Source organism: Pseudomonas sp. LBUM1678 (genome assembly GCF_059695575.1).
In genome coordinates this window covers 5,432,809-5,548,151 of the sequence record NZ_CP166775.1, presented here as the reverse complement: position 1 = coordinate 5,548,151, position 115,343 = coordinate 5,432,809, and the positions used below count along the sequence as shown (strand labels likewise).

Annotated in this window: 100 protein-coding genes, 1 tRNA gene and 1 pseudogene (2 of these 102 only partly in view); 62 read left to right on the top strand and 40 right to left on the bottom strand. The window is 57.6% G+C overall.

All coding sequences use genetic code 11. The features are described from left to right. Positions 1 to 660 carry the 5' portion of a phenylacetate--CoA ligase family protein gene (locus tag ACA070_RS25170; RefSeq protein WP_497448768.1) on the bottom strand. It extends 651 nt beyond the left edge of the window, so only the first 660 of its 1,311 coding nucleotides appear in the window; its start codon is at positions 658 to 660; the stop codon falls past the left edge of the window. 20 nt (positions 661 to 680) lie between these two features. Next, positions 681 to 893 (bottom strand): hypothetical protein, encoded by a 213-nt coding sequence (locus tag ACA070_RS25165; RefSeq protein WP_497448767.1) that lies wholly within the window; start codon positions 891 to 893, stop codon positions 681 to 683. Positions 894 to 1,531: 638 nt separating this feature from the next. Here ACA070_RS25165 and ACA070_RS25160 point away from each other — a divergent pair. Then, positions 1,532 to 2,419 carry a class I SAM-dependent methyltransferase gene (locus ACA070_RS25160; RefSeq protein WP_497448766.1) on the top strand — a complete coding sequence of 296 codons (888 nt, stop codon included), beginning with the start codon at positions 1,532 to 1,534 and terminating at the stop codon, positions 2,417 to 2,419. Between the two features lie 1,747 nt (positions 2,420 to 4,166). On the opposite strand, the gene ACA070_RS25155 is transcribed toward ACA070_RS25160, so the two are convergent. Then, on the bottom strand, positions 4,167 to 5,003 hold the full coding sequence (locus ACA070_RS25155; protein ID WP_497448765.1) for a hypothetical protein: 837 nt from the start codon (positions 5,001 to 5,003) through the stop codon (positions 4,167 to 4,169). Between the two features lie 251 nt (positions 5,004 to 5,254). Here ACA070_RS25155 and ACA070_RS25150 point away from each other — a divergent pair, with 251 nt between their 5' ends. The 4 genes from ACA070_RS25150 to ACA070_RS25135 all read left to right on the top strand — a co-directional run bounded on the left by ACA070_RS25150 (position 5,255) and on the right by ACA070_RS25135 (position 8,188). Beyond that, the gene (locus ACA070_RS25150; RefSeq protein ID WP_497448764.1) at positions 5,255 to 5,665 is read left to right on the top strand and encodes a hypothetical protein; all 411 of its coding nucleotides are present in this window, start codon (positions 5,255 to 5,257) and stop codon (positions 5,663 to 5,665) included. A gap of 175 nt (positions 5,666 to 5,840) precedes the next feature. Beyond that, complete coding sequence (locus ACA070_RS25145) at positions 5,841 to 6,167, top strand: hypothetical protein (RefSeq protein ID WP_497448763.1); 327 nt, start codon at positions 5,841 to 5,843, stop codon at positions 6,165 to 6,167. Then, entirely contained in the window at positions 6,154 to 7,014 is an 861-nt protein-coding gene (locus tag ACA070_RS25140; RefSeq protein ID WP_497448762.1) for a radical SAM/SPASM domain-containing protein, read from the top strand. Before ACA070_RS25145 ends, ACA070_RS25140 begins: the two co-directional genes overlap by 14 nt. Beyond that, positions 7,007 to 8,188, top strand: coding sequence for an aminotransferase class III-fold pyridoxal phosphate-dependent enzyme (locus ACA070_RS25135; protein ID WP_497448761.1), 1,182 nt, complete (start codon positions 7,007 to 7,009; stop codon positions 8,186 to 8,188). Before ACA070_RS25140 ends, ACA070_RS25135 begins: the two co-directional genes overlap by 8 nt. Positions 8,189 to 8,196: 8 nt before the next feature. Here the strand turns inward: ACA070_RS25135 and ACA070_RS25130 are convergent, their stop codons facing one another. Continuing rightward, entirely contained in the window at positions 8,197 to 8,949 is a 753-nt protein-coding gene (locus ACA070_RS25130; protein ID WP_497448760.1) for a hypothetical protein, read from the bottom strand. Positions 8,950 to 9,442: 493 nt separating this feature from the next. Between ACA070_RS25130 and ACA070_RS25125 the strand changes: the two genes are divergently transcribed. From ACA070_RS25125 to ACA070_RS25105, 5 genes and pseudogenes are all read left to right on the top strand, one after another. After that, positions 9,443 to 9,628, top strand: a complete 186-nt coding sequence (locus ACA070_RS25125; RefSeq protein WP_497452047.1) for a hypothetical protein — start codon at positions 9,443 to 9,445, stop codon at positions 9,626 to 9,628. Continuing rightward, positions 9,589 to 9,744: pseudogene (locus ACA070_RS25120) on the top strand (copper-binding protein); the annotation flags it as partial. The gene ACA070_RS25125 and the pseudogene ACA070_RS25120, both read left to right, overlap by 40 nt. Positions 9,745 to 10,113: 369 nt before the next feature. Then, positions 10,114 to 11,943, top strand: coding sequence for an AAA family ATPase (locus ACA070_RS25115; protein WP_497448759.1), 1,830 nt, complete (start codon positions 10,114 to 10,116; stop codon positions 11,941 to 11,943). Positions 11,944 to 12,063: 120 nt separating this feature from the next. Further along, complete coding sequence (locus tag ACA070_RS25110; protein WP_497448758.1) at positions 12,064 to 13,416, top strand: phospholipase D family protein; 1,353 nt, start codon at positions 12,064 to 12,066, stop codon at positions 13,414 to 13,416. Between the two features lie 216 nt (positions 13,417 to 13,632). Further along, positions 13,633 to 14,208 (top strand): hypothetical protein, encoded by a 576-nt coding sequence (locus tag ACA070_RS25105; RefSeq protein ID WP_497448757.1) that lies wholly within the window; start codon positions 13,633 to 13,635, stop codon positions 14,206 to 14,208. A gap of 203 nt (positions 14,209 to 14,411) precedes the next feature. Here ACA070_RS25105 and ACA070_RS25100 read toward each other — a convergent pair whose 3' ends face one another. From ACA070_RS25100 to ACA070_RS25050, 11 genes are all read right to left on the bottom strand, one after another. Further along, entirely contained in the window at positions 14,412 to 15,647 is a 1,236-nt protein-coding gene (locus ACA070_RS25100) for a hypothetical protein (protein WP_497448756.1), read from the bottom strand. Positions 15,648 to 16,014: 367 nt separating this feature from the next. Then, entirely contained in the window at positions 16,015 to 16,545 is a 531-nt protein-coding gene (locus ACA070_RS25095) for a terminase small subunit (RefSeq protein ID WP_497448755.1), read from the bottom strand. A gap of 309 nt (positions 16,546 to 16,854) precedes the next feature. Beyond that, positions 16,855 to 18,168 carry a tyrosine-type recombinase/integrase gene (locus ACA070_RS25090; protein ID WP_497448754.1) on the bottom strand — a complete coding sequence of 438 codons (1,314 nt, stop codon included), beginning with the start codon at positions 18,166 to 18,168 and terminating at the stop codon, positions 16,855 to 16,857. Further along, positions 18,161 to 18,946 (bottom strand): hypothetical protein, encoded by a 786-nt coding sequence (locus tag ACA070_RS25085; RefSeq protein WP_497448753.1) that lies wholly within the window; start codon positions 18,944 to 18,946, stop codon positions 18,161 to 18,163. Before ACA070_RS25085 ends, ACA070_RS25090 begins: the two co-directional genes overlap by 8 nt. Continuing rightward, entirely contained in the window at positions 18,933 to 19,802 is an 870-nt protein-coding gene (locus ACA070_RS25080; RefSeq protein ID WP_497448752.1) for a helix-turn-helix domain-containing protein, read from the bottom strand. The genes ACA070_RS25085 and ACA070_RS25080 overlap by 14 nt, the downstream gene beginning before the upstream one ends. Continuing rightward, entirely contained in the window at positions 19,799 to 20,593 is a 795-nt protein-coding gene (locus tag ACA070_RS25075) for a Rha family transcriptional regulator (protein WP_497448751.1), read from the bottom strand. The genes ACA070_RS25080 and ACA070_RS25075 overlap by 4 nt, the downstream gene beginning before the upstream one ends. A 256-nt stretch (positions 20,594 to 20,849) precedes the next feature. Then, a complete protein-coding gene (locus ACA070_RS25070) occupies positions 20,850 to 21,086 on the bottom strand; it encodes a hypothetical protein (RefSeq protein ID WP_497448750.1) in 237 nt (78 codons plus the stop codon). Between the two features lie 242 nt (positions 21,087 to 21,328). Further along, positions 21,329 to 21,541 carry a helix-turn-helix transcriptional regulator gene (locus ACA070_RS25065; RefSeq protein WP_497448749.1) on the bottom strand — a complete coding sequence of 71 codons (213 nt, stop codon included), beginning with the start codon at positions 21,539 to 21,541 and terminating at the stop codon, positions 21,329 to 21,331. A gap of 110 nt (positions 21,542 to 21,651) precedes the next feature. After that, positions 21,652 to 22,494 (bottom strand): DUF6387 family protein, encoded by an 843-nt coding sequence (locus tag ACA070_RS25060; RefSeq protein WP_497448748.1) that lies wholly within the window; start codon positions 22,492 to 22,494, stop codon positions 21,652 to 21,654. A 99-nt stretch (positions 22,495 to 22,593) separates the two neighbouring features. Continuing rightward, on the bottom strand, positions 22,594 to 23,802 hold the full coding sequence (locus tag ACA070_RS25055) for a tyrosine-type recombinase/integrase (RefSeq protein WP_497448747.1): 1,209 nt from the start codon (positions 23,800 to 23,802) through the stop codon (positions 22,594 to 22,596). 209 nt (positions 23,803 to 24,011) lie between these two features. Then, positions 24,012 to 24,096: transfer RNA gene (locus ACA070_RS25050), tRNA-Leu, on the bottom strand. A gap of 107 nt (positions 24,097 to 24,203) precedes the next feature. On the opposite strand from ACA070_RS25050, the gene queA reads away from it, so the two are divergent. From queA to ACA070_RS25020, 6 genes are all read left to right on the top strand, one after another. Next, complete coding sequence (queA, locus tag ACA070_RS25045) at positions 24,204 to 25,253, top strand: tRNA preQ1(34) S-adenosylmethionine ribosyltransferase-isomerase QueA (RefSeq protein WP_497448746.1); 1,050 nt, start codon at positions 24,204 to 24,206, stop codon at positions 25,251 to 25,253. Between the two features lie 14 nt (positions 25,254 to 25,267). Then, complete coding sequence (gene tgt, locus ACA070_RS25040; protein ID WP_162130724.1) at positions 25,268 to 26,383, top strand: tRNA guanosine(34) transglycosylase Tgt; 1,116 nt, start codon at positions 25,268 to 25,270, stop codon at positions 26,381 to 26,383. A 43-nt stretch (positions 26,384 to 26,426) separates the two neighbouring features. After that, positions 26,427 to 26,765 carry a preprotein translocase subunit YajC gene (gene yajC, locus ACA070_RS25035; RefSeq protein ID WP_131059389.1) on the top strand — a complete coding sequence of 113 codons (339 nt, stop codon included), beginning with the start codon at positions 26,427 to 26,429 and terminating at the stop codon, positions 26,763 to 26,765. A gap of 63 nt (positions 26,766 to 26,828) precedes the next feature. Continuing rightward, the gene (gene secD / locus ACA070_RS25030) at positions 26,829 to 28,697 is read left to right on the top strand and encodes a protein translocase subunit SecD (RefSeq protein ID WP_497448745.1); all 1,869 of its coding nucleotides are present in this window, start codon (positions 26,829 to 26,831) and stop codon (positions 28,695 to 28,697) included. 9 nt (positions 28,698 to 28,706) lie between these two features. After that, positions 28,707 to 29,621: a protein translocase subunit SecF gene (gene secF / locus ACA070_RS25025; RefSeq protein WP_497448744.1), complete on the top strand. Its 915-nt coding sequence runs from the start codon at positions 28,707 to 28,709 to the stop codon at positions 29,619 to 29,621. A 120-nt stretch (positions 29,622 to 29,741) separates the two neighbouring features. Then, positions 29,742 to 30,290, top strand: coding sequence for a glycine zipper 2TM domain-containing protein (locus tag ACA070_RS25020; protein WP_010457893.1), 549 nt, complete (start codon positions 29,742 to 29,744; stop codon positions 30,288 to 30,290). Positions 30,291 to 30,534: 244 nt separating this feature from the next. On the opposite strand, the gene suhB is transcribed toward ACA070_RS25020, so the two are convergent. Then, positions 30,535 to 31,353, bottom strand: a complete 819-nt coding sequence (suhB, locus tag ACA070_RS25015) for a type III secretion system regulator SuhB (RefSeq protein WP_137218382.1) — start codon at positions 31,351 to 31,353, stop codon at positions 30,535 to 30,537. 146 nt (positions 31,354 to 31,499) lie between these two features. Here suhB and trmJ point away from each other — a divergent pair, with 146 nt between their 5' ends. The 21 genes from trmJ (at position 31,500) to ACA070_RS24910 (ending at position 50,549) form a co-directional block, all read left to right on the top strand. Further along, positions 31,500 to 32,270 (top strand): tRNA (cytosine(32)/uridine(32)-2'-O)-methyltransferase TrmJ, encoded by a 771-nt coding sequence (gene trmJ, locus ACA070_RS25010; protein ID WP_010457884.1) that lies wholly within the window; start codon positions 31,500 to 31,502, stop codon positions 32,268 to 32,270. Positions 32,271 to 32,272: 2 nt separating this feature from the next. After that, positions 32,273 to 33,049, top strand: a complete 777-nt coding sequence (gene cysE / locus ACA070_RS25005; protein WP_497448743.1) for a serine O-acetyltransferase — start codon at positions 32,273 to 32,275, stop codon at positions 33,047 to 33,049. 239 nt (positions 33,050 to 33,288) lie between these two features. Then, entirely contained in the window at positions 33,289 to 33,780 is a 492-nt protein-coding gene (gene iscR, locus ACA070_RS25000; RefSeq protein WP_008042436.1) for a Fe-S cluster assembly transcriptional regulator IscR, read from the top strand. Positions 33,781 to 33,830: 50 nt separating this feature from the next. Then, positions 33,831 to 35,045: an IscS subfamily cysteine desulfurase gene (locus ACA070_RS24995; RefSeq protein ID WP_497448742.1), complete on the top strand. Its 1,215-nt coding sequence runs from the start codon at positions 33,831 to 33,833 to the stop codon at positions 35,043 to 35,045. An 84-nt stretch (positions 35,046 to 35,129) separates the two neighbouring features. Next, positions 35,130 to 35,516, top strand: coding sequence for a Fe-S cluster assembly scaffold IscU (gene iscU / locus ACA070_RS24990; protein ID WP_003443374.1), 387 nt, complete (start codon positions 35,130 to 35,132; stop codon positions 35,514 to 35,516). Positions 35,517 to 35,544: 28 nt separating this feature from the next. Further along, the gene (gene iscA, locus ACA070_RS24985; RefSeq protein ID WP_028620147.1) at positions 35,545 to 35,868 is read left to right on the top strand and encodes an iron-sulfur cluster assembly protein IscA; all 324 of its coding nucleotides are present in this window, start codon (positions 35,545 to 35,547) and stop codon (positions 35,866 to 35,868) included. 8 nt (positions 35,869 to 35,876) lie between these two features. After that, positions 35,877 to 36,398 (top strand): co-chaperone HscB, encoded by a 522-nt coding sequence (gene hscB, locus ACA070_RS24980; RefSeq protein WP_497448741.1) that lies wholly within the window; start codon positions 35,877 to 35,879, stop codon positions 36,396 to 36,398. 51 nt (positions 36,399 to 36,449) lie between these two features. Next, a complete protein-coding gene (gene hscA, locus ACA070_RS24975) occupies positions 36,450 to 38,312 on the top strand; it encodes a Fe-S protein assembly chaperone HscA (RefSeq protein WP_497448740.1) in 1,863 nt (620 codons plus the stop codon). Positions 38,313 to 38,314: 2 nt separating this feature from the next. Continuing rightward, positions 38,315 to 38,656: an ISC system 2Fe-2S type ferredoxin gene (gene fdx / locus ACA070_RS24970; RefSeq protein ID WP_131059381.1), complete on the top strand. Its 342-nt coding sequence runs from the start codon at positions 38,315 to 38,317 to the stop codon at positions 38,654 to 38,656. A 14-nt stretch (positions 38,657 to 38,670) separates the two neighbouring features. Beyond that, the gene (iscX, locus tag ACA070_RS24965; RefSeq protein WP_282375258.1) at positions 38,671 to 38,871 is read left to right on the top strand and encodes a Fe-S cluster assembly protein IscX; all 201 of its coding nucleotides are present in this window, start codon (positions 38,671 to 38,673) and stop codon (positions 38,869 to 38,871) included. Positions 38,872 to 38,963: 92 nt separating this feature from the next. Then, a complete protein-coding gene (ndk, locus tag ACA070_RS24960; RefSeq protein WP_007916882.1) occupies positions 38,964 to 39,389 on the top strand; it encodes a nucleoside-diphosphate kinase in 426 nt (141 codons plus the stop codon). 28 nt (positions 39,390 to 39,417) lie between these two features. After that, entirely contained in the window at positions 39,418 to 40,560 is a 1,143-nt protein-coding gene (gene rlmN, locus ACA070_RS24955; RefSeq protein WP_054045377.1) for a dual-specificity RNA methyltransferase RlmN, read from the top strand. 17 nt (positions 40,561 to 40,577) lie between these two features. Continuing rightward, a complete protein-coding gene (gene pilW, locus ACA070_RS24950) occupies positions 40,578 to 41,336 on the top strand; it encodes a type IV pilus biogenesis/stability protein PilW (protein ID WP_403100083.1) in 759 nt (252 codons plus the stop codon). Continuing rightward, a complete protein-coding gene (locus tag ACA070_RS24945) occupies positions 41,336 to 42,367 on the top strand; it encodes a RodZ domain-containing protein (protein ID WP_497448739.1) in 1,032 nt (343 codons plus the stop codon). Before pilW ends, ACA070_RS24945 begins: the two co-directional genes overlap by 1 nt. Positions 42,368 to 42,370: 3 nt before the next feature. Then, a complete protein-coding gene (ispG, locus tag ACA070_RS24940) occupies positions 42,371 to 43,480 on the top strand; it encodes a flavodoxin-dependent (E)-4-hydroxy-3-methylbut-2-enyl-diphosphate synthase (protein WP_030129849.1) in 1,110 nt (369 codons plus the stop codon). 23 nt (positions 43,481 to 43,503) lie between these two features. After that, on the top strand, positions 43,504 to 44,793 hold the full coding sequence (gene hisS / locus ACA070_RS24935) for a histidine--tRNA ligase (protein ID WP_497448738.1): 1,290 nt from the start codon (positions 43,504 to 43,506) through the stop codon (positions 44,791 to 44,793). Between the two features lie 42 nt (positions 44,794 to 44,835). Beyond that, on the top strand, positions 44,836 to 45,477 hold the full coding sequence (locus ACA070_RS24930; RefSeq protein WP_497448737.1) for a tetratricopeptide repeat protein: 642 nt from the start codon (positions 44,836 to 44,838) through the stop codon (positions 45,475 to 45,477). Continuing rightward, positions 45,470 to 46,621: an outer membrane protein assembly factor BamB gene (bamB, locus tag ACA070_RS24925; RefSeq protein WP_497448736.1), complete on the top strand. Its 1,152-nt coding sequence runs from the start codon at positions 45,470 to 45,472 to the stop codon at positions 46,619 to 46,621. The genes ACA070_RS24930 and bamB overlap by 8 nt, the downstream gene beginning before the upstream one ends. Positions 46,622 to 46,861: 240 nt before the next feature. After that, positions 46,862 to 48,331: a ribosome biogenesis GTPase Der gene (gene der, locus ACA070_RS24920; protein WP_008147761.1), complete on the top strand. Its 1,470-nt coding sequence runs from the start codon at positions 46,862 to 46,864 to the stop codon at positions 48,329 to 48,331. Positions 48,332 to 48,621: 290 nt separating this feature from the next. Then, positions 48,622 to 49,770 carry a pyridoxal phosphate-dependent aminotransferase gene (locus ACA070_RS24915; RefSeq protein ID WP_497448735.1) on the top strand — a complete coding sequence of 383 codons (1,149 nt, stop codon included), beginning with the start codon at positions 48,622 to 48,624 and terminating at the stop codon, positions 49,768 to 49,770. Further along, on the top strand, positions 49,758 to 50,549 hold the full coding sequence (locus ACA070_RS24910) for an amidohydrolase (protein WP_109634599.1): 792 nt from the start codon (positions 49,758 to 49,760) through the stop codon (positions 50,547 to 50,549). Before ACA070_RS24915 ends, ACA070_RS24910 begins: the two co-directional genes overlap by 13 nt. Before the next feature lie 187 nt (positions 50,550 to 50,736). Here the strand turns inward: ACA070_RS24910 and leuA are convergent, their stop codons facing one another. Then, positions 50,737 to 52,416 (bottom strand): 2-isopropylmalate synthase, encoded by a 1,680-nt coding sequence (gene leuA / locus ACA070_RS24905; RefSeq protein WP_131059371.1) that lies wholly within the window; start codon positions 52,414 to 52,416, stop codon positions 50,737 to 50,739. Between the two features lie 165 nt (positions 52,417 to 52,581). On the opposite strand from leuA, the gene ACA070_RS24900 reads away from it, so the two are divergent. Both ACA070_RS24900 and ACA070_RS24895 read left to right on the top strand, forming a co-directional pair. Continuing rightward, positions 52,582 to 52,815, top strand: coding sequence for a hypothetical protein (locus tag ACA070_RS24900; RefSeq protein ID WP_497448734.1), 234 nt, complete (start codon positions 52,582 to 52,584; stop codon positions 52,813 to 52,815). Then, positions 52,812 to 53,168, top strand: a complete 357-nt coding sequence (locus ACA070_RS24895; protein ID WP_497448733.1) for a hypothetical protein — start codon at positions 52,812 to 52,814, stop codon at positions 53,166 to 53,168. Before ACA070_RS24900 ends, ACA070_RS24895 begins: the two co-directional genes overlap by 4 nt. A gap of 133 nt (positions 53,169 to 53,301) precedes the next feature. Here ACA070_RS24895 and ACA070_RS24890 read toward each other — a convergent pair whose 3' ends face one another. The 3 genes from ACA070_RS24890 to ACA070_RS24880 form a co-directional block, all read right to left on the bottom strand. After that, positions 53,302 to 54,123, bottom strand: coding sequence for a peptidoglycan DD-metalloendopeptidase family protein (locus tag ACA070_RS24890; RefSeq protein ID WP_497448732.1), 822 nt, complete (start codon positions 54,121 to 54,123; stop codon positions 53,302 to 53,304). A 3-nt stretch (positions 54,124 to 54,126) separates the two neighbouring features. Next, positions 54,127 to 55,506 carry an exodeoxyribonuclease VII large subunit gene (gene xseA, locus ACA070_RS24885; protein ID WP_497448731.1) on the bottom strand — a complete coding sequence of 460 codons (1,380 nt, stop codon included), beginning with the start codon at positions 55,504 to 55,506 and terminating at the stop codon, positions 54,127 to 54,129. 89 nt (positions 55,507 to 55,595) lie between these two features. After that, positions 55,596 to 56,543, bottom strand: coding sequence for a LysR family transcriptional regulator (locus tag ACA070_RS24880; protein WP_497448730.1), 948 nt, complete (start codon positions 56,541 to 56,543; stop codon positions 55,596 to 55,598). A gap of 100 nt (positions 56,544 to 56,643) precedes the next feature. Here ACA070_RS24880 and ACA070_RS24875 point away from each other — a divergent pair, with 100 nt between their 5' ends. The 4 genes from ACA070_RS24875 (at position 56,644) to guaA (ending at position 61,382) form a co-directional block, all read left to right on the top strand. Then, a complete protein-coding gene (locus ACA070_RS24875) occupies positions 56,644 to 57,411 on the top strand; it encodes a sulfite exporter TauE/SafE family protein (protein WP_497448729.1) in 768 nt (255 codons plus the stop codon). A 164-nt stretch (positions 57,412 to 57,575) separates the two neighbouring features. Further along, positions 57,576 to 58,124 (top strand): sugar ABC transporter ATPase, encoded by a 549-nt coding sequence (locus tag ACA070_RS24870; protein ID WP_461988300.1) that lies wholly within the window; start codon positions 57,576 to 57,578, stop codon positions 58,122 to 58,124. 117 nt (positions 58,125 to 58,241) lie between these two features. Continuing rightward, positions 58,242 to 59,711 (top strand): IMP dehydrogenase, encoded by a 1,470-nt coding sequence (gene guaB, locus ACA070_RS24865; RefSeq protein WP_109634587.1) that lies wholly within the window; start codon positions 58,242 to 58,244, stop codon positions 59,709 to 59,711. A gap of 93 nt (positions 59,712 to 59,804) precedes the next feature. Beyond that, positions 59,805 to 61,382, top strand: coding sequence for a glutamine-hydrolyzing GMP synthase (gene guaA / locus ACA070_RS24860; protein WP_266016673.1), 1,578 nt, complete (start codon positions 59,805 to 59,807; stop codon positions 61,380 to 61,382). 70 nt (positions 61,383 to 61,452) lie between these two features. Here the strand turns inward: guaA and ACA070_RS24855 are convergent, their stop codons facing one another. After that, entirely contained in the window at positions 61,453 to 64,590 is a 3,138-nt protein-coding gene (locus tag ACA070_RS24855; protein WP_497448728.1) for a membrane-targeted effector domain-containing toxin, read from the bottom strand. 99 nt (positions 64,591 to 64,689) lie between these two features. Then, positions 64,690 to 65,394 (bottom strand): trehalose operon repressor, encoded by a 705-nt coding sequence (gene treR, locus ACA070_RS24850; protein WP_497448727.1) that lies wholly within the window; start codon positions 65,392 to 65,394, stop codon positions 64,690 to 64,692. Between the two features lie 235 nt (positions 65,395 to 65,629). Between treR and treP the strand changes: the two genes are divergently transcribed. The 7 genes from treP (at position 65,630) to tadA (ending at position 75,132) form a co-directional block, all read left to right on the top strand. Further along, on the top strand, positions 65,630 to 67,072 hold the full coding sequence (gene treP / locus ACA070_RS24845) for a PTS system trehalose-specific EIIBC component (protein ID WP_497448726.1): 1,443 nt from the start codon (positions 65,630 to 65,632) through the stop codon (positions 67,070 to 67,072). Between the two features lie 35 nt (positions 67,073 to 67,107). Then, entirely contained in the window at positions 67,108 to 68,754 is a 1,647-nt protein-coding gene (gene treC / locus ACA070_RS24840) for an alpha,alpha-phosphotrehalase (RefSeq protein WP_497448725.1), read from the top strand. Between the two features lie 105 nt (positions 68,755 to 68,859). Then, a complete protein-coding gene (locus ACA070_RS24835) occupies positions 68,860 to 70,083 on the top strand; it encodes a maltoporin (protein ID WP_497448724.1) in 1,224 nt (407 codons plus the stop codon). A gap of 62 nt (positions 70,084 to 70,145) precedes the next feature. Continuing rightward, on the top strand, positions 70,146 to 72,680 hold the full coding sequence (ptsP, locus tag ACA070_RS24830) for a phosphoenolpyruvate--protein phosphotransferase (RefSeq protein ID WP_497448723.1): 2,535 nt from the start codon (positions 70,146 to 70,148) through the stop codon (positions 72,678 to 72,680). A gap of 2 nt (positions 72,681 to 72,682) precedes the next feature. Then, on the top strand, positions 72,683 to 72,967 hold the full coding sequence (locus ACA070_RS24825; protein WP_497448722.1) for a PTS sugar transporter subunit IIB: 285 nt from the start codon (positions 72,683 to 72,685) through the stop codon (positions 72,965 to 72,967). A 291-nt stretch (positions 72,968 to 73,258) separates the two neighbouring features. After that, entirely contained in the window at positions 73,259 to 74,635 is a 1,377-nt protein-coding gene (locus tag ACA070_RS24820; RefSeq protein WP_497448721.1) for a multicopper oxidase family protein, read from the top strand. Further along, positions 74,635 to 75,132, top strand: a complete 498-nt coding sequence (gene tadA, locus ACA070_RS24815; protein ID WP_497448720.1) for a tRNA adenosine(34) deaminase TadA — start codon at positions 74,635 to 74,637, stop codon at positions 75,130 to 75,132. Before ACA070_RS24820 ends, tadA begins: the two co-directional genes overlap by 1 nt. Positions 75,133 to 75,265: 133 nt before the next feature. On the opposite strand, the gene cmoB is transcribed toward tadA, so the two are convergent. From cmoB to ACA070_RS24765, 10 genes are all read right to left on the bottom strand, one after another. Then, positions 75,266 to 76,222, bottom strand: coding sequence for a tRNA 5-methoxyuridine(34)/uridine 5-oxyacetic acid(34) synthase CmoB (gene cmoB, locus ACA070_RS24810; protein ID WP_123599926.1), 957 nt, complete (start codon positions 76,220 to 76,222; stop codon positions 75,266 to 75,268). Then, the gene (cmoA, locus tag ACA070_RS24805; RefSeq protein ID WP_497448719.1) at positions 76,219 to 76,998 is read right to left on the bottom strand and encodes a carboxy-S-adenosyl-L-methionine synthase CmoA; all 780 of its coding nucleotides are present in this window, start codon (positions 76,996 to 76,998) and stop codon (positions 76,219 to 76,221) included. Before cmoA ends, cmoB begins: the two co-directional genes overlap by 4 nt. A gap of 153 nt (positions 76,999 to 77,151) precedes the next feature. Then, positions 77,152 to 77,787, bottom strand: a complete 636-nt coding sequence (locus ACA070_RS24800; protein WP_497448718.1) for a lysoplasmalogenase — start codon at positions 77,785 to 77,787, stop codon at positions 77,152 to 77,154. A 2-nt stretch (positions 77,788 to 77,789) separates the two neighbouring features. Beyond that, positions 77,790 to 78,182, bottom strand: coding sequence for a protease inhibitor I42 family protein (locus ACA070_RS24795; RefSeq protein WP_497448717.1), 393 nt, complete (start codon positions 78,180 to 78,182; stop codon positions 77,790 to 77,792). Positions 78,183 to 78,312: 130 nt separating this feature from the next. After that, positions 78,313 to 78,807: a hypothetical protein gene (locus tag ACA070_RS24790; RefSeq protein WP_497448716.1), complete on the bottom strand. Its 495-nt coding sequence runs from the start codon at positions 78,805 to 78,807 to the stop codon at positions 78,313 to 78,315. 175 nt (positions 78,808 to 78,982) lie between these two features. Then, positions 78,983 to 81,400, bottom strand: coding sequence for an endopeptidase La (gene lon / locus ACA070_RS24785; protein WP_497448715.1), 2,418 nt, complete (start codon positions 81,398 to 81,400; stop codon positions 78,983 to 78,985). A gap of 261 nt (positions 81,401 to 81,661) precedes the next feature. Continuing rightward, the gene (locus ACA070_RS24780) at positions 81,662 to 82,039 is read right to left on the bottom strand and encodes a DUF6124 family protein (RefSeq protein ID WP_497448714.1); all 378 of its coding nucleotides are present in this window, start codon (positions 82,037 to 82,039) and stop codon (positions 81,662 to 81,664) included. Between the two features lie 462 nt (positions 82,040 to 82,501). Next, on the bottom strand, positions 82,502 to 82,879 hold the full coding sequence (locus tag ACA070_RS24775) for a DUF6124 family protein (protein ID WP_497448713.1): 378 nt from the start codon (positions 82,877 to 82,879) through the stop codon (positions 82,502 to 82,504). A 502-nt stretch (positions 82,880 to 83,381) separates the two neighbouring features. After that, positions 83,382 to 85,793 (bottom strand): glucose/quinate/shikimate family membrane-bound PQQ-dependent dehydrogenase, encoded by a 2,412-nt coding sequence (locus ACA070_RS24770; RefSeq protein ID WP_497448712.1) that lies wholly within the window; start codon positions 85,791 to 85,793, stop codon positions 83,382 to 83,384. Between the two features lie 216 nt (positions 85,794 to 86,009). Next, positions 86,010 to 87,392, bottom strand: a complete 1,383-nt coding sequence (locus ACA070_RS24765) for a carbohydrate porin (protein WP_497448711.1) — start codon at positions 87,390 to 87,392, stop codon at positions 86,010 to 86,012. A 361-nt stretch (positions 87,393 to 87,753) separates the two neighbouring features. Here ACA070_RS24765 and ACA070_RS24760 point away from each other — a divergent pair, with 361 nt between their 5' ends. Together ACA070_RS24760 and ACA070_RS24755 are read left to right on the top strand one after the other, a co-directional pair. Next, a complete protein-coding gene (locus ACA070_RS24760) occupies positions 87,754 to 87,984 on the top strand; it encodes a VF530 family protein (RefSeq protein ID WP_131060937.1) in 231 nt (76 codons plus the stop codon). 2 nt (positions 87,985 to 87,986) lie between these two features. Then, positions 87,987 to 88,637: a Pr6Pr family membrane protein gene (locus tag ACA070_RS24755; RefSeq protein ID WP_497448710.1), complete on the top strand. Its 651-nt coding sequence runs from the start codon at positions 87,987 to 87,989 to the stop codon at positions 88,635 to 88,637. 174 nt (positions 88,638 to 88,811) lie between these two features. On the opposite strand, the gene ACA070_RS24750 is transcribed toward ACA070_RS24755, so the two are convergent. Together ACA070_RS24750 and ACA070_RS24745 are read right to left on the bottom strand one after the other, a co-directional pair. Continuing rightward, positions 88,812 to 89,597 (bottom strand): siderophore-interacting protein, encoded by a 786-nt coding sequence (locus tag ACA070_RS24750; RefSeq protein ID WP_497448709.1) that lies wholly within the window; start codon positions 89,595 to 89,597, stop codon positions 88,812 to 88,814. Then, on the bottom strand, positions 89,594 to 90,172 hold the full coding sequence (locus ACA070_RS24745; protein ID WP_497448708.1) for a PadR family transcriptional regulator: 579 nt from the start codon (positions 90,170 to 90,172) through the stop codon (positions 89,594 to 89,596). The genes ACA070_RS24750 and ACA070_RS24745 overlap by 4 nt, the downstream gene beginning before the upstream one ends. Positions 90,173 to 90,684: 512 nt before the next feature. Here ACA070_RS24745 and ACA070_RS24740 point away from each other — a divergent pair. From ACA070_RS24740 to ACA070_RS24720, 5 genes are all read left to right on the top strand, one after another. Then, positions 90,685 to 91,176 (top strand): CS1 type fimbrial major subunit, encoded by a 492-nt coding sequence (locus tag ACA070_RS24740; protein WP_497448707.1) that lies wholly within the window; start codon positions 90,685 to 90,687, stop codon positions 91,174 to 91,176. Between the two features lie 113 nt (positions 91,177 to 91,289). Continuing rightward, positions 91,290 to 93,812 carry a TcfC E-set like domain-containing protein gene (locus ACA070_RS24735; protein WP_497448706.1) on the top strand — a complete coding sequence of 841 codons (2,523 nt, stop codon included), beginning with the start codon at positions 91,290 to 91,292 and terminating at the stop codon, positions 93,810 to 93,812. 39 nt (positions 93,813 to 93,851) lie between these two features. Continuing rightward, positions 93,852 to 94,592: a molecular chaperone gene (locus ACA070_RS24730; protein ID WP_497448705.1), complete on the top strand. Its 741-nt coding sequence runs from the start codon at positions 93,852 to 93,854 to the stop codon at positions 94,590 to 94,592. Positions 94,593 to 94,597: 5 nt separating this feature from the next. Continuing rightward, positions 94,598 to 95,086, top strand: a complete 489-nt coding sequence (locus ACA070_RS24725) for a CS1 type fimbrial major subunit (protein ID WP_497448704.1) — start codon at positions 94,598 to 94,600, stop codon at positions 95,084 to 95,086. Further along, positions 95,083 to 96,348 (top strand): hypothetical protein, encoded by a 1,266-nt coding sequence (locus ACA070_RS24720; protein ID WP_497448703.1) that lies wholly within the window; start codon positions 95,083 to 95,085, stop codon positions 96,346 to 96,348. The genes ACA070_RS24725 and ACA070_RS24720 overlap by 4 nt, the downstream gene beginning before the upstream one ends. A 44-nt stretch (positions 96,349 to 96,392) precedes the next feature. Here the strand turns inward: ACA070_RS24720 and ACA070_RS24715 are convergent, their stop codons facing one another. From ACA070_RS24715 to ACA070_RS24705, 3 genes are all read right to left on the bottom strand, one after another. Further along, on the bottom strand, positions 96,393 to 101,465 hold the full coding sequence (locus tag ACA070_RS24715; RefSeq protein ID WP_497448702.1) for an NEL-type E3 ubiquitin ligase domain-containing protein: 5,073 nt from the start codon (positions 101,463 to 101,465) through the stop codon (positions 96,393 to 96,395). Between the two features lie 153 nt (positions 101,466 to 101,618). After that, positions 101,619 to 104,735 carry a transglycosylase domain-containing protein gene (locus tag ACA070_RS24710; RefSeq protein ID WP_497452019.1) on the bottom strand — a complete coding sequence of 1,039 codons (3,117 nt, stop codon included), beginning with the start codon at positions 104,733 to 104,735 and terminating at the stop codon, positions 101,619 to 101,621. 270 nt (positions 104,736 to 105,005) lie between these two features. After that, complete coding sequence (locus ACA070_RS24705) at positions 105,006 to 105,464, bottom strand: REP-associated tyrosine transposase (protein WP_497448701.1); 459 nt, start codon at positions 105,462 to 105,464, stop codon at positions 105,006 to 105,008. A 639-nt stretch (positions 105,465 to 106,103) separates the two neighbouring features. Here ACA070_RS24705 and ACA070_RS24700 point away from each other — a divergent pair. After that, positions 106,104 to 107,525 carry an amino acid permease gene (locus ACA070_RS24700; protein WP_497448700.1) on the top strand — a complete coding sequence of 474 codons (1,422 nt, stop codon included), beginning with the start codon at positions 106,104 to 106,106 and terminating at the stop codon, positions 107,523 to 107,525. Between the two features lie 177 nt (positions 107,526 to 107,702). On the opposite strand, the gene ACA070_RS24695 is transcribed toward ACA070_RS24700, so the two are convergent. Next, entirely contained in the window at positions 107,703 to 108,830 is a 1,128-nt protein-coding gene (locus ACA070_RS24695) for an OpgC family protein (RefSeq protein ID WP_497448699.1), read from the bottom strand. 248 nt (positions 108,831 to 109,078) lie between these two features. On the opposite strand from ACA070_RS24695, the gene ACA070_RS24690 reads away from it, so the two are divergent. Both ACA070_RS24690 and ACA070_RS24685 read left to right on the top strand, forming a co-directional pair. Then, on the top strand, positions 109,079 to 110,584 hold the full coding sequence (locus tag ACA070_RS24690) for a glucosyltransferase domain-containing protein (RefSeq protein WP_497448698.1): 1,506 nt from the start codon (positions 109,079 to 109,081) through the stop codon (positions 110,582 to 110,584). Between the two features lie 118 nt (positions 110,585 to 110,702). Then, complete coding sequence (locus ACA070_RS24685) at positions 110,703 to 111,077, top strand: GtrA family protein (RefSeq protein WP_497448697.1); 375 nt, start codon at positions 110,703 to 110,705, stop codon at positions 111,075 to 111,077. Between the two features lie 49 nt (positions 111,078 to 111,126). On the opposite strand, the gene ACA070_RS24680 is transcribed toward ACA070_RS24685, so the two are convergent. After that, positions 111,127 to 112,746 carry an FMN-binding glutamate synthase family protein gene (locus ACA070_RS24680; RefSeq protein WP_497448696.1) on the bottom strand — a complete coding sequence of 540 codons (1,620 nt, stop codon included), beginning with the start codon at positions 112,744 to 112,746 and terminating at the stop codon, positions 111,127 to 111,129. Between the two features lie 210 nt (positions 112,747 to 112,956). Beyond that, on the bottom strand, positions 112,957 to 113,757 hold the full coding sequence (locus ACA070_RS24675) for a helix-turn-helix transcriptional regulator (protein WP_497448695.1): 801 nt from the start codon (positions 113,755 to 113,757) through the stop codon (positions 112,957 to 112,959). 124 nt (positions 113,758 to 113,881) lie between these two features. Between ACA070_RS24675 and ACA070_RS24670 the strand changes: the two genes are divergently transcribed. After that, entirely contained in the window at positions 113,882 to 114,703 is an 822-nt protein-coding gene (locus ACA070_RS24670; RefSeq protein WP_497448694.1) for a carbon-nitrogen hydrolase family protein, read from the top strand. Positions 114,704 to 114,960: 257 nt separating this feature from the next. Beyond that, on the top strand, positions 114,961 to 115,343 hold the 5' portion of the coding sequence (locus tag ACA070_RS24665; protein ID WP_497448693.1) for an APC family permease. The gene runs 943 nt beyond the window's last position; the window shows 383 of its 1,326 coding nt (coding positions 1-383); the start codon lies at positions 114,961 to 114,963; its stop codon lies off the right edge, out of view.

Here is a 115,343-nt window from a genome sequence, read left to right as displayed (position 1 = left end):
GAAAGTTTCTAGAAAGTTGATAGTTCTCGAAGATACCCAGTCACCCGTTATAATAACTAGTTTAATGTCGTATGGGCTTTTGTTGTGACCTTTCCAAGCTAGGTATTTTGTAAGCAACAATACCTGTGTGGCAGCACCAGCAATAACTTGAATTCTGATTGATCCTAAGGCTGACAATAGGGTTGTTCCGAGATAACCTAATACGTTCTCAGCTGTTCGTGCATCGACGATCCCTTGGGTGACAACTGGAGTGCAAGATGGTATAGCAGTTGCTGTGCCGTGCGATGGAAGCCCTAAGAACAGTGTACCGCTTGGCGTGGTTTTTAATTGTGTTTGTTGGGATAATGTTAAAAAAAAATCCTGGATAAAGCGCTGCTCAGCGTTAGACCTATGGAGTGTTAAGAACTGACCCGTACTGCCGGATGTGTTCTGATAGTAATCGCTTGCTGAGATATTGCTTAGTGCATTTGCTCCTGCACTTATCAAGTCCGCCTTGCCTACCGTAGGGAACTGCACCAATCTTTCCCGGGTGACATTAGACGTATCGATCTCTCGGTAAAGGGATGCATACATAGGAACGGTTGCGGCTGCGAGCCGCACCGTATCCGGAAGCAGTTCATCGATTAGAGCAAAACGATGCGCAGAAAGGGGCTGACTCATCCTATTTTCCTTCCAGCAAGCTACTCTGCGACCCTATGCGCCAAAGCTATGGCCTCTGCGACACTAGCCTTTAACATCGCGGCTTCGGCTGCACCGGCAGCAAGAACTGCAGCCTCTGCTGATAGCATTGCGGCTTCAGCAAGGGTAGTTTCACCGATGTTTCCCTCTGGTACCCTTCGCATGTCGGCTATTGCTACTGAATAAAGGTTTACTAGTTTCGTCATGTCGAACATAACATTTCTCCTTCATCTGCTGATTAATCACGCAGCCGATTTCCGCGCAAATTGGAGCGTAGAAGGGAGATATGCCGGAGTCAAGAAAAGTGCTTAGACTGATATGAGTTTATGGCAATAGCAGTTTTTAGGGTAAAGAGAGCTCGTTCGCAAATGTAAAGGAAGAGCTCTTTAATTCCAATTCGCGATAAAAAGAACGCAGTGTTGTTGCTACTAGAATAAGAAGTGTTTTGTGAGAATTTTGGCTTGTCTGTGTTGCTGCGTTTACTCGATGAAATAAAGGAACAAGTGCTCGTAAAAACGATGAAACCTATGTCTTGTATCTATTTGGCATCAAAATTCAGTGACATATTTCATTATCTATACAAGGGTGATGGCGTTTGATCGAGAGATATCGATATGTCTGATCGTTTTGACCGTTCGTCTTAAAAAAGCCACGAGGGTTATTTTTATCGCTAGAAGATGAGGTGCACAAGACCAAGATATGTTGCGACAACTATAGTGAAATTGAGTGGGCGGGCGTCAAGGCTGACTCCTCCAAAACTCCGCTTTCAATGAGTTGGCTTACTCGAAAGGGGAGCTGCAATGTTAACAAGCGCTATAATGTCAACATATGTTATTTTTTTGGAGCTTGCATAATGCCAAATAATATTTATACTTTTTATCAGCGTCATCCTTATCCATATCATCATAGTCACTTGGCTGGTACACGGCAGTGGATTGTTTCCATTTTAAGCAAGTGTTTTATAGATCAGCCTCCGTTAAGGATTCTTGATGCCGGATGTGGCACGGGCGTCTTCTCTCACACAATCGCAAATGCATTTAAATCTAGTCGGGTGGTTGGGGCCGATAGCTCTCCTACTGCTACAGAGATTGCTCGCGAGCGCGCTCAAGAGATGTCTAATATTGAGATACTTTTACATGACTTCGCTTCAGGGCCACTCAACGATGCCCAAGCGTGTGATTTTTTCTTTTGTCATGGAGTGCTTCATCATTGTAGTGATCCGGTTAAAGTTCTTCGGAACGTCTTGGCCTCATGTCCTGGTGCGAAGAACGGTTACGTCTGGCTTTACTCAAAATGGGGGAGGACTGATATTGAGCAGATACGCTGGATTGCACAACGAATTTCGCGAGCAGCCGAGATTCCGGTAACACAGGAGTCTATTTCACTCATTAGAGAAATTAGAAGTTATTTCCCATGTGCAGCTGATGCTGATAATGCCCTAGTCTCAGGTTACATAATGGAGGGAGATGGGCTAGATTTCGAAAAAGAAGATGAGCTCTTAATAAGAGATCGATACCTTACTCCAATTGCAGAGCACTATAGTGTGGATTGCGCTTCGGAATTATTCCATAAATGTGGGTTAAAAATTGTCGATTGCCCGACATTCGAATATACGGCAAAGTGTAATGAGGGGGTCTCCAAGTTTTTTCATCCATCAGAAAGCAGATCGCTCGATTTTTTTGCTTTGGCTGAGAGGTTGCTTAGACCTTCTGGTATTGCGTATATTGTAGAGCCTTTATGATGGTTAATTAATTTCTTGGAGGAGCGGTAGATGTTTTCTGGAAGAGTTTTATGTCTTTGTCGAAAAATATGGGTTCAAAAGAAACTATGCGGTGATGGAGAAGAAGCTTTGTCGACCACCGATCAACTCCTGTTTTTCCGAGTCGTAGGCTTTAATGTCTCTTATCTGTGAGTTCAAGCCAGCGCTGGATATTAAGACGTAGTTACTTTCTATGGAGCCATATTATGCGGGAGTAAGCGTTTGCAAATATTACTGATAGATCAGATTCACGAAATTGTTGCGCCAGCCATAGTGTCACTTTTACAGCCGCTGGGACTCTAGGTCCAAGTCCTCTGCCCGTATCAGTGGAAAGGCGGCGTGCAGGCGTCGGCGTACGCTTTCACTGGATTTCGTCCCACATCTTTCCGGCAAAGAAATCAAGGTGCAGGACGCTAAGTCAGCGCAGTTTGGTCTGACTTAGGGCGTGGTTGCAGCAGCCATAAGCGGCAGGCCTGATGCAGCAAAAGACGAGTTCCAACGCTATTCCACGCGTCTTTTAGAACCGGCTTATAAAAAACTCCGCAAGTTGTTTATCCATGAGGATGTTGATTGAATACGTCGCGCCGGCGCTACCATCTTCAAAGAGAATCCCTCAGAGGGGGCGCCCATCTACTTCCTGGATCCGGACGGTCACAAACTCGAGATCCACGGATCAGGGTTCAAGGAGCGCCTTGTCACCATGGCTGCAGAAACGTGGGACAAAGTTCAGTTCTTCGACTCCTAGATGAAGCATTCGCAGGACCGGCGGGCAGTGGGTTGGGCGATGCGCAACGGGTGCTGCTCGTGGCGTCATTTTTGGCCAGGTCTTGGTTTCGGGTCTTGGGACGTGATGATGTGCGCGATGGAGGCGATACGGGCATCCACTCCGGATGAGGATCTACAAGTCGAACGATTGAAGGGTTCATTGCGCATTCTAATTCTGTAGCAGGATCTATCTTTCCATCAGGTAAAGACCAATCTGGCCCGGGTGCCTCAAAGCGCAGATACCAACCGTTCGACTTGAAGACGATACTAACGATCAGACCGATGTTATGGCGCGTGCTTGACCAGATGGACGTCGAGGTCGGCGACGAGCACAAGACATAAGATAGTCCCGGTGACGTTCATGATGCTTTCGGGCTGCTCTGATGCTCACTAGTCTTCATTGTAGATTGACGTCCTGGTGCATCTCGGCTCATTTCGACATTTCCGAGGATGAGTACCCCGACCTCGATGAGTCATCGTTTTTTTGCCACTCCAATCCTCAGAAGGCAAATAATTAGCTGACACCTAAAAAACAATAAGTCAACACCGACTTGTCACCGATTCCCATATAGGTCTAACCAGCTTTCAAAAAAGCGCTGCTTAGCGGAACCAAGCGTTGCAGGGTACGGCGCGAGCTGTTTTTTTATCCGCGATAAGCCGACCCCGCATACTATCCGCATGACTCACGCAATGATTGTAGTTCACTAGGTCAAGGCGATGTGCATCTGCATCGAGGCCGAGCTCAATGAAGGTAAGCGCTGCTTCGGCGTAGCTATGCCGTTGCGTTGCCCTTCCTGGATCAGGGGCTTGTTAGATCCGCACGGCAGTTTGGAGGAGTTTGGATGCCTAGGTTTTAGTTTGTATTCTCGATAAATAGTGGCGCTTTTCCGATAGCTAGGCTACGCCTAATGACACACTTCCCAGATTTCAATATAAGAGATGGCGAAAAATTTATTATATAACTCTAGGCTGGCGCGGCGATAGAGACAAGATTCAAATCACAGAGGAAATGAACGACTGATTTCGTCGATAAATCAGCAAGCCAACCCCAAACAGCATTCCCGCGTGCGTCTTGTCCAAAGAACCAGACAGTTCCCTCATTGCTAATGCTCAGACCAGCAACATGAAGTGAATTTGGTGAAAAGAGACAATTCCGGCATGTCGGAGCCATGCCGCACTCAGCAAAACTTCCAGCCCCATCAGGGTGCAGTCGCCATATTTGACCACGTGAGCTTACGCTCCAAGCAGTTCCATCTACGGCTCCCACAAGTGAAATAGCAGCGGCAGGTTTTGGCAAAGGAAGCCAATTGTTTTCTGCTCTATTCAAGTGCCAAATAGCGTAACCCCCATATCGCTTTTCACCTCCGACAGCCCACAGACTGCCATCAATACCTTCCGTTACATCCACAGCCTCAATTGGCAGCAGTGGGGGTAAGCTTAATGGAGTAAATCCGAGAGGGATTATTGAGCGACCGGTGACGACCCAAACACCTGTGCCAGATGCTCTCCCGATAACTGGGAATATGTTGTCCGAAAAGCACAAACTCCACTCTCCTGTTACCAAACAACCAGCCCAAATTCCGTATGAGGTCTGGGACTGTCGGGCAGCGACCCAAAGCTTGCCCCCCTCTGCTTGGACAATTTTCATGCCGCTCCAGCCTTCAGGAAGCTCCCACTTATTCGGTTTGGCTTGAGTTACGAGTTGGATGACCTCGCCGAGATAATTTATGGCCCATGGTGCGCTAACTTGTTTGGGTGCTTTACCAACCAGTTTTGCTGTCAATTTTATATTTTTATGCATGGCGACAGTCACTCCTGTGCGTGTGTCTGTAACGAAGGGCATACTAAGGATATCAGGTGCCGTCCTTTTCGCCAGTATAATGGTGCGACTTGTCTTGAGCCTAAAAGCCCTATGGAAAAAACCAAAGTGGCATGGCGTTAAAATTTAGCTCACGTTTGATTTGCAGCAATTAAATCTTCGACTAACATCAACAGGCGGCTCACCAAATCGGGTTCTGATGGACTCAAAATCTACCATGGAGTTAATCGATAATGGCAGCTATCCGTATCCGTGGCACATGGAAACTCACTCTAAGCACCTATGAAAATGCTGAGGATTTATTACCGACTCAATTTGGCACTGCCGAGCTAGACATTCGGACTGCAAATCGTGCTGGGCTAACCGGCGAGCTAAAGATCGACAACTCATCAGTTGCTGTGGGAGGGCGAGTAAAGCCTGGTAGCCCAGCCATAGTGACAATCTATGAAGTCTCAGATGACGGAGGTGAATTAGAAAATGGAGCGGAGCTCATTCTATACATACCGCCGTGGTGGCCTCAAATCGACTACAGGTATGATTATGTTATGGGAACCATGGTTATTGGTCAGTCCACTGCGCTCAGCTGCGATAAAAGCAGAGTGGGTAAGCTGATTTCCATTGTAGGTATCCAGCCATTTGACTGATATGAGTTTGTTTTCGATGGAGAGTAAAGAAAAAAAATTTAACGCAAACCTCATTGGGCTTGCTGACGCACCCTACAAGTTCGGAGGTCGGAGTAAATCAGGTATCGATTGCTCTAGTTTAATACTGAGGAGTATCCGGCTCGCCGTCAGACGTACGGTTGTGGAGTTACCTTGGATGACTGCCGACCAACTGGGAAAAGGCCACCGCGGAATCACTACGCCGATTCCTTTGGAAGTATCCATCAATCGATGCATTCTTGCTTTTTTTGACTGGGATCAAGATGACATTTACGAGCATGCTGCTGTAAAGCTGCTTGACGGCACTTGGATTTGGGCATCTTCTTCTGCAGGTAAAGTTCTCAGATTTGATCCTACATCCTCAGATCCAGCTTGGACGCGGCAATGGAGAGAGATCAACGGCGGTCTTCAGGATGGGAACAGTACTCTAAGAGTTGTCGACTGGTCCGTGGCCAGCAAGGGTGCACCAGATGACAAAAGCTAAAGAAAAGGTATGGGTATGGATGGATATCTCAGCTACCTGCAATCTCGCGTGTCGAGACTGTTATACGAAACATGCCCACCAACCGCATTTAATTACTCCTGAGAACTTTCGATTAATTCTAAAAAAACTAAGCTCTGCAGACATAGTCATACAAAAGCTTCATCTAAACTGGCGTGGGGAACCACTCACGAACAAGAGTCTTCCAGAGCTACTAAACTCAGCAAAAAAAATTTTACCGAAAGTGCCACTTGAATTTCATACAAATGGTCTTCTGCTAAGTAAAGAAAAGAGTGCTGCGTTATTAAAGTATCTAAGTCCGATTGATTTAATTTATGTTTCTATTGATGGTGGAAATGCCCAGGCCCATGAAGCTAATCGAGGAAAACACACTTGGGCGCCGACTCTGCAAGGGCTTACTGAATTATTAGACGCTCGTGATCAACTAAACAGTCCACCACCACAAATCAGTATTTACGAAATCTCATATCACCCAGGCGTTTCGGCGGACCCACAGCTCATTCGGCTTTCGAAGCGATGCAATGATTGGATAAAGGTTTATAAAGTATTCGAAGATGGCAGCGAGGTGTCTTTAGCGAATGACGACAATGTGCCGTTTGGACCTTGCTTCTGGGCAGGGAATGCCTTCTGCATTACTGCATTAGGAGATGTACACGTATGTTTGCTTTCATTTCGGTCTGATGGGCGATTGGGGAACTTGTTCAAAGATGATGTTTCAACTATTTTAGTGCGGGCAAAAGAATACCGTGCCTTGATTGTTGAAAAAGGTCGAAGAAGTATCAGTCATTGCGCCGAATGCAAGAAATGTGAGGGGCAACCCGATGTCTGATCCATTTCACGGTGGACCTTTCAATTCTCGCTTTCAGTTTAAAGGTGGAGAGGGGGCGTTCGTTTACGACTCGCAGAACCGAAAGTACTTAGACTTGACTTCTGGTTGGAATGTAATGAATGCCGGATGGAATCCTCTTGAAGTTATAAAAGAGGTGCGCCGTTGCCTTGCTAGTAATCCATTTCGGCCCTCATGGTGCACCGATGAAAGCTCCCGTGCTCTTACAGAATTGTTAGCTGAAATAGCTCCTGGGTACATACCTGTATTTAGCTGTACAGGGGGTGAGGCAGTCGATAACTCGTTGAAGTTAGCAAGGCTCGTAACTGGTTGTGGGAGTGTCATTACATTGGCAGGATCGTATCACGGCAGCACAACAGGAGCATCACTTGCAGCAGGCGTAGAAGTGCCTCATATAGGCCCATTGAATCTTAATGAGAAAACAATTCGAATTCAGTTTTCGCCGGATAATCCTCCTACTGTTAAAACATTCGATCAGTTTGAAGGCGACGTTGGAGCGGTTATTGTTGAAACAATTTCAACAAATTCTGGTTGCTACAAGGTTCCGGAAGTGTTTTTAACACAAGTGCGTAAGTTGGCCAGAGATTTAGGTGCGCTATTTATTTGCGATGAAATTGGGACTGGAATAAATCGAGTAGGTGCATTGTTCTCCTCACTTGATGCTGGCCTCTCTCCTGATGTAATTCTCTGTGGAAAAGCGCTTACGAATGGGCTTTACCCTCTTTCGCTGTGCTTAGTAACTAGTAGGCTTATACCTTATGTCGATGAAGGGGCTTTTGCGTCGACTTACGGCGGAGCGCCTCTTGGCTGCACCGCAGCGTTAGCCACTTTGAACTATCATCATCGCAATCAACTTGGCAGCATGGCAAACGAAAATGGTACCGCATTGAAACGAAGACTTTTGAGCAATCTAGGAGCGAGCCCGTTTGTGTCTGCAGTGAGCGGCGAAGGATTGGAACTGGCCATCAACTTAAACTGGGAATTTGGCGCTTCGATTGGTCTCACTCCTTCGAGACTAGTGACCCGTTTGCTTGAGGCTGGGCTTTTCTCAGTATTATCAGTGGACTGTGATCTGATGGTCACACCACCGCTGATTGCCCCGTTAAATGAACTTCTGCAAGCAGCCGATGTGATTGCGGACGTACTACGAGTCTAAGACCTGCTTCAAGTGCAAGGACGAGTTTCGTGGATCACTAGATCCACATTAGATGGTAATGGTTTAATTAACCAACAGTGGCCGGGCGGGTCTAGCAGGCAAGAATAGTCATCCTGCCATTGGTGATGAGGGTCCACCTCTTGGTATTTTTTATAACGTGCCATTCTATCTTTAGCATGTACGCCAGCAAGATGTGCGATGCGTATGCGTGTCCGAATTAAATTTTTTTGATCATATTGGGTGGGGATAGGCTCAAAGTGTAGGGTGGCATTCGGTAGTGTTAAACCTGATGCATACTGAAACATGCGAAACGTCCAAAGTTTTGATTTGTCGTAGTGGTTGGAGTCACCTATTAGTCTAAGAACTTCAAATCCATATGCAGGATTATAATTTGTTTTAAGCTGGAATAGCTTGTTTATGTGAGGTAGATCATATGACACAACCCGCTCATCTGCATCTAGCCACATTATCCACTCCGGCTCGAATTCGGCACAAGCTTCGAGTAGCTGTCGTCGATTGGCACCGTCGTCCCACCCAGTAAATGTTGGTCGTGGGGGATTAATTAAAATTTTTATGACGAATTTTTCTTTTCTCAAGCAATCGAGAGTGTCGTCGTCACTTCCATCATCGAGAGCAATCACTCCATCCGAAAATTGCATTACGTTATCAAAGTACCTTTGTAAGTATCGACTTCCGTTTCTGATGGGGAGTAATATTAATAGCTTTGGTTTGCCATGTTTTCTTATTGGCTGACTCATCATGTTGTAGTCCTATTGAAATTGAATAGTAATTTTCAGATAACGTATTTACTATATACTCCCGTTGAATGGGGTAGCTTTAGTACTCTAGTCTATTCCCAGTCTAGAAATCTCCGTAGAGTTATATTTTTTACCTGATGCTTCACTGAGCTGATCAATATCTCATTCGCGAGGATGATTACTAAGTTCGATGAAGGTCCGCTTCTCGCCCAGTCTGTGTAAAAAGGCGCTGCATGTGTTGATGCATGCGTTCCGACGCGAAATTTTGCCTGTCATAGCGCGCAGCAGACGGCCCAGAGCGACCAGTCACGAATGACCGAGATTGGCTGATTGCTGCCTGTCGCCTCATTCAGCTGTGGTTCGGCATCGGTGGCGGTATCGATACACAGCGAACCTGAATCCTCCAGCCGCGGTTGCCAAGTGGCGACACACCGTGCAATGCGGGTCGTTGCATCTCTTTAAACCCAACGGATCGCCGCAAAGGGGCCGTGGTCATATGTTGAGAGGACAGGCCGACAAGACCGCTACAGCCGAACTACTGGGCAATAGCGACCACCCGAGGGGCAAGCTTGGCGAGATCGCCGAGGCGCTGCTTGAGCCCCTCGCCGATGACGTTCTGATAGCCAAGGCTGAGGATGAGCTTCTCACGGTGATGTTCCAGCTGTGCAATAGCCGCCGATGACCATGGCCTTTTCCGTGACGGAAGATCAGCTGACAGAGCTGACAGCTGGAGACCAGGTGTCGTTTTCATTTCGAGTAGAGGGTGGCAGAGCGACGATTGTGTTCATCACCAAGTGAAATAGCGGTGGTTGAAATGGCCGGCACGCATTGTTGTGCTGGCCAATACCAATAAATCCACTTGTTCGGTAAACCGCTGCGTCTGAATGTTGCGTCGACCTGCTGAGTCCACGCCGAGAGCAACCGTTGAAATGCGTCGCCCCAGTGGTACCCGAAAATCCGCGCCGGTATGTCAGTCCAGGAACTGTTGGAAAGGTACATGGACACCGGCATGACTGTGTACTAGCCTCTTGCCACTGCGCAACGACCATGTACGGCGTCATGTCGTACAAAAAGACTGCTCTAATTGCCCTTGGTCCCTGCGGTCGCGGTATGCGGCTTGTCACTGGCGCAGTAGTAGATATGCACATTTAGATAGGGAATTCCTCCATGCGCATCAAGTCCATCAAGCTCACCAATTTTCGGGGCTATCGCGATTTAACGGTCATCCCAATTGCCGAAGCCATGACCGGTATCGTTGGACGCAATGACTATGGCAAGTCGACAATTCTTGAAGCCCTGGCCATTTTTTTCGAGACCGATGGCGCCAAGGCAGACAAAAACGATATGAACTGTTTTCGCTTGGCTGAGGGGGCGGAACAGTTCGAGATCGCTTGTGAGTTTGATGAACTTCCTGAGGCGCTGGTATTGGATGAGAACGCCGAGACCTCACTGTCCCAGGAATATTTGCTCAATGCCGAAGGCGCACTGGAAATCGTTAAAACCTTTAAGGCCGCTACCGGCAAGCAGGATAAAACAGCGATTCGTTGTCAGCATCCCCTCGATCAGGCACTGAGCAACCTGCTCAGTTTGAAGATGATCGATCTGAAAAAGCTTGGTGAGCAGTTGGGTGCTGCAGATGAGGTTGCGGACAAGCGTGTGGCTTCGTTATGGCGGCAGTCGATTCGCAACGCCGCCGCGCCGATAGCCTGTCAGGAAACACTGCTTGATGTGGACAAGGGGCTGTCCACCGATAGCAAGTCCATCTGGGGCAAGATTCAGGACCTGCTGCCTACCTTTGCCCTCTTCAAAGCTGACCGCGAGAGCAGCGATGGTGACGCCGAGGCCAAAAATCCGCTGCAACAAGCCGTCAAGGAGTCCCAGGCTGCACTGCAGGAGCAGATCAGCGCACTTGAGCAACAGATTGAAGCAAGCGTGCTGGATGTGGCTGCCCGTACCTTGGACAAGCTGCGTGAAATGGCCCCTGAATTAGCCAATGAGCTGACTCCACGCTTCAAGGAAAAGCCGAAATGGACCTTCAGCTTTACCTTGGACGGTGAATACGGCATCCCAATCAACAAGCGCGGTAGCGGCGTGCGCCGTCTCATTCTGCTGAACTTTTTCCGCGCGGAAGCGGAGAAATCGGTGATTGGTTCGCAGCGTAACGTGATCTACGCAATCGAGGAGCCAGAAACCTCCCAGCATCCCAACTATCAGATGATGTTGATGAAGGCATTGCTGGCGCTGTCCAACCAGCCGAACCGGCAAATCATCGTCACCACCCATGTGCCAGCGCTGGCCGGCCTGATACCGATTGAAGGTATCCGTTACGTCACAAGGAATGAACTAGGTATCCCCATCGTCAAGATGCCGGATGCAGATGTGCTGAAGGAAGCTGCGGAGAGTTTGGGCGTTTTACCCGAAACCGGTATGGAGCGGGCCGCTGGCATCATCTTGGTAGAAGGGAAGTCCGACATTACTTTCCTTCGCCATACCGCTGCGGTCTTGAAGGCGGATGGCCACCTTGCTCACGATCTGGATGACAAGCGCCTTGTACCTATCCATGTCGGTGGCTGTGGCAACGTCAAGCATTGGGTAACGCACAAGCTTGCCGATGAGCTGGGCTTGCCATGGTGCGTATTCCTCGATTCTGATATCGGTGGTGATCCCGGGCAGGTAAAGGCCAATCAGAAGCGCAAGCAGGAGGTCGAAGGAGCAGGGCGCCCGTTCTACTCAACGCGTAAACGTGAAATAGAAAACTATATTTCCCCTGAGTTAGTTGAGGTTCATACCGGGCACTCCTTCAGCTACACCGATACCTGTGATGCCAAGACAATCATCGGTATTGGGGTGGGCATGAAGCCAGACGACGTATCTGACCGTTTCTGGCCTTTGATGACCGCAGAACAGATTATCCAGCGATCGCTTTATCGGGACGGTGATGATGAGAAGTCTGAGCTGAAGGAGCTGATAGAGAGCCTGTTGTCGCTGGCAGTCTGAGTCGCTGACCTTATACAGGGTCGAGAATTTCCAGTATTCATCCATTCGACCTGATCCCCTACATTTCTGAAACGTCGCGACCGCCCTACCGCAGCTTGCAAATATTGAAAGGATTCAACGTTGAAACTGATCGCCAACCGTATCAATGGAACACACCTCAGGGATCTTTTACCGGTGTTATCGGGAGAGGTGCAGGTGGATAGCGTGCTGGCTGCCGTGGCTTACGGCAGCTGTGCAGCTGATATCACCCAGGACCTTGTGGGCCACTCAGTCACCAACAAATTACGACTGGATTTGTGGATGCGTTACGACCACACGGTGCCGGTCTCGGTTGAATTGCTCAAGCGCCTGTTCAAACACCAGCAGGACAACGTGTTCACTCGGTTCGTGCCGGACTGCTTTCATGCAAAGGTAATCTGGTGGAAAGGCTATGGCGCTTACATTGGTTCGGCCAATCACACGGACAATGGCTGGTTGACCAATATCGAAGCGGGTGTTTTTGTCGGCGAGGATGAGCTGGTTGCCAATGGCATGGACACTCAGCTGGAGAACTTCTTCGAATACTTGCGCGAGCTGGATGTCACCATCCCCATCTCCGCCGAATACATCGCCGAAATGGAGCGTCTCAGCGCCTTGAACAAGGATGTTTACGCTGCAGCGAAAAAGGCCAGAGGACATGATGAATGGCAAGGTCCCAGTTTTTTAGGGAACAAGGCCGCTTTTGATCGGCGCAAAGAAAACTTTAAAAAAGAGTGGTTGGACACACTGGGGATTTTGCAGGGTATTCAGCAACAGCTGTCAGACTACCGCCCTATCTGGGTTGATGGAAACGTACCGCCAGCTTGGCAGGTAGATCAATTCCTCCATGCCTACTACTACAACCATGTCGGCGACAGCTTGCGTAAGCCCTATGAGGATTACTACAAACGACATCATGCCGATCCTCAATCTGCGTTGAAAGCTGAGCTGGAGTGGTGGCACGGCCTGCAGTCCGCCCCTTCGTATGAAGATGTTGCCTTCTACCAAAGCGCTCCGAAAGTCCGCGAGCTGCTCGACCAGAAAAAAGTACTTAGTCTGAGTGTCGATGAGGTTGAAATCCTGTGCAGTAAAACCCATGCCACTATGAACCACATCATCAAGATACCCATGTCTGTATTGGGCCGTCCCGGTGTGCAATCCATGGGTAGAGAGGGCCGCGTTAAGCTATTCGCGTCACTCATCATGAGTGAACGCAACAGCCAGGGATGGGATATCCGCAAGCTGCTGCACTATGTGCTCTATGAAGGCGCTGCATCGGATATCTGGGAGCGTCTCTACTACGCAGGTCGTGATCCGGCCTACACCATCGCCCGCTACGGCTTGAACTCCATCGCTGAAGTTGTTGGGTGGGCAAGACCCGAGGTGGTGCCGCCTAGAAATGGTCGTACCAGTAAAGCCCTGCGTGCCCTAGGATTCGATGTGAAAGTCTATTGAGCAATCCTTTCCAGAGTGCGCCATAGTTTCTGCGCCCAACTGACCACCCGTAGGTAATACTGCTGGGTGCCGCTTGCCTTCGGCAAAGTTATCTCCAATGATCGCTCTCAGAAGCCTGAGCTGCGACCCCATTGCGTTTTGTTTTATGCTCCACACACGCTACGCTCAATGCATACCCGACCTGGAACAAAAACAAATTTCAACAGTGAGGACAATATGACTGTGGATAAGCAATGGGAGGACCTACTAACTCCTGCTGTTATGCAGGAGCGATTGGTGTCTGCATCACTTTATATCACTGCATATGAAATGCTTAAGGAATCCATTATCGGTCGTTTAAGAGATTTCTATTGCATCGCCTTCACCCTCGATGGAGCAACCGTTTCGCTAGAATATGAGCGAAAAGTTCTTGCGCTTAATAAGAGTGTTCTTTACGCCTCATTGAAGTGGCTTGAGGATTCGGAAGTAATCGATCGGGTAGACCTTGAAGTGTTTGAACTGGTCAAACAGCTACGCAACTCGTTAGCACATGAGCTGCCTGCGATTGTCTTGGCTGGAAAAGATGTTGCGCTTATGGATAGAATGCAAGATCTTATGAATTTAATGCGAAAAATCGAGGTCTGGTGGATCGTCAATGTCGAAATCGAGACAAATCCAGACTTTGATGGCGGAGATATCAATCCTGATGCAATCACGCCTGGCCCAATTCTAATGATGCAGATAATGTTTGAGGTGCTCTCGGGCAATGAAGGTCTAAGGGGTCACTACAAGAGTGCCGGAGCAGCGTCCTAGAAAAGTGCACGAATGAGTTAACTCTGGTGAGCGGAAACCCCCGTATTGCTTCGGCCAACAAATCCCAAATGTTTAATGGTGAACGAAAGTCTGTAGTAACTCGGCAACAACACCGCACTTTTCCACTAAGTTGCGATGGTGGCTCGACTTATGTTAATGCTTGTTTTGGAGGGCCGGGCAGTTGTGTTGGGAGGTCGCCGGATCTACGGGGCGGTTTTCTCATCGAACGGAGTTGGTCCCGTTTGCTGGTATTTCTGAACTATTTCCAAGTCCACACGGGCTTGTTCGTTCACGAACCATGATAGAGATTGAAGCTCAAGTGGGATCCGCCAAAAAAGATGTTCGGAAACGTACGACCTCTCGTTGGCCGACGGATCCAGACCCCGCGTCAATCCTAGAAACCATGTGCCATCGTCAATGATGGTAGCGTGCAGGCCGTGAGCCAAAAACTGACTTTGCATTTCCTGGAGGTCTACGAGAACGACGATGTAAATCTCGCCTTTGATAAAACCAAGGAGATGCTCGGGGTTGATCGACAGCGTGAATGGGTAATAGGGCATCCATGCGCGTTCCGTCTTCGTTCGGTTGATCAAAAAGAGTGCGCACGTGTCGAGTGGTACTGACGAAAGCTTCGCCCCGTCAAAATCTGCAGAAGATGTTACGTAATAGTAGAGGCCGGGCTCCGGTGACACTACTACAGTGCCCTCCGAGTAGGACCTCTCGATAGCCGCGTTCAGCGTCGCCGAATGGGTGACTTCCGCCACATTAAAGGCAACACGCCGCACGTTCTGAAAGCCTCGGAACTCATCGGCACCATCTTTAGTAAGAAACCTGCTTAAGGATTGCAGGTGTTCCAGTTGTCGATCCACCCGCTCGTTCCGGTTTCGGCTCGATTTGACCTCGATCATGAAGGGGTCGTTTCCCATCATTAGACAGACGTCGCCGTGCCGCAGGACGTTCGTGATATCGCAGAGGAGGATGGGCTTGCCGCCAGCGATCGCCATTCGGATCATGCGCCATTCCAAACGAAACCCCTCTTTCCCGGTCAAAAAGCCGGCGTCTTCCTTGGTCGAATAGTCCTCGACGCTGTAAAAGGTCTGCTTCAACGCGTATTTATCAAAGTAGATGTGGGCGATGCCGTCGCCGAAGCACTTCCAGAGAAAGTTAAGATTTCGGTGCTCGTCGATGCGATCAGTCGCAGCTTTGACCAGCGCCTTGACCGCTTTTGCCTTTTTTTTCGGAAGGCGATCTCGTGACAACGACTTTTTCTTTAGCGCAATGATCGCTTTCAATCGGAGCATCGCCCGCTCAGTCGCCGAGATGCGCCGAATCAACAAGCGGTGCAGTTCAAGCAATACGTCGAGCCGCTCAGGGTTGGCTTTAAGCGAGTGCAGTAGAAGCGCAGCCTTACCCAGGTTGATTTTATTGCGTTCTATCATGCGACCTGTCTCGTCGTCCGGTGCCGTGTGTTATAGCACGGCGTCACGGAGGCGGAATGACTTGTCTAGCTTCGGGTGCAGCGATTTACCAATGTTTCTTCACCGCAATTTCACATTTACGCGAGCAGAGTGAATAACCGCGATTGGCCGAAAACGCTGGTCGTGGAAGGGGGGCGATGCGAAACAAACAATTAGATGTGTCAGCTAAATTGGTGGTAATTCAGTGAAGGCAAAAATGCATATTCACGTCCTGTAAAGCCGGTGCTGGGTGCAACATGATTTTAAAAGAACTGTCGCTCCCGACCTGACGCGGTAACGCGCTCACAAGCGGGCGTCTTGAGTCAAACGTATCTCTCCAAGTAGTCTTTCAAACGTATCTCTCCAAGTAGTCTTTCAAATACTCCGGTACCATCACGTCGACTTCGGCCGCCAGGTTGCGTGCCAACGCAATTTCACGCTGCAGCGATTCAAGGTGTACAACATCCATCTCTGGGTGTTTACGTCGAAGTTTGAGTGGCACCGTTTCAAGCTGAGAGGCGATCTGTGAAACGATCTTGCTCAAAACGTAAGTGGCAAACTCCACCGGTACTAGTTGGCCTTCCATGACCTCGTTCTTTTTCTCTTGAGCGACGGCCTGCGCCTTCGTTAGTCTCACTTTCTCTATCAGTAAATGGTATTCAGCCAAGGGGTCGATACCGTCCTCGAACAGGTGACCCGCTTCCGCTTTTACCTGGCCGCTGTTGAGTCCTCTTAAGTAACGAAAATAAGCCAGACGACAGTCCTGTAAATTCAACCCACCATTTCCCCGCGAGCTGGGCAGGATACCGTCTGCAAGCAAGTAGCGAACTTGCCGATCGGTCAAGTCCAGGTGTTGGGCCAGCTCTTTTTGATTCGCCATGACTACCTCATATGCACATAAATAAAAGCGGAACCGGGATTCGTAAAAAAACTCATACATCGTTCGACGCCGGGGCTCGAATTACCCGCAATGGGGGTGGGGGCCAGGAGTACCTTTTCACATTCGGAGTTCCGACTCCGACCGGGCTGGCCTCTGCGGCTTCTTGAGGCGTTCGATTCGCCTCAGCGCTTTGGCCGTCCCTGCTCGGGATGCAACGCGAGGTTTTCCGGTCAGACCATGGGCATGCACCGTCAGTCGTTGGCATCCAAAGGTGTGATGAAGGAAAGTGATGGCCCCTCTCGTTGAACCTCAAAACATCCTCCTCGGCAATGGATCCTGGGATTGCCCGAGAGCCTTGTGCGCAGGGGCGTGCAGCACGGTGGTCGAAGTCGCCGGTCCCGGTCCTGTCCCGTGATGCAGCGCCGCAAACCCTCGCTCGTCGAGCCATGCATGCCAGTCCTCCAGCGCCTTGCGTTTCAACGTGTCGGCGCTGGTGTGGATGTAGGTGGCGGTCAGGGTTTTCATGGCATGGTTGACCAGCATCTCGCCCACCAGGTAGTCCACGCCCAGGTCCATCCAGGCGGTACGGGCGACCTTGCGCAGGTCGTGGCTGGTCCAGCTGCCCTGACTCAAACGAACAAACACCTGGCTGGCCTTGCTCGCACTCAAGGGGTGTCGCGACTGGCCGGGAAACAGGTAGGCCCCGACGTAGCCGTGAGCTGCTTGGTGCTCGCGGTAGCGCCGCAGCAACGCACACACTTGATCGGTCAGGGGCAGGGTGAGTTCGCGCTTGGTCTTGGTGTCGTCGGCAGGGATGAACCAGTGGCGGCGGGTCAGGTCGATGTGCTTCCAGCGCGCCACCCGGGTTTCACCCAAACGGGTGCCATGGCACAGCATCATCAGCACCAGCATGCCTCCGACGGGGGAAGTCGCGAACTCTGTGCTGAGGTTCGCCAAGACCTCCTCCAGGTCTTCAGCGCGCAAATGCGCCGGCTTGGGCTTGATCCGGGTCTGCACAAAATCGTTGAATTTCAAGCTGGCCATGGGATTGATCACGATCAGACCCAGTCGCGCGGCTTGGCGAAAGGCCACGGTCAACACGCCGTACACCGAGCGAACAAACGACAGCGCGTACTGTTCCTGCATCGGCCACAGCAACAGCTGGTCCAGGGCGGCACGGTCCAGGCCGGTCAGCGGCAAAGCGTTCAGTCGGGGTTGTAATTGGCAGCGCACGCCCGACTTGACGCTGGCTTTGCGTTTGGCCGATAAACCGCGATCACGGGACATGCGCTCCAGGTACCACGTCAGCAGATCACCGACCGTTTGAAAGCGGTTGACCGTCGACCGTGCACCCGGCTCGGCAGACCGTCGCAGCAGGATCGCCGGCAACGTGGCTTGCATGGCCTTGACGTTTATATCAGGGTAGTTGCCGGCCTTACCCCATTTGTCGCCGACCACCACAAACCATGAGCCTTTGGCCCGATTGGTGGAGGAGTAGCGAAAGCGCAAAGCCGGGAAACGCGGGTCGCGCAACTGACGCACCGGCGTTGCCGCGTATTTACGAATCTCGGCGTCAGTCACGAGCACGTGCAGCGTTTTGCTCGGCACAGATACGTCAGTCATGGGGGCGCTCCTGCTGCCGCTGGGCAGCCTTGGACACCGGGTCATTCATACGCGTTGCCAGGTGGTTGCGCGACACCTGCACGCTTGCGCGTCGTTCTTTTTTCCGATGCTCACGTTGGCGCAGCATGGCGTCGCGGATACAGCGCAATCGATCCCTGACGTCTGGCGAGGGGGCGCCAGGCTCACCCGTGATCAGACCGGCAATCGCTTGTGCATTCTCGGTCAGCGGCGCACAAGCCAAACTGATCAGGGTTTGCTTGGCTACGTCCGGAGATAACCGCTGCATCAGTACGGCCTGATCGATGGCCATGACCCGGCGTTGAGGGTCAAAGCCCATCGACACGTGCCAGTGGGTAGGCTTGAGTTGCTGGCGGGCAGTGAACACCAGGCGCTCATACGCCGAGATGAAGGCCATGCGGGCCCCGACCTTGTCGCCCTGGTGCAGAACTGGTTCAGCCACCGACATGGCCAGCAAAATTTCTTCGGTCATGACCACGGTGTCGAATTGGTCGCTGGCGGCGAGGGCAATAGACCAGGCTTCGTCCTTGCCCGGTCGACCGTCGGCCGTCTGGACCCGCTGCATGATCGCCGCGAGGGTCAGGCGGCCGCTCACCTCGTGTCGGCAGGCGCGCAGAGCCGTCACCAGATCGCTCACCGGAAACCTGGCCAGATCATCGACCATCATTTTTGCGGCGCCGGCACTCAGGGTGGTGCCCATGGCTTCCGCCGTGACGCACAAGGCGTCGACCAGTTGCGATTTTTCGTCAGAGGAAAGCATTTTTTGCACCCTCCTTGCGGATCATGGCCTTGGCCTGTTCCGCGGTGTTCAGGTTGGCCTGGGTATTCTCGATCTGCCGCGCCGTGACGGAATTGACCTGGGCGTTGGTCGCCCATTGCGTACGGAACGCTTCGGCCTTGGCCAGCAGTGCGCCGAAGGCATGGCATTCACGGATCAGATATGAATCGTTGATGCCCACGAAATAGGCGGCCACCCGCGATGCCTCGATGCTTCCCAAACGCTTGAGCAGGTCGTTGACTTGGGCATTCACTTTTTGATTGCGAACGGGCTCGGTCTGGTAGCGGTCGAAATAGGCGGTCGAGTACGCCAGCCAGATATTTCGGCAGGCCTGTTTGCGATCGTCGTCGTCCTGCGCCTTCGGATGCTTCACGGAAACCTGTTCACCGGCCTCGCCGATGGACTGCCCGATCAGGGCCGGCAAAAAAGCTGGCGGTTCTGCTGACGGTTCCTTATAGGTTCTATTACGGTTCTGGGTGCAGCTGCTGCGGGGGGCGGGTGCAGCTTGTACGGGGGAGGGGGGCAGCTCCTGCGGGGGATATTTCACAGCATCTGCGGGGCGCGGTTTCTGCGGGGGCGCATAGGCTGCGGGGGTCAAGGTGTAGAGCGTAGAGCGCCCCAGTCGCTCAGCCGTTGACAAAATCCCGGTGGAACACAGCCACCTGATGCTGCCCTGAACAGCCCGTTCTGACAGGCAGGTGCGCATGGCAATCTTGGGCACTGAGGGCCAGCAGACGCCTTCGTCATTGGCGTTGTCTGCCAGCGATATCAACACGGCCTTTTGCGTCGCACTCATGTCCTGCAATGGCCAGCAGGCACTCATGATCATCGTGCTCATTGAAGGTCCTCCCGGTAGCTCTGGCGCTGCATCAGCGAGCCATCCCAACTGGACTTCATCGGCAGCTTTTGCTCCAGGTACCACTCGTGGAGGCGTATGGAACCCGCCAGCAACAGCGTCAACGAGTAGGTCAGGATTGGCTTCTGGCCAGGCCGAGCAATGCTGCGCACATCTTCGGCCAGATAGTTATCGCGGGCACGACTTCGGGTCCGATATTTCGGCGCGCGATCAGGATCAGTTTCGGCGTTGTAGATCCAGCCGGACTCCAGTAGGAAGTGATTGATTTTCTGACTGTTGACCCCGTTCAAGGTGCGACAGAACTGCACGGGCGTCAGCCCTGCCTGGAAAGACGGCTCAGGGCTTTCAAGCCTCAGCCTGAGGTCTCTGTTCTCCAGCACAAGCCTGGCGTTGTGTTCGTCGAGGTCGGCCGCCAGGCGCAACGCATCCGCGCGAGTCTGTGGGATGGGGAAAGCGGCCCGCTGTGCGAGTCGCATTTCCAGTTCGTTCATGTGGTCAAACACGGCCGCCTGCAAATCGTAGCTGTACGACATGGCCATGAGGCAACACTCACGCTTGGGTAGGCGGTAGCATTTTTGTCGGCGGTTCATTGAGTCGAGATAGATGTGGGAAAATTTTCCCGCATCTTTTTTCAGAACCCAGGGGACCTTTTTAAGGAAGTCGTTGTGCGCCAACGTGGGCGCACCTTCGGCTCGGTGGCTGTTGATGAAATCGACCAGTTCCAGACTGATCATGGTGACCGCATCGCCACCCTTGGACGGCACGCTGGTCATTTGGCAGCCCTCGAGTATGTTTCCGACAAATCTGCCCAAGCACGATCCGGAATCAATTCTTCAAATTTCGGGCGAGCCTTCGGTGTCACCGCCATTGGGCAGTGTTGGAAAGTCATCATGATTAAGCCCTTTTCTTAATGGCGCAGTGCCGAAAGGAAAATGCTGGCCTTACGACCGGGGATCCGGATTGAACGCCCGGCGTTGCCGAGGTAAGCCCCAAGTTGCCGGTCATGTGTTGAGTGTCGAAGGGCGCGCATCAGATTGGCCCTCCAAGGTCCTGACTGGATGAGAGAGGAGGGTATTCCGGTAATTCGAAGTTTTTACCGGATGCTGATTTCACTTCCAGGATCCGGGCCGTTGCCATATGGCTGTTATAGCGTGCGAGGCGGACGAATACAGATGCGTTGCCGCGCAGAGCACGAATCGCCTTCCCGCGATTTACGTCGGCTTCATCCGCATTGAAGGGCGGGATTTGGTAGTAGGGGAATAACATCGTTAACAGTCCTCGACTCGAGGGTGATGCGAATGTCCTTTCCGGGGGCTGGAGTGACGGCTCTGAGGGGGTGGGATTGCCAGAGGCTGAGCTCGCCTGCAGGTGCGAAACCCATTCTCGAGTGATGAGTGTGGGTGGACTTGCTTTGCCCTTTGTCGCCAGTCGGATTGCGCTTTCGGTTGTGCACTGCCTGTGGCAGGGGCAGGTGTGAAGCACAAGGATGCGAGAGTTCGATTGATTGCTCATAACGCCACCTCGGTACGAGATTCGGTAATGCGCTCAGCCACCCACGAATCAACCTCGGACTGGACCCAAACCGAATGGCCGGGCGCCAGTTTTACTTGGGGTGGGAAGGTGCCGGTCTTGATTCGGCGATAAAGCTCTGACTGGCTCAATGAGGTGATCGACAGCACTTCTTTGATGCGGATAAAGCGGCGGGGTTCATGAGTAGCCATTCCGAGCACCTCCTGAGGTTGGCTAGGCATGGCTACGATTAAATACGCAAAACCGAATTTTTTCGCGGCGAGTTTCGGTGGGTAAAAAGTTACAGAAAGTCAGTGCGCGATCAACGATCCCGGTGGGGGGCGCTTTTTTCTGCCTGTTCCGCGATGGCCAGCTGCAGAACGTCTTGACAGCGATTTTTCCTTAATTTTTCGGCAGTTACGATTGTTGTCCGAAAGCTGTTCCCTTCGCGGTGCGGGGTAATTGCGAGGGCCATTACATCCTGCGAGATTTTGGCGCCTGTTTCCATTTCCCAGATCTTCAAATCCAAATAAGGCAAAAGACCGTAGCGTGCCCAACTCTCGAATTTAGGGCTACAGGTTGATTTTCTGGGGTAGTGATTGGTTGCTGCCCGAAGCTGTTGAAGCTGTGTCGCAAAATCTTGTTTCAATACCTTGTCGGGCTGGTTCAGATCAGCATAGATGCCTATATGTCCATCACTCGTCCCTGAAGGACCGTTGAGTAATAGCGGACCCATGACGTCCATATCAGTACCAATGACGAATTTGCCAATCGGGTCAGTCAACCATTCTTCTAGCTCCGCAAGATAGCCGGGCGTGTTAATCGCGTGCGAATAAAAATCTGCCAGTGTCAGCGGTCTGACGCTGCAGGTTGCATTCTCAAGAAATTGCGCATAGCTACGGGGACCAAAGTAATTTGGAATGTCAGTCTTTTCGACAGCGATGCCCCTCATGTTTTGGATATCACGAGCAAATGCTGCACTGTATGCCCTGGCGAGGTCTGGATGCCGCTCTTCAACTTCTCGACCAGTTTCCAAAAGGGTGAGCAGATAGAATCTTTGGGTGAGCACTCTGTACCATTCCGGGGGGGTAAGCTCGCGGGCTGCCGAGTAGTGATTGAGATCGAGGAACTTCGGCAGTTCATCAAACCTTAAAAATTTGGCCATTGCTAAATGTTCCTGGTCATTCCCTTCTCTGAATGGATCGGCCAACCAGGCGGATGGGAAGTCCGCTCTTCACCACATAGGCGAGGCCAGCCAAAGCTGTCATGCCTTGCGCTTGATGCTCACCACGTTTACGCCAGCCCAAAGAGCTTCTATCGAATCAGCCCAGGCTTGCATCATTTGCCGGCGCTGCTCGAGGTAGTGGGCGTGGTTGTATGTATCGCGAATCTCATCCTGGTCGCCGTGGGCCAACTGGCGCTCGATCCAGTCCCGGTTATAACCGCGGCTGTTTAACTCGGTACTGAGCAGATGGCGAAATCCGTGGCCGGTCTGCCGACCTTCATAGCCAATCTGGTGCAGTGCCTTGTTAACGGTGTTTTCGGATTGAGGGCGTTCCCGGTTGTTCCGTCCCGGGAATGCGATGGGGTAACTCCCGGTGATCTCCTTGAGCTCCAGCAGACTGGCCACCGCCTGGTGGGGGAGAGGGACGACATGCGGTCGACGGGCCTTCATTCGGGCAGCCGGTATCGTCCAAGTGGCTGACTCCAAGTCGATCTCGCTCCAAGGTGCGTGGCGCAGTTCTCCGGGGCGTACGCCCGTCAATAAAAGCAAGCGCACCGCGATGCGGGTCATGACATCGCATTTGGCCGCATCGAGCTTGCCCAGAAGAATGGGGATTTCTGATAGTGGGACGTGTGGGTGATTTTTGGTTCGTGGCGCGATTGCGGCGACCACATCCAAGTCGGTGGCAGGGTTCGATTCAACTGACCCCTTGGCGAGACCGTAGCGAAAAATCTGACTTAACCACTGACGAATTTTTCCGGCGACGTTGAGCGCACCGCGCTTCTCGACCTTGCGCACCAAGGCGACCAGTTCGGGTCGTGTGACTTCTTGCACCGGGCGCTGGCCGATAACGGGGAGAATGTCAGCCTCCATATATTGCAGCGCCTTGGCTGCTGTGGAGGTGGCCCAGCGTGGTGAGTTGTAGGCGTACCACTCGCGTGCTAACTCCTCGAAAGTGTGAGCGAGGGCGGATTGGGCGGTTTTTTCAGCTTGCTTGTGGGCGGTGGGATCTATGTCGTTGGCCAGTAGGCGACGGGCATCTTCGCGGCGCTCCCTGGCCTTGGCGAGGGTGATGGTGGGATAAGCGCCCAGTCCCATCATTTTAGCTTTGCCGCCGAAGCGATATCGGAATCGCCATAGCTTTGAACCGCTAGGCGTTACTTCGAGGCACAGCCCCGCCGCATCTGCCATGCGGTAAAGCTTTTCGCGCGGTTTCGCTGTTCGAGCGGCTGTATCGGTGAGTGCCACGGCAATCCCCTCAGCGCTAGCGCTGGCGGGAGTGAGTACCCGTCGATGTGTGAGTAGATTTCTAGACCAAACTCATCTACTCACGAATCTACTCACATAACGTTGGGCTTGCAAGGGAGTACACGGGAATCGCAGGCACAAAAAAACCGGCGTAAGTGCCGGTTTATCTGCTTTCCAGGGTCTGGTAGGGACCGCTGGATATATGTACATGGTGCCCCGAGGGAGACTCGAACTCCCACTTCTTGCGAAAACGGATTTTGAATCCGCCGCGTCTACCAATTCCGCCATCAGGGCTCAATGGCGGCGAAGTATAGAGATGAGATTACCGTCGGTCAATCAGGTACATAGAGAATTTTCACTATTTCGGCTAGACTTCCGGCCCCTGCTAGACGAACCCCATCATGCGCGTTGCTGACTTTACTTTCGAACTCCCTGATTCGCTGATTGCTCGCCACCCTTTGGCCGAGCGTCGCAACAGTCGCCTGTTGACCCTGGATGGGGTCAGCGGCGCCCTGGCGCACCGTCAATTCACTGATTTGCTCGAGCATTTGCGCCCGGGCGATTTGATGGTGTTCAACAATACCCGGGTGATTCCGGCGCGGCTGTTTGGCCAGAAAGCTTCCGGCGGCAAGCTGGAGATTCTGGTGGAGCGGGTGCTCGACAGTCATCGCGTGCTGGCCCATGTGCGGTCCAGCAAGTCGCCGAAGCCGGGTTCGAAGATCCTGATCGACGGCGGTGGCGAGGCAGAAATGCTGGCGCGTCACGATGCGTTGTTCGAGTTGGGGTTTGCCGAAGAGGTGTTGCCGCTGCTCGACCGCGTCGGGCACATGCCGTTGCCTCCTTATATAGACCGCCCGGATGAAGGCTCGGACCGCGAGCGTTATCAGACGGTGTACGCCGAGCGCCTGGGCGCGGTGGCGGCGCCGACGGCGGGGTTGCATTTCGATCAGCCGCTGATGGAAGCGATTGCGGCCAAGGGAGTCGAGACGGCGTTCGTGACCTTGCACGTCGGCGCGGGTACGTTCCAGCCGGTGCGGGTCGAGAAGATCGAAGATCACCACATGCACAGCGAATGGCTGGAAGTCGGCCAGGATGTGGTCGATGCCGTCGCGGCTTGCCGCGCTCGCGGTGGTCGGGTGATTGCCGTGGGGACCACCAGCGTGCGTTCCCTCGAAAGCGCCGCGCGCGATGGCGTGCTCAAGCCGTTCAGTGGCGACACTGACATCTTTATCTACCCGGGCCGGCCGTTTCATGTGATCGATGCCTTGGTCACCAACTTTCATTTGCCTGAATCCACGCTGTTGATGCTGGTTTCGGCGTTCGCCGGTTATCCCGAAGCCATGGCCGCTTATAAAGCCGCCGTCGAGCATCAATACCGCTTTTTCAGCTACGGTGATGCGATGTTTATCACCCGTAATCCCGCACCACGTGGCCCTGAGGACAAAGAATGAGTCGCCAAAGTCGTATGTCGTTTGAGTTGCTTGCTACTGACGGCAAGGCTCGTCGCGGTCGTTTGACCTTCCCGCGCGGTACCGTCGAGACCCCGGCCTTCATGCCTGTGGGCACGTACGGCACCGTCAAGGGCATGCTGCCGCGGGATATCACCGCCACTGGCGCGGAAATCATTCTGGGCAACACCTTCCACTTGTGGCTGCGCCCTGGCACCGAAGTGATCAAGAAGCACGGCGACCTGCACGATTTCATGCAGTGGAAAGGCCCGATTCTGACCGACTCCGGCGGTTTTCAGGTGTTCAGCCTGGGCGCGATGCGCAAGATCAAGGAGGAGGGCGTGACCTTCGCCTCTCCGGTCGATGGCGCCAAAGTCTTCATGGGTCCGGAAGAGTCGATGCAGGTCCAGCGTGACCTGGGCTCCGACATCGTGATGATTTTCGACGAATGCACGCCGTACCCGGCTGATGAAGACGTCGCGCGGATTTCCATGGAGCTGTCGTTGCGTTGGGCCAAGCGTTCGAAAGAAGCCCATGGCGACAACACGGCGGCGCTGTTCGGTATCGTGCAGGGCGGCATGCACCAGGATTTGCGCATGCGTTCGTTGGAAGGCCTCGACAAGATCGGCTTCGATGGCCTGGCCATTGGCGGCCTGTCGGTGGGCGAGCCCAAGCACGAGATGATCAAGGTGCTGGATTACCTGCCGGGCCAGATGCCGGCTGACAAACCTCGTTACCTTATGGGCGTTGGCAAACCGGAAGATCTGGTTGAGGGTGTGCGCCGCGGTGTGGACATGTTCGATTGCGTGATGCCAACCCGTAATGCCCGCAATGGGCATCTGTTCATTGATACTGGCGTGCTGAAGATCCGAAACGCGTTCCATCGCCATGATGATTCGCCGCTCGATCCGACCTGCGATTGCTATACCTGCCAGAACTTCTCCCGCGCTTATCTGCATCACCTGGACAAGTGCGGCGAAATGCTGGGGAGCATGCTCAATACCATCCATAACTTGCGTCATTATCAAGTGCTTATGGCTGGTTTGCGCGAGGCTATTCAACAGGGTACATTGGCCGCCTTTGTCGATGCCTTCTACGCCAAACGCGGGCTTCCCGTTCCGCCTTTGGACTGAGTTTTCTGACCCCAAGATTCAACATTTGCAACTGGAGTGCTAAATGAGCTTTTTTATCTCTAATGCCATGGCTGACGCTGCTGCACCGGCTGCTGCCGGCCCAATGGGTGGCGGTTTTGAGTGGATTTTCCTGGTCGGTTTCCTGGTCATCTTCTACCTGATGATCTGGCGTCCACAGGCCAAGCGCGCCAAAGAGCAGAAAACCCTGCTGGGCAGCCTGCAAAAAGGTGACGAAGTTGTGACCACCGGTGGTATCGCCGGCAAGATCACTAAAGTGGCTGACGATTTCGTGGTGCTGGAAGTCTCCGACACCGTCGAAATGAAATTCCAGAAAGGCGCCATTGCCGCCACGCTGCCAAAAGGCACGCTGAAAGCGATCTAAGTTTCAACTTCTACTCAATCGACGGGGCGCGCAAGGCGCCCCGCGTCATAAGCGGGCGGCGTGATGCTGAACAAATACCCTCTGTGGAAATACATTCTGATCCTGGCGGTGCTGGCGGTCGGTCTGATTTATTCCGCTCCCAATTTATATCCTGATGACCCGGCCATTCAGGTCAGCGGTGCAAGCACTGCACTGCAAGTCAATCAGGCTGATCTGGATCGTGTGAGCGTTGCGCTCAAGGAATCCGGGATCAACGTCAAGGCGGCCACTCTGGCTGCGAATGGCAAGGGCGGTCTGATTCGTCTGACCAAGGCTGAAGACCAGCTGCCGGCCAAAGACGTCGTGCGCAAGGCATTGGGTGATGACTACGTCGTCGCGCTGAACCTGGCACAAACCACCCCGCAATGGCTGCGCAACCTAGCCGCGCACCCGATGAAGCTGGGTCTGGACTTGTCCGGTGGTGTGCACTTCCTGCTCGAAGTGGACATGGACAAAGCCCTCGACGCACGCTTGAAAGTGTACGAAGGCGATGTAAAAAGCCTGTTGCGTAAAGAGAAACTGCGCTATCGCAGCCTGCCGCAACTCGACGGCGCCATTCAGCTGGGTTTCAGTGATGAAGATTCCCGCGAACAGGCCCGCGCACTGATCCGCAAGAACTTCAACGATTTCGACATTGTTCCGGCCGACCTCAATGGTCAGGCGGTGCTGCGTCTGGCGATGACCCCAGCCAAGCTGGCGGAAATCCGCGAATACTCCATCAAGCAGAACTTGACCACGGTACGTAACCGCGTCAACGAACTGGGTGTTGCCGAACCGATCGTTCAGCGTCAGGGCGCCAACCGCATCGTGGTTGAGCTGCCGGGCGTGCAGGACACCGCAGAAGCCAAGCGTATCCTCGGCAAGACGGCCAACCTTGAGTTCCGTCTGGCCGCTGAGCCTGGCGCTTCGAAAGCCACTTCCGAAAGCTTCGAGTTCCGTGAAGGCAACCGTCCGCCGGCACAGATCGAGCGTGGCCTGATCATCACCGGTGACCAGGTAACTGACGCCAAGGCTGGTTTCGGCGAGCACGGCACGCCAGAAGTGAACATCCGTCTGGATGGTCACGGTGGCGAGCTGATGAGTCGTGCGACGCGCAGCAACGTCGGTCGCAGCATGGCGGTGATCTTCATCGAGCAGCGTCCTGTCACCACGTACACCAAGCAAATGGTGAACGGTGTCGAGAAAGACGTAGCGGTTCAAACGTTTAAAGAAGAGAAGAAGATCATCAGTCTGGCGACCATCCAGTCGCCGCTGGGTGCTCAATTCCGCATCACTGGCCTGAACGGTCAGGGCGAGTCGTCCGAACTGGCGCTGCTGTTGCGTGCCGGTGGTCTGGCTGCACCGATGTACTTCGCTGAAGAGCGCACCATTGGCCCGAGCCTGGGTGCCGACAACATCATCAAAGGTGTCGATGCATCGCTGTGGGGCATGCTGTTTGTCTCGCTGTTCATCATCGCCATCTACCGCTTCTTCGGCATCATCGCCACTGTCGCTCTGGCAGTGAACATGGTGTTGCTGCTGGCCTTGATGTCGCTGCTGGGTGCAACGCTGACCCTGCCGGGTATCGCCGGTATCGTATTGACCATGGGTATGGCGGTCGACGCCAACGTTCTGATCTTCTCGCGGATTCGTGAAGAGATCGCGGCGGGCATGACTGTACAACGGGCAATCAACGAAGGCTTCGGCCGGGCATTTACTGCGATTCTCGACGCCAACCTGACCACGTTGCTGGTCGGCGGGATTCTCTTTGCGATGGGCACCGGCCCGGTCAAAGGTTTCGCAGTGACCATGTCCCTCGGGATCTTTACCTCGATGTTCACGGCCATCATGGTGACCCGCGCGATGGTCAACCTGATCTTCGGCGGTCGTGACTTCAAGAAGTTGTGGATTTAAGGGGCTGCCATGTTACGTACAATCAACTTCATGGGCGTTCGCAACGTTGCGTTCGGCGTCACATTGTTCCTTACTGCGCTGGCATTGTTCAGTGTCGCCACCAAGGGCATGAACTGGGGCCTGGACTTCACCGGCGGTACGCTCATCGAGCTGACCTACGAGCGTCCGGCCGATGTCACCAAGGTGCGTGAGCAACTGTCCACTTCGGGTTATCACGAGGCAATCGTGCAGAGCTTCGGTGCAACTACCGATTTGCTGGTGCGTATGCCAGGTGAAGATCCACAGCTGGGTCATCAAGTGGCAGAAGCGCTGCTGAAGGTCGGCGGCGACAACCCGGCGACGGTCAAGCGCGTCGAGTTCGTCGGCCCGCAGGTGGGTGAAGAGCTGCGCGACCAGGGCGGCCTCGGCATGCTGATGGCGCTGGGCGGTATCCTGATCTACCTGGCTTTCCGCTTTCAGTGGAAGTTCGCGGTCGGTGCCATTGTTTCGCTGATCCACGACGTGATCGTGACCATCGGTATCCTGTCGTTCTTCCAGATCACCTTCGACCTGACGGTGCTGGCGGCGGTACTGGCGATCATTGGTTACTCGCTCAACGACACCATTGTGGTATTCGACCGGGTTCGTGAGAACTTCCGTGTGCTGCGCAAGGCCAGTCTGATCGAGAACATCAACATCTCGACCACGCAAACCCTGCTGCGGACCATGGCGACGTCGATCTCCACCTTGCTGGCGATCGCGGCCCTGTTGTTCTTCGGTGGCGACAACCTGTTCGGCTTCTCCATCGCGCTGTTTATCGGTGTGTTGGCGGGTACCTACTCGTCGATCTACATCGCGAACGTGGTGCTGATCTGGCTGAACCTGAGCACCGAGGATCTGATTCCTACAGTGGCTACCGATAAGGAAGTCGACGACCGCCCATAGCGGCCATCGCTTCTCCAGCTGTCAGCCGAAAAAGGCGCGAGTTGAACTCGCGCCTTTTTTTATGCTCCAAGGCTGGGAGAAGCGCGGACATGTTCCGCGGGTGATGGTCAGGAGGTTCATGTGAACAAGTCGTTGCTGGTTGGTGCGGTATTGGGTGCTGTCGGTGTAACTGCCGGGGGTGCTGTTGCCACCTACAGCCTGGTTAAAAGCGGCCCTGAGTATGCGCAAGTGCTAGCCGTTGAACCGGTCAAGACACAAATCAAGACGCCACGTGAAGTGTGCAAGGATGTAGCGGTGACCCGGCAGGCGCCGGTGAAAGATCAACACCAGATCGCCGGTACGGTGGTGGGTGCGTTGGCAGGCGGTCTGCTGGGTAACCAGATCGGCGGCGGCACCGGCAAGAAAATTGCCACGGTTGCAGGCGCGGTTGGCGGCGGATATGCCGGCAACAAGGTTCAGGAGGGCATGCAGGAGCGTGACACCTACACCACGACGCAAACTCGCTGTAACACGGTGAATGACATCAGCGACAAGGTCGTAGGGTACGACGTTCGTTATTCGCTGGATGGCAAGGAAGGCAAGGTGCGGATGGATCGTGATCCGGGCAACCAGATTCCGGTCGACAAGGAAGGCAAGCTGGTTCTGTCGCAGAACGAGCAGGCTCATTAAGTCGCTCTGATTTAAAAAGAAGCACCCTGTGGGGTGCTTTTTTTGTGCCCGCGATTTAAGCGACACAGCAAAACCCTGTAGGAGTGAGCCTGCTCGCGATAGCAATCTATCATTCGAAATAGGTTGTGACTGATACATCGCAATCGCGAGCAGGCTCACTCCTACATTGGGTCTGTGGTGTGGCAGGGGTAAATCCCAGGCATAAAAAAAGCACCCCGAAGGGTGCTTTTTTGTGGCCGGTCGCTTAGCGTTTCAGCGAGGCTGGCAGGTGCGGCTGGATGGCCGTCAATACTGCTTTGAAGCACTTGGTGTTACCGGCAACGATGTGGCCTTTCTCAAGGAAGTCGTGACCGCCGGTGAAGTCGCTCACCAAGCCGCCGGCTTCCTGGATCAGCAGGGCGCCTGCAGCCATGTCCCACTCGGACAGGCCCGATTCCCAGAAAGCGTCGAAACGGCCGGCAGCCACGTAGGCCAGGTCCAGGCTCGCCGAACCTGCGCGGCGGATGCCGGCGGTCTGGCCCACCAGGGCGCGGAACATGCCCAGGTAGTTATCGAGGTTGTCCATCTGGTCGTCACGGAACGGGAAGCCGGTACCCAGCAGGGCGCCGTCCAGGCTGGTGCGGCCGCTGACGCGCAGGCGACGACCGTTCAGTTGAGCGCCGCGACCACGGCTGGCGGTGAATTCTTCCTGGCGAACCGGGTCCAGAACAACAGCGTGTTCCAGGCGACCGCGGTATTTGCAGGCGATGCTGACAGCGAAGTGAGGGATGCCGCGCAGGAAGTTGGTGGTGCCGTCCAGCGGATCGATGATCCACAGGTATTCTTCGCCTTCGATCCCGGTGCCGGCGTGCATGCCGGTTTCTTCACCCCTGATCGAGTGATTCGGGTAGGCCTTGCGCAGCGCGTCGATGATTTTCTGTTCGGCAGCGCGATCAACCTCGGATACATAATCCTTGGCGTCTTTTTCGTCGACCTTGATGGTATCCAGGCGCTCGATGGAGCGGAAGATCAATTCACTGGCGCTGCGGGCGGCGCGCAGCGCGATATTCAGCATGGGCTGCATGGATGTGTCACCTAAGGTTGTTAAAGAAAGCCGGGCATTCTATCAGAACTTTTCTACAGGTGAAGGTTGGTGTTCGCTTTCGTAGCTTAACGGTAGGTTGAGCTGTAAGATTCTGCTCCCCATTAACGTGTTCGAGAGCGCCTCCCTTGCTGCATAACATTCGTGTCGTCCTGGTCAATACCAGCCATCCCGGCAACATCGGCGGGGCTGCGCGTGCCATGAAGAACATGGGCCTGTCGCGGCTGGTGCTGGTCGAACCGCGGCTGTTCCCGCACCACGAGGCCGATGCTCGTGCCTCCGGCGCCGGGGACATCCTTGAAAACGCGCAAGTCGTCGCCACCTTGGAAGATGCCTTGGTCGGCTGCAATCTGGTGCTCGGCACCAGTGCCCGTGACCGGCGCATTCCCTGGCCATTGCTCGATCCTCGCGAGTGCGGTGTGAAAGTGGTCGAGGAAGCTGCGTCGGGTGCCGAGATTGCCTTGGTCTTTGGTCGTGAAGATTCCGGCCTGACCAATGAAGAGCTGCAGCGATGTCATTATCACGTGCACATCCCATCAGACCCTGAGTTCAGTTCGCTGAACCTTGGGGCAGCGGTGCAGGTGTTGAGCTATGAAGTGCGGATGTCCTGGCTCGCGGCCCAAGGCCAGCCGAGCAAGGTCGAGAAGGATGAAGTGGCGTCCACCAAAAGTGGTGAGCTGGCGACCATGGATGAGCTGGAGCGATTCTATGAACACCTGGAACAAACCCTGGTGGCCATCGAATTCCTCGATCCGGAAAAGCCACGGCACTTGATGGCGCGCCTGCGCCGGTTGTACGGTCGCAGCTCGGTCAGCCGGGCGGAAATGAATATATTGCGTGGCATCCTCACGGAAACCCAGAAAGCGGCCCGTGGCGAGCTTCTAAAGCGGAAGGATTAAAAATGTTCGAGCGTTTGCGTGAAGATATCCAGAGTGTTTTCCATCGTGACCCGGCTGCGCGCAACGCCTTTGAAGTCCTGACCTGCTACCCGGGCATGCACGCCATCTGGATCCATCGTCTGTCGTCGGCCCTGTGGGGCATGGGCTGGAAATGGCTGGCGCGGGTGGTGTCGAACTTCGGTCGCTGGTTGACCGGGATCGAAATCCATCCGGGCGCCAAGGTCGGTCGGCGCTTCTTTATTGACCATGGCATGGGCATCGTCATCGGTGAGACCGCCGAGATCGGCAACGATGTCACCCTTTATCAGGGTGTGACCCTTGGCGGCACCAGCTGGAACAAGGGCAAGCGCCATCCGACGCTGGAAGATGGCGTGGTGGTGGGGGCGGGCGCTAAGGTGCTCGGTCCTTTCACGGTGGGCGCTGGTGCCAAGGTCGGTTCCAATGCTGTCGTCACCAAGGCTGTGCCTGCTGGGGCGACAGTGGTGGGGATTCCGGGGCGGATCATCGTCAAATCCGATGACGAGCAGGACGCCAAGCGCAAGGCCATGGCCGAGAAGATCGGCTTCGATGCCTACGGTGTTGGCGAAGACATGCCTGACCCGGTAGCGCGTGCGATTGGCCAATTGCTGGATCACTTGCAGGCGGTCGATGGTCGTCTGGAGGGGATGTGCGGGGCGTTGAAGGATCTGGGCAGTAATTACTGTGCGAAAGATCTGCCCGAGCTGCGTGAAGAAGACTTTGCCTGTGTGAAGGACAAGGATCAGAGTCAGGCCAGCTAGACCGAGTCGGTCCCTTCGCGGGCAAGCCTCGCTCCTACAGGATCAGCGCAACCCCTGTAGGAGCGAGGCTTGCTCGCGAAGAACGATAACGCGGTACTGCTGGCTGTTCACGCTCAGCCTTTGCTATGATGCGGCCGCTATTTTGCGGGTAATCCTGACTAAAGTACTAGGTCTTATAGTTGACTTAAACACTCGGGAATTGCATACTCGCCCCATTCCGAACTCCGTGGTAATTGTCCATGCGACTGACTACAAAAGGCCGATACGCCGTAACCGCCATGCTCGACCTGGCGTTGCACGCGCAGCACGGGCCGGTGTCCCTGGCCGATATCTCCGAGCGCCAAGGCATCTCCCTGTCCTACCTCGAACAGCTTTTCGCCAAATTGCGCCGCAGCAATCTGGTCTCCAGCGTTCGTGGCCCGGGCGGTGGCTACCAGCTGTCCCGCGACATGCAGGGCATCCAGGTCGCCCAGGTGATCGATGCGGTAAACGAATCGGTCGATGCCACCAAGTGCCAGGGCCAGGGTGATTGCCATCAAGGCGACACTTGCCTGACTCACCACTTGTGGTGCGATCTGAGCCTGCAGATTCACGAATTTCTGAGCGGTATCAGCTTGGCTGATCTTGTCACTCGCCGTGAGGTACAAGAAGTAGCCCAGCGTCAGGACCAGCGTCGTTGCAACAGCAAGACGCCACGCCTGGACAAGATTGAAGCGTCCGCCGTCGAATGACAGCCAAAGAGCTAGCGGCACGCCAGCCAGCCTGATTTAGGAGATAGTCCATGAAATTGCCGATTTACCTTGATTACTCTGCGACCACCCCGGTTGATCCGCGTGTTGCGCAAAAGATGAGTGAATGCCTGCTGGTCGACGGAAACTTCGGTAACCCGGCGTCCCGTTCCCACGTGTTTGGCTGGAAAGCTGAAGAGTCCGTCGAAAACGCTCGTCGTCAGGTCGCTGACCTGGTCAGCGCTGACCCGCGTGAAATCGTCTGGACCTCCGGTGCCACCGAGTCCGACAACCTGGCAATCAAGGGTGCGGCGCATTTCTACGGCACAAAAGGCAAACACCTGATCACCACCAAGATTGAGCACAAGGCTGTCCTCGACACCATGCGCCAACTGGAGCGTGAAGGTTTCGAAGTGACCTACCTCGAGCCTCAGACCGATGGCCTGGTTACACCAGCGATGATCGAAGCCGCCCTGCGCGACGACACCATCCTGGTCTCGGTCATGCACGTGAACAACGAAATCGGCACCATCAACGACATCGAAGCCATCGGCGAACTGACCCGCTCCAAGGGCATTCTGTTCCACGTTGACGCTGCTCAGTCCACCGGCAAGGTCGAGATCGACCTGTCGAAGCTGAAAGTCGACCTGATGTCGTTCTCCGCCCACAAAACCTACGGCCCTAAAGGCATCGGCGCACTGTACGTCAGCCGCAAGCCGCGTGTTCGCATCGAAGCGACCATGCACGGCGGCGGTCACGAACGTGGCATGCGTTCCGGCACCCTGGCGACCCACCAGATCGTCGGCATGGGCGAAGCGTTCCGCGTAGCCAAGGAAGACATGGCGGCCGAGAACATCCGCATCAAAGCCCTGAGCGACCGTTTCTTCAAACAGGTCGAAGACCTGGAAGAGCTGTACATCAACGGCAGCATGACCGCCCGCGTACCGCACAACCTGAACCTGAGCTTCAACTACGTTGAAGGCGAGTCGCTGATCATGGCGCTCAAGGATCTGGCGGTTTCGTCCGGTTCGGCCTGCACCTCGGCGTCGCTTGAGCCTTCGTACGTTCTGCGCGCCCTGGGCCGCAACGACGAACTGGCACACAGCTCGATCCGCTTCACCTTCGGCCGTTTCACCACCGAAGAAGAAATCGACTACGCCGCGCAGAAAGTCTGCGAGGCCGTTACCAAGCTGCGCACCTTGTCGCCGCTGTGGGACATGTACAAAGACGGTGTCGACATTTCGAAAATCGAGTGGGCGGCACACTGATTTCAAGTCGCCGCAAACCGGCCCTGCAGGATTTCGGTTCGCAGGGCTCAAGAGCGACTCTCTGATGAGTGAGGATTAAGAACCATGGCTTACAGCGAAAAGGTCATCGACCACTACGAAAACCCGCGTAACGTCGGCAAGATGGACGCGGAAGACCCTGATGTCGGCACCGGCATGGTCGGCGCTCCGGCGTGCGGCGACGTGATGCGCCTGCAGATCAAGGTCAACGAGCAAGGCATCATCGAAGACGCCAAGTTCAAGACCTACGGTTGCGGTTCGGCGATCGCCTCCAGCTCCCTGGCGACCGAGTGGATGAAAGGCAAGACTCTGGATGAAGCAGAGACCATCAAAAACACTCAACTGGCCGAAGAACTGGCCCTGCCGCCAGTAAAAATTCACTGCTCCGTGCTCGCTGAAGACGCTATCAAAGCGGCCGTTCGCGACTACAAGCAGAAGAAAGGCTTGATCTAAGCATTAAGCGACGAGTAAGGAGTCAACGATGGCTATCAGCATGACAGAAGCGGCTGCTCGACACGTGCGACGCTCCCTTGACGGGCGCGGCAAAGGTGAGGGGATTCGTCTGGGTGTTCGCACCACGGGCTGTTCCGGCCTTGCCTACGTGCTGGAGTTTGTCGACGAGGTGGTTGCAGAGGATCAGGTGTTCGAAAGTCACGGCGAGAAAGTGATCATCGACCCGAAAAGCCTGTCCTACCTGGACGGCACCGAACTCGATTTCGTCAAGGAAGGGTTGAACGAAGGCTTCAAGTTCAACAACCCCAACGTACGCGGTGAATGTGGCTGCGGCGAAAGCTTCAACATCTGAGGCTGCTCGTGGGTACTCCTTGTCATTACGCTTTATTTGAACTGCAGCCGAGCTTCCGTCTGGATCTCGATCAGTTGGCCACGCGCTATCGTGAGTTGGCGCGAGGTGTTCATCCGGACCGCTTTGCAGACGCTTCCGAGCGTGAGCAACGGCTGGCGCTAGAGCAATCCGCGAGCCTCAACGAGGCCTACCAGACGCTCAAAAGTCCCCCAAAGCGCGCGCGATACCTGCTCGCTATGGGTGGCCGCGAGTTGCCGCTGGAGGTCACGGTGCATGATCCGGCGTTTCTTCTGCAGCAGATGGAGCTGCGTGAAGAGCTCGAAGACCTGCAAGACAGCGCCGACCTGGCGGGTGTTGCAGTGTTCAAGCGTCGCCTGAAGACGGCTCAGGATGAACTGAACGAAAGCTTCGCAGCCTGTTGGGATGATGCGGCGCAACGTGAACAGGCCGAACGCCTGATGCGGCGCATGCAGTTCCTCGACAAGCTCACCTACGAAGTGCGCCAGTTAGAAGAGCGCCTCGACGATTAACCCAGTGCCGCTCCGGTCGCACGCCTGATATACAGATAAGTCCTGATAACGATGGCCCTACTGCAGATCGCCGAACCCGGCCAAAGTCCTCAACCGCACCAGCGTCGTCTGGCTGTGGGGATCGACTTGGGCACTACCAATTCGCTGGTCGCTGCGTTGCGCAGTGGTCTTTCCGAGCCTCTGGCCGACGCTGACGGGCAGGTCATTCTGCCGTCCGCCGTGCGCTACCACGCCGATCGCGTCGAAGTCGGCGAGTCGGCCAAGCTGGCGGCCGCGACCGATCCTTTGAACACCGTGCTGTCAGTCAAGCGCTTAATGGGTCGTGGTCTGTCCGACGTCAAGCAATTGGGCGACCAACTGCCGTACCGCTTTGTCGGCGGCGAGTCGCACATGCCGTTCATCGACACCATTCAGGGTCCGAAAAGCCCGGTCGAAGTCTCTGCCGATATCCTCAAAGTGTTGCGTCAGCGCGCTGAAGAGGCATTGGGCGGCGAACTGGTAGGCGCGGTGATCACCGTTCCGGCCTATTTCGACGATGCTCAGCGTCAAGCCACCAAGGATGCGGCCCAGCTGGCCGGTCTGAATGTGCTGCGTTTGCTCAATGAACCGACCGCCGCTGCTGTGGCTTACGGTCTGGATCAACACGCCGAAGGCCTGGTCGCGATTTACGACCTGGGCGGCGGTACGTTCGATATTTCGATCCTGCGCCTGACCGGCGGTGTGTTCGAAGTGCTGGCCACCGGCGGCGACAGCGCCCTGGGTGGCGATGACTTCGACCATGCCATCGCTGGCTGGATCATCGAGAACGCCGGTTTGTCGGCTGACCTCGATCCGGGCGCTCAGCGCCATCTGCTGCAAACCGCTTGCGCCGCCAAAGAAGCCCTGACCAATGTCTCGTCCGTTGAAGTTGCTTATGGTGACTGGAAAGCCGAGCTGACTCGCGAAGCCTTTAATGCGCTGATCGAGCCAATGGTCGCCCGCAGCCTGAAAGCCTGCCGCCGTGCGGTGCGTGATTCCGGTATCGAGCTGGAAGAAGTGCACGCCGTGGTCATGGTCGGCGGCTCGACGCGCGTACCTCGCGTTCGTGAAGCCGTCGCTGAAGCTTTCGGTCGCCAGCCGCTGACGGAAATCGATCCGGATCAAGTGGTGGCCATTGGTGCTGCGATCCAGGCCGATACATTGGCTGGCAACAAGCGTGATGGCGGCGAATTGCTCTTGCTCGACGTTATTCCGTTGTCCCTGGGGCTGGAAACCATGGGCGGCCTGATGGAGAAGGTGATTCCGCGCAACACCACCATCCCTGTCGCCCGCGCCCAGGACTTCACCACTTACAAAGACGGCCAGTCGGCCATGGCGATCCATGTGTTGCAGGGCGAGCGTGAGCTGATCAGCGACTGCCGTTCCCTGGCGCGCTTCGAATTGCGTGGCATTCCGGCAATGGTCGCCGGTGCCGCGAAAATCCGCGTGACGTTCCAGGTCGATGCCGACGGTCTGCTCAGTGTTTCCGCCCGCGAACTGGGTTCGGGTGTCGAGGCCAGCATTCAGGTCAAGCCGTCCTACGGTCTGACCGACGGCGAAATCGCCAAGATGCTCAAGGACTCGTTCCAGCACGCCAACGACGACAAAGTCGCCCGTGTACTGCGTGAGCAGCAGGTCGATGCCCAGCGCCTGATCGAAGCGGTCCAGGCCGCCCTTGATGTCGACGGTGAGCGCTTGCTCGACGCCGAAGAACGCATGGTGATCGAGCTGCAGATGCAGGAACTGACCGAACTGATGAAAGGTACTGATGGTTACGCCATCGAGCAGCAGACCAAGCGTCTGTCGCAAGTGACCGACGCTTTTGCTGCCCGCCGCCTGGATTCGACGGTGAAAGCCGCGCTGGCGGGGCGCAACCTGAATGAGATTGAGGAATAACGATGCCGCAGGTCATTTTTCTGCCACACGAAAAGTTTTGCCCGGACGGCATGGTCGTGGAGGCTGAGACCGGTACGTCCATCCTCGAACTGGCGCATGAGCACCACATCGAGATGGAAAGTGCCTGTGGCGGCGTCTGCGCCTGCACCACCTGCCATTGCCTGATCCGTGAGGGCTTTGACTCGCTGGAGGAGGCTGATGAGCTGGAAGAAGACTATCTTGATAAGGCTTGGGGGCTGGAAGCCCAGTCACGCCTGGCCTGTCAGGCAAAAGTCGGGACTGAAGACCTGACCGTCGAAATTCCGAAATACTCGCTCAACCATGCGGCCGAAGCGCCGCACTGATTCAAGGAAGCGTCATGAGTCTGAAATGGGTTGATGTACTGGAAATCGCGATCCAGCTGGCTGAATCCAAGCCGGATACGGACCCGCGCTACGTGAACTTCGTCGATCTGCACAAATGGGTGTTGGCATTGCCGGAGTTCAGTGATGATCCGACCCGCGGTGGCGAGAAGGTGCTTGAAGCCATTCAGGCCGCCTGGATCGAAGAAGCAGACTGAGTCTGCGCCGTACGCAGTTAGGCAATACCAAAGAACCCGCGTATAATTCGCGGGTTTAATTTTTCGCAAATTACCGTTTCTGGAGTTACACCATGGCTGTTCAACGTACTTTCTCCATCATCAAGCCTGACGCTGTTGCAAAAAACGTCATCGGCGAGATCACCACTCGTTTCGAAAAAGCAGGCCTGCGCGTTGTAGCTTCGAAACTGAAGCAACTGTCCAAAGCTGAAGCTGAAGGCTTCTACGCTGAACACAGCGCTCGTGGTTTCTTCGGCGACCTGGTTGCTTTCATGATCTCCGGTCCGGTTGTCGTTCAGGTTCTGGAAGGCGAAAACGCTATCGCTCTGAACCGTGAGCTGATGGGCGCTACCAACCCTAAAGAAGCTGCTGCCGGCACCATCCGTGCTGACTTCGCTGATTCCATCGACGCCAACGCTGTACACGGTTCGGACTCCGAAGCCGCTGCTGCTCGCGAAATCTCGTACTTCTTCGCAGCTACTGAAGTAACCACTCGCTAAGCATTGGCTTATGAGTGAAGGTGAATCCATGACTACATCGACTGTTAAAACTAACCTGCTGGGTCTGACTCAGCTGGAAATGGAAAAATTCTTCGACTCAATCGGGGAGAAGCGTTTCCGTGCCGGTCAGGTAATGAAATGGATTCACCACCTTGGCGTCGATGATTTCGACGCCATGACGAACGTCAGCAAGGCCTTGCGCGACAAGCTCAAGGTCATTGCCGAAGTTCGCGGTCCTGAAGTGGTCAGCGAGGACATCTCCACCGACGGCACCCGTAAATGGGTGGTGCGCGTGGCGTCCGGCAGCTGCGTCGAGACCGTATACATTCCCCAGGGCAAACGCGGCACTCTGTGCGTTTCGTCCCAGGCAGGCTGTGCCCTGGATTGCAGTTTCTGCTCCACCGGCAAGCAAGGTTTCAACAGCAACCTCACCGCCGCCGAAGTCATCGGCCAGGTGTGGATTGCCAATAAATCGTTCGGCAGCATCCCGGCGACCGCCGACCGTGCCATCACTAACGTGGTGATGATGGGCATGGGTGAGCCGCTGCTCAACTTCGACAACGTCGTGGCCGCCATGCATCTGATGATGGATGACTTGGGCTACGGGATCTCCAAGCGCCGCGTGACCCTGTCCACTTCGGGCGTGGTGCCGATGATCGATGAGCTGTCCAAGCACATCGACGTCTCCCTGGCGTTGTCCCTGCACGCACCAAACGACGCATTGCGTAACCAATTGGTGCCGATCAACAAGAAATATCCGCTTAAGATGCTGCTCGAGTCGTGCCAGCGCTACATGTCGTCCCTGGGCGAAAAGCGCGTGCTGACCATCGAGTACACCTTGCTCAAGGACATCAACGACAAGGTTGAACATGCCGTCGAGATGATCGAGTTGCTCAAGAACATCCCGTGCAAGATCAACCTGATTCCGTTCAACCCGTTCCCGCATTCCGGTTACGAGCGCCCGAGCAACAACGCGATTCGCCGTTTCCAGGATCAGCTTCACCATGCAGGCTTCAATGTCACCGTACGCACCACCCGCGGTGAAGACATCGATGCCGCGTGTGGCCAATTGGTAGGGCAGGTGCTGGATCGCACCCGTCGCAGCGAACGTTATATCGCCGTGCGCGAATTGAGCGCCGAGAACGATATGGCGCAAAACGCCGCGAAATAAATCAAGAGAGGATCTCTATGTCCCTGCGCTTCGCGCTGCTTTTGCTATTGGCCAGCCTGTGTGCTGGTTGCGTCCTGTCGGGCGATTTCAACCCGATGAAGACCAGCAAAGGGCGCGATGAAGCGCGTACGGCCTACGTGCAATTGGGCTTGGGATACTTGCAGCAAGGCATGACCGAGCGGGCCAAAGTGCCGTTGAAGAAAGCCCTGGATCTGGATGACTCGGATCCGGATGCCAATGCGGCGCTCGGACTGGTGTTTCAGGCCGAGATGGAACCTGAACTGGCCGACCAGCACTTTCGCAAGGCGCTGTCTTCCCGTCCCAACGATGCACGAATCCTGAATAACTACGGCAGCTTTCTCTTCGAAGAAAAACGCTACAAAGAGGCGTACGAGCGCTTTGAACAGGCCGCCGCCGATACCCTGTATCCTGAGCGTTCGCGGGTGTTCGAGAACCTGGGCATGACCGCTTCGAAGCTGGGCCAGCGTGATCTGGCGCAGCAGCAACTGGAAAAAGCCCTGCGTTTGAACCGCCAACAACCGCGAGCATTGCTGGAAATGGCTGAGTTGTCGTTCGAAGACAGGCATTATGTGCCCGCGCGTGACTATTACGACCGTTTTAGCCTGCTCACCGAGCAAAATGCACGTAGTCTATTGCTCGGCGTTCGGCTGGCAAAAGTGTTTGAAGATCGCGACAAGGCCGCCAGTTTTGGCCTGCAACTAAAACGACTCTATCCCGGTACGCCGGAATATCAGCAATACCTGTCGGAGCAATGATGAAAGCGGCGCATCCCGAAGTTGTAGCAGCGAATCGCGTTAATCCCGGTGAAACTTTGCGCCAGGCCCGCGAAAGCAATGGCTGGTCGCTGGCCGAAGTGGCCCTCAAGCTCAACCTCACCGTTAATTCCTTGAGCAATCTGGAAGCCGGCGCGTTCGACAAGCTGCCGGGGCACACCTTTGCTCGCGGTTATATTCGCGCGTACGCCAAGTTGCTGGGCATGGACCAGACCGTGCTGGTCCAGCAGTTCGACCAATCCACCGGCACCGACTCCCAGGGCAGCAGCGTCCACAGCCTGGGTCGTATCGAAGAACCGGTTCGGGTTTCCCACACTATTTTGCGCATTGTCAGCCTGCTGTTGCTGATAGCCGTGATTGGCGGTGGTTTTATCTGGTGGCAGGATCAAACTTCCCTGCGTACCAAAGACTTGATCACTCCGAGTCCGGAGCACGTCGAAGTCGAAGGCGCCGATGGCACCACCCAGATCCATCCGCTGGACGAGCCGGAAGACCAGGCTGTCGCGGAAGGTCAGGCTGAAGGCACAACCGCGCTTGCGTTGCCGCAAGCCGAGACTTCGGCTGAGGCACCGGCTGAAGCTACCGCACCTGCGGCTCCGACTGCACCGGCACCTGTTTCGCCAGCCCCTGTTGCACCGACGCACAGCACCGCTCCGGTTGTCGCGACACCGGTCCCGCCAGCCCCGACGGCTCCTGTTGTGTCGACCCCGCCTGCCAGCGCATCGGTCACTCCAACCATCCCCGTTCCAGCGGCAACTGCTCCGGTGGCCGGCCAAGGCCAGGTCCAATTGCAGTTCACCGCCGATTGCTGGACGCAAGTAACCGATGGCACCGGCAAGGTGCTGTTGAGTGGCCTCAAGCGTAAAGGCGAAAATGTTTCCGTCAGCGGCAAACCGCCGTTTTCCGTACGTCTGGGCTTCGCCCGTGGCGCGCAGGTCAGCTACAACGGGCAGGCGGTCGATGTCGCTCCGTTCACCAGTGGCGAGACTGCTCGCCTGAAGTTGGGTCAATAAGTCATGCACGGCGAATCTCCAATCAAACGTCGCGAATCCCGCAAGATCTGGGTCGGTAACGTGCCTGTTGGCGGCGATGCGCCCATCGCTGTCCAGAGCATGACCAACAGCGACACCAATGACGTGGCCGCCACCGTGGCCCAGATCAATCGTCTGGAAGCGGCTGGCGTCGATATCGTGCGGATTTCCGTGCCGGACATGGACGCCGCCGAAGCCTTCGGCAAGATCAAGCAACTGGTCAAGGTGCCGTTGGTTGCCGATATCCACTTCGACTACAAGATCGCGCTGCGCGTAGCCGAACTGGGCGTTGACTGCCTGCGAATCAACCCGGGCAACATCGGTCGCGAAGACCGCGTGCGCGCGGTGGTCGATGCCGCCCGCGATCGCGGGATCCCGATCCGCATCGGCGTCAACGCCGGTTCCCTGGAAAAAGACCTGCAAAAGAAATACGGCGAGCCGACCCCGGCAGCGCTGGTCGAATCTGCCTTGCGTCACGTCGAGCACCTCGAACGCCTGAATTTCCAGGACTTCAAGGTCAGCGTGAAGGCCTCCGACGTGTTCATGGCCGTCGCCGCCTACCGCCTGCTGGCCAAGGAAATCGTTCAGCCGCTGCACTTGGGCATCACCGAAGCCGGTGGTTTGCGCTCAGGCACAGTGAAATCCGCCGTGGGCCTCGGTATGCTGCTCGCCGAAGGGATTGGCGATACTATTCGCATCTCGTTGGCGGCCGACCCGGTCGAGGAAGTGAAAGTCGGCTACGACATTCTCAAATCCCTGCACCTGCGTTCCCGTGGCATCAACTTCATCGCCTGCCCGAGCTGCTCGCGGCAGAACTTCGATGTGGTCAAGACCATGAACGAGCTGGAAGGGCGCCTCGAAGATCTGCTGGTGCCGCTGGATGTCGCGGTCATCGGTTGCGTGGTCAACGGCCCGGGTGAAGCCAAGGAAGCCCATATCGGCTTGACCGGCGGTACGCCAAACCTGATTTACATCGATGGCAAGCCGGCGCAGAAACTGACGAATGACAATCTGGTGGATGAGCTTGAACGCTTGATCCGCCAGAAAGCGGCCGAAAAGGTCGAAGCCGACGCGGCAGTAATCGCCCGCGGCTGATCGAACGAATTTAAGGATTTATAGTGAGCAAGTCTCTGCAAGCCATACGTGGCATGAACGACATCCTGCCCGAGCAGACTCCCCTGTGGCGTCATTTCGAGAGCACCGTCTCGCGTCTGCTGGATAACTACGGTTACAAGCAGATCCGCATGCCGATCGTCGAGTTCACCGAGCTGTTCAAACGCTCCATCGGTGAAGTGACTGACATCGTCGAAAAAGAGATGTACACCTTCGACGACCGCAACGGCGATTCCCTGACCCTGCGCCCTGAAGGCACAGCGGCTTGCGTGCGTGCGGTGCTCGAGCACGGCATCACCGGCGGTGGCCAGGTGCAGAAGCTTTGGTACATCGGCCCGATGTTCCGTCATGAACGTCCGCAGAAAGGCCGTTATCGCCAGTTCCACCAGATCGGTGTCGAGGTGTTCAACCTCGACGGTCCGGACATCGACGCCGAGCTGATCGTGCTGACTTGGCGCCTGTGGGGCGAGCTGGGCATCCGTGATGCGGTCAAGCTCGAACTCAACAGCCTGGGCACCAGCGAATCCCGTGGTCGTTATCGCGAAGCGCTGGTCGAGTTCCTGTCCGCTCACCTGGACAAGCTCGACGAAGATAGCCAGCGTCGTCTGAAGACCAATCCGCTGCGGGTTCTGGACACCAAGAACGCCGACACTCAAGCAGTTCTGGTCGACGCGCCGAAAATGGCCGACTACCTCGACGACGAATCCCGCGTGCACTTCGAGGGCCTCAAGGCTCGCCTGGACGCTGCCGGCATTCCTTATGTGATCAACCCGAAGCTGGTTCGCGGGCTGGATTACTACAGCAAGACAGTTTTCGAATGGGTCACCGACAAGTTGGGCGCCCAGGGCACCGTGTGTGCCGGCGGTCGTTACGACGGTCTGGTGGAGCAGATGGGCGGTAAGCCGACAACGGGCGTTGGTTTCGCCATGGGCATCGAGCGTCTGGTGCTGCTTCTGGAAACTCTGGAGCAGATCCCGGAAGAGATTTCCCGTCAGGTCGACGTCTATCTCTGCGCATTCGGCGAGGCTGCCGAACTGGCGGCCCTGACGTTGAGTGAGAAGGTTCGTGATCAATTGCCCAACCTGCGCCTGCAAGTCAATGCCGGCGCCGGCAGCTTCAAAAGCCAGTTCAAGAAGGCCGACAAGAGTGGTGCGCTGTATGCGCTGATCCTCGGTGACGATGAAATGGCCCAGCAAGTGGTAGGTTTCAAACCCCTGCGTGGCCAGGGCGAACAACAAAGCATTGCCTGGGATGCGCTTGCAGCACACCTGGCCACCTGCGTCGTGCAGGGTTGAAGCTGTCATAAACAGCCGATTTAGCGATTAAGGAGTATTGGGGTGTCGAGTACCGAAGACGAAAACCTGGCGGATTTGAAGGACTGGTGGACACGCAACGGCAAGCCCCTGGTCACTGGCGGCCTGTTGGCGCTGGTCATCGTGTTCGGCTGGCAGGCCTTTCAGAAGTATCAGAGCAATCAGTCGCAAGGCGCCTCGATTCTCTATCAGCAATTGCTCGAAACCACGCTGACGCCTGACGGCAAGCCCGATGCCGCTCGTGTTTCGGACTTGGCCGGCAAGCTCAACAGCGAGTTCGGCGGTAGCGCTTATGCGCAGTACGGCAGCCTGTTCGTGGCGAAAGTGGCGGTCGACAGCGGCAAGCTGGACGACGCAGCCAGCGAGCTGAAAGCTATTACCGACAAACCGGCCAACCCGGCGCTGGGCGAAATTGCCCGTCAGCGTCTGGCGCAGGTGCTGGCCGCGCAGAACAAGGTTGATGAAGCCTTGAAGCTGCTCGAAGGTGATGCCGACAAGGCATTTCTGGCCACTCGCGAAGAACTCAAGGGCGACCTGCTGGTGCAGTTGGGTCGTACTGACGAAGCAAACGCGGCGTATCAAAAAGCCAAAGCGGCACTGTCGGATGAAGCGGCGGTCGGTGGCCTACAAATCAAGCTGGACGACCTGGCCAAAGGGGATGCGTGACGTGATCCGTTGGAAACATGCAGCATTGCTGGCTCTGGCCGTTTTGGCCGCGGGTTGCAGCAGTAACAGCAAAAAAGAATTGCCGCCGGCCGAGTTGACCGACTTCAAAGAAGAAGTGGTTCTGCACAAGCAGTGGAGTCGTTCGATCGGTGACGGTCAGGGCGAAACCTACAACATGCTGGTGCCGGCGATCGATGGCGATACCATCTATGCCGCCGACGTCACGGGTGAAGTCGTGGCGATGGATCGCAGCAACGGCGACGTCAAATGGAAAAAGGACCTTGATCTGCCTGTTTCCGGCGCCGTTGGCGTAGGTTACGGTTTGCTCACGATCGGCACCATCAAGGGCGAAATCGTTGCCCTGGACGCGATCAACGGTGAAGAGAAATGGCGCGCTCGCGTGTCCAGTGAAGTCCTCGCACCGCCGGCCAACAACGGTGACGTGGTTGTGGTTCAGACTCAGGATGACCGTCTGATCGGTCTGGATGCCGCCACCGGCAACCAGCGCTGGTTGTATGACAGCACGCCTGCGGTCCTGACTCTGCGCGGCACCAGTGCACCGATCGTCACCAACCGCCTCGCGGTGGCTGGCTTGTCGACCGGTAAAGTGGTCGCTCTCGATATTTCCAACGGCGTGCCGGTATGGGAACAACGTGTTGCGATTCCACAAGGCCGTTCAGAACTGGAACGTGTGGTCGATATCGACGGTGGCTTGCTGCTGTCCGGCGGTACTCTGTATGTCGCCAGCTATCAGGGTCGCGTTGCGGCACTGGACCTGGAAAGCGGTCGTCAGCTCTGGCAGCGTGATGCTTCCAGCTATGCCGGCGTCGCTCAGGGTTTCGGCAGTGTTTACGTGAGCCTGTCTTCGGGCACCGTTGAAGGCGTCGACGAACGTTCCACCACAGCTTTGTGGAGCAACGATTCGCTGGCCCGTCGTCAACTGTCGGCTCCGGAAGTGTTCTCCAGCTATGTTGCAGTCGGTGATATGGAAGGCTACCTGCACCTGCTGAGTCAGGTGGACGGTCGTTTCGTCGGCCGCGAGCGCATCGACAGCGACGGCCTGCGTGCCCGTCCGCTGGTGGTGGGTGACACGATTTATGTGTATGGCAACAGTGGCAAACTGGAAGCCCTGACCATCAAGTAAAGATTTGACTATGCTTGGGGTTTAACCCCCAAGCGGCTTCACCGTTTGTTGGACTGTAGGAGCGAGCCTGCTCGCGATGGACGTCAACGATTACGTTGGTGTCCTGAATAAACGCGGTGTATTGGCGTTTATCGCGAGCAGGCTCGCTCCCACAGACAAGCACGCAGTGATTGCCCCGAGCACCAGCCGCTGCCTCGCAGCGGCTTTTGTATTTTCTGAAATAACGAAGTGGAGAGCCGCATGGTTCCCGTAATCGCCCTGGTGGGCCGACCGAACGTCGGCAAGTCCACCTTGTTCAACCGCCTGACCAGGACTCGCGACGCCATCGTCGGCGACTTGTCCGGTCTGACCCGTGATCGCCAATACGGTGAGGCCAAGTGGCAAGGGCGTTCCTACATTCTGGTCGACACCGGCGGTATCTCCGGTGACGAGCACGGTATGGACGAAAAAATGGCCGAGCAGTCGCTGCTGGCCATTGAAGAGGCCGATGTCGTTCTGTTCCTGGTAGATGCCAAGGCCGGTTTCACCGCCGCCGACCAGATGATCGCCGAGCATTTGCGCAAACGTAACAAGCGTTCTTACGTGGTTGCCAACAAGGTCGACAACATCGACCCTGAAATGGCCCGCGCCGAATTCGCCCCGTTGGGCATGGGCCACGCGATCCCGATCGCCGGTGCTCATGGTCGTGGCATCACCCAGATGCTGGAAATCGCCCTCAGCGACTTCCCGAAAGACGATGACGAGCTGGAAGAAGGCGAGGAAGAGATCGTTGCCGAAGGCGAGGAAGCCAAGCGCATTCCTGGCCCAAGCGAAAAAGACGGGATCAAGATCGCCATCATCGGCCGCCCGAACGTCGGCAAGTCGACCCTGGTCAACCGCATGCTCGGTGAAGACCGTGTCATCGTCTATGACGAGCCCGGCACCACCCGCGACAGTATCTACATCCCGTTCGAGCGTAACGACGAGAAGTACACGCTGATCGACACCGCCGGTGTGCGCAAGCGCGGCAAGATCCACGAAGAAGTCGAAAAATTCTCCGTGGTCAAAACCCTGCAAGCGATCAAAGACGCCAACGTGGTGATCTTTGTAATGGACGCCCGCGAAGGCGTGGTCGACCACGACCTCAACCTGCTGGGCTTCGCCATTGAGTCGGGTCGTGCGCTGGTGATCGCGATCAACAAGTGGGACGGCATGACGCCGAGCGAGCGTGACTTCGTGAAGGTCGAGCTGCAACGTCGACTGTTCTTCGTCGACTACGCCGACATCCACTTCATCTCGGCCCTGCACGGCACGGGCGTGGGCAACCTCTACGCCTCCGTCCAGAACTCGTTCAAGTCTGCGGTCACCCGCTGGCCAACCAACCGCTTGACCACGATTCTGGAAGATGCGGTTGGTGAGCACGCGCCACCGATGGTCAACAACCGCCGGATCAAGCTGCGCTATGCCCACTTGGGTGGTGCTAACCCGCCGATTATCGTGATCCACGGTAACCAGATCGAGAAAGTGCCGAAGTCTTATGTGCGCTATCTGGAAAACACTTACCGTCGTGTGCTCAAACTGGTCGGTACGCCGATCCGTATCGAGTTCAAGGGCGGCGAGAACCCGTACGAAGGCAACAAGACCTCGCTCACCGACCGTCAGGTCAACAAAAAGCGCCGCATGATGTCGCACCACAAGAAGGCCGACAAAAAGCGCCGCGACAAGCGTTGATTCGGTTTCCCACACCTTTGTGTGTGGGCTTGTGTGGCGAGGGAGCTTGCTCCCGCTCGACTGCGCAGCAGTCGCAAAACCAGCCGACGCGTTCTATCTGAACGATCTCGGTTGAAGATATTGGGACCGCTTCGCGGTCCAGCGGGAGCAAGCTCCCTCGCCACAGGTGTGTGGTGAATGTTTTAGAAGAGGGGCGCCAGCGGGCGCCCTTTTTTTATGGGCGCCGGATGGGCTATCCTCGGGCTCTCCCGCGCCGCCGTTAGAGCCGGGTGTAGAGCAGGGAATCACCGATGATCACCAGTAAGCTGCCGAATGTCGGCATCACTATCTTCACTCAGATGTCTCAGCTCGCGGCGCAAACCGGGGCGATCAACCTGTCCCAGGGTTTTCCCGATTTCGATGCCCCGCAAGCCTTGTGCGATGCGGTCGGCCGCCACATCGCCAGTGGCCACAACCAATATTCACCGATGACCGGCCTGCCGGCGCTGCGTCAGCAGATTTCGGCGAAAATCGCCCGCAGCTACGGCGTCAACGTGGATGCCGACCATGAAGTGACGGTCACGCCCGGCGCCACTCAAGCGATCTTCTGTGCGATTCAGGCGGTTATCCACAGCGGCGACGAAGTGATCGTGTTCGATCCGTGCTACGACAGTTACGAGCCGTCGGTTGAGCTGGCGGGTGGTCGTTGTGTGCATGTGCAACTTGGGCTGAATGACTTTGCCATCGACTTCGAGAAGCTTGCCGAAGCGATTACCCCGCGCACCCGGATGATCGTTCTCAACTCCCCGCATAACCCGAGTGGCGCGCTGATCAGTCGTGCCGAACTGGATCAGTTGGCTGCGTTGATTCGGGATCGCGACATCTACATCGTCAGCGACGAAGTCTACGAACACCTGGTCTTCGACGGCGTGCCTCATGTCAGCGTGCTGAACCACGAAGAGTTGTATCAACGCGCCTTCGTAGTCAGTTCCTTCGGCAAGACCTACCACGTTACCGGCTGGAAAACCGGCTACGTGGTGGCCCCGCCGGCGCTCACTGCCGAGCTGCGCAAGGTGCACCAGTACGTCAGTTTCTGCGGCGTGACACCGCTGCAATACGCCTTGGCCGACTTTATGGCCGAACATCCTGAACACGTCGAAGAGTTGCCGGGTTTCTACCAGACCAAGCGCGATCTGTTCTGCGATCTGCTGGCGCCGTCGCGTTTCAGCTTCAAGCGGGTGACCGGCACGTATTTCCAGCTGGTCGATTATTCGCAGATTCGCCCGGACCTCAATGACGTCGAGATGGCGCTGTGGATGACCCGTGAACATGGCGTGGCGAGCATCCCGATCTCGGTGTTCTACCAGACGCCACCCGAGGGCCAGCGTCTGGTGCGCTTGTGCTTCGCCAAACGCGAGGAGACGTTGCGTGAAGCAGCGGCAAAACTATGCGTGATCTGAGTGCACTGCCCAATCTGAATGTCGCGCTGATCCAGACCACCCTCGCCTGGCATGACCGCCAGGCCAACCTGGAGCATTTCGAGCAATTGCTTGAGCAGGCTCGCGGGGCGGACCTGATCATTCTGCCGGAGATGTTCACCACCGGTTTTTCCATGGAATCGGAAACTCTCGCAGAAGCGGAAAACGGTCCGACCAGCAAATGGCTGCGCGTCCAGGCGGCAAAACTCGACGCGGTGATTACCGGCAGCGTCATCGTCCAGGCCGCCGATGGCAGCCACCGCAATCGTCTACTGTGGGCGCGGCCGGACGGAGAGGTCTGGCACTACGACAAGCGTCACCTGTTCCGCATGGCCGGCGAGCACAATCACTACACGCCGGGCGAGCGCCAGGTGCAGTTCGAACTCAAGGGTTGGCGAGTGCGGCCGCTGATTTGCTACGACCTGCGTTTCCCGGTCTGGAGCCGCGATGCCCAAGACACCGACTTGCTGCTCTACACCGCCAACTGGCCCGGAGCACGCCGCCAGCACTGGAACCGTTTGCTGCCGGCGCGGGCGATTGAAAACCTCTGCTACGTGGCCGCGGTGAATCGCATCGGTACCGACGGCAAAGGTTTTGCCTACACCGGTGACAGCCAGGTGCTGGATTTCCAGGGAGAGACATTGCTCAGTGCGGGCGAAGCCGATGGTGTGTTTCAGGTCGTACTGAATGCGGCGGATCTGCAAGCCTACCGCACACGTTTCCCGGCCAATCTCGATGCCGATACGTTCGAGTTCACCTGAAGTCTCGACAGCCTGAGCCGGCCTCTTCGCGAGCAAGCCCGCTCCCACATTGGATTTGTGTTCACACAGGTCAAATGTGGGAGCGGGCTTGCTCGCGAAGAGGCCATGACAAGCACCACAAAAATCACAGGCAAACAAAAAGGCCCCAAGGTTCTCACCTTGGGGCCTTTTGCATTTCAGCGAACGCTTACGCCGCTTTCGCTTCCGGCTGGCTCAGGGAGCGGTTCAGCGCGCTGAACAGGGCCTTGAAGCTCGCGGTGGTGATGTTTTCATCGATGCCGACGCCATGCACCGCACGTTCACCGTTCACACGCAGTTCAATGTAGGCCGCGGCCTTGGCATTGGTGCCCGCGCCGATCGCGTGTTCGTTGTAGTCCATGATCTCCACCGGAATCGGCAGACCGGCCACCAGCGCTTCCAGCGCACCGTTGCCCTTGCCGCGCCAGTGCAGGTTGGTTTCGCCCTGACCTTTGCCCGAGACTTCCACTTCCACGGCGCTGTGACCGTTCTCTTCCTGCAGGCGATGGCTGACCAGCGCATACGGGGTGTTGGCCTGCAGATACTCGCTGTGCAGCAAGGCGTGGATCTGTTGAGCGGTCATCTCAAGGCCCAGGCGATCGGTTTCACGCTGCACCACTTGGCTGAACTCGATCTGCATGCGACGCGGCAAGCTGATGCCGTATTCCTGTTCCAGCAGATAAGCGATCCCGCCCTTGCCCGACTGGCTGTTGACGCGGATCACCGCCTCGTAGCTGCGGCCGATGTCGGCCGGATCGATTGGCAAGTACGGCACTTCCCACAGTTCGTCCGGTTTCTGCTGGGCGAAGCCCTTGCGGATCGCATCCTGGTGCGAGCCGGAGAACGCGGTGTGAACCAGGTCGCCGACGTACGGGTGACGTGGGTGCACCTGGATCTGGTTGCACTCCTCGACGACTTTGCGCACGCCGTCGATGTCGGAGAAGTCCAGCTCAGGGTGAATGCCCTGGGTGTAGAGGTTCAGCGCCACGGTCACGAGGTCGACGTTACCGGTACGCTCGCCGTTGCCGAACAGGCAGCCTTCGACACGGTCGGCGCCGGCCATCAGGCCCAGTTCGGTGGCCGCAACGCCGGTGCCACGGTCGTTGTGGGTGTGCAGGCTGATGATCACGCTGTCACGACGGTTGATGTGACGGCCGAACCATTCGATCTGGTCGGCATAGATGTTCGGGGTCGCGCATTCGACGGTGGCTGGCAGGTTGAGGATCACCTTGTGCTCAGGCGTCGGATTCCAGACCTCGATCACCGCGTCGCAGACTTCCTTGGCGAACTCCAGTTCGGTCGCGCTGAAGGTTTCCGGCGAGTATTCGAAGGTCCACTCGGTGTTCGGCTGCTGGGCCGCGTATTTGACGAACAGCTTGGCGGCGTTCACGGCGATGGCCTTGACGCCGTCCTTGTCCTGGTTGAAGACGATGCGGCGGAAGGACGGGGAGGTCGCGTTGTACAGGTGAACGATGGCTTTCTTCGCCCCACGCAGGGATTCGAAGGTACGCTCGATCAGGTCTTCACGGCCCTGGGTCAGCACCTGAATGGTGGTGTCGTCCGGGATGTGGTTGCCTTCGATCAAGGTACGCACGAAGTCGAAGTCGGTTTGCGAAGCGGCCGGGAACGAGGCTTCGATCTCTTTCACGCCGACCTGCACCAGGGTTTTCCAGAAGCGCAGCTTCTTGACCGCGTCCATCGGCTCGATCAGCGACTGGTTACCGTCACGAAGGTCGGAACTGCACCAGATCGGCGCTGCGGTAATCGTCTTCGACGGCCAGGTGCGGTCTGGTATGTCGATGGTCGGAAACGCGCGGTATTTCGAAGACGGGTCTTTGAGCATGCTCATCGGGAAATCCTTATTGTGTGGGCCGAAAAAAGGCGGCCTGCCGGTGGATCAACTGTTCTTGGGAAAGGCGTAGGGCGAGGCACCGCGATTCAGCCTGGCAGTCGTGCGCTGACGAGGCACAGGCTGCGGTGCTGGCGAAGCTGAATGAGGGTATGCGAGGTTTTCATGCCTTCAACCCTAACCGCCGTGGTTGAGGATGGCAAGCAGTCGAAAAAAATTGAGAGGAATACTCGAAAAAGCGCTTATGCCGCGATTTTATTGCTTCGAATGGTCGTGATTGTTTTGATGTTTGCGCGAGGTTTGAGCGTTGCGCAATTGAAAGTTGGCGGTCTTGTGTCGGTGGGCGCAGCTATTCTTAAAGCCTCAACCAGGCGACTGGAATGCGGGAGTCGGCAATGAACGAGTCGGATTGGAAGCTTTATAGCGCGCTGCGCCCGAAGGCGCATGAACGGATGTGCATTCGGATCATGGAGGAGGTCGAGCGTACGGTTCTCGACACAAGCCTGGCGCCATATGACCGGATCGAAGCCAGCGAAGAACTGCTGAAGGCCGGGCAAAAAGAGCTGTATTGGGCGTTTGGCGTTTTCAGGTTCTCACGCCATGAGGCCCGCTCTCACTTGCTGGGGTTGTGTGCCCGCGGGTTGATCACGGCGGAAGAATTGGCTGGCTTCTCGGAAGAAACTCAAACCTGGATCAACCATTGTCTGGCGGACCGGGAGGTCCATGGGATTGAGGACTTGGAAGCGGAATAAGCCGCGTTCTTGAGATCGCCTTCGCGGGCAAGCCTCGCTCCTACAGATATTGGGTGATCACACGATTTGGTCACGACGCAAATCTGTAGGAGCGAGGCTTGCCCGCGAAGAGGCCGGCAGCCTCAACGACTATTTATGGCTGAAATGCACCAATAAAAATCGCCGGATCCACCCGCGCATCATTCAGGCTGACATTCCAGTGCATATGCGGCCCGGTCGCCCGCCCGGTAGAACCCACCTTGCCCACCACTCCACCACGCGCCAGCTGCTGCCCCACCTTCACATCAATCTTCGACATATGGCAGAACATGCTGATAAAGCCCTGCCCATGATCGACAAACACCGTGTTGCCGTTGAAAAAGTAGTTGCCGATCAAAATCACCTTGCCCGCCGCCGGGGTCTTGATCGGTGTGCCGGCCCCCACGGCGAAATCCAGGCCTGAGTGAGGATTACGCTCTTCACCATTAAAGAACCGGCGCACGCCGAACTTGCTCGACAGCGGCCCGTTGACCGGTTTGTCCAGCAGCAGGTTGCTTGGCGTGTTCGGGCTGAACGTGCGGTAGGCAGCGATCTGCTCGGCCAGTTCGCCTTCGATACGCTTCAGATTCTCCGGGTTCGGATTGACCTGCTGCGTGTTCTTCAGGGTGATGTGCTGTTCCGGGTACTTCTTGCTGCCGACCGTGAAACTCAGATTACGACCGCCGCTGCTGACCTGCTGCGTCCCCGGTTTAACCGTCAACGGCACGCCGACAATCGCCAGCCAATTGCTCTGTTCCTTGACCACCAGCACCGGTTTGCCTTGATAACTGGCTTTTGGCGCCTGGGCAGCAGTGCCCAGATCCACCACGGCCACGCCACCCGGCACCGGTTTGTTCAGCAGGCGGGTGATGTAACTGTCGGCGTGGGCATTGAAGGTCAGGCACAACAACAGCAGCGGAGCTAAAAAACGCGGCATGGATCAATCCAGTAAAGAAAGGGTGACAGGCGTCAGGTGATTGTCTTCGACCCGGACTTGCAGCTCGCCGTCTCCCAGTTTGGCTTTCAGCCGTTGACCGGGGTGGGTTTGCTCGGCACTGCGAATCGCGTTGCCGCGTTCATCCAGCAAAATGCTGTAGCCACGGGCCAGCGTCGCGAGCGGGCTGACCACCTGCAGCGTCTGCACCTGACTTTGCAGTTGCAGACGACGGGACTTGAGCCCTTCGCGCATCGCACGCGGCAGGCGCTCGGCGAAGCTGTCGAGGCGCTGACGAAGCATCGCCAGTTGCCGTCCCGGATGCTGCCCGGCGAGGCGGGTCTCCAGACGGATCAAGCGTTCGCGGCGGGTATTGAGGCTGCGTTCGAACGCGCGGCGCATGCGCATGTCCAGGTCATCCAGGCGTTGCGCCTGTTGGCGCAGACGCTCGCCAGGATGACGCAGGCGACGGGACATACCTTCCAGGCGCAAGCGGTCGCGCATCAAGCGGTCGCGGATGCGCATCACCAGACGACGATGCAGGCTCTCGACCCGGCGCACCAGGTCGCTGGAATCCGGTGCGAGCAATTCGGCGGCAGCGGAAGGCGTCGGGGCGCGGACGTCGGCGACGAAGTCACTGATCGAGACGTCGGTTTCATGGCCGACGGCGCTGACAATCGGCGTCACGCAGGCATCCACGGCGCGGGCCACGGCTTCTTCGTTGAAACACCAGAGGTCTTCCAGCGAACCGCCGCCACGGGCGAGGATCAGCGCATCGAAACCGCGAGCGTCCGCCAGTTTCAGTGCGCGGACGATCTGCGCAGTTGCTTCGCGGCCCTGCACGGCGGTCGGGATCAGCGTCAGCTGGACCTGCGGCGCGCGGCGGCGAAATACACTGATGATGTCGCGAATTACCGCGCCAGTCGGCGAACTGATAATGCCGATGCGCTGCGGATGCGCCGGCAACGGCACTTTGCGTTCGGCGCTGAACAGGCCTTCGGCGCTGAGTTTTTCCTTCAACGCATCGAAGGCCAGACGCAGTGCACCGTCACCGGCCGGCTCTACGGTGTCGAGGATCAACTGATAGTCGCCACGCCCCTCGAACAGCGAAACCTTGCCGCGCACCTTGACCGCCAGACCGTCTTTCAACGCCTGACGAACCCGCGCCGCGTTCTGCCGGAACAACGCGCAACGCACTTGGGCGCCGCTGTCCTTGAGGGTGAAATACACGTGGCCAGACGCCGGCCGGGCGAGGTTGGAGATTTCGCCTTCGACCCAGATATTGCTGAACACGTCTTCAAGCAACACCCGCGCACGGCCGTTGAGCTGGCTGACAGTCAGGACTTCACGGTCCAGGCCGAGTCTTGCAAAGGGATCTTTAATCATGGGGCGCAGTTTAAAGGCATTCGGCGGTGAATCTCCATGAGCCAGCAAAAATCCCCTGTAGGAGCGAGCCTGCTCGCGATGGCGGTGTGTCAGTCGACTGAAATATTGAATGTGAAAACGCTATCGCGAGCAGGCTCACTCCCACAGGTATTTGTGCAGGTGTTGATGAAGTGTTGGACCAATGCGGTGGGATTTTGCTTGCAGGCGAGGGCGACAGTGCTGTGGCAATCCGGGTCGGCCAACGGCAGGAAACGGATGTCGGGCGGCGCAATGTCCTGCATCGACTCCGGCAGCAGGGCGATGCCGAAACCGGCCTGAATCAGTTGCAGTTGCGTGGTTTTGCGCGACACCACCCGCGCCGCTTTCGGGAAAAAGCCCTGACGCATGCATAACTCGGCGGAAAGATAACTCAACCCGCCACGCTGCGGATGAGGAATGGAGATAAACGCCTCATCCTTCAACTGCGACAGATTGATCCTCAGAGGGGACTTATCCACAGCCAGCCGATGATTGGGGGGAACGGCCAGCAGCAATCGTTCGCTATACAAAGGAACAATCTGCACGCCTTCACGCTGGCGCAACACCGGCAGGCGCAGCAGTCCGACATCCAGCCGACCGTCGGCCAATGCTTCAAGTTGCGCTTCGGAAGACAGCTTGGCGATGTCCATGGACACGCCGACATGCGCATCCAGATAGTCGCTGATACCTCGCAGCAGGCGGCCACTCATGGGCACGGTGCTGGAGTGGCTGAGGCGCAAGGTGCCGAGTTCGCCATTGCCGACCTGGGTGGCCATCTCACTGGCTTTGGTCAGCTCATTGAGCAGGTTTCTGGCCCGGGGCAAGAAGGCTTCACCGGCCGCCGTCAGTCGGGGCTGGCGTGCGGTGCGCTCGAACAATGGCGTTTGCAGCCGCGTTTCCATGTCCTTGATTTGCCGGCTCAGGGCCGACTGAGCAATGAACAATCGTTCGGCCGCGGCACTGAAACTCCCGCAGTCGGCGATTTCCACGAAGTAACGCAATTGGCGGGTAGAAAGCACCAGGCATGCCTTTTTGAGATGGGTGGACGGCTTTGATGATATTAGTCGCAAGACTCGGTGCTGGCTAAAGTCATCCCGGGTATTCAAGGAAGCCGTGCAGATGAATGTGCTTGAGATGTTGAACCAATGGCCATTCGGCGCCACGGATTGGCTGGTGATTGGATTGGGCATTGCCCTGGCGTACATCGTGTTTGGCATCGCCGGGTTTGGTACCGCGTTGGTGGCGGGGCCGATTCTGATTCTGTTCATGCCGCTGTCGAAGATCGTGCCGTTGCTGGTGCTGCTGGATTTCGTCGCGGCGTTCGGCAATCTGCTGCCTTCGCGACGGGAGGTTGCGAAACCCGAGTTGCTGCGGCTGCTGCCCTGCATGGCGGTGGGTTGCACGCTGGGGGTGATCTTTCTGCTGAACCTCAAATCCGATGTGTTGTTGCTGTTGATGGGGCTGTTTATCAGCGCCTATGCGATTTACAGCCTGTGGGTCAAAACCCGGCCGACGCAATTGTCCGCCGGTTGGGCCGTGCCGATGGGCACGGTGGGCGGGCTGTTCGGGGCTTTGTTTGGCAGTGGCGGCTTTTTATATGCGATCTATTTGAACAGCCGGTTGCCCAAAGAGGCGGCGCGGGCGACCCAGAGTGCGCTGATCAGTTGCAGCACCGTGGTGCGCCTGAGTCTGTTTGCCGTCGCGGGTGTCTATGCCGAGCTACCCTTGTTGGTATTGGCGTTGTGTTTGTTGCCGGCCATGGCCTTGGGGTTGTGGATCGGCCGGCGGTTGACCATGAAATTGTCCCGCGAGGCGTTCGTGCGGCTGGTGACCTGGTTGGTGCTGGCGAGCGGGATTGCCTTGATCGGGCGTTATTTGAGTACTTGACCGGATTTCGTCAGGGATTAAGCTGCCGGCCGCAAAACCCTGTGGGAGCGAGCCTGCTCGCGATGGCGTTGGGTCAGTCAACATCACTGTTGGCTGGAACGGCCCAATCGCGAGCAGGCTCGCTCCCACAAGGGCGGATCACTCAGTATTAGCAGGCTTGCACCATGAACTCCCAAAGCATCATCGTCCCGAAAATCTCCACGCTGCCGGTGCACGAACCCCGGGCCCGGGCGGTTGTGCGCTGGCTGGTGCGCAAGAACATCATCAAGGAAGAGCTGACCACCTGTGGTCGTACCGGCAACCGCATGGCCCACGCCATCGCCGACGGTGCCCGCGCGGTGGTGTTGCATCCACAGGCGCTGCCGTTCAGTGAGCCGATCAATGGCCTGGAGATCATCACCAAGCGTTGCATCTATACGCCGGCCAAGGGATTCCTGGAGGAAGCGGGTTGCGCCGAGTGCCGCAAGGAAGTCGGCGAAGCGCTGTTCGACAGCCTGGAAGACTGGATGCCGGGGCGCACCGATAACTTCACCTGCCCGGAATGCGGGCATGAAGACGACATCAACGGCTTTCTATTCCTGCAGGAATGCGGTTTTTCCAACCTTGGATTCATCTTTAATAACTGGGCCGAGGCCGGGTTCAAGCAGAGCTTTATCGATGAGTTTGCCGATTGGCTGGATCAGCCAGTCAGTTGGGTGAAAGTCGAGCTGTAGGACGCGACAATCCCCGTATATCAGCAATGCTGATAATAGACAGAGTTTTACATTGAACCCGAGGGGGTGTCTGACTATAATGGCGCGCTTCCATTTTCCCGCTCGGGAGCCCCCGCGATGCTGCGTATCAGCCAAGAAGCTCTGACATTCGACGACATTCTCCTAGTGCCTGGTTATTCCGAGGTGCTTCCTAACGAAGTCAGTCTCAAGACCCGCCTAACCCGTGGCATCGAGCTGAATATTCCTCTGGTTTCTGCCGCCATGGACACCGTCACTGAAGCCCGTCTGGCAATTGCCATGGCTCAGGAAGGTGGCATCGGCATCATCCACAAGAACATGACCATCGAGCAGCAAGCTGCCGAAGTCCGCAAGGTCAAGCGTTACGAAGCCGGTGTGGTCAAGGACCCGATCACTATCGAGGCTGACGCCACGGTTCGTGAACTGTTCGAACTGACCCGCCAACACAACATCTCCGGCGTTCCGGTTTTGCACAATGGCGACCTGGTCGGCATCGTCACTTCCCGTGACGTGCGTTTCGAAAACCGTCTGGAAGCCACTGTCCGCGAAGTGATGACGCCTAAAGAGCGTCTGGTCACCGTCAAGGAAGGCGCCGACAAGAACGACGTTCGCGAGCTGTTGCACAAGCACCGCATCGAACGCGTCCTGATCGTCGACGACAAATTCGCCCTCAAAGGCATGATGACCGTCAACGACATCGAAAAAGCCAAGGCTTACCCGCTGGCCAGCAAGGACGATCAAGGTCGTCTGCGCGTTGGCGCTGCTGTCGGTACCGGTAAAGACACCGGTGACCGCGTAGCCGCCCTGGTCAACGCCGGCGTTGACGTGGTGGTGGTCGACACCGCACACGGTCACTCCAAAGGCGTGATCGACCGCGTTCGCTGGGTCAAACAGAATTTCCCTGAAGTGCAGGTCATCGGCGGCAACATTGCCACCGGCGCTGCCGCCAAGGCCCTGGCCGAAGCTGGCGCTGATGCAGTCAAGGTCGGTATCGGCCCGGGCTCGATCTGCACCACCCGTATCGTCGCCGGTGTCGGCGTCCCGCAAATCAGTGCCATCGCCAACGTCGCCGCTGCCCTTGAAGGCACAGGCGTTCCGTTGATCGCCGACGGCGGCATCCGTTTCTCCGGTGACCTGTCCAAGGCCATCGTAGCCGGTGCTTCCTGCGTGATGATGGGCTCGATGTTCGCCGGTACTGAAGAAGCGCCAGGCGAGATCGAACTGTTCCAGGGTCGCTCGTACAAGGCTTACCGCGGCATGGGTTCGCTGGGCGCGATGTCCCAGGCTCAAGGTTCCTCCGACCGTTACTTCCAGGATTCCTCGGCAGGCGCCGAGAAACTGGTACCGGAAGGCATCGAAGGGCGTGTTCCTTATAAGGGCAGCCTGAGCGCCATCATCCATCAACTGATGGGCGGCCTGCGTTCCTCGATGGGCTACACCGGCAGCGCCGACATCGAAGAAATGCGCACCAAGCCTGAGTTCGTGCGGATCACCGGCGCCGGCATGGCCGAGTCCCACGTCCACGACGTACAGATCACCAAAGAAGCGCCAAACTACCGCGTAGGTTGATGCTTCCAGCAAAAAGTTAAGTAACCGGGGCTGTTTTCAGCCCCGAGTTGTTTCTGATTTTCTTCACCGAACTGCATAGACGAGACTGACCACATGGCCCTCGACATTCACGCTCACCGCATCCTGATCCTCGATTTCGGTTCCCAGTACACCCAGCTGATTGCCCGCCGCGTGCGTGAAATCGGCGTGTACTGCGAACTGCATCCGTTCGATATGGATGAAGACGCGATTCGCGAATTCGCTCCAAAAGGCGTCATTCTCGCCGGCGGCCCCGAGTCCGTGCACGAAGCCAACAGCCCTCGCTGCCCGCAAGCGGTGTTTGACCTGGGCGTACCGGTCTTCGGTATCTGCTACGGCATGCAGACCATGGCTGAACAGCTGGGTGGCAAGGTTGAAGGTTCCGAACTGCGTGAGTTCGGTTACGCCCGTGTCGACGTGGTCGGCAAGAGCCGCCTGCTCGACGGCATCGAAGACCACATCGACGCCGACGGCCTGTTCGGCCTCGACGTGTGGATGAGCCACGGTGACAAGGTCACCAAGATGCCGCAGGAATTCCACATCCTGGCCAGCACCCCGAGCTGCCCGATCGCCGGCATGTTCGACGACGCTCGCGGTTACTACGGCGTGCAGTTCCACCCGGAAGTGACCCACACCAAGCAGGGCGGTCGCATCCTGTCGCGCTTCATCCTCGACATCTGCGGCTGTGAAGCGCTGTGGACACCGTCGAAGATTGCTGAAGACGCCATCGCTCAGGTTCGCGCCCAGGTCGGCACCGACAACGTATTGCTCGGCCTGTCCGGCGGCGTTGACTCCTCGGTGGTTGCAGCGTTGCTGCACAAAGCCATCGGCGACCAGCTGACCTGCGTCTTCGTCGACAATGGCCTGCTGCGTCTGCACGAAGGCGAGCAAGTGATGGCCATGTTCGCCGAGAACATGGGCGTCAAAGTGATCCGCGCCAACGCTGAAGACCAGTTCCTCGACAATCTGGCTGGCGAAAGCGACCCGGAGAAGAAGCGCAAAATCATCGGCCGTACCTTCATCGACGTCTTCGATGCCCAGTCCAACAAACTGGACAACATCAAGTACCTCGCTCAGGGCACCATCTACCCGGACGTGATCGAGTCGGCTGGCGCGAAAAGCGGCAAGGCTCACGTAATCAAGTCGCACCACAACGTGGGTGGCCTGCCGGAAGAAATGAACCTCAAGCTGGTTGAACCCCTGCGCGAGTTGTTCAAGGATGAAGTCCGTCGTCTGGGCCTGGAACTCGGCCTGCCGTACGACATGGTCTACCGTCACCCGTTCCCAGGCCCGGGCCTGGGCGTGCGGATCCTCGGTGAAGTGAAAAAGGAATACGCCGACCTGCTGCGTCGCGCCGACCACATCTTCATCGAAGAACTGCGCAAGGCCGACTGGTACCACAAGGTCAGCCAGGCCTTCGTGGTGTTCCAACCGGTGAAATCGGTTGGCGTTGTTGGCGATGGCCGTCGTTACGCCTGGGTCGTTGCCCTGCGTGCCGTGGAAACCATCGACTTCATGACCGCGCGTTGGGCTCACCTGCCTTACGAACTGCTGGAAACCGTCAGCGGCCGGATCATCAACGAAATCGAAGGCATCTCCCGCGTCACCTACGACGTGTCGAGCAAGCCGCCTGCGACGATTGAGTGGGAGTGATCCCGGTCTGACTGTCGCCTGTAACACCTGAAAGGCCCCGTGAGCGTAAGTTCACGGGGCCTTTTGCGTATCAGGCAGCTACAGCGGGCAGGCGTCCTTCCAGTGTCAGGCCTATGCGATTGAGGGCGTGTGTAAGGCTGAGCAGATTTGCGAAGGTCACTTGGTCAACAGCAGGCCAGGCCGGACGGTTGATCCGAAAGCCGCTATCCATTGCTCGCTCGATTGTCGTTCGCACAATCTGGTTGGTGCGGCTGCGATGAATCAGCGTGTAGGTTTCCTCCGACCTTTCAATGGTGAACATGCCTTGGCGGAACAGCAACTGATTGATCTGCTCGGGCGTTCGTTGAATGAACGGCGTCGGCATCTGCAGGCTGATGTCGGCGTACAGGGTGTTGGAATTGCCGCGCATCTGGAAGTTTACTCCCGCAACGTCATGGCCTACTTCGATGCCATGGTCGATGTCCAGGTGCTGACTCTGTTCGGGTCGCACTTCTTCGATGCGCAAACCGATACCACCCTCCGTTTCGCTGATGCCGGCCATTCCCCTGAACGTGTTGGTACTTTCCTGGTCGGTGAGCGCCAGCCATTTTCCGCCGCCGTTGCGGGCTTGAGTGGCCTGCATGATGGTGTGGGTGAGGTAGGTCTTGACTGATTGCCGTGACATGGCGCCCACGGTCGATTCTGTGTAGCGATAACTTGCCAGGCAGTCAGTGGCCTGGATTCGAATGCCGTGCTGTCGGGCCGATTTGACGACCTCCAGCGGCGTGAACTGTCCCGCAGGATCGCCTGGCAGCTTTTTCAGGTACTTCGCCAGCATGGCATTCATCTTCCCGGTCTCGGCGAAGTTGTTCAGGTCGACTTGATTGAAGTCGTTGAGCAGACGATGCATGTAGATCGTCTTGACGCCTCTCTTGGCCAGCGTCGGCATGTTTTCGATCAGGAACCGCATGCTGGCAATACGATCCTGACTTTCACCGACCACCAGCCCCGGCGCTGCATCGAATATCTTCTCGATGAGTTCGGTAACCGTCGTGGATGGCGTGATCACGGGCTGGACTGGGCGGGGAGGCAGCGAAGCGAAAAAGTTCTTGGGCATCTGGAATCCGGTTGCGTCCCTGACCAGTGCCGAGTGATGTCCGGCGACAAACTCTTCGTAGTGGGAGAGCCCTCTGATTTGTCCACCAGGCATGTTAATGACTTTTATATGGGTTTCCGGTTTGCCCAAAGCCAGGGAGGTCAGTGACCGGCCGTTGGGGGCATCGTATCGGGTCAAGTGCGACAGATCATTTGCTCTGGGCGGCACTGGAGCGGTGGGCTGCACGGGAGCAGCGGGCGGCACTGGAGCGGTGGGAGGCACTGGAGCAGCGGGCTGCACTGGAGCGGTTGACTGCACTGGAGCAGCGGACCGGGAGGGTCCGGGAACTGGCTTGCTGAGACCTTTGCCGCCAGCGGTTAATCGGAGTTTCGGCGCCAACTCCCATTCACCTTCGGCATTCAGGCGTACCGGAATCGACCCAGTGAAGGCATGCGGGTTTTCTGGGTCGATGATTGCCCAGGTTCCGCCGCCGTTAACGTCTGCCTCATAACGCACGTAGTAAGCCTGCTCGTTTATCAGGATGGCGTTGGATGGCTGTGAATCGAGTGTGTAGACACCCTGGAATTTCCCAGTGGTGGCTATGGGGTAGCTTTCAAGGATTTCATTGCTCTGCCAGTGCTCTGGCACCTCAAGCGCTTGCGCGGTTTCATCGGGCGGACCTGGTAACTTTCCAGGTTGCAGGGTGACTTCCTCCGATTCGTCGGGCGCCTGCGGATCTTGCGTGCCGACAGTTTCTTCTGGATCGAGCGTCTTGTTCAAGTCCGCCATCTCGGCCGCTTCTGCCGCCTCAGCCCCGGCTTCGTCCAATACACTGGCGTCCTTGAGCAGCGGAATGTTGAACAGCACATTGATGCCATCGAGCACCGCGCCAATGATGCCTGCCTTGCGTTCCACCGCTGTTTTGCCATTGACCGCCTTGTCGATGTTCAAGCCCATCGCAGCGATGCTGGCCCCGATCACCGGCAGCGCGATTGGCCAGCCCAGAACCGTCAATGGACCCAAAACATGCAGCCCGGCAGACAGGTAACCGAGCCAAAGCTGCTTGCGCATTTGGCCGTGGGTTACCAGCGTCAGATCGGCCTCTTCCAGCATCGTGCTCTGGACCGCCCAGCTCTGCCAGGTGAACGCATCACCGCTGATGGTGATGTTTTTCTGATTGATCAAGCGATGGTCATATTTACCCCAGGTGCCGACCAACTGGTTCATCAGCGGGGTGATGTTGTCGTGGATTTCTTTACGCACGGACAACGGAAAATGGGTCATGAACTCCGTACGGGGCTGCTCTTCATTCATTTGCAGCAAGATCCACCAGTGCATGTCCGTCAGTGTCGGATGCACGTGGAAGGGTTGTGCGGCGCCGGGGACGTAAGTGATCTGCCGATCTTTTTGGTCGACGATGCGCAGAATATCGGTGGCGACATGCCCTGCGATATCCAGGGCGCAGACACGAAGATCCGAAGGCGAAGCGGTTTGAGACTGCAGGGTCGCCAGGCTGATTGGCCAGGACGCGCCACCGACGACGGCCCTTACGACGGTCTGAAAATCCTCCTCTTCCAGTTGACCGCCTTGCCGCGCCTCGACGGCTTTGCTGAGGTAGTTACATTTGGCCAGGGTCCGGAAGTCATCGAAGTGTGTCGTCCAGAAAGCGTACAGTTTATTCAGATAGCGTTCACTGAGGTTCATCTCCCACAGGTCCGTGAGGACCTTGCTGGGGTACATCCGCACTTCGTTGGTTTCATTGAAAATACTGGCGTTTGCATCCGCAGTGTAAAACCCGCCATTACTGTTCAGTTCGAGGGCGTCGTCTTGATCGGTCACGCGGTACCCATGGATGACCAGTTGCGTCAGGGTCAATGATTCACAGGGGTTGGGGGCGTGCTCCCAACTCAGAAAAGCCTTTGTGCTGCTGGCCGAGACGTTGTCAAACCGATGCCACCAGACCTGATCCGGGTCCATGTCGGTGATACCGTGTTTTTTCAGGATTTCGCTGGCGACCGCATGGGCTTCTTCTTTCAAGCCCGGGCAGGCTGTCACGACGACGGGGGCAATCGTTAACAGTTGCTCCTTATCGGCGGCATTGGGTAACGCTTGAGTACTCTGATCAACGGGCATGCTCTCGCTCCTTGAGAAATGGGCCGTGAGGATTACCCATTTGCTCAAGGCAAGTGCACTACATAGTTATGCCCCAACCCGATTCGCGACCGTATAGGGTCAGCGCCGTGCCACGTCCGAAAAGTAGAACTTGTCGAGGGTGTGCCGTGATTCGGTGTACTCGAACTGGCGACCGTCCTGCAGGAAGGTCTGGTTGCTGACCACGATCACATGGCTCTGGCCGTCGAGGTCCAGGTGGTGCTGGTCGTCCTTGCTCCGGGGCACCGCTTCGATGGTGCGCTGGGCGTAGGCGATTTGCAGTTGCAGGGTCTGTTCGATGAAGGCGTAGATCGACTGCTCGGCGATGTCGCGGGACAGGCCGGGAATCACGTCGCTGACGAAATGGTTGATGTCGAGGATCACGCGTTTGCCGTCGATCCGCCGCACGCGCTTGATCCGCGTGATCAGGCTGCCTTCTTCAGCCTTGATGTGTTCGAGCAGCGCACCTTCGAGGGGGATCTGGGTGAACTCCACCACCTCGGTGCTGACGTCGTTGCCCAGTCGCGGATAAGTCTCCTGGAAGCTGACGATGCCGCCCAACTGGAATTCGATCGGGTTAGTCGACAGCACGAAGGTGCCTTTACCGTGGACTTTCTGGGCGAAACCGCGCTCCTGCAATTGCTCGATGGCCTTGCGCACGGTGCCGCGGCTGGCTTGATAGCTGTCCATCAATTCGGTTTCGGAAGGCAACCGGGCGCCGCGTTCCAGACGTTCGGTCGTGATGCTGGCAAGCAGATCGCTGTAGATCTGGTTGTATTTACTCATGGGTATGGCTCTGTGCCGCGATGTGCTCAAGGTTTCGAACCTTAAGGGCAGGGTAGGGGTTTGTCCATGCGGGTTTAGGTTTCATCGTTCTGGTGCGTAGGAAAAATCGCCGACTGTCGGGTTAGAGGTAAACAAAACCAAACTCGTCTGTACGAGTTGTTGCTTTAACTCGTACAGACGAGTACTTTTCGCTTTGGCGTGCTGCCAAAACAAAAAACTACAGCGGAAGAAAAGCATGAGCCACGACTATCCGAACATCGCCAGCGAGCTGCTGCAAAGCCTCGGCGGCAGCGACAACCTCGAGCAGGCCGCGCACTGCGTCACACGCCTGCGCCTGGCCCTCAAGGACCCGAGCCTGGTCGACAGCGCCACGCTGAACCAGATTGACCTGGTGAAAGGCTCGTTCTTCACCGGTGGCTTGTTCCAAGTGGTCATCGGCCCCGGCGAGGTTGAAAAGGTTTATGCCGAACTGCGCCGCCAAACCGGTCTCGCCGCTTCAACCATCGCCGACGTTAAACAAAAAAGCGCCGACAAGATAAACGCCATGCAGCGTCTGGTGCGGGTGTTCTCCGACGTGTTCATGCCGATCCTGCCGGCGTTGATCATTGCGGGGCTGTTGATGGGCATCAACAACCTGATTGGCGCCAAGGGCATGTTCATCGAGGGCCAGACCCTGCTGGATGCCTACCCGAAACTCGACGGGCTCTGGAGCCTGATCAACCTGATGGCCAACACCTCGTTTGTGTTCCTCCCGGCGCTGGTGGGCTGGTCGGCGGCCAAGCGGTTCGGTGGCAGCGAAATCCTTGGCATCGTGCTCGGCCTGATGCTGGTTCATCCCGATCTGCTCAATGCCTGGAACTACGGCAAGGCAGTCGCGGGTCTGGACGGCCAGAGCCTGCCGTACTTCGACATCCTCGGGCTGTTCCAGATCGAGAAGGTGGGTTATCAGGGGCAGATCCTGCCGATCCTGCTGGCGGCCTATGTGATGAGCGTCATCGAAAAATGGCTGCGGGCGCGGGTACCGAACGCGGTGCAATTGCTGGTGGTGCCGATCACCACCATCGTCGTCACCGGCGTGCTGGCACTGGCCGTGATTGGCCCGGTGACCCGGCATCTGGGGATTCTCATCACCGAGGGCGTGGTGACCCTGTTTGACCTGGCTCCGATGGTCGGTGGCGCGATTTTCGGTTTGCTCTACGCGCCGCTGGTGATCACCGGCATGCACCACATGTTCCTCGCGGTCGACTTGCAGCTGATCTCCACCCAGGGCGGCACGTTTATCTGGCCGATGATCGTCATGTCCAACCTCGCCCAGGGCAGCGCGGCTTTGGCGGTGTTCTACATGACCCGCAATGTGCGCGACAAAAGCATGGCCTCGACCTCGGCGATTTCCGCTTATTTCGGCATCACCGAGCCAGCGATGTTCGGGGTCAATCTGCGCTACAAATTTCCGTTCTATGCGGCCCTGACCGGCTCGGCCCTGGGCTGCATCTTCCTGTCGCTGAACAAGGTCCAGGCCTTGGCCATCGGTGTCGGTGGCTTGCCCGGTTTCATCTCGATCATTCCGCAGTTCATTCCGATGTTCGTGATCGGGATGGTCATTGCGATGGTCGTGCCGTTTGTTTTGACCTGCGGGTTGAGCATGAAGATTGTTCGCCCCGGGTATCGGGTTGCCTGACGGTCGCCACATCAATTTGTTGAAGGAATAGCGCCATGCAAGACTGGCAACGTTCGGTGATCTACCAGATCTACCCGAAGAGTTTTCACAGCCACGCCGGCAACCCTACGGGTGATTTGCTTGGCGTCGTGGCCAAGCTCGATTACCTGCACTGGCTGGGTGTCGATTGCCTGTGGATCACCCCGTTCCTGCGTTCACCCCAGCGCGACAATGGTTACGACATCAGCGACTACTACGCCATCGACCCGAGCTACGGGACCATGGCCGATTGCGAATTGCTGATCGCGGAGGCCGGCAAGCGCGGGATCAAGCTGATGCTCGACATCGTGGTCAACCACACCTCGATCGAGCACACCTGGTTCCAGCAGGCCCGCAGCAGCCTCGACAACCCGTACCGCGACTTCTACATCTGGCGCGATCAGCCCAACAACTGGGAATCCAAGTTCGGCGGTTCGGCGTGGGAATACGAGGCGCAGACCGGTCAGTACTTCCTGCACCTGTTCGATCACACCCAGGCCGACCTGAATTGGGACAACCCGAAGGTACGTGCCGAAGTCTTCAAAATGATGCGTTTCTGGCGCGACAAAGGCGTGGGCGGTTTCCGTCTGGATGTGATCAACCTGATCTCCAAACCGGCGGATTTTCCCGAGGACAACACCGACGGTCGACGCTTCTACACCGACGGCCCGAACGTGCATGAGTACTTGCAGCAAATGCACCGCGAAGTCTTCGAAGGTCATGACCTGATCAACGTCGGCGAGATGTCCTCCACCAGCCTGGAGCACTGCATTCGCTACTCGAAACCGGATTCGAAAGAACTGTCGATGACCTTCAACTTCCATCACCTGAAGGTCGATTACCCGAACCTGCAGAAGTGGATTCGCGCCGACTTCGACTTCCTCCAGCTCAAGCGCATCCTCTCGGACTGGCAGACCGGCATGCAGGCTGGCGGTGGCTGGAACGCGCTGTTCTGGTGTAACCACGACCAGCCGCGAGTGGTCTCGCGTTTTGGCAACGACGGTGAATATCGAGTGATCTCGGCGAAGATGCTCGGTACCGCGCTGCACTTCCTTCAGGGCACACCGTTTGTGTACCAGGGCGAAGAACTGGGCATGACCAATCCGGGGTTTGATCACATCGATCAGTACCGCGATGTCGAGACGCTGAACATTTTCCGGCTCAAGCGCGAGGCTGGGACCAATGATGTCGACAACATGGCGGCGATCATGCAGAAATCCCGGGACAACGGCCGTACGCCGATGCACTGGAACGCCGAGCCGAACGCAGGATTCAGTGCGGCAGAACCCTGGATTGGCGTGCCGGCCAACGCGACCCAGATCAACGTCGCCACTCAGTTCGACGACCCGGACTCCGTGTTGCACCACTACCGTCAGTTGATTGCCCTGCGCCGAAGCGAAGCGCTGTTGTCCGATGGTGTCTATCAGCAATTGCTGCCGGAGCACACGCAAATCTGGGCGTATGTGCGTGAAGGTCACGGTGAGCGTTTGCTGGTGCTGAATAACTTCTATGGCACGCCGTGCGAAGTGGAGCTGGCAGATGAAGTAATCAGCGACGCGATGGCTCAACGCTTGGTCATCAGCAACTACCCGGACTGTCCGCCGCGAAACCGGCAGATTCTTTTAAGGCCCTATGAGTCATTCGTTTTACACCTGACCGACTGACCGACCACTAAAAATACCGATTTAAAAAAACACGCAGAACGCTGCGCGGGGGAGTTTTGCGCGCCGAATTTGCGGAACAACACAATAAAAATAATGGAGTGGTTCTTGAAAACAACAATAAATCGCAGCCTTGTCGCCGCGAGTGTGTGTCTGGCGTTGCCATTATCGGCCCAGGCTCTGGAATTCGGCGGTTACCTGCGCAGCGGCGTTGGGACATCGGTCAACAGTGGTAAACAGCAGTGTTTCCAACTGCCCGGAGCGCAGACCAAATACCGTTTGGGCAACGAATGTGAGCAGTACGCCGAACTCGAACTGCGCCAGGACCTGTACACCCTGGACGACGGTTCGGTGCTGAGCGTCGACGGCATGGCTTCGCTGTATAACCAGTACGACAAGGACCTGACGTTCAACGGCGAAAACGGCTCGGTGCGCATGCCGCAGATGTACGCGCAGTGGTCGAACATGCCCAGCCTCAACGGCGGGTCGCTGTGGGCCGGCCGGCGTTACTACAAGCGGAACGACATCCACATCTCCGACTTCTACTACTGGAACCAGAGTGCCACGGGCGGCGGTATCGAGGATGTGCTGATCGGCGATTTGAAGTACAGCTACGCTTTTTCACGCAAAGACAACCTTTACCAGAAGGACTACATCAACCGTCACGATTTCAACGTCGCCGGCTTCGACACCAACCCCGGTGGTGAACTGGAGCTCGGGCTGAGCTACATCGATAAACCCGACAGCCGAGAGGCTCATCGCGGTTGGGCAATCACCACCCAGCATGTGCAAAAAGGCTTTCTGGGTGGCAAGAACAAACTGGCCTTCCAGTACGGTGAAGGCCCGGGCACCGGATTGGGTTATACCGGTAACGTGAAACTGGACGACAGCAACAAAAGCTACCGGCTGGTGGAGTTCTTCGACTGGCAAGTGACGCCACGATTTGGCGGGCAAGTCGAGGCGGTTTACCAGAAAGACATTCGGCCGGACGGTGCCGATCAGGACTGGATTTCCCTGGGGATTCGCCCGGCGTACGCGATCACCGAGCAGTTCAAACTGGTGGCCGAACTGGGTCACGATCAGGTCGAAGCCACGGGCGGCACGCGCAAGCTGAACAAGTTCACCTTCGCGCCGACGTGGTCGCCCAAAGGCCCGGAATTCTGGGCTCGGCCCGAGGTGCGTCTGTATTACACCTATGCCAGCTGGAACGAGGCGGCCAAACGGGCGGCCAATGAACTGGCGGCAGGTTCGGCGTTGTCCGATACCGGCGCCTTCGGCACGGCGCGGCACGGTTCGAATGTCGGATTGCAGGTCGAGTATTGGTGGAAATAAGCGATGCTGTCGGAGCCTCGCGCTCCATCGGCACTTCAAAGAACAGAACAGCAGGTGACGTCATGGCCACACCCCAACAATTGCAACTGCACGCCCCCCTGTCCGGCGTACTGGTGCCACTGGACCTCGTGCCCGATCCGGTGTTTTCCAGCCGCGTGATCGGCGATGGCCTGTGCATCGACCCGACCTCAACTACCTTGTGCGCGCCGCTGGCAGGGGTTGTCAGCAATGTGCAGGCAAATGGGCATGCGGTCAGCATCACCGGCGAAAAGGGTGTGCAGGTATTGATGCACATCGGACTCGACACGGTGAACCTGGCAGGGAAGGGGTTTACGCGGCTGGTGGAGGAGGGCCAGCACGTTGACGTGGGGCAATCGCTGATCGAGTTCGATGCCGATAGTGTTGCTTTAAATGCCCGCAGCCTGCTGACGTTGATGCTGGTGGTCAGCGGGGAGCCGTTCACCTGGCTGACGCCGGAAACGGGTCTGGTAGACAGTGGCCAGCCGCTTCTGAGTTTGTACCCTGTCGAGCAGGCAACGGATGTTCCGGTAGCGGAAGAGGACGAAGCACTGTTTTCCAAGCCGCTGACACTGGCCAACCCGAACGGCTTGCACGCCCGTCCGGCCGCGGTGTTCGCCCAGGCGGCGAAAGGTTTTTCGGCGAGCATTTACCTGCATAAAAAGCAGGAGAGCGCGAACGCGAAATCCTTGGTGGCGATCATGGCATTGCAGACGGCTCACGGTGACATTTTGCAAGTTAGCGCGGCCGGCCCGGATGCTGAAGCGGCGATCAAGGCGCTGACCGATCTGCTGGCCAGTGGATGCGGTGAAGCGGTGGTGGCCTCGGCGCAGGTCGAGGTGAGTGAGATCGAGGCTTCATCGCTGACGGTGCTGCGTGGGGTTTGCGCATCGCCCGGGTCGGCGTTTGGCCACGTGGTGCAGATAGCCGAGCAAAACCTCGAAGTGAATGAACTCGGTGCTACGCCGCAGGTTGAACGCGATCAACTGTCTCGCGCCTTGGCGGAGGCGCTGGTGGCCCTGCAACAATTGCGTGACAACGCCATGGGCGACGCCCAGGCAGACATCTTCAAGGCGCATCAGGAGCTGCTCGAAGACCCGGGTTTGCTGGAAGTGGCTCACGTGCTGATAAACGAAGGCAAAAGCGCCGGGTTTGCCTGGCGCGCGGCCACCGAGTCGACAGCCAACTTGTTCAAAAGCCTGGGCAATGCCTTACTCGCGGAGCGGGCGGCGGACCTGGCCGACGTGGGCCAGCGGGTGCTCAAGCTGATCCTCGGCGTACGGAATCAGGCGATGGAGCTGCCCGAAGGGGCGATCCTGATTGCCGAACAACTGACACCTTCACAAACCGCAGGGCTCGATACCCGCAAGGTGCTGGGTTTTGCCACGGTCGGCGGCGGCGCCACCAGCCACGTCGCGATCCTCGCCCGGGCGTTCGGTTTGCCGGCAATCTGCGGGTTGCCAATGCAGGTGCTGGCGCTGGTCAACGGAACCCAGGTGTTGCTCGATGCCGACAAGGGCGAACTGCAGCTGGATCCGGATTTGCAGGCCATTGAGCAGCTGCAAGCCAGGCGGCAGATTCAACAGCAACGCCAGCAGCATGAGTTGGCGCACGCGACGCTGGCTGCCTGTACCCGCGATGGTCATCATTTTGAAGTGACCGCCAACATCGCTTCGCTGGCTGAAGCCGAACAGGCCATGGCGCTGGGAGGCGAGGGCGTCGGTTTGTTGCGCTCGGAGTTTCTTTATCTGGACCGCAATCATGCGCCGAGCCATGACGAACAGGCGTCCACCTACAGCGCCATTGCCAAGGCACTCGGGCCGACGCGTAATCTGGTGGTGCGCACGCTGGATGTCGGCGGCGACAAACCTCTGGCCTACGTGCCGATGGACAGCGAAACCAACCCTTTCCTGGGCATGCGCGGGATTCGTTTGTGCCTGGAGCGTCCGCAGCTGTTACGCGATCAGTTCAAGGCCATCCTGACCAGTGCTGGTCTGGCTCGGCTGCACATCATGTTGCCGATGGTCACGCAGCTTTCGGAGTTGCGCCTGGCCCGGCAAATGCTTGAAGAGGAGGCGCTGGCATTGGGCCTCACGGCACTGCCCAAACTGGGGATCATGATCGAAGTGCCGGCCGCGGCACTGATGGCTGATCTGTTTGCGCCCGAGGTGGATTTCTTCTCCATTGGCACTAATGACCTCACGCAATACACCCTGGCCATGGACCGCGATCACCCGCGTCTGGCCAGTCAGGCCGACAGCTTTCATCCGGCTGTTCTGCGGTTGATTGCCAGCACCGTGAAGGCCGCGCATGCCCACGGCAAATGGGTTGGCGTGTGTGGCGCCATGGCCTCCGAGGCACTGGCCGTGCCGCTGTTGCTGGGGCTTGGGGTGGATGAGCTGTCAGTGAGCGTGCCGTTGATTCCGGCCATCAAGGCAGCCGTTCGCGAAGTGGACCTGGTGGACTGTCAGGCCATCGCACAGCAAGTGCTGGGCCTGGAAAGTGCCGGGCAGGTGCGCGAGGCGTTGCGCCTGTATCACGAGGCGACGGTCGATACTTCACTGGTTCTGGAGAACTGAACATGTTCGAGAAAATGCAGCGAGCGTTCTGGAAAGCGTTGACGCCGGATCTGGTGGTGGATGAGCCAAAGGTGGTTGCTCAGCCTGTTTCCGGGCTGGCGCCGGATATCGTAGCCGCGCTGGGTGGTGTGGATAACCTCAAGTCGCAGCAGCCTGTGGCGCTGACCCGGGTGCGGGTGGAGTTGCGGGATGTGGGGCGGATGGATCGGCAGGCTTTGAATATCGCGGGTGTGCCGGGTGTCATGACGCTGGATGACGGGGTGGTGCATTTGATTACCGGCCTCTAGCCGTAACCGCTCTCCTGTGGCGAGGGAGCTTGCTCCCGCCGGCCGATCCGCGCCCGGGCGAAGCAGTCGTAAACCGTTCGTCGCGGAGTGTCAGATGGAATGCAGTTACAGGTTTTGGGGCCGCTTCGCGACCCAGCGGGAGCAAGCTCCCTCTCCACAGGAGCTTTGCCAGCACTGATATCCCTGTGTCCCATTGCCGCCCCACCCTTACTGTTTCTCAACCGCAGGTGTATCGTATTCGCCTTTTACAGGCCCACGGGCCTGCCGCTGATACGTGAGGTAGTTGAGTTCATGTCCTTTACCCGTCGCCAAATCCTCGGTGGCCTGGCCGGTCTTGTTGTCGTTGGTGTCGGAGCGGGGGGCGCGTCGAGGTACTGGCTGGGCAAGATGGCTGACGCTGACGCCGGCCATGACTATGAGCTGATCGCGGCACCGCTGGACGTCGAACTGGTCGCCGGACACAAGACCGAGGCATGGGCGTTCGGCCCGTCGGCGCCGGGCACTGAACTGCGGGTTCGTCAGGGCGAATGGCTGCGGGTGCGCTTCATCAACCATCTGCCGGTGGCGACCACCATTCACTGGCACGGCATCCGCCTGCCACTGGAAATGGACGGCGTGCCCTACGTATCGCAGCTTCCGGTATTGCCGGGCGAATACTTCGACTACAAATTCCGCGTGCCGGACGCCGGCAGCTACTGGTATCACCCGCACGTGAACAGCAGCGAAGAACTCGGCCGTGGCCTGGTCGGCCCGCTGATCATCGAAGAGCGTGAGCCCACCGGTTTCAAGTACGAGAAAACCCTGAGCCTGAAGAGCTGGCATGTCGATGAAGAGGGCGCTTTCGTGGCCTTCAGCATTCCTCGTGAAGCCGCCCGTGGTGGCACGGCGGGGCGCCTGTCGACGATCAATGGTGTCTCGCAAGCGGTGATCGACTTGCCCGCCGGGCAAATCACCCGCGTGCGCTTGCTCAACCTCGATAACACGCTGACGTATCGCCTCAACATTCCCGGCGTCGAAGCGCAGATTTACGCGCTGGACGGCAATCCCGTGGAGCCGCGCCCCATGGGCAAGGAATACTGGCTCGGCCCGGGCATGCGCATCTGCCTGGCGATCAAGGCGCCGCCCGCCGGTGAAGAATTGTCCTTGCGCAACGGCCCGGTTCGCCTGGGCACAATCCGCTCGGTGGCGAACATTGAGGCACCCACTGAATGGCCGCCCGCGTTGCCTGCCAACCCGGTGGCCGAGCCGGACCTGGCCAATGCCGAGAAACTCAACTTCAATTTCGAATGGGTGGGCTCCGTGTCGGTCAACGTCGACAACGGCAAACCGCCAAGCCTGTGGCAGATTAACGGCAAGGCCTGGGACATCACGGACAAGACCTGCGCCGACCGCCCGATTGCCAAGCTCGAGAAGGGCAAGAGCTACATTTTCGAGTTGAAGAACATGACTCAGTATCAGCACCCGATTCACCTGCACGGCATGAGCTTCAAAGTCATCGCCTCGAACCGGCACAAGGTCATCCCGTACTTCACCGACACTTACCTGTTGGGCAAGAACGAGCGCGCGCAAGTCGCGTTGGTGGCGGATAACCCCGGGGTGTGGATGTTCCATTGCCATGTGATCGACCACATGGAAACCGGCCTGATGGCCGCCATCGAGGTGGCCTGATGCGTCAGATACGTCCCGCCGCGATCATCGACCGCAGCCGCGACCGCGACTTCATGCGCGAAGCACTGGCCCTGGCCGCACAAGGCGCGGCGCTGGGTGAAGTGCCGGTGGGCGCGGTGCTGGTGCAAGACGGCGAGATCATCGGCCGCGGCTTCAACTGCCCGATCAGCGGCAATGACCCGAGTGCTCATGCCGAGATGGTCGCGATCCGCGCTGCGGCGTTGGCCGCCAGCAACTATCGCCTGCCGGGCAGCACGCTGTACGTGACCCTTGAACCGTGCAGCATGTGCGCCGGGCTGATCGTGCATTCGCGGATTGCGCGGGTAGTGTATGGCGCTCTGGAGCCGAAAGCGGGGATCGTGCAGAGTCAGGGGCAGTTTTTTACCCAGGGGTTTCTCAACCATCGGGTGGTGTTTGAAGGTGGGGTGTTGGCGGAAGAGTGCGGGGCTGTACTTAGCGAATTCTTCAAGGCCCGCCGCGCGAAACCAGCAGACTAAACACCAAACCCCTGTAGGAGTGAGCCTGCTCGCGATAGCGGAGTATCAGTCAATAGTGATGTCGACTGACACACCGCTATCGCGAGCAGGCTCGCTCCCACAGGGGATCTCCTATGGATAGGAGATTGGTGTTTTATTTGCGAGCGACGATGACGGCGCGCATCGGCGCCGGCAAACCTTCCACTGTCTTGCTGTGGTCTTCAGGATCAAGAAAATCACTCAACGACTGATACTTCATCCACTCCGTCCCGCGCTGTTCCTCGACCGTGGTCACGCTCACGTCGACGCAGCGAACATCCGTGAACCCGGCACGCCGCAGCCACAACTCCAGCGCCGGCACCGACGGCAAAAACCACACGTTACGCATCTGCGCATAACGGTCCTCCGGCACCAGCACCTGTTGCTGATCGCCTTCGATCACCAGCGTCTCCAGCACCAGCTCACCGCCCTTGACCAGGCAATCCTTCAGCGCCAGCAAATGCTCGATCGGCGAGCGACGGTGGTAGAACACCCCCATGGAAAACACAGTATCGAAGCCTTCCATGTTCGGCGGCAGGTCTTCGAAAGGGAATGGCAGGTGCCAGGCATTGGGTTCTGACAAGTAGCGCTGCACCGCCTGGAACTGGCAAAAGAACAGCCAGTTCGGATCGACACCGATCACGCTGTCCGCGCCAGCACCGAGCATGCGCCACATGTAGTAACCATTGCCGCAACCCACATCGAGGATGCGTTTGCCCTTCAGGTCCAGATGCGGTGCAACGCGCGACCACTTCCAGTCCGAGCGCCATTCCGTGTCGACGTGCACACCAAACAGGTCGAACGGGCCTTTGCGCCAGGGCGACAAGCCCATCAGCGCGGTACGCATTTGCGCACGGGTTTCATCGTCGCAATCAGTGTCCAGTGTCAGACCGTTGAGCAAATCAACTTCACTCGGCTGAATCTTCGGCAAGGCATCCAGCGCACTTTGCCAGCGCTCCAGGTCGCCATGACCCTTTTCCATTTTCTTGTCGAGTTGCGCTTGCAGGGTGTTGGCCCATTCAGCCAGCGGGGTGCCGGCCAGACGACGGGCGAGGGGGGACAGATCAATCATGGCAAGGCAATCAACGAGGCAAAGTTAAGACACTGGAACCACGGCACGACTTTCGAGAACCCGGCAGCCAACAGGCGCTCGCGGTGTTCTTCGAGGCTGTCGGGCTTCATGACGTTTTCGATGGCGCTGCGCTTCTGGGCGATTTCCAGCTCGCTGTAACCGTTGGCGCGTTTGAACGCGACATGCAGGTCAGTGAGCAGCGCGTGTTCTTCGAGGTCGTTGAAACGCAGCTTCTCCGACAGAATCAACGCGCCACCGGGCAGCAGCGATTGGCGGATGCGTGAGAGCAACGCGGTGCGCTGTTCCGGGGCGATGAATTGCAAAGTGAAGTTCAGCGCCACCACCGAGGCTGGCTGGAAGTCGAGGGCGAGGATGTCGCCCTCGATCACCTCCACCGGCAGCAACTCCTGGAACATCGAATCCTGACCGTTGAGGTATTCGCGGCAGCGTTCGACCATCGCCGCAGAGTTATCCACAGCGATCACGCGGCAACCGTCGGTGCGCACGTGACGACGCAACGCTTGAGTCACGGCGCCCAGGGACGAGCCGAGGTCGTAGAGCACGCTGTTGGGCTGGGCGAATTGCGCGGCGAGCACGCCAAGGTTCTCGACAATGGTCGGATAACCCGGCACCGAGCGCTTGATCATGTCCGGGAACACCCGCACCACGTCCTCGTTAAAGGCGAAGTCAGGCACCTGGGCCAAAGGCTGGGCGAAAAGGCGATCGGGGTCTTTGCTCACGGCGGTTCCAGCGGCATTGGTGGAAAAGGCCGGCATTTTAGCCAAATTGACGGGGGGATGCGCGGGTTGTCTGATAAACAGACAAGACTGAATACGGAATCTTTGCTGTCAGGGATATTGCTTTCGCGAGCAGGCTCGCTCCCACAGGATTGCGCTGTACTTGTGGGAGCGAGCCTGCTCGCGATGGATTCAACGATGTTTCTGAGCGAACGCCGACGCTGTAATCCCCCATTGCCCCAGCCAATAGCTGAGGATGATCACATAAGGCGCCGCATCGAACGGCGCCACGAACCGGTTGATGCCAATCACGCTGTCGGAAAACACAAACGCCACTGCACCGCCCGCTGCCAACAGCGCCGAGCGTTTCGGCACTTCGGTCCCGAGCCGGGCCAGCCCCCGCCAGAGCATTGCGCTGATGGCCAAGCCGTAGATGATTACCGGGATCAACAACGGGCCCAGTCCGTGGGAAATCAAAATCCCCAGCAGCACCGCGCCAACACCCAAGGCAATCACCAATGGCAATAACGCCAACCGCCGGCAATCGCTCAAGTAAGCCTTCAGATACGCGAGATGGGCGACCAAAAAAGCCCCCAGCCCAAACACAAACAAATCCCCCGGCCACGCCAGCAACACATCGCCAAGCAGGGAGAAAATCAATCCCAGGCTGATCCAGCGCCGGTAGTCACTGGGCGTTGCGTCGTGCAACCAGCCGAGCAAGGCCAACACCGGCAACGGTTTGACCAGCAGACAAAGCAGCGCAGCATGCACGCTCAAGCCATAAAGAAAGGTCACTGCGCCCATCAGCGCCAGAATCAGCCAGCCCACGATCAGTTAACCGCGATCGCGCAGTCGAAGGTTTTCACTGCCGGCACTTCCGGTGCCCATGGCTGTGAATAGGTCAAACGTAACCGGCCTGTACCGGCGGTAAACGCCTGAAAGCGCCAGGTCGAAATGCCGGCACTGCCGACGATGCCGGCGTCTTCCGGGTTGCTGTACACCTCGGGGCTGAGCGCATGCAACACGCCGCCGGCCGAATCCTGAATCGCCCAGCGATAACCCGTGGTCGGGTTGCTCGGCAGGGTCAGGATCAGGTTCTGTCCGCTGCGCATTTGTACCGGGCATTCGCTTTGTTTTTCCACGGTCAGGTTCTGCTTCGGTTGCGTGGAGCACGCGGCCAGCAGGGAGAGGGCGAGGGGGACAAACAGGCGAATGGGGGACATAAGGTTAGTGGCTCCGGCGTTCACGACGAACGGCGAGCATAACTGAAGTCCGTAGGAATACTAAATGTGTTGACGGCTTCAAAGGCAATCGGGTCAATTCGGATGCCTTTGAAGACAGGGCGGCTTCTGCTTAATCGATAGTCACGTAAAGTTCAAACGTTACCTTCAAAGACAGTGTTTCGCCTTTATTTGTTTTGCCAGTAATGGTGAAACTATTTGACTTGTAGTAGCGCCCGTTCCCTAAAACTTCCAGTTCCAGGGTTGCTTCGGTTTCAGTGAGGCCTAGGAGAACGTAAGAATTACCTATATATGACATTTCACTGTATTGCACATCCGTCAGGTCACCGTTCGCACCTCCAGGGAATTTATAGGTGCCGGAGGTGATGCCTTTCCTTAAACTAAAATCAAGCGCTCGAAAATCGCTAGTAATGGCTGGACTAGAGTTGTGAGCACCGGAGGTGCTGCCGATCACCAAATAGTTGTTACCTGGAATATTTGGGCTATTAATTCGTTGGCTTTCATACGGAGCCCTTGCAAATGGAATACCGCTTGGTTCGACTGTGTGTGGAAAAATCGCATTAATCTTTCCGGAAATATTTTCTATTTCTCCTGCTTGAGTATTCATGCACTAATCTCGCTGATTAAGATTGAGCAGTCAGTATTAGCGAGACGGATTACCAAGAGATACTGTCAAAGTTGACAGTTTTTTAGCTTGTTATGTTTTTACGAGTCATTTTTAGATAATGATTCGGAATAACAAAGCGCTGCGGGTATCAACCTCACAGCGCTTGAACTGCGGCTCAGAACAATATCTTCGCTACATCCGCAAACCGCCTGGCAAAGTGCACGGTAATCCCTTCCTTCAGATAATCCGGCAGTTCATCAAAGCTTCCACGGTTAGGCTCCGGCAGAATCAATTCAAAGATCTTCTGCCGCCGCGCCGCGATCACCTTCTCACGCACCCCGCCAATCGGCAGTACATGCCCGGTCAGCGTCAACTCGCCCGTCATGGCCACGCCTTTTTTCGGCGGTTGGTTGCGGGCGAGGGAGAGCAGGGCGCTGGCCATGGTCACGCCGGCGCTCGGGCCGTCTTTCGGGGTGGCGCCTTCAGGAACGTGCAGGTGAACGAAAGCTTCGTCGAAGAACTTTGGATCACCGCCAAACGACTTCAGGTTGGAGCTGACGTAGCTGTAGGCGATTTCCGCCGATTCTTTCATCACGTCGCCCAGTTGCCCGGTGAGTTTGAAGCCACGGTTCAGGGTGTGGATGCGCGTGGCTTCGATCGGTAGAGTCGCGCCGCCCATGCTGGTCCAGGCCAGCCCCGTGATGACGCCGGTGCCGGACAGCACTTGTTCGTTGCGGAACACCGGATGACCGAGTGAGGCTTCGAGGTCTTTCGGTGCAATCTTGATCACCGCTTTCGGCTCGTCGATCAACTTCACGACGGCTTTACGCACCAGTTTGCCCAGTTGTTTTTCCAACTGGCGCACCCCGGCCTCACGGGCATAACCGTCGATCAAGGCTTTCAACGCGCTGTCGCTGATGCTCAGGCTGCCTTTGGACACGCCGGCCTTTTCCAGCTGCTTCGGCCACAGGTGACGTTTGGCGATGGCGATTTTTTCTTCGGTGATGTAACCCGACAGGCGAATCACTTCCATCCGGTCCAGCAATGGGCCGGGAATCGAGTCCAGTGTGTTGGCGGTGCAGACGAACAGCACTTTCGACAAATCCAGGCGCAGGTCCAGGTAGTGGTCGAGGAATTCGACGTTCTGTTCCGGGTCGAGGGTTTCCAGCAGTGCCGAGGCCGGGTCGCCCTGGAAGCTTTGGCCCATCTTGTCGATCTCGTCGAGCATGATCACCGGGTTCATCACTTCGACGTCTTTCAACGCCTGCACAAGTTTGCCCGGTTGTGCGCCGATGTAGGTGCGGCGGTGGCCCTTGATCTCGGCTTCGTCGCGCATGCCGCCGAGGCTGAAGCGGTAGAACGGCCGGCCGAGGGATTCGGCGATGGACTTGCCGACGCTGGTTTTACCCACGCCGGGCGGGCCGACCAGCAATACGATGGAACCGCTGATCTCACCTTTATAGGCACCGACCGCGAGGAATTCGAGGATGCGGTCCTTGATGTCGTCGAGGCCGGCGTGGTGTTTGTCGAGCACCTTGCGTGCGTGTTTGAGGTCAAGTTTGTCCTCACCGAACACGCCCCAAGGCACCGAGGTCGCCCAGTCGAGGTAGTTGCGGGTGACCGCGTACTCCGGCGAACCGGTCTCGAGGATCGACAGCTTGTTCATTTCTTCTTCGATGCGTTTTTGCGCCTGCGCCGGCAGCACCTTGCCTTCCAGGCGCTGCTCAAACTGTTCGATGTCGGCGCTGCGGTCGTCTTTGGTCAGGCCAAGCTCTTGCTGGATGACCTTGAGTTGTTCCTTGAGGAAGAACTCGCGCTGATGCTCGCCAATCTTGCGGTTAACTTCGGCGGAAATTTCTTTTTGCAGGCGAGCGACTTCGACTTCCTTGCGCAGCATCGGCAGGACTTTTTCCATGCGCTTGAGCATGGGTACGCAATCGAGCACTTCCTGCAGATCGTTGCCGGTGGCCGAGGTCAGGGCGGCGGCGAAGTCGGTCAGCGGTGATGGATCGTTGGGGCTGAAGCGGTTGAGGTAATTCTTCAGCTCTTCGCTGTACAGCGGGTTGAGCGGCAGCAGTTCCTTGATAGCGTTGATCAGCGCCATGCCGTAGGCCTTGACCTCGTCGGTCGGCTCCGTCGGTTGGTGCGGGTATTCGACTTCCACCAGGTACGGCGGGCGATGGTGTTTGAGCCAGCTGCGAATGCGTACGCGAGTCAGGCCTTGGGCGACGAATTGCAGTTTGCCGTTTTCGCGACTGGCGTGGTGCACCTTGACCAGCGTGCCGTACAGCGGCAGAGCCGAGGTGTCGAAGTGGCGCGGATCTTCCTGGGGCGTGTCCATGTAGAACAGGGCCAGGGAGTGGTGGTCGGATTTGCTGACCAGGTCGAGGGTTTCAGCCCACGGTTCTTCATTGACGATGACCGGCAGCACTTGGGCCGGGAAGAACGGGCGGTTGTGGATCGGGATGATGTAGACCTTGTCCGGCAGGTTCTGGCCGGGCAGGGCGAGGCCTTTGCCGGTGGAAGGGTGTTCGGCGTTCTCTGGGTCGGCGTACTCGCTCGGGTCTTCGGGGAATTCTTGCTGGTCGCTCATGGGGCACCTGCGCAATGGGGTATGGGTCTTAGATGGGGCAGGTGGGGGGTGGTTTCAATGGGGCGGGATATTTCTGGGTGTGTGTTCAGGGTTTGGACAGGTGCTTCTTTTGACCTTGGCGACCTGACAGCCGACCAATGACTTGCAGGTGTACCCCGAACCCTTGTAGGAGCGAGGCTTGCCCGCGAAGGCGGCGTGTCATTCAACATCGATGTCGATTGACACGCCGCCTTCGCGGGCAAGCCTCGCTCCTACAGGGGATTAGCTGTTCGGCGAAGGTTTTGGTACGGGGACGTTATCCAGCATCCGGTTTGCTGCCAGTTCGGCCAGCATGACGATCTGTTGAATGGCCATCGCCTTGTGCCGGTGCGGGCCTTCCAGATAGTCCGCGAAATCACTCGCCATTACGCTGGCCTGGGCCAACGACTCGCAGGTATGGGCCAACAGGTCTTCGTCTTTGATATCCGGAGCAATCAAAAACATCGTGCTCGGTTTACGGGTGGCAGGGGATTTGAGGCCGGCGGGATTGAGGTAGTGATCCAGCGCGCGTTCGGCGGCGTCGTTGAGTTTCTTGGAATCGAGGGATTCGTAGGGGGAAACGTCGTCGTTATGCGGGGGATTTGGGGTTTCTTTGAACATGGTGAAGCTCCAAGTAAGTAGTGGAGCCGCCACTGATCGCCGCGACGCGATTGTAGGTGGCAGCTGTACGCAGGTTCGCGGACCGAGCTACTTGGAAACCCGGCATACCCGAAGGTATCCCGCGCACAGCCACCATAAGACCAAACGACAAGCACTGAAGGCTGGTCGGTTGAGGCGGGTGATTATGCACCAAGTAAGCTGATTCAGGCCGCGACGCCTGGTCGCTGATTTTCAGCGACACCCAAAGCCTATCCTCCCAACTTCCGACACGACAACCGATAGAACTTGTCAGAATCCTCCGCCAGTACAGCAGCGGCTGTAGGACGTTCGCAGTTTTTTTCAGGCCAGCCTCGGCCAAATGTGGGAGCGCGAAGGCTGTTTAACATTCAACATAGATGTCGACTGAAACACCGCAATCGCGAGCAGGCTCACTCCCACAGGGGATTGGTTCCTACAGGGGGATTAGCTGTGTGGCGCAGGTTTGGGTACGGCGACGTTGTCCAGCATCCGGTTCACTGCCAGTTCGGCCAGCATGACGATCTGTTGAATCGCCATCGCCTTGTGCCGGTGCGGGCCTTCCAGATAGTCGGCGAAATCACTCGCCATCACACTGGCCTGGGCCAATGACTCGCAGGTATGGGCCAACAGGTCTTCGTCTTTGATATCCGGGGCAATCAAAAACATCGTGCTGGGTTTGCGGGCGGCAGGGGATTTGAGGGCGGCGGGGTTGAGGTAGTGATCCAGCGCGTGTTCGGCGGCGTCGTTGAGTTTTTTGGGATCGAGGGATTCGTAGGGGGAAACGTCGTCGGTTTCTGGGGGATTCGGGGTTTCTTTGAACATGGTGAAGCTCCATTCGGGGACAGGGAGTTCGCCACGACTGCGACCAAGCAGTTGGGTGGCGAACCGTACGCAGGTTGGTCGACCAGGGAATGGAACCCGGCAGGGCCGAAGCCCTCCCACGCACAGCTCGCCATGAAGCAAGCACGAAAAGTGCGCCATTCTAAACCTGGGCGACCAAACCCGGCCGCTGAATTTGCAGCGACCTTGAAAGCCTATCGTCCGGGCTTCTGACACGACAACCGCTAGAACCTGTCGGAATTCTCCTCCGGAACAGCCACAGCTGTAGGACGTCGGCAAAAAAAATCAGGTCCGACGCGATCCAATGTGGGAGCGAGCCTGCTCGCGATTGCTGTTTAACTTTCAACATCCAGGGTGGCTGACAGTCCGCCATCGCGAGCAGGCTCGCTCCCACATTTGTTCAGTGGTATGGCAACCAAATCGGCACCCACAAAAAAGGCGACCCCCTCGCAGGAGTCGCCTTTCCTTTAACCGCCGCTAAACCTTACTCGGACAGTTTGTACGCAATCACATAGTCACCTTGCTTGGTGCCCAGCGACCCGTGACCGCCCGCAACGACGAGCACATATTGCTTGCCGTCCTTGCCGGTGTAGGTCATCGGCGTGGTTTGCGCGCCGGCTGGCAGTCGGCCTTCCCACAGTTGTTTGCCGTTTTTCACATCATAGGCACGCAGGTACTGGTCGAGGGTGCCGCTCAGGAAGCCTACGCCACCGGCGGTGGTGAAGGTGCCGCCCAGGCTAGGCACGCCCATGCTCAGCGGGATCGGAACCGGTGAGCTGTCGCGCACGGTGCCGTTCTTGTGCTTCCACAGGACTTTCGACGTGGTCAGATCGATTGCCGCCACGTAGCCCCAGGCCGGTGCCTGGCACGGCAGACCCATTGGCGAGAGCAGGGCTTCGAGGACGACGCCGTAAGGTGCGCCTTTGTTCGGCTGCACGCCTTCGGTTTCGCTTTTACGCGGGCCTTGGGCGGCGATTTCGGCGGCCGGGATCATTTTCGATTTGAACGCCATGTAGCTCGGGTTCACGAACGCGATCTGACGCACCGGGTCAACCGAGATGCCGCCCCAGTCGAACACGCCGAAGTTGCCTGGGTAAACGATCGAACCCTGCAGCGATGGCGGCGTGAACGGGCCGTCGTAGCGCATGGATTTGAAGTCGATCCGGCAGATCAGTTGATCGAACGGGGTCACGCCCCACATGTCGCGCTCTTGCAGCGGCGGCGGCATCAGGTTGAGGTCGGATTTCGGTTGGGTCGGCGAGGTGTGATCACCTTCGACAGCGCCTTGCGGAACGGGCACTTCGTTGATTGGCACGATCGCCTTGCCGGTGCTGCGGTCCAGCACATAAATACTGCCTTGCTTGGTCGACACGAGTACCGCTGGCTTCACGCCGTCTGCGGTTTTCAGGTCCATCAGGGTTGGTTGGCCGCCGACGTCCATGTCCCACAGGTCGTGGTGGGTGAGCTGCATGTGCCAGCGCACTTTGCCGGTGGCGATGTCGAGGGCGGTGAGGCCGGCAGCGTGCAATTCCGATTCAGGGGTGCGCGCGCCACCGAACTGGTCCGGGGTCTGGTTGCCCATCGGCAGGTAGAGCATGCCGAGTTTTTCGTCGACGGCGAACATGGACCACATGTTCGGCGAGTTGCGGGTGTAGACCTTGCCTTCGGCAATCGGCGTGGTGTCGTCCGGGTTGCCGCTGTCCCAGTTCCACACCAGTTTGCCGGTGTGCACGTCGAACGCGCGGATCACGCCGCTTGGCTCGTCGATGGAAACGTTGTCGGTGACGTGGCCGCCAATCACCACCAGGTCTTTGGTGACGGCTGGAGGCGAGGTGGAGTAGTAACCGCCGGCGTTGAAGCCGCCGATGTTGGCGGAGAGATCAACCTGGCCTTTGTTGCCGAAGTCTTCGCACATCTTGCCGGTGTCGGCGTCGAGGGCGATCAGGCGGGTGTCGGCGGTCGGCAGGAAGATCCGGCGAGGGCAGACCGTGCTGACCGGCGCAGGGCTGGCGGTGCCGGTCGGGCTTTGCTCGGACGCGTAAGCGGCGTCATCGTGATAGGTCACGCCACGGCAGGTCATGTGCGCCCAACCCTTGAAGTTCGCCGCGTTTTGCGTGGAGAGCTTCGGATCGAAACGCCAGATTTCCTTGCCGGTGTCCGGGTCAAGGGCGATCACCTGGCTGTGCGGCGTGCACACGTAGAGCATGCCGTTGACTTTCAGCGGGGTGTTTTCGGCCGTGGTTTCACCCGGGTCGTTCGGCCCTGGCAGGTCGCCGGTGCGATAGGTCCAGGCTGGAACCAGTTTGTTCACGTTCTGCGTGGTGATCTGCGCCAGAGGCGAGTAACGATCGCCATGGGCGCTGCGGCCGTAGGAGTTCCAGTCACCGTCGGGCATGGCCGGTGCGGTGTTGGTCATGCCCGGCACGCTGTCGCGGTCCAGTTGGCCTTTGATTTCACCGGGGTTGGTGAACTGGCTGGCCAGCGCAGCAACGGCGGCCAGCACCACGGCGACGCTCAGTGCGCCGGTGCCTATTGGGGATGCGCCTTCGCGCAACAGTGGGCGGCGGAACCACGGCAGCAACATGACGAGGCCCAGCGCAAACAGCATGGCCAGGCGCGGCACCAGTTGCCACCAATCGAGGCCGACTTCCCACAGGGCCCACACGGTACTGGCGAACAGCACCAGTGCATAAAGGCCCAGCGCAGCGCGGCAGGCCAGGATCAGCAGCACGCCGGTCAGCGTCAGGCCGATACCGGCCAGCAGGTAATACAGCGAGCCGCCGAGCATGCTCAGCTTGATCCCGCCGGCCAGCATGGCCAAGCCCATTAGCAGAAGCAGAATGCCGAGCAGGGTCGGCAACAGACGGCTTCGACTCAAAGCACCATCAGTGCTCATAGTGTGGTTCTCCGTGACGTTTCAAGTAGTCCCGCGCAAGTTCACTGTAGATGACGATGCTTTGCGGGCATGGTTCAGATAAAAAACGGTTGGACGCCGCATTACCTTGTAGGAGCGAGGCTTGCCCGCGAAGACGGATTAACATTCAACATAGATGTTGGTTTATAGATCGCCTTCGCGGGCAAGCCTCGCTCCTACAGGGTTCTGCGGTGTTTTTTAGAACGATGACTGGATTTTTATCCCGCCTATCAGCGCGTCATCGACCTTGTCCACGCCACCGGGGTGACGGATGTATTGCAGGTTCGGGCGCACGGTCAGCCAGTTCGTGACGTGCACGCCGTAATAGAGTTCGGCGCTGTATTCGGTGTCCTGGGGTGGCAGGAACGAGGGGTCGTCGTAGTCGAAGACGGCGCGAGCCTGATTGGTCGCTTCGGCGTTCTTGCGATAGGCCGGGTTGACGTGCACCCGGGCGAGGGCAAAACCGATGTCGTCCTTGGCCCGAGCATCGAACAGGCCTTTATAGACGACACCTGCCTGGACGTAGTTGTCGATGGCGTTGGTTTTCTTGTCGTGCATCGTGCCGTTGGCGAACACGCTCAAGCCGCGCGAATGGTCGCTGGCTCGGCTGGTGATCTGCTGTTGCACACCCAGCCACACTCCGTGCTTGCTCGACGCGCTGCGGTAAGCCTCGCCACTCAGGGCGGCGGGCTGACCGTTGCTGTCCTTGTAGGCATCCGTGGCTTTCGCGTTGCTGTAGTAATAACCGGCGCGGTATTCGCCCGGCAGGCCGTTGAGCTTGGGCGACCACACCAGCTCGACCGGCAAAATCGCGCCTTGGGTGCCGCTGCCGCTGAGCTTGAAGCCGTTGTCGCGATCGAGGTTCGACGGGTTCTGTTCATACGCGCCGACTTGCGCGTACAGCTCAGGCGTCAGGTGATATTTGACGCGCATCGCCCACTGGCTGACCGGCCAGTTGTACCAGATGCCGCCGACCCAGTTGCCGACTTGCGAGCCGCAAAACGCCAGGTTCTGGAAGTCGCAGGGGAAACTGTTGAAGTCCTCGCCTTCGCCGAAACGGCCGACCTTGATGTCGAGCTTCTGGTCGAAGAATTTCTGTTGATACCACATCTGCGTCAGGCGCCAGGTTTGCCCACGGCCCCAGACTTCCTGAGCCGAGGTGAAACCGCCGACGCGCGGATCGTTGATCCGGTCGTTGCTGATGTTGTTGCCGTTGCGTTCGGTGATGGTCAGCTGAAATTCTGCATCGTCCCAGCCCAGAATCTTCTGCAAGTCCAGATGCGTGCCGAAACCAAACTGGTCGCTGTAACGCGCGGTGCGATCGTGATCGTAGCCGCCGTGCAGATTGCTGCCCATTTCGCCGGTGTAATCGACTTTGAAGTCGTAGCCTTTTTCCGAAAGTTCGGTGCGCGTGCCGTTCCAGTCACCGAGCATCCAGGGCGATTCGCTATCGAAAGCGGGAGCGGCCTGAGTACAGGTGGCAAGGCCAAAAGCGCTAAACCCAGCGATCAGGGTCCGGGCTTTTCGGCCGGCAATAGCGGTGCAGACAGCGCTGTCTCGCGGAGTTGGGAAATCAGGCATAGAGAAGGAATTCTTGATCTTTTTCTGGGGGAGTGAACGGAAAGCGGCACTATGTCGCGGGCAGTTGAAGCGTTTCAGCTTGACGGACGCAAGGATAATGTCCTGTTACAAATAGAGAAAGCGCTTTTGCTGACATGGACCGTTTCGGATTTGGTAACAGTCCGTAGGAAAAGATCGCAGCCTCGTTTCACTCGACAGCTCCTACAGGTGAACTCCAATGCAGGAGCTGTCGAGTGAAACGAGGCTGCGATTTTTTGCGTTTCACCTACATTTAGCTGACAGCACACAGATCGCTTCCCCCCAAGGAAGCCCTCGGCTAAGGTGCGCGGCTTCCCATCCCTACATCGCTCGAAGGCCCGGCATGACCGAACAGAACAACAACCCGCTGCACGGCGTGACGCTGGAGCAAATCCTCAATGCCCTGGTTGAACATTACGAATGGTCGGGGCTGGCCGAGCGCATCGATATCCGCTGTTTCAAGAGTGATCCGAGCATCAAGTCAAGCCTGACCTTCCTGCGCAAAACCCCGTGGGCCCGGGAGAAGGTCGAACACTTGTATGTGAAGCTGATGCGCACCAAGCGCCCGCTCTGAATATGGTCAACCTGTCGACCCCAGGTTCTGCCGCGAGGCGTCGTTTTGTTGCGGTAGCCGCGGTGCTGGGCTGGTCGGGCCTGGCCATTCAGCTGTACCTGATTCTGTACTCACGCTGGACGCTGGAAGCCAGTCTGTTGGGTGGGCTGCTGAGCTTTTTCAGCTACTTCACCGTACTGACCAATACGCTGGTGGCGGTGGTGCTGACTTGTGAGTGGACGCCTCGCGAGTCGGCGGCGCGACGCTGGTTTTTGCAACCGTGGGTCAGCAGCGCGATTGCCGTGAGCATCGTTGTCGTCGGCCTGGCGTACAGCCTGTTGTTGCGCCACTTGTGGCATCCCGAAGGCTGGCAGTTTTTGGCTGACGAGCTGATGCATGACGTCATGCCGCTGCTGTTTCTGGTGTATTGGTGGTTGTGTGTGCCCAAAGGCACATTGCGGCTGCGGCATATCGGCCTGTGGATGATTTACCCGCTGGTGTACTTCGCCTATTCACTGCTGCGTGGTCACGAGTTGGCGGTTTATCCCTATCCGTTCATTGACGTCGGCACGCTGGGTTATCCACAGGTGTTTTTGAATGCAGGGGGATTGTTGGCGGGGTTTGTGGTGATTGCTCTAATTACTATCGCGTTGGATAGGTGGCGTGGCCGATGAACACTTGATGGTTATGCAGAGCGCTTTTGTGGCGAGGGAGCTTGCTCCCGCTCGGCTGCGAAGCAGTCGTAAAATCAGCATACGCGGTGTTTCAGGTAAAATTCGGTTGCTGGTTTTAGCACTGCTGCGCAGCGCAACGGGAGCAAGCTCCCTCGCCACAATATTGATTCGCGGTCACTCTTCGTCGCTGTCACCCAGCCGCCAGTAACCCACGGCTTTGACAAACTGCTCGTTCAAACCATGCTCATCCAGCAACACCCGACGGATCTGCCGTGACACCTTGGCCTCGGTCGCCACCCAGGCATACAGATTGCCGCTCGGCACTTGCAGTTGCTTTACGGTGGTCAGCAAATTGTCTTTGCCACCTTCGCGCAAGACCCAGATCACATTGACCTGTGCGGCGCTTTCCAGGCGTTGCTGCTCGGCACCGTTCTCCACTTCCACAATCACCAGCGCACGCCGATTGGCCGCTAAACCTTCGAGCCGGCGGGCAATGGCAGGAAGGGCGGTTTCGTCGCCGATCAAAAGGTAGCTGTCGAACATGTCCGGCACGACCATCGAGCCGCGGGGCCCGCCGATGTGCAGGAACTGGCCGGGTTTGGCTTGCTCGGCCCAGGTCGCGGCGGGGCCGTCGCCGTGCAGTACGAAATCGATGTCCAGTTCCAGGGCATTGAGGTCGTAACGACGGGGCGTGTAGTCGCGCATCGCCGGCATCGGCCCGTTGTCTTTACCGGCGCCGAGCACCAGGGTGTCCAGTGCCGCGTGTTCTGCCGCGTTTTGCGGGAACAGCAGTTTGACGTGATCGTCCGTGCCGAGGCTGACGAAACCGGCCAGCTCCGGGCCGCCCAAGGTAATCCGGCGCATCCGCGGCGTCAGGTTGACCACGCGCAGCACCTCCAGGCGACGGCGTTTGATCTCATGCGTGACACGGTGAATGGATTGCACGATCACTTCAGTCATTCGGCTTTCTCCTGAATGGGTTGAACGGCAGGGCCATCGACGATGGCTTTGGCGGTGTTATTGAGCAGGTCGCGCACCCGCAGAATTTCTTCCGGGCTCCAGCGCCCGTGGTGCATCTGCAAGGCATGTCGCAAGTTGTGCACCGCCTCGTGGATCTCGGCCGGACGATCATGGCCGCGCAATGAGCGCTTGCTGACCTCGATGCGCATCCGCACGCCGTCCAGCGCAATGGCCTGCTCGGTCAACGACAGACGTCCGGCGTCGGTGATGCTGTAGCGTTTTTTGCCGCCCTCGGCGTCGCCCAGGATTATTTCGCTTTCTTCAAGAAAGGTCAGGGTCGGGTAGATCACGCCGGGGCTGGGGCTGTAGGCGCCGTCGAACATGCTTTCGATCTGGCGGATCAGGTCATAGCCGTGGCAGGGCTGCTCGGCGATCAAAGCCAACAGCAGCAGTTTCAGGTCGCCGGGGGCGAACACCCGGGGTCCGCGTCCGCCGCGCTCACGGCCGAGGCCCGGGCGTTTTTCGAAGCCGTCGCGGCTGTCGCTGTGGTCTCGATGGGAATGATGGTCTCTCATTTTTGCGTCTTCTCTCGTCGTGTTTAGATACAACTTAAGATATATCTTTAGGCGAGCGCAAGCGTTTTGGACCAACGGTCGGCATGGGTCGCCGCTTGAGAGGGCATACGCATTCAGCGACGAGGAATGATGCACTGGTTGCTCTTTTAGAGTAATTGAACTAATTATGGAAGTTCTTCAGTTGATATTTAATACATCGTCATGAGATAAGTAGGCCACATCTTACGGAAGTTTAATGAGTGCCTGTCTGTGTGCTTTTCCAGGTAAAACTGTGTGTAGTATTTGTCTGAGGGTCAAACAATCTAATTAGTGTTTTCTTCACTTTTTTCCTGCGGTTCGAAAGCCATTGTTACTACATGTTCTTCGGAAGTTGCGTACTTACTTTCTCAAGAGATTGGACGATCATTCTTCGGCGTCGAAAGTTAAGCCAAATCGCCAGCACCGCAGTGAATGGCGATGGCTTGTTCAAACTTTCCTCGGCCCAATCCTTTGAAAAAGACAGGTACTCAATAATGTTCAAGAAGTTTGCAATCGCCGTTCCGATGACCCTCCTGGCCCTGAGCGCTTCGATGGCGTTCGCTGCTGAAGAATCGCGCACCTCCATCAACATTACCGCTGAAATCCCGAGCAAGGTTTTCCACGCTCAGCCTGTAGACAAAGATTTCGGTAAAGACGAGAGAATGCAGTACGTCGTCGGTACCGGCGTTCTGTCGGAAGTACGTGGCACCTTTGACATTCAACACACCAATGGCTCGGTAGGCGCTTACGTTGTAGGCGGTCCTACGCCGCTGTTCAACGGCAATGCGACCTTGAACATTCCTCTGACCTACACCTTCAACGGCACGGAGTTGACTGCCGATTCCCAGGAAGTGGTCGGTGACGTCGAGTCCAACGGTGGCATGCGCGCAGACCTGGTCATTACTGCCGCCAAGCCGAACAACAATCAGGTAGGAACTTATACCGCGAACCCAGTCGTCATATTTGATGCCATTCCGCGCATTTAAACCAAAGCGCGTTCTGTAAGTAAGTTCTGTCTTGCTTGATAACGCTCACCGATCGACAGGGGGCATCCCTGTCGATCGGGTTTCAACGAATTCATCTTCAGAGTATTTCGTTCATGTTCCCGATGACTCCCATCGCGACGGCGCTTGCCCTATGTTTTTGTGCAACTGCCTTGGCCGCGCCAGCGGACAACGGCCACACACCTCGAAGTTTGCTCGCGCAAGCCAAGGGTTTACCGAGCGAGTTCGAAGAGCATTTCTTTGATGTACCGCTGGCGGTGCGCGTGGAACTTGATCAACAGTTTCTCGGTGAGGCGATGGTCGTGTTGACCCGCGACGATCGCATCACCCTCGTGGACTTCACCGATGTCAGCGACAGCATGATCAAGCCCAGTGAACGCGACATCTGGGCCAACTATCTGAAACAGGGCGGGGTGCTGGGAGCCTGCCAGGCCAATTGCCCCGAGCAACTGTTGGCGGTGCACTACAGCCTGGAAAATTCCCTGGTGTCGATCCTCACGGAAAACGCCGAGCGCGATGACCAGGTGCAGCTTTATTACAACCAGCCCGAAGGTGGCAGCACCGGTTTGATCGTGCGCAACCAGTTGAACCTCAATGGCGGCCAGAACCAGGACCTCGGTGGTCGATACGGTCTGGAAGCCAGCAGCAGCCTGGGCAACTGGACTCAAGCCGTCAATGTGCAGTTGTCCCGCCTGGGCGGTGTGGACAACCAGACCTATCGCGCCGTGCATGAGCTTTTTACCCAGCGTGAGCTGGCAGGCAGCTTTCTGCGGCTGGGCTTGTTCACACCCAACTCGGAAGGGCTGACCCGCCAGCCGCGCTCCTTTGGCGCCAGCCCTGACACCGCGCTGGGCGTCATGTACGGCAGCTCCGACAGCCTGGCCATCGACAACCCGAAACCGGCGGTCTACCCGATCTACGTCACGGCCAATCGACAGGGCTCGGTGGAAATCTATCGCGATGGTTTGCTGATCAACACCCAGGCGATGCCGGCCGGTTTGCAGACCCTCGATACGCGGCCACTGCCCGGCGGCATCTATGAAGTCGAAGTGCGCCTGATCGAAGACGGCCAGATCACTTCCAGCACGCAGGAGCTGGTCTACAAACCCAACAACTGGCGCAATCATGACGAGCGCTGGCGCTACAACCTGTTCGCCGGGCGTGAATCGAAAATGCTCAGCAACTGGGATGAGCAGGCCGACGGCGACATGACCGCCGGCGCCGCGTTCAACTTCCTGCTGCACCCGCGGGTGATCCTCGGCCTGTCGGGTCGACAGGTGAAAGACACCCTGCAATACGGCACGTCGGTCGACTGGGCCATCGTCAATAACGCCAGCGTCTATGCCAACGTCTATCAAACCCAGGATTACGGCACCGGCCTCGACGTGCAGGGCCTTTATTCCTACGGCAGTGGCAGCATCGTCGCCAGCCATAACCGCAGCTGGCTCGACACCACCCGGCTCTACGACACCCTGCCCGACGGCACGCGAGTGCGGCAGCGCAACGTGTTTATCGGCCAGACCAGCAACTCGTCGTTGTCGGTGAATCATCGACTCACCAGCAAAAGCTCGGTCAACGCGCGGGTGTCCCACAGCGAAGGCAACACCGAAGGCGTCGGCGTTGATCTGGGCTGGACGCAGCGTACGCAACTGTTCGGCAGTGACGCCAATTGGCGCCTGTCGCTGTTCGACAGGCCGGGCAGTTTCAGCTCTGGAGATGATCGCAATCGAGGCCTAGATCTGAGCGTGAATATTGCGCTCGGTGGCACGGGAGAACAGCTGTCCGGCAGCATCGGCACCCGTACCGATCGCGACGGCGGGCGCGATAACAATGCCTCGATCACTTACCGCAAAAGTTTGCAGGATCACCTGCTGCAAAGCGTTTCCGCCACGGCCATCACCGACACCTATGGCATCGGCTTGAATGCACTGGCGACGATGCAATCGGACCTGGTCAACGGCGATGGGTTCATCCAGCGCTCGTCCTACAACAACGACCTCACCGGCGGCCTGAACCTCGACAGCACCGTGGCGGTTGGCGGGCAAAAAATGATTGTGACCAGTCAATACCACCGCAACGGTGCGGGGATGATCATCGATGTCGAATCGGACATCGACGACATCACCTTGCGCGCCGACGATTTGAGCGGCGGCAGCGCGGTACTCAAGCCCGGGCGCAATTTCGTGCCGATCACGGCTTACAAAAGCAGCTCCGTCAGTTTCGATTTCGAAGGCAACGACGTGCCTGCCGCGACCATCCAGCCAGCCCGTTCCAGCTATCACCTGAACAAGGGCGGCGTGGATTATCGGCAAATTCGCGTGATGCGAACCCTCACCGTACTCGGCCGCCTGATCGACCCTCAGGGCAACCCGCTCAAGGGACACCACATCATCAACCACGCCAGTCGCGGGGTGAGTGAGGTGGACGGCTTCTTCTCCATGGAAATGAACGCCGGTTCACCGACCCTGGAAGTGCGTCACGGCAATCAGTTGCTGTGCCAGTTCCGACTCGATCCGGGCAGTGGCCGCACTGAAAACGACGTGCTGATGATCGGCGATCTGCGTTGCACGCCGGACACATTGGCGGACCTGACGCTTGAGACGCCGACGGCAGGCTGATGCCCGGCGCAACGCACTTTTTCTATGAGGTAAATGACGATGAAACGTCGGTTGGCAATGATTGGTTTTTGTTTGTTCACCCAGACGGCGCACGCCGGGCCGAGCATCAATATCGGCACGGTTTACGACTACCTGGACGGTGACAAAAGCACGTTCTTGAAACGCGTCTTCAACGGCGGCGACAGCACCGCATTCGTCAAGGTCAACATCCTTGAAATCCTCTACGACGCCGAGGGCAAATCCCGGGAAGTGCCGCTCAAATCCAGTGCCGATGGCACCGCCCGGGATGGCTTGATGGCCAGTCCGGCGCGGCTGATCGTGCCTGCCAGTGGTATGCAAGGCACGCGATTGCTGTACATGGGCGAGCGTGACAAAGAGCGCTATTTCCGTGTGCGTTTCGTGCCGGTGGTGCCCGAGAAAGAAGACGAGTTTGCGGTCTCCGTTGAAGACCGTGAGGCGTACAAGAAAACCCTGTCCGCCGGGGTCACGGTGCTGGCCGGTTATGGCGCGGTGTTTTTCGTTCGTCCCAAGGACACGCGTTATGCCAGCGTGATCGAGAACGAGGCGGCGAAGTACCGGATCCGCAACGACGGCAACACCGTGGTGGTGATCGATGAATTCAAGGATTGTTCGGTCAAGAACGAGCAGGACTGCCAGCCCACCACCAAGCATCACATTCTGGCCGGCCGTGTTTTCGAGTTCGAGAAACAGGCTGGCCGCGCATACCGCTTCACTTTGGTTGAAGGCGAGAGCAGCAAGAAACTCGATGTGAAGGGCTGATGACCATGTTCAGAAAACTGACGGTTCTGATGGTGTCGGCAGTGGCCTGCCATTCAGCGTTTGCGGCCCGCGAAGTGCAGCACTTCGAAGTGTACGTGACAATCCCGAGCCAAGCGTTTTACGTCATTCCCGCAGACCCCGGCTGGATTCACCGCGAACAGCAATTGCCGTGGAATCTTGTGACCTCGACCTTGGGCAGCTTGCGCAAGTATTTCGATGTGAAGAATGAAGCCGGCTCCATCGAAGCCCGGCTTGAGGGCCGGCCCTACTTGTCCAACGGGACGGACGCCCATGACATCGGTTTGCAGGTCCTGTTCAACGGCAAGTTGCTGAGCGAACTGGAAGGTAGCGAGGTGGTATCGATGAGTGATGCGGCGCCGGGTAAGCGGGTGTTGCTGGAGATCGTGCCAGTACCGCCTGTCGATGGGGTTTATAAACCCGGAAGCTACTTTGGGAGCGTCAACATGATGTTCAATGGGGTGTTGCCAAAATGATGAAGCTATTGAGCCGGCGAACGACCACGGTGCGCAGCGTCCTTGTACTGACTGGCCTGTTGTGCGCCGCATTTTCAACGCCTGCGCGGGCGGTAGTGGCGGAGATCACAGCGGAATTCGTGCCGGATTCGGCTAAACCGCAGAACAACAAATTCGTCAACCTGACGCCGTCCGAGGGGTTTTGTCGCCAGGTACCTCAAGCGTGTGAACCCCATGGGCTGTTCAGCCTTGGCGCACCGATTTTGTTCACAGCCAATGCTCCCATCCTGGCCAATCACGCGGACCCTCGTCAGGGCGGCATGGCCCGCGTTCCCTCGGAGTGGAGAGAGGTGCGTGTTACGCATGAATCGGGTGATTCAAAAATGCTTTCCATTCGGATAGGAGGTATTGGTCACGAAGCACAAGTTCCTCGCCCCGTTACCGAGCTGACCGAGGGCGGGGGTTGGGATTATCTTTGGGAAGCAGGGGGCTGGGTTTATGCCCCGAGTCCTTGCCAGGGTGTTGGTTGGTATAGCTATGGCCCCCGTGGTTACAACAGTTTCTGGAGGGTCCCGGTCGGTGCTGGCGTGTGCAGCAAAAAGGCACTTTTCGACATTCCGATGTCCTTTCGGTATCTATATTTCGTTTTCGCCTATGAGCTGCGCACGCCCGATCCGCTGAACATGGCCGCAGGTAAATACACCGGTTCGATTACCTACACGGTCGGTCCCCATCAGGACTTCGACATGGGCGATGTCATGATCCCCAATGACAATCAACTGACCCTCAACTTCTCCCTGGATGTTCGGCACACCCTCAAGGTCGAGATTCCTCCGGGTGGCAATCGTGTTGAACTGGTCCCGCAGGGCGGTTGGCAGGCCTGGCTGACACAGGGACGCAAGCCGACGCGGCTGTTTCGGGATCAGACGTTCAATATTTCTTCGTCGAGTCGTTTCAAAATGAGCCTGGACTGCCAGTACAGCCTGGACGGCAACCGCTGTGCGGTGCGCGACCCGGTTTCGGATCATTTCGTGCCGCTCGACGTCAGCCTGACCTTGCCAAATGGCCTGGTGGATGCTTCCGATCAACCGGTCAGTCGCCGGCCGCTGCGGCGTGACGGCAGTGGCACTGAGCTTTTCCAACCACGCTTTTATGTCGATCGCAAACCTGGAACGTTGCACTTCGAGATTGCCCAGGATCAGGTCGGCGAAATGCTCAAGCCGAATGTCGCCAGAACCTACTCAGGCCTTGTCACTGTTATTTGGGATTCGGAAGTGGGTTAAGGGTTGAACCCTGATGCATCACCCGGTGCATCAGGGTTTCCCGATTATTGCTGTGCGTCTTTTTGCAGCGCTGCGCGGGTCAGGGTTCTGCTCAGCTCTTTCTCTTCGTAACCCATGTCGTGAAGCAATCGGCCGTAGACCTCATCGGTCATGTCCTGATCGGTGAGCACCAGACTTTCATCGACATTCAGTCGCCGGGCGAGGTCCAGCAGGCGCTGCCTCAGGGCTCGTCGCCGCGCGATCTGCAGGCCCTTGGATCCGGCCCAGGCCTGTTGTGCTTCGCGCAGTTCATCCAGCAAGTCACTCTTGGCTTCGTACAGCCGGGCATTGCGCCTGTATTCGCTCGGGTAAGTGTCACGCAGGTATTTCTGCCAGAACGGCTGCTCGATCATGTCGTTGATCAACCCGTCGCCTGCCTCCATCGACATCACCGTATCGAAGGCTGTGTCGAGGGTTTTGGCGCTCACGCCGGCCATTTGGCGAAACAGCATCGACTCCGATTGCCACGGTAAACCGAGGCGTTTAGCCAGGCCGGTTTCGTAGGCGAGGTACACCTCGACCTCATCGGGATTGCCCGCACGGCTGCCGAAATCGGCACGGGCAATGTCATCCACCCGCGCAAGGCGCGCGGCGCCTCTGGCCAGGTTCACCAATTTGCTTTCAAGGACGGCGTTGGACGTCGACAAGGCATAGGCTTCGGAGGCGAGCACCTTGATGCCCATGTGGTTGAACACCTGAGCCCCGGCATCGGCGCAGGTGGTGGGCGCCCTCGCCATTTCAAACAATTCCTTGCGCAACTCGGTGTCCAGGTCGATGGCTTCGACCATGCGCCATACCCGGCTGCTGAGCTGTTCACGCAAATCACCCCCGGCCCGGTAATCGGCCGACAGCGTCTGTTTCTGGATCAAGGCAAAAAAATCTTCAGAGCCAGGCTCGGTCATCAAATCGTGCCAGGCTTCCTCCCGGAAAGTACCCAGCCCTGAAACCTCGGCACTCCACCAGACAGAGTCGTCTTTCATTGGCCACAGGTTCATCGCATCTCTTGCAGCGTCGGCGTAGACCTGCCTGGAAGCGACGCCGACTGACCGTCGATAGTCTTTGAAAATGACCTGGTTTGCATCCGAGAGTCGCTTTTCGTACAAGCGGGTTCGCGCCAGGAGGAAGGCATCCTCCGAGCCGGGCACGACGGTCGGAATGACGCTGATCGGGTTCTCCTGCAAATCCAGAAAGAAGCCACGGGGTCGACGCTTGCTGGACGGCCCGAAAAGGCCATCGGGCCAGGTCGTTGCCCCGGTGTTGCTCAAACTGAGGATTCTCAGTTTGGGCATGCGCCCGACGTTCGGGAGCATGCCCAGTTGCCTGTTGTCATCCAGCCTGAGTGTTTCCATGTGGGTCAGGTTGCGCAGTTGCTCCACCGCCGAGGGGGTCAACGTGATTTCGTTGTTCGTCAGGCGCAAGGTTCGCAGGTAGTGCATCTTGCCGATGGTTTCGGGGAGTTGCGTCAACCCGCAGCTGCGGGCGCTCAGTTGCCGAAGATGAGGGAAGTCGCTCAACAGGCCGGAAGGGGTTTCGGAAACGTTCGTGCGGTCCAGATTCAAGGTGGTGATCTGATCGAGGTAGTGCTTCATATCGGGCAGCTCCTTCCACCAGCGTTCGAGATCGAGCACGTCGTACTCGGTGGACAGGTCCAGCGCATAACCGCCGTCGACAGTGATATTGCGCTCACCGAAAACGTCGGGTGTTCTTGAGAAACACTCGATCAGCCGTATGGCAATGTGCTGCCCGCCACCGTTCACGAACCCGTGTCGATCAGGCCCCCACGTATCGATTCGCTGGTTTTGCCACCGACCGATCAGCTTGTGAAGGTCATGCAGCTCTCGGTCCAGCCTCGTCAGTGTTTGATGCCCTTGTTCTTGCGAACCCAGGGACCGAACGAAGGTATTGACCTCGCGTTCATTGAAGTGGGGGTACAAATCTTCCACCCGGTGGGTGAGCGTGGCGGCGGTGGTCGAGAAACCGGGACCGCGCAACAGCGTCATGTCTTCATGGTCCGCCATCGGGCGGATCGGCGGGGCCGCGAGCGCGGTGCGGCGCTGCGCAGGTGTCTCGGTCTTTGCCATCACCCATTGCTTGAAAAACTCACCCTGGCCCGGGCGATAACCCAGCTGCGCGCGTTTGTTTTTCGGCAGGGCGTTGAGGGCAGCTTCGTAAAAATCAGCGGCGTCGTGCAGTTTGTGGTTGTCGCCGTCCCAGACTTCGAACCGGTTCCCTTCATCCTTGACCAGCACCCGGACCGTCGAGGCGTCTTGCGCACCCACACTGTTGCGCAAGGGTCCGGCATCGCTGCCTTCGCGAACCTCGATGCGCAATTGCGCGAACGTGTCGGTATTAATCCTCAATGCGTTCAGCGCCAGGCTCTCGGTTTGCGCTGTCCACTGCGCACCGTCGTGAAAACCTTCATAGGCATGGTTCGTCCGGGCCTCGAAGGCGGCTTCACGCGCACGGCTTTTGAGGCTCAACGGCAGACGCTGCTTCTGGTTCATGCGTGTCAGATCGGCAGCGTCGGCACTGTTGAGCAGTGTCTGTGCCGCACGGGTCGGCAGCTCGGGAAAGGTCTGGCGAAGGAGCCGGATCTGCGGATCGTCGGACGCTTCTGCGCCGTGGTAAAGCTGATTGAAGATGTCAGCGTCCAGTCGATTGGCTTCGTCCGCCAGTCGATTACGTAACGCTTGCACCCGTTCACTTTTGACGGTGGACCGACCGAGCATGGCTTGCAACTCTTCTTCGCTGAGAAACTCGACAAGACTGGGCGCAAATTGCTCGCTCATGAGGTTGGACAAACTGGTGGACAGCGTCTGCTCGTCGGTCGCATCGGCATTGCCGTACTGGCGGAACCGGCCGCTCCTGTCGGCGTTCTCGTAGACTTTCAGGGCTTTCTCCGCAGGCCAGCCGTCCAGGTAAGTCGCCAGCGGTTCAAACCAGTAGGACGACGGATCCAGGGGCAAACCTGATCGAATCCTTTCAATGGCCTGGCGGGTCTGGCGCTGGATTTTCAAGCGGGTGAGGCTGTCGTCCAGCAACGGTGGCGGGGCTGTGTTGTCGACGTACATTCGGCGCAGCGCAGCGTCGTCGGTGCCGCTGGCGATACGAACGTCCTCGAGTTCTGCGTCGCTGAAGCCGTCCACGGAGTGGCCGAGACGACGCATCAATGTCGGGCGATCCCATGCTCGCGGGTTCTCGGCTTCATGAGTCCAGGCCCCGCGGCCGTTGTGTTTCAATTCGGGTGAGTAAGCATTTTCGCGAAGCGGGTGTTTGACGCGGTAGTTGCCGGTCTGCGGGTCCTTTTGCACGACGTAGTGCTTGTCATCCAGTGGCAGAATATCTTGGCCCTCGTGGGCATGAAGCCCCAGCGCGTCGGGGCGGGAGTCAGCCGGTAACTTCACATCGGGCAGCTGATAAGGCGTGAGGTCGGGATGCCACAGCCGGGGTTCGCCATTGGGCAGTGTCACCGGTTTCATGCCTTCGATCAGCGACGACAGTTTCAAGCGCGCAAGGCTGCCAATCTTCGCGCCTGCGGCAAACGCCACCAGCGAAAGAAAATCTGAGACCGCGCCTGCAATATGCTCGCCGGCTTCGGCCCACAGTCCCAATGTCATGTCGACGATGCCTTCGATGACGTCGCTGGTCATCTGATACACGGAGTAGACCATCATCAATTCGCCCAGCCCCGGAACGAACGGCGTAACGACCATGAGGGCGATGTTGAAGATGTCCGAGACAATTTTCTTGAAGTTCTCCCACCAGGCCCATCGGGCGTTGGTATCGGCATCGGCAGTGGACACGGCGATGTGTCGGGCGTCATTGAGGACCTTGAGCTTTTGCTGAAAGAGGTACTCCCAGAGTTCCCCGGGGATCGGTGTGGCTTTGAAATGCAGGCTGGGGTTGGTGACGGCCACTTCCCGCCAGCTCGGCCCTTGGTCCAGCGGCTCTTTCTGATGCCATTTCACTTCGAACAGGCGTTGTTGCAGCCCGCCGAAAAAATGCCCTCGGTCTGATTGGTCGACGAACCGGCTGAAGTATTGCTGGTAGGTCATGCCGGTGGACGACACAACCTCGTTGTCATGCAGCTGGCGCGTCAGTTCATCCATGAAGGCGACGGTCGAGGGGTATTCCTTCAGTGGGTGCTCAGGGTCTTGCGGGACGTAAACAATCACCGGTGTCACGTCACGGATGCGCTGTTCCAGCCTCGGTGTGATCAACACGATGCCGGTCAGCTGGCTGTCGAGGATGGACAATTCGGCGAATTGCATCACCCGGCCTTTACGGGTGAGGTTGCGCTGGCCATCGAGCATCTTGAGGATCATGTCACTGGCTTCGACGTCGATGTCGCCCGTCAGAACGGCCAGTTGAGCGGCCGCTTTAAAAGCGGCTTTTTCGCTGTCGACGACTTTGCGTTTCAAGAAACCCTGGGCGAGGCCGTCCTTGGGCAGCAACTGTTCTTCGAGGTATTTCGTGTAGCGCGCGCCAATGTCCAGCTGGCGACACAGGGTCTGGAACTGGGCGATAGACATTTTGCGTTTGATCGGCAGGATATCGAAGTGCCCGCGCCCATCGGGCTGGCTGATGAAGTTCGAGTCTGCTTCGCAGGTTTCGTGGCTCGCGAAGTTGTGCAGGGCTGCGTCCAGCAGTGAAACGGATCGAGTCACCACACCGCCCAGATCACTGGCATACCAGGGCAGTTTTTTCGGCAGATAGAGATACAACCAGGTTGTCTTTACATCGACGTCGACACCGAACTGTTTCAACAGCGCGTCGGTCAGTAACGGTTCGGCGAACTCATAAACGCCTTGCACCCTGTCTAATACACGGTCGACGGTGTTTTGAGCGGACCAGAGTTCAAGGTTGGCTTCTTGTAGAGGCGTGTGATCGAAATCTTTGGTGGTTTGTACCCATTGTCCTGAAGCCGTCTGCGTGAGGCTCAGCTCCTGAATCCGTTGCACCGAAGCGCCTTGGAACGTGGGGTGGATACGACGATTGATGAAGTCGTAGTGCCGGCCTTTATTGTCGTCGGCCGCGGGTGTGGGTAGCGCTGATATACGTCCGTGTAAGTCAGTCATGCCTTGGATAAACCTTGAGCGTTAAGTGGAGTGACCAGCCTAACGCTCGAGGCTCAAAGTAAAAGTCTGAATTACCGCTGCTTAATCAGTGTTGGCCCCCCAAATGCATTGGAATTACCAATGCCGAAAATAATTAATTAACGCCATCGTTTATCAGCGTCGCGCTACCTCAACCGGCAGGCATTGTGTATGTGTACCCGGTTGCAGATATGGCGTAAGAATTGGTGCCATGCCCTTGAGCACTTGCACCGGCAGCGCCGAGGTGAACTTGAAGGCTTCGGCGGTGCGTCCCGGTACGAAGGCGGTCAGCGTCCCAAAGTGGTTGTCACCGATGAAAAACACAAAGGTGGCCGTGCGGTTGATCGACTTCGAACTCAGAATCCGCCCGCCGGAACCAATGGCTTCGATGCGGTTATCCCCGGTCCCGGTCTTGCCGCCCATGGCCAATGGTTTCCCATCGGCGGTGATGAAACTGCCGGAAACACGTTTAGCCGTACCGGCGTCCACCACTTGCGACAAGGCCTCGCGCATGGCCGTGGCCACTTCGGACGGCATCACCCGTTTGCCGGCGTCCGGGTCGTTGATGAGTTTGGTTTCGTACGGCGTATTCGCCGCGAAGTGCAGGGTATCGATGCGCAGAGTCGGCATGCGCACACCGTCGTTGAGGATGGTGCCGATCAACTCGCCCAGCGCTGCCGGGCGGTCGCCGGAGCTGCCGATGGCGGTGGCCAGCGACGGCACCAGGTGATCGAACGGGTAGCCGACTTTTTGCCAGCGCTGATGGATGTCGAGGAAGGCTTCGATCTCCAGCATGGTGCGAATTCGGCTGTCGCGGGCACCCTTGTGACGACTCTTGAACAGCCAGCTGTAGACTTCCTGACGCTCGAACTGGCTGGCTTTGACGATCTGGCTCCACTTCGCATCCGGGTTGTTCAGCAGGTAGCCCATGAGCCACAGGTCCAGGGGGTGAACCTTGGCGATGAAGCCCTGATCCGGCAGGTCGTAGGCGCCAGGGCTGTAATTGTCGTAGAGCCGTTGCAGGCGTTCGTCGGTGAGTTTTTCGGTGAGCTTCGCGCCTTTGAGATGCGAGCGTACGAAGGTGTTGAAGCTTTCCTGACTGGCTTGGGGCAGCAGATAACGGTGCACCGCCGCCATGCGGATCGGGGTCGGGCGCATGCTGTCGAGGAAGGTATCGAGCCGCGCCTGGGTGTCCTTGTTTTTGTACTTCTTCCAGAACTTCAGCAGGAAAGAAGTGCCTTCGCGGTCGGCGAAACTGGCCAGGTATTCCTGACGCCGTGGGTCGCGGTCGTCCTTGAGCAATTCGGCGCTGTTGTTGGGGCCTGAATACGTTGTGTAGCGCACCAGGTCACGCATCAGCCGAATAAACGGCAGGTTGATCGACTCACGCAGGGCATCGCGCAAGGTCGGAATGCGGCCGTTGTCTTCCTTGCGGAAGTTGACGAAGGTATGCAGCCCACCGCCGGTGAAAAAGGCTTCGCCGGGGCTGGCGGAATATTTGCGGTCCAGCGCGGCGCCCAGCATGGCCGACAGATTGCGGTCCTTGTTCTGAATCAGGTAATCGACGGCCCAGCGGCTCAGGCGATCCTGATCCGGGACGTCGACTTTCTTTAATTCCGGGACGGTCATTTCGGCGTACTTATCGTGCAGCTCGGCCATGATTTGCAAGTAGGTGGTGAGCACGCGCATTTTCGCGGTGGAGCCCAGTTCCAGCTTGCTGCCTTCGTTGATGTCGAATGGCTGGTCGGTGCTGTCGGTCTGCACCCGCACGCGCGCGCCGTCCGGTGTCAGCTCAAACAACGTGAAGCTGTAGCGCACCTGGGTGGTGCTGGTGGGGGTGAGCAAGCGTTCGCCCATCAGACCTATTTGTGTCGCAAACGCCGGGTCGGCCAGGTGCTTGAGGTACTCGGTGGTCTGGGTTTGCAAGTCGCCTTGCAGGGTGCTGGTGGCGGAGAGGTCGAGGCGGTCGAGATCGTACAGGGGACGATTGAGCAGCCCGCCCAAGCGGCTGCGCGCCACGCTGATGCCTTTGTTGGTTTCAATCGGCTGAATGGTCGGCTGGGTTTGCCAGTCGCGGTAGGTCACTTTGCTGGCCAGGGCTGCCGCTGCGAAAGGCGCATCGATCACACCATTCGCCGCCAGCAGGCGGATGTGGCTGTCGGTGAGGTCGGCGAGTTCATCATGGCCCTTGGTCAGGTAGTGAGAAGGGCGGCGCTGGGCGATCATCAGCGAGAGCATTTCACGCAGGGCCAGGCCTTTCTCGGCCATGCTCTTGGGATCCGTTTCGGTGCTGGCCAGCCGTTCGTTGGCCTTGTTGAAATCGGCGCCGTACCAGACGCGCAACCCTTCGGCCATGCCATGCACTTCACCGTGGCCCGGTACCGCCGACAGCGGCACGCTGTTGAGGTAGTCGCGAACCACATTTTGCCGGGCTTGCAAGGTTTCCGGGCCCGCTTGATAAGCACGCACGGTGGCGGAAAACATCTGCCGGATCTTTTCCGCGCCCGACACCGTCAGGCCATCGGGGGAGTGCCGGTATTTCTCAAGTTGCGTCGCCAGCGTACTGCCACCCGCCGACTGGCCCGGCAGGTGTATCAGCTTGGCAACTTGCGACCAAATCGCCATGCCGAAGCGAGGCCAGTCCACGGCGGGGTTGGCCAAGGGCTGACGAGGGTCGAGCAAAAAGCGGTTTTCAATAAACAGCAGGCTGTTGACCACCACCGGCGGGATCGCATCGAAGCTTGAATAGAGTTGTTGTGGGTATTTGTACTGATACAGCGGTGCCGCACGGCAATCGGTAATCGACAATCCCGCCTGTATTTTCTCCGCGTAGGGCACGAAAAAGCCGTTGTCGGTGTAGTCCATCAGCTTTTGAGAGAAGCGGGTTTGTGACGCAATGACGTAGTCACGCTTGATCAAACGCGGCAGGAACTCTCCCATGGAGCTGTAACCCAGACGCAAATCGAAAGGGCCTGCGCCTGGATAGCGAATGGCGTCGCTGGGGCCGGGTTTCATTTCGTAACTCAAGGAGGCGGCGAATTTGCTCACCTCACGAGACTGAAACTTCGAGGTGCGCATCTCCTTGGCGGCAGCGAGCCCCAGGACAATCAGGATAATGACAAGCAACAACCAAAACGCCCCCCAACCATGCGTCGTACGACTGCGAGGGGGTTTTTCAGGTATAGGCGCTTCATCCACACGTTCAGTCGGAACCACAGTTTTACTCGTATCGGTTTGCCATAACGCGCCCATAGTCGACTGATCCATTCACGCAGATTGATCGGACTTGTCTGAAGCTTAGTCGGTGGTTGGCGATGGTGAAAAAATTGTGGCTGCAAGAATCTCGAATATTTCCCATAACCTGTGGCGAGGGAGCTTGCTCCCGCTGGGCTGCGAAGCGGCCCTGAACCCGGCCATCGCGGTTTGTCTGATAAAAACAGGTGACAGATTTGCGGCTGCTGCGCAGCCGAACGGGAGCAAGCTCCCTCGCCACAATGAGATATGTAGTTTTAAGACGGGGTTTCAGAGCCAGCAGGCGTCCCATAAAGGATAGTTACCGATTTTATCCACAAGCCCTGCGCGCAAAGGGTTAGCAACGATGTAACGAGCGAACGGCAAGAGTTCCTCCCCGTCGCGGATTGCACGGTCGTGATAGCCGGTTTGCCAGAAAGCCCCTCGACGGTTTGATGCTTTGTTAATAGTGAGCGTGCTGCGGGATTTGATGGCTTGCATGAGTCGCGTCAGAGAGATTTGTTCCAGCTGCACCAACCAGTGGAAATGGTCGGGCATGATCACCCAGGCAATAGAATTGACCCATTCCTGGTCATGGGCTCGCCTCAACTCGGCTACTAGCAGGCGTCCCAACTTCCAATCAGTGAAAAGAGGGCGTCGTTGATGCACAACCGCTGTGATGAGGTAGGCCCGACCTTGTTCTGAAAAGCGTCCATGGCGCAGCCGGTGTGAGTTCGGGTGTGGATGCATTCCGTTGCTTCCTTTTGGAGTGGATCCCGCTAACCCTAATTGCTTATCTGCCTACGCGTAGCTGCAATTGTTGACTGAAATTTCCGTTACTCCTGAAGGATTCACTCGTAAACACTGCTTTTGTGGCGAGGGAGCTTGCTCCCGCTCGGCTGCGTAGCAGACGCAAATCGGAAGGCGTTCTTCCTGAAAGACCGTGACAGAAGTGGAGCCGCTTCGCAGCCCAGCGGGAGCAAGCTCCCTCGCCACAACAGCTCTTTTGCCTAAGGACGCGTGCGTGAGCCTGAAAAGCTTGGATTAGAGCCATCAAGCAATAAATAAGGCCAAGGCAGGGACATGACGATGCACCAATGCTGTGCAATACTCCGCGCCGTTTCAGCTGTGAAAAATCCTACAAAAGCCAGGTAATGCCCCTCCGCAAACCGGGCTTTTCCCGAGAGTTCTGGCTGAATGTTGTGGTTTATAGAGTGAAAAGCCCTGTACGAAGCTTTTTATACTGCACGCCCCGCTGATCTTGCAGGTGCTGTCCTGCAAGGCGGGTTTGCTCACGAAGCAGGCCCGGTTTCTCAGAAGCAATGGCTTACCGGTCAGCGCTTTGTTACTCGGTGGTCATATCCAATAACAAGACGAGGTTGTACCCCTATGCCAGTCGGCAATCACCTGCCCCACGGCGAGACCGCTCAGGGCGGCCCGCTTAAACGCGAACTCGGCGAACGGCATATTCGCTTGATGGCGCTCGGTGCCTGTATCGGCGTCGGCCTGTTCCTCGGTTCGGCCAAGGCCATCGAAATGGCCGGCCCTGCCATCATGCTGTCCTACATCATCGGCGGTCTGGCGATCCTGGTGATCATGCGCGCCCTCGGCGAGATGGCCGTGCACAACCCGGTCGCCGGCTCCTTCAGCCGTTACGCCCAAGACTACCTCGGCCCCTTGGCCGGCTTCCTGACCGGCTGGAATTACTGGTTCCTGTGGCTGGTAACCTGCGTCGCAGAAATCACCGCCGTGGCGGTGTACATGGGCGTCTGGTTCCCCGATGTGCCGCGCTGGATCTGGGCACTCGCGGCGTTGATCAGCATGGGTTCGATCAACCTGATCGCAGTGAAAGCCTTCGGTGAATTCGAGTTCTGGTTCGCCCTGATCAAGATCGTCACCATCATCGCGATGGTGGTCGGCGGCATCGGCGTGATCGCATTCGGCTTCGGTAACGACGGGGTGGCGCTGGGGATTTCCAATCTCTGGGCGCACGGCGGCTTCATGCCCAACGGCGTGCAAGGCGTGTTGATGTCCCTGCAAATGGTGATGTTCGCCTATCTCGGCGTCGAGATGATCGGCCTGACTGCCGGTGAAGCGAAGAACCCGCAGAAGACCATTCCTAACGCAATCGGCTCGGTGTTCTGGCGGATTCTGCTGTTCTACGTCGGTGCGTTGTTCGTGATCCTGTCGATCTACCCGTGGAACGAAATCGGCACCCAAGGCAGTCCGTTCGTGATGACCTTCGAACGCCTGGGCATCAAGACCGCGGCCGGCATCATCAACTTCGTGGTGATCACCGCGGCGTTGTCTTCCTGCAACGGCGGCATCTTCAGCACCGGGCGCATGCTCTACAGCCTGGCGCAGAATGGCCAGGCCCCGGCCGGTTTTGCCAAGACCTCGAACAACGGCGTGCCACGTCGTGCGCTGCTGCTGTCGATCGGCGCGTTGTTGCTGGGCGTGTTGCTCAACTATTTGGTGCCTGAGAAAGTCTTCGTCTGGGTGACCGCGATTGCCACCTTCGGCGCGATCTGGACCTGGGTGATGATCCTGCTGGCCCAGCTCAAGTTCCGCAAAGGTTTGAGCGCCAGCGAGCGTGCCGGCCTGAAATACAAAATGTGGCTGTACCCGGTCAGCTCGTACCTGGCGCTGGCGTTTTTGGTGCTGGTGGTCGGCCTGATGGCGTACTTCCCGGACACCCGAGTGGCGCTGTATGTCGGCCCGGCGTTCCTGGTATTGCTGACGGTGTTGTTCTACGTGTTCAAGCTGCAACCGACCAATGTGTCGCAAGGTGCGGTGGGCTCGGCTTCATAAGTCGCCACGCCTGAAATGCAAAAGCCCCGGTCCATTGGCCGGGGCTTTTTATTGGCTGACGAAATCCCTGTGGCGAGCGAGCTTGCTCGCGCTGGGGCGCGTAGCGGCCCTAAAAACTTACGACTGCTTCGCAGCCGAGCGCGAGCAAGCTCGCTCGCCACAAAAGCCTGGTGTGCCTCAATTGACCGGCACCGTTTGAATCGGTGCGGTCAGGCGTTTGTTGAAATCCAGCCAAACCCCCAGCAACCCCATCAACCCCGCACCCACCAGCGCAGTGAAGATCTGCATGGCAAACGCATCGTCGGTCAGGGCATTGACCATATCCGCCAACGGCGCCAACAACACACCAAGGCAGAACACTTCCAGCGAATAACGCCCCATGCGACTGCATTGCTGTGCCACCCAATTTTGCGTCCAGCCAGTGTCCGGCAACAGTTTCGCCGTGACATACGCCAGCGCCAGAAAGTGCAGCAGGCGCACCGGCGACAGGTCAGTCTTGCTGATCGGGTACAGCAGGTTGCTCAGCCACGCCGGCATCAGCGCGTCATGTATTTCCGGCCAGCGCCACAAGACGGTGATCACGCCGGTAACCACCACATACATTGCCGCACTGACAAACAACGGCTGGCGCCGCAGCGGACGCGTCTCGGTCAACCGTCGGCGCTGTCCATGAATCGCGGCGGCACCGCCAAGCACAAAGAGCAATTGCCAGGTGACCGGGTTGAAATACCACACGCCATCCTTGATCGCGGCCAGGTTCCAGCCAAACAGCGGCGCGAGCAGGTACACGGTCAACGACACTGCCACCACCGCCCAGGCCTTGCGCACCAGCAACGGCAGCACCAGCGGCAACCCGGCCAGCAGCACGATGTACAACGGCAATGGGTCCATCAGGTTGGGTTTGAAGCGCAACAGCAACTCATCCGTCAACGCTTGCTGCGGGTTGGTGATGAAGTGGTGCAGGCCCATTTCCTCGACCAGGTCGCGGGTTTCCACATGGCTGTTGGCGAAGAACACGATACCCATCAGCATCGCCAGCAGGAAAATATGCACCACATACAGGACCCAGGCCCGGCGCAGGATTTTCACGCAGGCAATCAGGTAACCGTCGCGGGCGAGGATCTTGCCGTAGGCCAGGACCGCCGCGTAGCCGGCGAGAAACACGAAGATTTCGGCGGCATCACTGAAACCGAAGTTACGCAGGGTGATCTGACCCAGCGGGTTGTGGGGCACGTGATCCCAGAAAATGAAGATCAGTGCCAGGCCACGGAAAAAGTCGATTCGGCGATCGCGTTCAGTCGTCATAGCGGCGGGCTCTTGAACGGGTTTGGAAGTAGGCGCGCCGGCGATACAAAAGGTTGCGCGTCCCACATTGGCGGCGCGCAGGGTGCAGGGATTCGCCGGCAATTGCAAAGTGCGGATATTACGGAATGTCTCTGTGCATCGACGAGGGGGCAACCGCTTGTCTAAAAGCCGCGCAGGTCTGCGATCTCTGACTACCGTCGGTTTCAAAGCTTTATCGATTGAAGGCGGAATTCCCAAGAGGCGCCGGCATGAGGATCAGCGAATGGCTCGACAAAGAGCTCACAGGCCGTCAGGTCTGGTTGATGTTTGTGTTTGCGGCGCTGATTTACATTCTGCCGTTGATCCTCGCGGATTTTCCCTACATCGATGACAACTGGCGTGCCTTGGCCGCCGGCACCGGCTGGGCGGAGGAGGGCCGGTTGTTCGCGCAGTGGTTCTACAACCTGCTGACGTTCAGCGGTGCCGCGCCGAATATCTTCCCGTTACCGCTGTTGATCGCCACGCTGGCGATGAGTACTGCCCTGACCCGGCTGACGTTCCACTACTTTCCCGAACCGACGTTTGCCCATTGCCTGGTGGTGCTGCCGCTTTGGTACAACCCGTTTTTCCTGCAGAACCTGTCGTATCAATACGACGGACCGACCATGGCCCTGAGCCTGGTGGCGGTGATTTACGCAATCACGTTTCGAAGCTCCTCGCGCGTCCAGCATCTCCTGATACCCGCCGCGCTGATTGCATTGGCCATAGGGCTTTATCAGGTCAGCTTCAATGTGTTTCTCGGTCTCTGTTGCCTGGAGTGGCTGCGGGGGGCGAACGACAAATGGGCATGGCCTGCGTTGTACCGATTGATCGGCTGCAAAGTGGCACAAGTGGCGCTGGCCGGGTTGATCTATTACGCCACCGCCTATTCCTTCATGACCCAGGGCCGTACTGCGTTGTTGAACGGGGCGGCGGCGCCGCTGCTGCAAATTGAAACCAATCTGGGCCGGGTGCTGGAAAAAATCGTGCTGCTGTTCCATGGCGGGTTTATCTGGGTGTTCGCCGCGCTGTTGCTGTGCGCCATCGTTGGTGCTGTGGGCGTGGGACAACGCGTGCTGGAGCGTGAGGACACTGGGCTCAAAAAAGCTGTCATGGGCCTGCTGTGTCTGTTGATCTTGCCTGTCCTGATTTCGCTGGTGCCTGGAGCCTCGCTGTTTTTTCGCGACTTCAACGAAGGCGCGCGCACCTTGATGGGCTTTGCAGTCGTGATGGTGCTGCTGTTCTACCTGAGCCATCGGGCGCTGGCGCCGGTGCATGGAAAACTGCCGTTGCTGTTGCTGGTTCCGCTGCTGGCGACGCTCTCGCTTTCCTTCGCGTATGGACGGGTGCTGACGTTACAAAAAGCCTTCGCGACGAATGCGCTGTATGCCTTGAGTGCCGACATTGCTTCCCACCCGGCGTTGCGCAAAGCCAAGCGCATTTATATGTCGGTGACGTATTCCGATCACTGGCTGGCGAGTGCCGCCGGCTCGTTCAAGCAGATGCCGGTTTTGCATTACCTGCTGAACGTCGACTTTTACATGCTTGCTGAAAACCTGCCCAAAGCAGGCATTACCAATGTGGTCAGGGAAAAGGAACGGCGCAACGCCACGCTGGTGGGTTATCAGGGTTATCCACCGCTGGTAGACAGCCTGTTCTATCGGATTTATCTGCTGGGGGATTACGGTTTTATTGTCATGAAAGAACCCGCCCGTATTCCCGCTCTCCAGTGGTGAACTCCGTGACCGTTGGTCTGGAATGCTGCGCTACCTGTTAGTTCTTACAGTAGACGCGCACCGACCCTGTCTTTAGGTTGAAACACACCCGAAACGGGAACGAGTTCAAGGGACGGACATGAAAGCCTTATGGAAAGAATTTTCTACTTACGCAGTCGTTGGCGTGGCCAATACGCTGATTCATTGGCAGATATTTTACGTACTGACTACCGCGGCCGATCTTAGCCAGGCTGTCAGTAATTTTTCGGCGTTTTGTGTGGCCGCGACGTTCTCATTCTATGTGCATGCGCTTTACACGTTTGAGGCCGGAGCGTCGGTTCTTCGTTATCTGATGTATGTGTTCTTTATGGGGGTAATGAGTTTCGTGGTCGGACATTACGCCGATGTCTGGAAAATCCACGGACTAATGACCGTCGCGTCGTTCTCGCTGTTGAGTCTGATCTGCGGGTTCTTCTTTTCCAGATTTGTCCTGTATAGCGAGCGCGAAGCTTGAAGGTTCGTTAATGCCAGCCTGTCCATAAGGCTGGCATGCAGAGCAATCTTTACGCAGCAACCACCTCACCAGGCTCAAAACTATCCGCCCGCGCCATCTGCCACATCCGCGAGTAAAACTCGCCATTCACCTCACCCGTCAGCAACTCCCCCGGTTTCAAAAACACATGCAACTGCGAGAACAACTTGATCTCGGTTGCCGACATGCGCCGTACCAGATGCTTGGCCGACAGCTGTGAAGGATGATCGAGGCCGGCGGCCGCGAGCATTTCCGCGAGGGCCTTGAGTGTGTTGCGGTGAAAGTTGAAGACGCGCTGGGCCTTGTCCGGGACCACCAGCGCGCGTTGGCGCAGGGTGTCTTGAGTGGCGACGCCGGTCGGGCATTTGTTGGTGTGGCAGCTTTGCGACTGGATGCAACCGATGGCGAACATGAAGCCGCGTGCCGAGTTGGCCCAGTCGGCGCCGATGGCCAGGACGCTGGCGATGTCGAAGGCGCTGACGATCTTGCCGCTGGCGCCGAGTTTGATTTTGTCGCGCAGGTTCAGGCCCACCAGCGTGTTGTGGACGAACAGCAGGCCTTCGCGCATCGGCACGCCGATGTGGTCAGTGAATTCCACGGGCGCGGCGCCAGTCCCGCCTTCCTTGCCGTCGACCACGATGAAGTCCGGGAGGATGCCGGTCTCCAGCATGGCCTTGGCGATGCCCATGAATTCCCACGGGTGGCCGAGGCAGAATTTGAAGCCCACCGGTTTACCGCCGGACAGTTCACGCAATTGCTGGATGAAGTGCATCAGTTCGATCGGCGTGGAAAACGCGCTGTGCCGCGACGGCGAGATGCAGTCTTCGCCCATCAGGATGCCGCGGGTTTCGGCGATTTCCTTGGTGACTTTGTGCTTGGGCAGGATGCCGCCGTGACCGGGTTTGGCGCCCTGGCTCATTTTGATTTCGATCATCCGCACTTGCGGCGTCTGCGCCTGGGCGGCGAAGCGTTCCGGGTCGAAGCGCCCATCCGCGGTGCGGCAACCGAAGTAGCCGCTGCCGAGCTCCCAGGTCAGGTCGCCGCCGTTTTCCCGGTGATACGCGCTGATGCTGCCTTCGCCCGTGTCATGGGCGAAGTTGCCGAGTTTGGCGCCCTGGTTCAACGCGCGAATGGCGTTGGCGCTGAGTGAGCCGAAGCTCATGGCCGAGATGTTGAACACCGAGGCCGAGTACGGCTGGGTGCATTGTGGCCCGCCGACGATGACACGAAAGGCACTCGGATCGCTCAACGGCGCCGGACGCATCGAGTGGCCGATGAATTCGAAACCCGATTGGTACACATCGATCAGCGTGCCGAAGGGTTTGTCGGCGCTTTCATTCTTGGCCCGGGAATAGACCAGCGAGCGCTGGGCACGGGAGAAGGGCAGGGCGTCGCTATCGGATTCGAGCAGGTATTGGCGGATCTCCGGGCGAATGCCCTCCACCAGATAACGAATATTGCCCAGGATCGGGTAGTTGCGACGCACCGCGTGAGGGCTCTGCAACAGATCGAACAGGCCCACGAGGCTCAAGACGCCCGTCACGGCGGTGATCGGCCAGAGCCAGTCGTGTTCCAGGAAGGGCAGGCTGGCGAGGGTGAATATCACGCAAGCGGCAAAGAAGGCGTAGCGGCTCAGGAGTGACAGGCTCATACGGGTTCCTTGGGTTCGGACTCGGTTGTGTTTTGGCAATGCGGCTGGCTTTTTGTGGCGAGGGAGCTTGCTCCCGCTCGGCTGCGCAGCAGTCGCAAAACCTGCTGACGGGCTCTGTCTGACTGAACGCGGTGCCTGTATCGGGACCGCTTCGCGATCCAGCGGGAGCAAGCTCCCTCGCCACAGGAGTCTGCGGCGCTGCAACAGCAATCAGGCATTCTGCGCCTGGAGGAAAATCGAAAACAGCTCCGACTGGGATTTGATCCCCAGCTTGCTGTACATGTGTTTCTTATGGACTTTCACGGTTTCAGCAGAGATTTCCAGCTTACGGGCGATTTCTTTACTGGAGCAACCGCTGAGCATCAATCGGCCGACATCCAGTTCCCGGGCGGTCAATTGCGCGCCCTTGAGTTGTTGCACCGACACCTCCAACTGCACCCGCCAGTCGCCCTGGACCGGCGCCGGCGCGAGGGCCACGACTTCGTTAATTTCGTAGGGCAGACGCTGGCGCAACAGACCGAGCACCCAAGGCTGGATCAGCGACAGCAAGGCAATCTGCTGGCCGCTGAAACGTTGCTTGCTGCCCAACGACAGGCACAGCGTGCGGTCGCCTTCGAGCTGACAATTGAACTGGATTTCATCGGCCACCACATTCAGACGAAAGTAGCGTTGGTAATACTCGGTCAGCTCGAAATGCTCCGGGGCCACTTCCGACAGGCGATAGAGACCGGTGCGCGATTGCTCGCGGCAAGCGATGTAGAACGGGTCAAGCAGGTACAGGCCGCGCAGGTAATCCTGGAACAGCTGATCAGGGCTGCCGTCCTCGCCCGGGCATTCGGCGAACACTTGCGGGTGCTGGTGCGCGCTGAAAAGCAGCGCCACCCAGCTGTCGAAGGTCACGTACTGGTCCAGCAGACGCACCAGCTGCGTCCAGAAGTTGGGCTTGTCCAGGGCGTCGATCAGTTGCCCGACCGAGCGGTGCCAAGCGATATCGTCTAATGAAAGTGTCATGCCTCTACCCCTATCGGGTTACCCCAGCGGCGTGATTCCCCGGCCGGTGGCTTGCTGCGCATACTGGCGCACAGACACAGACCGGGCAATCTTTCTGCCGCCCGGCCCCTAACAAGGACTACCCATGAAAGTCGAACTCGCCCAGTTGGCGGGCCGTGACAACGGCACCGCGTACAACCTCGAACGGGCCTTGGCGGCCATCGCTGCCTGCAGCGCCGACACGCAGCTGATCGTATTCCCGGAAACCCACCTCATGGGCTTTCCGTCCGCTGCCACCGTAGCCCAAACCGCCGAACCGCTGGACGGGCCAACGGTCAGCGCCGTCGTAGCGGCGGCTCACGAGCGCAACATCGCCGTGGTAATCGGCATGGCCGAGAACGACAACGGCCGCTTCTACAACACTACGCTGCTGATTACCCCTGAAGGCATCGCCCTGAAATACCGCAAGACGCACTTGTGGGCGTCAGATCGCGGTGTGTTCGAGGCGGGCGACCGATACGCCACCTGCGAATGGAACGGCGTGCGGGTCGGCCTGCTGATTTGCTACGACATCGAATTCCCGGAAACCGCCCGCGCCCTGGCGCAACTGGGTGCCGAACTGCTGATCGTCACCAACGGCAACATGGACCCTTACGGCCCGACTCACCGCACCGCGATCATGGCTCGCGCCCAGGAAAATCAGGCGTTTGCTCTGATGGTCAACCGGGTGGAAGAGAGCGACGACGGGTTGGTGTTTGCCGGTGGCAGTGCGCTGGTGGATCCGCTGGGCACCTTGTTGTTCGAGGCCGGGCGGGAGGAAGGGCGGTTTGCGGTTGAGCTGGATTTCAGCCGGTTGGAGGCGGCACGCAAGGACTATCGGTATCTGGATGATCAGCGGTTGAAGTTGCCGGGTGAGATTGTCGAGCAGGCTTCTGGCGTGCGGGAGTTGCTGATTCCTTCGCGTTGATCCGGATTCCGTGTCGTCCGGGCTGACGCCATCGCGAGCAGGCTCGCTCCCACAGGGGATCTCCAGTGGACGCAAATTGTGTGAACGACAGAAATCCAATGTGGGAGTGAGCCGGCTCCGGGCGGCGATCCGACGATGAGGCCCTTACAGGCAACACACCTGATTGCCCATGAACCTAAAACAACAACGCAACCCCCGAAATTTTTGCGCCGAACTCGGCTCTGCCCATAAATCTAATAAATTCGGAGTAGTCGCTCATGGCTCGTTTGCAACGCACCCTGTCATTGGGTTCGGTGGTGCTGTTCGGCATCGCCTACATGACGCCGATCATTGTGCTCGGCACGTTTGGCATCCTCGCTCAATCCACCGCCGGCATGGTCCCGGCCGCGTACCTGGCGGCGCTGGTGGCGATGTTTTTCACCGCCATGAGCTACGGCCGAATGGCCTCGGCGTTCCCCGTCGCAGGCTCGGCCTACAGCTATGTCCGCAAGGCCATCAGCCCGAAACTCGGCTTCATCGCGGGCTGGGCGGTGCTGCTCGATTACCTGTTCCTGCCCATGGCGATCTGGCTGATCGGTGCCGCCTACCTCAACTCCGCGTTTCCGGCCGTGCCGCAGTGGATCTGGGTACTGGCGTTCAT

Coding starts and splice junctions, on each gene's coding strand:
- ACA070_RS25165 (WP_497448767.1), bottom strand. CDS start 893: ATGTTCGACATGACGAAACTAGTAAACCTTTATTCAGTAGCAATAGCC.
- ACA070_RS25160 (WP_497448766.1), top strand. CDS start 1,532: ATGCCAAATAATATTTATACTTTTTATCAGCGTCATCCTTATCCATAT.
- ACA070_RS25155 (WP_497448765.1), bottom strand. CDS start 5,003: ATGCATAAAAATATAAAATTGACAGCAAAACTGGTTGGTAAAGCACCC.
- ACA070_RS25150 (WP_497448764.1), top strand. CDS start 5,255: ATGGCAGCTATCCGTATCCGTGGCACATGGAAACTCACTCTAAGCACC.
- ACA070_RS25145 (WP_497448763.1), top strand. CDS start 5,841: ATGACTGCCGACCAACTGGGAAAAGGCCACCGCGGAATCACTACGCCG.
- ACA070_RS25140 (WP_497448762.1), top strand. CDS start 6,154: ATGACAAAAGCTAAAGAAAAGGTATGGGTATGGATGGATATCTCAGCT.
- ACA070_RS25135 (WP_497448761.1), top strand. CDS start 7,007: ATGTCTGATCCATTTCACGGTGGACCTTTCAATTCTCGCTTTCAGTTT.
- ACA070_RS25130 (WP_497448760.1), bottom strand. CDS start 8,949: ATGATGAGTCAGCCAATAAGAAAACATGGCAAACCAAAGCTATTAATA.
- ACA070_RS25125 (WP_497452047.1), top strand. CDS start 9,443: ATGTTGAGAGGACAGGCCGACAAGACCGCTACAGCCGAACTACTGGGC.
- ACA070_RS25115 (WP_497448759.1), top strand. CDS start 10,114: ATGCGCATCAAGTCCATCAAGCTCACCAATTTTCGGGGCTATCGCGAT.
- ACA070_RS25105 (WP_497448757.1), top strand. CDS start 13,633: ATGACTGTGGATAAGCAATGGGAGGACCTACTAACTCCTGCTGTTATG.
- ACA070_RS25100 (WP_497448756.1), bottom strand. CDS start 15,647: ATGATAGAACGCAATAAAATCAACCTGGGTAAGGCTGCGCTTCTACTG.
- ACA070_RS25095 (WP_497448755.1), bottom strand. CDS start 16,545: ATGGCGAATCAAAAAGAGCTGGCCCAACACCTGGACTTGACCGATCGG.
- ACA070_RS25090 (WP_497448754.1), bottom strand. CDS start 18,168: ATGACTGACGTATCTGTGCCGAGCAAAACGCTGCACGTGCTCGTGACT.
- ACA070_RS25085 (WP_497448753.1), bottom strand. CDS start 18,946: ATGCTTTCCTCTGACGAAAAATCGCAACTGGTCGACGCCTTGTGCGTC.
- ACA070_RS25080 (WP_497448752.1), bottom strand. CDS start 19,802: ATGAGCACGATGATCATGAGTGCCTGCTGGCCATTGCAGGACATGAGT.
- ACA070_RS25075 (WP_497448751.1), bottom strand. CDS start 20,593: ATGACCAGCGTGCCGTCCAAGGGTGGCGATGCGGTCACCATGATCAGT.
- ACA070_RS25070 (WP_497448750.1), bottom strand. CDS start 21,086: ATGTTATTCCCCTACTACCAAATCCCGCCCTTCAATGCGGATGAAGCC.
- ACA070_RS25065 (WP_497448749.1), bottom strand. CDS start 21,541: ATGGCTACTCATGAACCCCGCCGCTTTATCCGCATCAAAGAAGTGCTG.
- ACA070_RS25060 (WP_497448748.1), bottom strand. CDS start 22,494: ATGGCCAAATTTTTAAGGTTTGATGAACTGCCGAAGTTCCTCGATCTC.
- queA (WP_497448746.1), top strand. CDS start 24,204: ATGCGCGTTGCTGACTTTACTTTCGAACTCCCTGATTCGCTGATTGCT.
- tgt (WP_162130724.1), top strand. CDS start 25,268: ATGTCGTTTGAGTTGCTTGCTACTGACGGCAAGGCTCGTCGCGGTCGT.
- yajC (WP_131059389.1), top strand. CDS start 26,427: ATGAGCTTTTTTATCTCTAATGCCATGGCTGACGCTGCTGCACCGGCT.
- secD (WP_497448745.1), top strand. CDS start 26,829: ATGCTGAACAAATACCCTCTGTGGAAATACATTCTGATCCTGGCGGTG.
- secF (WP_497448744.1), top strand. CDS start 28,707: ATGTTACGTACAATCAACTTCATGGGCGTTCGCAACGTTGCGTTCGGC.
- suhB (WP_137218382.1), bottom strand. CDS start 31,353: ATGCAGCCCATGCTGAATATCGCGCTGCGCGCCGCCCGCAGCGCCAGT.
- cysE (WP_497448743.1), top strand. CDS start 32,273: ATGTTCGAGCGTTTGCGTGAAGATATCCAGAGTGTTTTCCATCGTGAC.
- iscR (WP_008042436.1), top strand. CDS start 33,289: ATGCGACTGACTACAAAAGGCCGATACGCCGTAACCGCCATGCTCGAC.
- ACA070_RS24995 (WP_497448742.1), top strand. CDS start 33,831: ATGAAATTGCCGATTTACCTTGATTACTCTGCGACCACCCCGGTTGAT.
- iscU (WP_003443374.1), top strand. CDS start 35,130: ATGGCTTACAGCGAAAAGGTCATCGACCACTACGAAAACCCGCGTAAC.
- iscA (WP_028620147.1), top strand. CDS start 35,545: ATGGCTATCAGCATGACAGAAGCGGCTGCTCGACACGTGCGACGCTCC.
- hscA (WP_497448740.1), top strand. CDS start 36,450: ATGGCCCTACTGCAGATCGCCGAACCCGGCCAAAGTCCTCAACCGCAC.
- fdx (WP_131059381.1), top strand. CDS start 38,315: ATGCCGCAGGTCATTTTTCTGCCACACGAAAAGTTTTGCCCGGACGGC.
- iscX (WP_282375258.1), top strand. CDS start 38,671: ATGAGTCTGAAATGGGTTGATGTACTGGAAATCGCGATCCAGCTGGCT.
- ndk (WP_007916882.1), top strand. CDS start 38,964: ATGGCTGTTCAACGTACTTTCTCCATCATCAAGCCTGACGCTGTTGCA.
- rlmN (WP_054045377.1), top strand. CDS start 39,418: ATGACTACATCGACTGTTAAAACTAACCTGCTGGGTCTGACTCAGCTG.
- pilW (WP_403100083.1), top strand. CDS start 40,578: ATGTCCCTGCGCTTCGCGCTGCTTTTGCTATTGGCCAGCCTGTGTGCT.
- ACA070_RS24945 (WP_497448739.1), top strand. CDS start 41,336: ATGAAAGCGGCGCATCCCGAAGTTGTAGCAGCGAATCGCGTTAATCCC.
- ispG (WP_030129849.1), top strand. CDS start 42,371: ATGCACGGCGAATCTCCAATCAAACGTCGCGAATCCCGCAAGATCTGG.
- bamB (WP_497448736.1), top strand. CDS start 45,470: ATGCGTGACGTGATCCGTTGGAAACATGCAGCATTGCTGGCTCTGGCC.
- der (WP_008147761.1), top strand. CDS start 46,862: ATGGTTCCCGTAATCGCCCTGGTGGGCCGACCGAACGTCGGCAAGTCC.
- ACA070_RS24915 (WP_497448735.1), top strand. CDS start 48,622: ATGATCACCAGTAAGCTGCCGAATGTCGGCATCACTATCTTCACTCAG.
- ACA070_RS24910 (WP_109634599.1), top strand. CDS start 49,758: ATGCGTGATCTGAGTGCACTGCCCAATCTGAATGTCGCGCTGATCCAG.
- leuA (WP_131059371.1), bottom strand. CDS start 52,416: ATGAGCATGCTCAAAGACCCGTCTTCGAAATACCGCGCGTTTCCGACC.
- ACA070_RS24900 (WP_497448734.1), top strand. CDS start 52,582: ATGCCTTCAACCCTAACCGCCGTGGTTGAGGATGGCAAGCAGTCGAAA.
- ACA070_RS24895 (WP_497448733.1), top strand. CDS start 52,812: ATGAACGAGTCGGATTGGAAGCTTTATAGCGCGCTGCGCCCGAAGGCG.
- ACA070_RS24890 (WP_497448732.1), bottom strand. CDS start 54,123: ATGCCGCGTTTTTTAGCTCCGCTGCTGTTGTTGTGCCTGACCTTCAAT.
- xseA (WP_497448731.1), bottom strand. CDS start 55,506: ATGATTAAAGATCCCTTTGCAAGACTCGGCCTGGACCGTGAAGTCCTG.
- ACA070_RS24875 (WP_497448729.1), top strand. CDS start 56,644: ATGAATGTGCTTGAGATGTTGAACCAATGGCCATTCGGCGCCACGGAT.
- ACA070_RS24870 (WP_461988300.1), top strand. CDS start 57,576: ATGAACTCCCAAAGCATCATCGTCCCGAAAATCTCCACGCTGCCGGTG.
- guaB (WP_109634587.1), top strand. CDS start 58,242: ATGCTGCGTATCAGCCAAGAAGCTCTGACATTCGACGACATTCTCCTA.
- guaA (WP_266016673.1), top strand. CDS start 59,805: ATGGCCCTCGACATTCACGCTCACCGCATCCTGATCCTCGATTTCGGT.
- ACA070_RS24855 (WP_497448728.1), bottom strand. CDS start 64,590: ATGCCCGTTGATCAGAGTACTCAAGCGTTACCCAATGCCGCCGATAAG.
- treR (WP_497448727.1), bottom strand. CDS start 65,394: ATGAGTAAATACAACCAGATCTACAGCGATCTGCTTGCCAGCATCACG.
- treP (WP_497448726.1), top strand. CDS start 65,630: ATGAGCCACGACTATCCGAACATCGCCAGCGAGCTGCTGCAAAGCCTC.
- treC (WP_497448725.1), top strand. CDS start 67,108: ATGCAAGACTGGCAACGTTCGGTGATCTACCAGATCTACCCGAAGAGT.
- ptsP (WP_497448723.1), top strand. CDS start 70,146: ATGGCCACACCCCAACAATTGCAACTGCACGCCCCCCTGTCCGGCGTA.
- ACA070_RS24825 (WP_497448722.1), top strand. CDS start 72,683: ATGTTCGAGAAAATGCAGCGAGCGTTCTGGAAAGCGTTGACGCCGGAT.
- ACA070_RS24820 (WP_497448721.1), top strand. CDS start 73,259: ATGTCCTTTACCCGTCGCCAAATCCTCGGTGGCCTGGCCGGTCTTGTT.
- tadA (WP_497448720.1), top strand. CDS start 74,635: ATGCGTCAGATACGTCCCGCCGCGATCATCGACCGCAGCCGCGACCGC.
- cmoB (WP_123599926.1), bottom strand. CDS start 76,222: ATGATTGATCTGTCCCCCCTCGCCCGTCGTCTGGCCGGCACCCCGCTG.
- cmoA (WP_497448719.1), bottom strand. CDS start 76,998: ATGCCGGCCTTTTCCACCAATGCCGCTGGAACCGCCGTGAGCAAAGAC.
- ACA070_RS24795 (WP_497448717.1), bottom strand. CDS start 78,182: ATGTCCCCCATTCGCCTGTTTGTCCCCCTCGCCCTCTCCCTGCTGGCC.
- ACA070_RS24790 (WP_497448716.1), bottom strand. CDS start 78,807: ATGAATACTCAAGCAGGAGAAATAGAAAATATTTCCGGAAAGATTAAT.
- lon (WP_497448715.1), bottom strand. CDS start 81,400: ATGAGCGACCAGCAAGAATTCCCCGAAGACCCGAGCGAGTACGCCGAC.
- ACA070_RS24780 (WP_497448714.1), bottom strand. CDS start 82,039: ATGTTCAAAGAAACCCCAAATCCCCCGCATAACGACGACGTTTCCCCC.
- ACA070_RS24775 (WP_497448713.1), bottom strand. CDS start 82,879: ATGTTCAAAGAAACCCCGAATCCCCCAGAAACCGACGACGTTTCCCCC.
- ACA070_RS24770 (WP_497448712.1), bottom strand. CDS start 85,793: ATGAGCACTGATGGTGCTTTGAGTCGAAGCCGTCTGTTGCCGACCCTG.
- ACA070_RS24765 (WP_497448711.1), bottom strand. CDS start 87,392: ATGCCTGATTTCCCAACTCCGCGAGACAGCGCTGTCTGCACCGCTATT.
- ACA070_RS24760 (WP_131060937.1), top strand. CDS start 87,754: ATGACCGAACAGAACAACAACCCGCTGCACGGCGTGACGCTGGAGCAA.
- ACA070_RS24755 (WP_497448710.1), top strand. CDS start 87,987: ATGGTCAACCTGTCGACCCCAGGTTCTGCCGCGAGGCGTCGTTTTGTT.
- ACA070_RS24750 (WP_497448709.1), bottom strand. CDS start 89,597: ATGACTGAAGTGATCGTGCAATCCATTCACCGTGTCACGCATGAGATC.
- ACA070_RS24745 (WP_497448708.1), bottom strand. CDS start 90,172: ATGAGAGACCATCATTCCCATCGAGACCACAGCGACAGCCGCGACGGC.
- ACA070_RS24740 (WP_497448707.1), top strand. CDS start 90,685: ATGTTCAAGAAGTTTGCAATCGCCGTTCCGATGACCCTCCTGGCCCTG.
- ACA070_RS24735 (WP_497448706.1), top strand. CDS start 91,290: ATGTTCCCGATGACTCCCATCGCGACGGCGCTTGCCCTATGTTTTTGT.
- ACA070_RS24730 (WP_497448705.1), top strand. CDS start 93,852: ATGAAACGTCGGTTGGCAATGATTGGTTTTTGTTTGTTCACCCAGACG.
- ACA070_RS24725 (WP_497448704.1), top strand. CDS start 94,598: ATGTTCAGAAAACTGACGGTTCTGATGGTGTCGGCAGTGGCCTGCCAT.
- ACA070_RS24720 (WP_497448703.1), top strand. CDS start 95,083: ATGATGAAGCTATTGAGCCGGCGAACGACCACGGTGCGCAGCGTCCTT.
- ACA070_RS24715 (WP_497448702.1), bottom strand. CDS start 101,465: ATGACTGACTTACACGGACGTATATCAGCGCTACCCACACCCGCGGCC.
- ACA070_RS24710 (WP_497452019.1), bottom strand. CDS start 104,735: ATGGGCGCGTTATGGCAAACCGATACGAGTAAAACTGTGGTTCCGACT.
- ACA070_RS24705 (WP_497448701.1), bottom strand. CDS start 105,464: ATGCATCCACACCCGAACTCACACCGGCTGCGCCATGGACGCTTTTCA.
- ACA070_RS24700 (WP_497448700.1), top strand. CDS start 106,104: ATGCCAGTCGGCAATCACCTGCCCCACGGCGAGACCGCTCAGGGCGGC.
- ACA070_RS24695 (WP_497448699.1), bottom strand. CDS start 108,830: ATGACGACTGAACGCGATCGCCGAATCGACTTTTTCCGTGGCCTGGCA.
- ACA070_RS24690 (WP_497448698.1), top strand. CDS start 109,079: ATGAGGATCAGCGAATGGCTCGACAAAGAGCTCACAGGCCGTCAGGTC.
- ACA070_RS24685 (WP_497448697.1), top strand. CDS start 110,703: ATGAAAGCCTTATGGAAAGAATTTTCTACTTACGCAGTCGTTGGCGTG.
- ACA070_RS24680 (WP_497448696.1), bottom strand. CDS start 112,746: ATGAGCCTGTCACTCCTGAGCCGCTACGCCTTCTTTGCCGCTTGCGTG.
- ACA070_RS24675 (WP_497448695.1), bottom strand. CDS start 113,757: ATGACACTTTCATTAGACGATATCGCTTGGCACCGCTCGGTCGGGCAA.
- ACA070_RS24670 (WP_497448694.1), top strand. CDS start 113,882: ATGAAAGTCGAACTCGCCCAGTTGGCGGGCCGTGACAACGGCACCGCG.